Source organism: Niallia sp. CD-39 (assembly GCF_059874745.1).
Map to the genome: position 1 here is coordinate 1 of NZ_JCBCPS010000007.1, position 97,024 is coordinate 97,024.

The window sequence follows — 97,024 nt, forward strand, 5'->3', positions numbered from 1 at the left end:
GGGGAGTGGGCTGAGGTTTTAGCAACATTATTTACTACGACTGCAGCATCGTGGGCATGGTTTAAAAATAATTATGTGACAGCCAAGGGTAAAAAGCAAAAATCGGTTATTGAAATGCACAAGTTAGACTAGATCGTCCACACGGGCGGTCTTTTATTTTGAAAAGGATGTGATTTAGGTGACAATACCAGTTAGGCAAATGCTTGTTAACTCACAGAAATACTCATTAAAATGTCCTAATGCGATGACAGCAGAATATATCACAGTACACAACACTGCTAATGATGCTACTGCACACAATGAGATAAACCACATGAGAAACAACAATAGCTCAACGTCTTTCCATTTTGCTGTAGATGAAAAAGAAGTTGTGCAAGGGCTCCCGTTAAATCGAAATGGCTGGCATTGTGGCGATGGTACTAACGGGACGGGAAACAGACGATCAATCGGTGTTGAGATTTGCTACTCCAAAAGCGGAGGCACACGTTATTACCAAGCTGAGGGATTAGCCATCGAGTTTATTGCCCAATTGCTTTATGAGCGTGGTTGGAATGTAGATCGTGTAAAACAGCATAGAGATTGGTCTATAAAAAATTGTCCTCACCGTATTAGGGATGAGGGTCGATGGACAAGCTTTGTTAATGCAATTAGAGATCAACTAAACGCTTTAAAAAATCCAGTTGAAAAAGCAGAACAGGAGTTGAGTGGCATGGTACCCAAATGGGCAGATTGGCAATGGCGTGAGGCAGAAGAGACATACAAAAAAGCACGTGCAAAAGGCATTATTTCATCGGATCAATGGGAAAAGAAAGCAGCAGCAAAACAATTAACTTTTGATGAGATTGCTTATCTCAATCTTGTTTTAAATGGCCGAGTTCTATAAAGCAAAAAGCCCTTCCCGTTTGGGAGGGGCTATATATACCTTTTCTGCAAGTAATACTCCATTAACTCAGCAACTTTGTTACGTAGCCGTGGATTAAAGTAATTGTGTTGTTCTTCATATCCTTTGTAGACAAATAAATAACTAGTAAATGATTCGTCACGGTTGACTTCTTGTATCTTCATGTTTCCCAATCTCATTTTATTGCGAACATCGGCTAAGTCACTTCTAACTTTCTTCAAGGATTCTTCCACAAGATTTACATAGGGCTGATTTAATTTAAATGGTCCCTTCTCGAATATTTTACGGTCCTTTTCCAGAACAGTTATGACCATAGGTAAGTAAAGGGCTTGTTCAATAATATCACGATCATTTTCGGGTATACGTGTCATTAGACTCTCTCCACATTTATAATGTCATTAATCCTGATCATTTCTAAATCATCATTAAGCTCCAAAACGATGTATTTCATGAGGTAATCTACTTTAACGACTATGCCATCATGATCCGTAAAGAAGCCACCTTCCCATGTCTGTACTTTAATAGGCAGAGTATAGTTTAACGACTCCATTACAATAATTCCGATATCTTCGAGATGTTGCTCATCGAGTGTCGGCTTTTTAACCTTATATTGGTCATTTATCATCCCATCTAACAATTTTCGGTGCTCTGGCATAAAATGCGCTGGTTGCCATTTGATTTTTCCACGGTCACGTAACATAGTCCCATCTCCTTAGATATAATTATACAAACATTCGTTCGTTTTTCAACTTGATTTCGAACAATTGTTCGTTTAAAATTATGGTAAAGGAGCTGATAACATGAATTGTTTGTTTAAATATTCGTTAGAAAATAAATTGCCAATAGATTTAATTTACATGAACAAGGCTGGAAAAATTACTTATAGAAGTGTAATCATTAGGAAGATAACTGTGGATGGCATCATGGCTTTTGATCTAAATAAACAACAGCTAAGATCATTTAAACGAGCAAACATCTTATCTGCTTCTAAACAACGAAAGAAAAGAGGAGTATCTTATGCTTGATCTAACTAGAAGACAAAAAGAAGCTTTGCAAATTATAGAAGAATATATTCAAAAAAATAATTACCCTCCTGTAATTAGAGAAATTAGTAAATTGATGGGTGTTAAATCAGCATCTACTGCAAGTTCATTTTTAGACCAACTAAAGAAGAAGGGGTACGTAGACTGGAAACAAGGTCAACCACGTACATTGCATATAATTAAAACCGCCTCGTAATGAGACGGTTATTTTTTATTTCTTTTCTCCATTAACATGTAACTCCATAGCATGCATAGCTCCTGATACACCTACTACATTTTCAATATCCGATGTGTAGCCATCTCCTGTTAATGTTCCCCATACTTCCACAATGTCGCCTTCATTAATCTCGAGATCATACATTGGAAAGATTGGCATCACATATCCGTGTTCATTTTTAACTAATAAAGCATTATAAAAACTTCCTGCGATTGCTTCTAATTCTTCTGTTTGTAGATATTCGCCTTTGAAATGATAGGACATGCCCATAAATTTAGATTCTGTTTTATCGTATAACATTGCTCCTGGTTCAGCAGGATGTGTTATTGCGTTTTTCTCAGCATCAGACCGACTATACCCATCTTGTTCTTCTTCGTCTGGTTCTACATTAGCATCTACCTCCGCAGGACTTTCTGCGTCTGCTATGTCCTCCACAGGTTCAAAAATAATTAAAGCAATGATCGACATTGCAAAACTAATTGCAAGTAATCCAAAAAACGTTTTTATTTTTAGGTTTTTCTTAATAAGTCCGAAGATCAAATATGCAAGTGAAATAAAAAATAATACCGATCCAAGTGTAAATAAAAGTATATCCATGTTAATCCTCCCGTTTAATTAAATCGTCAACTGGCACACCTAAGATACGTGCAATGATATAAGATTGTTTCAGATTGGGCTGAGATTTATTGTTAACCCAACTTGAAAACGTCTGAACACTTACACCACACTCTTGAGCTAGATATTTATGTTTGACTCCTTTTTTATCGGCCAACTGTCCAATAATATTACTAAACATATGCTCTCACCTACTCAGATATAAGCATTCTATAAAAATATCTTAACTCCTGTTATAAATATTACGAATAAAAGTTAAAAAAATTTTTAACAGACAGGCAATTTTATAGTCTATCGCCCATACAATGTATCAATCACTGACAAAGGGGATGACAAAAATGGACCCGGTATCGTTTGGTTTAGTCTCGATTGGAGTAGCAGGAGGGAGTTTGTTGATAGTCACACTGTTAGATGCACATGGCATTAAAGTAAATGAGACTGCTATCAAGTTAGCTTTAGAGGTTACTAAATATGGAGGGATGCTTTACCTACTGCAACACCTTACAAAACTATTTTTATAGGAGGGGTTACATTGATTAATCATCTCATCAAGGCTGTATTTGATGGATATAAGGACGCAAAGATTAAAGAGGGGTATTATAAGCGGAGAGACTTTAACGATCTTGACAGTCCCTATTTATGCAGCTCAGAGCACCTCAATAAACTCTACGATCAAGCAGAAAACAAAGAAGATTATGAGAGCATACTCGATCACATCTATAGACATGATGCACTAGATGTAGAGTCGTATAGTTTGCTGGAACAAAAGATCGTGGATATGTATAGGAGGGACTAATGATGTTAGAGTGGCTTGCACCACCAGTAATTATTGCAGCTGCCGCAATATGGCCCAAAGGTAAAATGTCAGACGAGAAAAAGATCAAGGAGATATTTATCAATGGCAGAGTCGCAATCAAAAAAGGTGACAACTTGATTTATCCACAATTATACAAAAAGATTGTGGATGACCATAAAACGACTTATATGTACACATTGCCGTTGGGAATCCCAAGCGACATTATCAAAACAATTAAACCAGTTTTTGCAGACGGATTAAATAAAGACATAGAAATTGAGTTTGATGGTTTACTAAAGATCAGTGTATTTAATAACAAGTTGCCTGATAAATGGACCTTTAAGAATGATCTACTCACGCAACAATGGGAAGTCCCTATCGGTAAAAATTATGATGGTGTGCTTTATCACGACTTCGATAAATATCCTCACATGTTGGTTGGTGGAGTCACACGGTTTGGTAAAACCGTATTTATTAAGGAGACATTCTACTCATTAACAATGACCAACCCGGAGGATGTAGAGTTTTATATTTTGGATTTAAAAGGAGGGATGGAGTTTGGAAAGTATGCAGGAGTGCCAAACGTAAAGACAGTCGCAAGTGATTTGTTTGAGAGTGTGGATGCATTAGCTTTTATCCTGGAGGACTTAAAAAAAAGGCAACAATACATGAGATCACAGGGATATACAAACATTGTTGATACACCAATCAAAAAGCGCACATTCGTTATTGTGGATGAGGGGGCGGAGTTATCACCAGATATCATTGCAGATAGAGATCTAAAAAAGTATGCTCGTTTTTGCCAAGGGGCATTGAGTGAGATTGCAAGGATAGGTGGAGCATTAGGTTATCGATTGATATTCTGCACGCAGTATCCAACTCGTGAAGCGGTCCCGATGCAAGTGAAAATGAATATAGTCGCTCGTTTATCATTTATAGCAGCAGCTCAAATATCAAGTCGTGTGATCTTAGATGATGTAGGAGCAGAGGATTTACCATCAATACCAGGTAGGGCAATTTATAAGATCGAAAAAAATCGAACAATACAAGTACCATACATTGACGATCAGTTTATGTTTAAAAATTTTGACGAGGCTCTCTCGCCTGTGGTAAACGAGAAAAGGTGAGGGTATACGTAGTATAGTCCCAATTAAAATGACATCGAAAAACATGGTTTAATCCATGAAAAATCAATAAGAGACAATGACAGTGACTAAGAGACACGATGACATAATCAGTGTCCTCCACAATGACAGATACAATGTAAAGGAGAGAGATAAAATGAATATGGAGAGAGCAGAGAGAATACTAGCTCTCATAGATCAACTAGGAGTGGTTAGTGTTAAACAATTATCGGAAATACTAAATGTGGGGACATACAGACATACTTGCCGAGTGATTAAACAACTGTCCCCATACCTAAACGAGATTCGATCTAAACAAAAGATTGTCTATTTAAATAAAGATGGTCGACAACTTATTGGCAGCACAAATGAGGTTAAGTCTCCTGGTCAATTAGATCATAGACTGATGATGAATGATGCGTATATTTACTTCAAATGTCCTCATGATTGGCAACGTGAAAGAGCAATAGAAATTGATACAAATCCTAAGTTGTCCTCCACAATCATGATAAAAGGTTTAAATCTAATCAACAAAAAGACGATCATACCAGATACGATGTTTACACGTAATGGCTATATACATTTAGTGGAGATCGATAACACACGTAAAATGGTGGATAATAAAAAGAAAATCGATACCTATGCTGATTTGTGGAAGGAAATCAGGAAGCAATCAGTACCGATTCTCTATATCTTTACAACAAATATTGAACGAAAGAAGAAGTTTCAATCATGGCTGAATGATAAAAAGTTACACAGCCAAGTGATGTGTTTTAGTGAAATTAAGTAGTGCGCCTGTCCACTTTATAATCAGTCCCAAATAAGCCCCATTCAGCCCCAAATAAATAGTTGATTATACTTGATTCTACAAAGCAGAAATAATAAAAAAAGCCTAGTCCCTGTTGATATAACAAGGTTTCTAGACTTTTTCCTAAGTTCATTAATAAAGCAACTTTATTAACGAGAGTAGAACTCAACGATTAATGATTCGTTAATTTCTGCTGGAAGCTCAGAACGCTCTGGAAGGCGAGTAAATGTTCCTTCTAACTTGTCAGCATCAAATGCAACGAAATCAGGAGTGAAGTTGTTCACTTCGATTGCTTCTTTCACGATATCAAGGTTACGAGATTTTTCGCGAAGAGTGATTGTTTGACCAGCTGTTAAGCGGTATGATGGAATATCAACGCGCTTGCCATTAACTAAGATGTGACCGTGGTTTACAAGCTGACGAGCTTGGCGACGAGTACGCGCTAAACCAAGGCGGTAAACTACGTTATCAAGACGTGATTCAAGAAGAATCATGAAGTTTTCACCGTGCTTACCTTGCATTTTACCAGCTTTATCAAATAAAGTACGGAATTGGCGCTCATTTACACCATACATATGACGAAGCTTTTGCTTCTCTTGTAATTGTAAACCGTATTCAGATAATTTTTTGCGTTGGTTTGGACCATGTTGTCCAGGAGCGTAAGGACGCTTTTCTAATTCTTTTCCAGTTCCGCTTAAAGAAATCCCTAACCGACGAGATAATTTCCAGCTTGGACCAGTATAACGAGCCATGAGTGACTCCTCCTTTAATGTTTTTATTTTGGTAAAATAAAAACAGATGTGCCATTCATTCATGCTCATTTTGTTTTCATGTACCTTCGCCCTAGCAGCTAAGGGTTACACAATACACCATCATCAACTTATGATTGAGGAACAAAATGAAATCATCAATGCGCTCACATAGGCTGCAATATTTTACACAACTGATATTATATAATTTTTTTATACATAAAGTCAAATAGTAATTGTGAAACCTTTAAGGCAGGTTTATATATTTAAGTGATGAAAGTTTCAAACTATCTACTGTAAAATCTAGTTAAATGATATAATATAGAAAATTTCAATGCTTATATATATTGTGTATATTTCTAATGAAACGTGCTCTTGATTGAATTTTTATATCCTTATAAATAGACGAATTAAAGTATAGGTGATGGGAATGGTTGCTTTAAACGAACAGAATATAGTGAAACAAGTAAGAAGCGATTTTTTTGGATTGCTAGATTTTCCATTTACAAATGATATGAAATCATTAAAGAGCTTATTGCTTGCAATGGCAAATGTAATCGAAGAAGCAATGGGTATGGACCAACTTAAGGTGTTTTATTTAAGTGGAGACGGAAATGAGTTTGTATTAGCAGAAGATGAGAGAAGTCAATCAAGTGATCTCTTCGGGGAAAGTTTTGCTTTTGCAACGATTCAAGCGATTCATAATGGAAAAGATTTAGTGTATAAGAATATCCCTTTGCTTAATTGCACAGAAGAAACAACGACAATTTTATTGGCCGATCAAGGGAAGATTATTGGACTTTTTACTTTTGAAAAAGTGTTAATAGAAGCAAAAGGTCACCAACTACAGCAAATTGCGATAGAGTGTCAATCTTTAATAAAGAACATAATGTCTACGAGAACTCTTGGAAGCGAAGAAAAACGATATAAACAGCTATTTAAGGTGACAGAAAAATTCCATTCTTCAATGAACATGGATATTGTATTAGAAGAAATCATCGATACATTACAGGTTGTTTTTCCAGACTTTGTTTACTCTTTACTCCTCTCCCATGGATATGATACCAATCGTGAACTACCTATTAAGGACTTAGATTTTGAAAACGAAAACATGGCTGCTATGCAAGCTTATTTAACTGGTGAGATCCAGTTAGAGGATTCAATCATTCATAAATGCTCTGTTCTATACGCTCCGTTAAGAGGGAAACAAGGTATTTATGGTGTCCTCCAAGTCATGGCAAAAGAAACTGTACTTTTCTTAAAGGATGAGGTTGAGTTTATCTCACTTTTAGCGACGACTGCAGGAAGTGCTCTTGAAAATGCACAATTGTATTTACAATCAAAGCAGCTCATTGATGATTTACAATTAATCAATGAAACATCACATCAATTGAATTCAAACCTTCGTTTAGCTGAAACAATGAAGTATATGACAGAACAAATTATGCGCTCATTTCAAGCAGAAGAGGTTGGATACATACTTGAAGAAGAAAGTGATTTTAAAGTGCTAGATGGTAGTACAGAATTCTTTCTTTCAGGTGAATCTGTTCCATATATAGAAAAAGTCCTTTCTGATATAAAACAGAAGGGAGAAGCCCAATTTGTAGGCGATTACGACCTACCTAACTACCCAGCCTTATATCGATCACTAATGGCCGTTCCAATGGAGACTAATGGTGGTATTTATGGTGTGGCGATTATTCTGCATCCACTTGCTTATCAATTTTCATTTGATTCATTTAAATTGTTACAATCGCTGATTTATCATTCATCACTAGCTTTAACGAATGTAATGTTGAAAGAGGAGTTAGAAAAAATGGTCATCACAGATCATCTGACAAAACTATTTTCTCGAAAGTACCTTGAAGAGCGTATCATCGTATCAATGAATGAGGATGAAGAAGGGACGTTTCTATTAATCGATATTGATAATTTTAAAGTGGTGAATGATCAGTATGGACATCAAGTAGGGGATGAGGTCATTATTCAGGTCGCAAAAATCATTCGTCGTCATATTAGGTCGAGTGATATCGGTGCACGATGGGGTGGAGAGGAATTAGCAATCTATTTACCGAATGTTTCGATCCAGACAGGTTGTACGATTGCAACAAGATTAGCTCATCTTGTCCTTGAAGAAACGCAACCTAGTGTAAGTATATCCTGCGGACTATCTTACTGGATGCGAGGTCGAGATGATAGCTATCAAGAACTGTTTAAACGAGCAGATCATGGATTATACGAAGCAAAAGATACAGGGAAAAATAAAGTGGTCGTCAATGAAAAGGGATGGGATTTGTAAAAATTTCTTCTCAGGCGTTGACGAACGCTCACATGCTTTACCATGCTGCTCTCTTAGTTCGATAAGCGTTTTCAAGATATTCTGACGTTCTTACCTAAGAGTTAATAATTCCTAATAAATATTTAGACAAAGTCGAAGTAGACTTTGTCTAAATTATGAAAATCGTAGATTATCATTTATTTTATTCATTTTCCCTTTCCAATTTAATGAAAATATTATACGCTAATAACGAATGGTTTTAAAAAAACAATTAAATGAAAACGCTTACAAATCGGAGGAGACGCTTTATGCATTCAAAAAAACAACAATCATTTGAAACAGTAGCTATTCATAGTAGCTATGATTCTCGACAATGTAATGGAAGCCTAACACCTCCTTTGTTTCAAACATCAACCTTTACGTTTGAGACAGCGGAGCAAGGCGAGAAAAGATTCGCTCTTGAAGAACAGGGGTATATTTATTCACGTTTAGGAAACCCGACTGTGAAAATATTAGAAGATAAAATTGCTGCACTTGAACAAGGAGAAGCTGGGTTAGCATTTTCTTCTGGAATGGCAGCGGTTTCGGCTGTTTTAATGGCAATAGCAAAATCTGGAGACCATATTCTATGTTCAGAAGGTGTTTATGGCTGTACGTACGGGTTTTTATCGATAATGCAAGAAAAGTATGGAGTGGATTATTCATTTAGTAGGATGGATCAAAATGAGCAGCTTAAAAAGATGGTTAAGGAAAATACTTGCTGCATTTATGTAGAGACGCCGATTAATCCAACGATGAAAGTGATTGATTTGCAAATGGTATCAGAAGTAGCCAAAGAGTTTGGTATTCCGGTGATTGTGGACAACACTTTTAGTTCGCCCTATTTGCAAAATCCACTTGTTTTAGGCTGTGACGTTGTCATACACAGTGCAACCAAGTATATAGGAGGCCATGGTGATGTGATTGCTGGATTAGTAGTTGGTAAGAAGGCATTTATTGACGAAGTGGCGATGACCACTCGTAAGGATATAGGAGGCGTCTTGGCTCCTTTTGATGCTTGGCTGCTAAATCGCGGTTTGAAAACATTGGCAATTCGCATGGATAAGCATTCAGAGAATGCGACTTATTTAAAGGAGTTTTTAAAATCGCATCCCAAAATTGATACTGTGTATTACCCAGGAGATGATGAGGTTGGAAGGAAACAAATGAAGGCAGGAGGAGGGGGAGTTAGTTTCATAGTCAAAGGATCAAAAACCGATGCGCAAGCTTTTTTAAACGCATTGAGCTTAATAAAGATAGCTGTATCGTTAGGAGATGCTGAAACTTTGATACAACATCCTGCAACGATGACTCATTCAACCATTCCGAAACACATCCGAGAAGAAATGGGGATCACTGATACGTTGATTAGATTATCGGTAGGGCTAGAGGGAAAAGAGGATCTCAAGCAGGACCTTGAACAGGCATTAAACTCATTATCTTCATAAAAATAATAAAAGGGCCATGTGCGTTACGATGCCATAGCCCTTTCATTTTTATAAATGCTTAACGAGTTCTTTGCAAAACTGTTCAAGCATTTTTTCATCAATTTCATCAAAACGGTTTTTAATTGGTGCATCAATGTCTAACACGCCAACTAAAGTGTCGTTTTTAATAAGCGGGACAACAATTTCAGATTGAGATGCAGCATCACAAGCAATATGACCAGGAAACGAGTGTACATCTTCAACACGAACCGTACGTAATTCTTTTGCTGCTGTACCGCAAACGCCTCTACCGAGAGGAATTCGCACACATGCTGGTAACCCTTGGAATGGTCCAAGAACAAGTTCGTTACTATCAATTAAATAAAACCCTACCCAATTAACCTCATCCAAGAAAAGGTTCAATAATGCAGAAGCATTGCTTAGGTTCGCAATGGCATTTTTTTCTCCATCTAAAAGAGCAGCGAGTTGCTTTATAACCAATTGATAATTTTCCTCTTTATTTCCCTTATAAGATTCGACATGAAACATCAACCTTCACCCAGCCTTCTTTGTATATTAAATATTTTCTTGCCAAACCGTAGTGAAATCACTAAGACTTTGTCGAGTGATTTTTAAAGGAATCAATGGCGTTTACAAGAATGTATTTATTATAACAAGATGATCAGAATTTGCTACAAAAAAGATTCTATAGGGAGCGAGGCGAAGTCATGAAGGCAAATGCGAAGGAATCGATTGTTGAGGCAGCAATCTACTTATTTAATCAAAAGGGTTTTAAAGGGACGTCCATTCGCGATATTGCACAGAAGGCAGGGGTAAACCCAGCTAATATTTCCTATTATTTTGGAAGCAAAGATGGTCTCCTTGAACATTGCGTGATCACATATTTTGAGAATTATTTACATGAAATAGAATTAGGCTTTAATTTGTTAGAAGAAAGCGCGCAAAAATCGTTGCAAATGGTTATCCGCAATATTATGTACTTTCAGACTGAGCATGTGCTTTTAACAAGACTTATCCTACGAGAGATATCATTAGATTCACAGTTTGTACGTGAAATAATGTCCACTTATTTAATGAAGGAAAAATACTATTTCAATAAAATCTTTGAATATGGAATAGCGAGCTTTGAGTTCAGAAAGCTATCATCCAATATCGTTTTTGTGCAACTGAAAAGTCTATTAAATATGCCTTATTTAAACGCACAATACTTATCTGAAGTACTGCATTTAAATGTTAAGGAAATCTACTTCACAAAAAAATATATCGAGGAACTTGAAAGGTGGATGGAACAATCAATCTTCCTTGAAAATCGTTCACTTGTTACACTCGTATAACTGAGTGCATTTGTTGAATCCCTTGACCTAGCTCTTTTACCTGATGAGCATCTGATCCATAAATAATCGGTATGTTTAATTCAATAGCCTTCTCCACTATAGGAAGAGGGGGGTATGTTTCTTTGCATAACGGTTTATTAAGACCTGCTCCATTATAATCAAGCTCATATTTTTTATCTCCTAGCTCATATAGAATGGTTAATAACTGCTCATCGAATAGAGGAGGAGGAGGAAATCTTTTTTGGAATTTCTTAGCGAGTGAAATATGACCGATTCTTTTTGGTTTAAAGGGTCCAAGCTGTGAAGCGATCGACTTTAACACCGTATTGGTATAAAGGGTATACACCGCCTCAATCGAGCCTGCTTGTTCTACAATGGTTTGAAACTGCCCTGGACTGTAATCGATGCAATAATGCTGGTCATGCACTCTTAAAAAATGTACGGACAAGACTGCATCGTCCAAACGATTGCCATATTGATTTAAAAAGGAAGTCGTATCAGCTTCATACCCTTCAATATAATCAACTTCTAAACCTGTTAATACGAGGAGATACTTCTCGTATTTTCTTTTTGCTTTTTCGCAAGCTTCTAAATAATGCTCAAGGTTTTCCAAAGCCATGCCACTATCTTTTGCTGGAGTTGGATCTAAGAATGATTTTGGAAGAGGAGCATGCTCAGTAAAAGTCAGTTCTGTATATCCTAGATCAATTGCTTTTTCAATATAAGCTTCGATAGAATCTTTTGTTCCGTGAGGGCAGTATGGCGAATGAACATGACCATCTTTCAATTCTATTCAGCTCCTTTTCGTTCTATTTTTTGTGAAATATCAATGTAATTTGTGGAATGGGTGGATGAAAAACAATATTTTCTTCAAAAATGTGAAATATTTAGTCAAAAAATGTCGTATACATGGTATCATAAAAACATTATATAGAACATATTTTTCAGCTCGCAATTTGAACAGGGGGCTTTCATAGTGATATACATAGTGATAGGGATTTTAGTGTTAATTGCCATCTACCTAACAGGTTTTATCTTAAGAAAAAAGCTATACAATGAAATGGATCGTTTAGAAAATTGGAAGATGGATATTGTCAATCGCCCAGTATTGGATGAAATGGCTAAAGTAAAAAAATTGAATATGACTGGTCAAACAGAGGAGCTTTTTGAGCAATGGAGAAGTGAATGGGATGAGATTGTTACTTCGGAACTTCCTGATGTTGAAGAATATTTGTTTGATACAGAAGAATACATCGATAAATATCGCTTTAAAAAGGCGAAGGAATCTCAAGCTGGAATTCATGAAAAGCTTCAAATGATTGAAGAGCGCATCCACAAGCTATTAGAAGAGTTGAATGAACTAATTGGTAGTGAGGAAAAGAGCCGCCTTGAAATAGATGAACTCAAAGAACAATACCGCCTATGTAAAAAGACGTTATTAGCTCATCGACATACATTTGGAAAAGCAGAATCCATTGTTGAGGATAATATTGAACAGGCTTCTTTATTATTTGTGAAATACGAAGAAAAAACGGATCAAGGAAATTATCTTGAGGCGAGTGAAATCGTCAAAGAGCTGCAATTGAAATTAGAAGAGGTTGAACATAATATGGAGCAGCTTCCAAATCTTATTGTTGAGGCTCATAGTAAAATTCCTTCCCAAGTCTCTGAATTTAAGGAAGGAATGAAGGAGATGTCGACTCAAGGATATGTTTTGGATCATCTCCAGCTAGAGAAAGAAATTGAAGAGCTAGAAACAAAGCACGCACAATTAGTAACTGCGATCTCAGAAGCAAACGTTGACGAGGCATTGATAATCGTAAATGAAGTCAAAGAGAGACTAGACTCTAATTATGATTTGTTAGAACATGAAGTAAATGCTAGAAATGAATTACATAAAAACAAACAGAAAACGAGTGAAGACTTATTCCATTGTCAGAAGCAACATTTAAGCTTAAATGAAGAGCTGAAAATTGTATCTGAAAGCTATGAAGTAGAAAATACAGATGCCCAATGGCAGCAGAAAATGGACAAAATCCTTACTCAACTAATAAAAAAGTTTGAAGTAATTGAACATAAATTAATTGAAAGAAATTCAGCGTATTCAATCCTTTATGCTGAGTTTCAAGAGATAAAGGTAGATATTGAAGATATGAAGGATGGACAAATTCATCTAATGGAAAAATTACAAATGCTAAGAAAAGATGAGATGTCCGCTCGTGAACAAGTCATTGATTTAAGGAAGAAAGTAACAGAAACAATTCGACTTGTTCAAAAGAGCAATGTCCCTGGAGTACCAGAGGAATTTCAGTTATTAATTGAAGAAGCAACAGAAAGTATCCGGAATGTTTCTGAACGACTAGAGGAAAAGCCATTAAGCATTCCAGCCATTCATAAACATATGGAAGTAGCGGTATTAACTGTTGATAAAGCGGTGGAATATACTGAGGATATGATTGAAACGATTCAGCTAGTTGAAAAAGTTATTCAGTATGGGAATCGGTACCGAAGCTCCTATACATCCATACAGGAAGGCTTACTGAAGGCTGAGGAATCTTTTCGACGCTATCAATATAAAGTTGCACTTGAACAGGCAGCAACCTCGATTGAGGAAGTGGAACCAGGTGCCTTAAAGAAAATTGAAGAGCTCCTATAAAGGATTATTCATTAATTGTATTTGTATAGCACTAGCTAACCTTTTCTCACATTATAGAGAAAAGGTTTCTTTTTCTATTAAAGTGGAATTGATAACATTGAAATAGGCTGAAGACATTGTCTTCAGCCTATTTCGTGCCTTTAATTATACGGTTTTAAAAAATCAGAAATTTCTTGGCGGAAAAATGGTTGCTACATCACCATTGATGCAACAATTATTTTAATGGAATTATCAGACTTTTAAAGCCTGATAAAGCAGAGTTATTAACATTTTATCATCAATTTTTATATATTTAATTTGTTTCTGCCACTGTATCTTCTGATGATCCAGTGAAATGTGCAACTAAATATCCAATAATTGCACCAATTATTGCAGGAACTAACCAGCCAACACCTTCTTCAATTAACGGCAAGAATGAAAGAGCATTGAACGCTGTATCAACATTAATGCCTGCAGTTGCTAATCCATCAAGTAAGCCAATCATTCCTGTTGGTATGAGAGCAAAGATATAAACAAGTGAAGATCCTTTAAATTTGCTATCGAAGAAACTTAATACGATTAACACAATAGCTAAAGGATAAATGAACACTAACGCTGGGATTGAGAAATTAATCAATTGAGTTAACCCAATATTAGAAATTAGTGTACTGAAAATAGCAAAGACAACAACAAGTGTTTTATATGAGAACTGTGGCATCAACTTATTGAAATAACCAGCACATGCAGATACTAGTCCGACTGCTGTCGTTAAACATGCAAGAATAATCGCGGCAGCAAGAATCGCACTTCCTAAGTTTCCGTATAAATACATGGCAGCATTTGAAAGAATGGCACCACCGTTTTGTTGGTATCCAATTCCGTCAGGAGCAGTAGATCCGATATAAGATAGGGCTAAATATACAACACCTAATCCTACTGCAGCAACAATTCCTGATGAAATACATGCTTTCATTATACTCTTAGAATCTGTTACACCTAGACCTTTAATCGATCCAATAATAATAATTCCGAAAACTAACGCGGCAATTGTATCCATTGTTAAGTATCCTTCAATGAATCCAGTAAAGAATGCTTTATTTTCGTATGCACCTACAGGAGCTTGTGCTGAGCCAATTGGTGTAATAAATGCCTTAACGACAATTGCACCTAGGATGGCTAAGAAAATAGGTGTTAAGATTTTACCAATAGAATCAATGAGTTTTGATGGATTCATTGCTAACCAAGTGACAACAACAAAAAAGAGTATTGAGAAAATTGCCAATGGTAAGAAACTATTGGAAGCGGTTTCAGATAAGAACGGAATAACCCCAATTTCAAAAGAAACCGTAGCTGTTCTTGGAATTGCAAATAATGGCCCAATAACTAAATACATTACGACTGTAAAAATAATGCCGTATAATGGGTGTACTCTACTAGCCATTGTTTGAACATCTCCTGCTTTTGCAATGGCGATAATTGCGACAAGAGGGAGTCCAACCCCAGTAATTAAGAAACCAATCATAGCGATCCATACACTTGTTCCAGCTTCTTGTCCGAGGAATGGAGGAAAAATCATATTTCCTGCCCCGAAGAATAAAGCAAATAATAGTAAACCAACAGCTAATGTCTGTTTACCAGTTAATGATTGAGTTGACATATATATACCCCCTAGATATGACTCTCTGTTAAAGGCAGTTCGAAATTTCTGAACGACTAACATAGTAACATGGATTGTGAGAAATTTGTCGAATAAATTTAAAGTTCAAATATTGATTATTTTAGAATTAGTATCTCAATTTAGATTTCTTAAATTTGTAAGTAGATATTGCGAGGATTTATTCATTTCATCTTAAATAATTTACCAATATTATTCTTAATTAAACCATTTTCGACATTTCCTTAGGGGTGTAAATATTTCCACACTGTCTTTTTTGGGTAAACCAAATATACACTGTGAACATCATATTGTCTATTTAATAAAAAGAAAATCACTCCATTCAATTTTTAAACAATTTATGATACATTTAGATTTGCATAAGGATGGTGTCGAATAATGATATATTTAGATAATAGTGCGACTACGAAACCGTATGAAGAAGTACTGCAATCATATATAAAGGTAAATAGTGATTTTTTTGGTAATCCATCTTCGCTGCATCAATTAGGTGCCAAAGCGGAAAAGCTTGTATCTCAAGCCAGAGAACAAATTGCTACTTTCCTCCATGTGAAGCGTGATGAAATTTATTTTACTTCAGGTGGAACAGAAGGAAATAACTTAGCCATTAAAGGAATCGCAAGGCAATATAAAAATAGAGGGAACCATCTTATTACAACATCAATTGAGCACCCTTCTGTACGCCTTGCAATGGATCAATTAAAAGAGGAAGGGTTTACGATTACTTATTTACCTGTTGATTCGAATGGACGAGTCTCTGTAAATGACCTCGAGGAGGCTTTAACGGATGATACAACTTTAGTCTCGATCATGCATGTGAATAATGAAGTTGGAGCTATTCAGCCAATTGAAGAGTTAGGTCAAATAATAAAAAACAGTTCAAACGCATTCTTTCATGTTGATTATGTACAGGGCGTAGGCAAGGTTCCCCTAGATCTTAAGAGAGCACAAATTGATTTATGTACCATTTCAGCTCATAAGTTTCATGGGCTTAAAGGAAATGGCGCATTGTATATACGCGCTGGAATACAGATTCATTCTTTATTTTCGGGTGGAAGCCAAGAGCAGAAGATTCGAAGTGGAACAGAGAATACAGGTGGGATTGTAGCAATGGCAAAAGCATTGCGATTAACAATTGATAAAATGGAAAGAGGGGTGCCATTATTAGTCGAGATGAAAGAGCACTTAGTCTCTGAAATAGCAAAGATTGAAGGAATTATTGTTCATACTTCACGACAGAATTCTGCTCCACATATCGTGAACTTTTCTGTAGTGGGAATAAGAGGAGAAACACTTGTTCATGCCCTTGAGGAAAGCAATATTTTTACTTCAACAACAAGTGCTTGTTCATCTAAACAAAAAAAAGCAAGTGGGACTCTTGCTGCGATGAAGGTTCAAGATGAGCTGGCCCAAAGTGCAATCAGAGTAAGTTTTTCATACGAAAACACAATGACCGATGTAAAAGCGTTGATTGCTGCATTGCATCAATCAATTAAAACAGTAGGAAGGGTAATAAAAAAATGATTCAATACGATCGTATATTAATTCGCTATGGAGAAATTTCTACAAAAGGTAGAAACCGAAATAAGTTTGTTGAAAAATTAAAGAAGAATGTAAAAAGAGTTTTGCGTGATTTCGAAAACATAAAAGTAGAGGCGCAGAGAGATCGCATGTATGTACTTTTAAACGGCGAAGATGGAGAATCTGCCGCTGAGATGTTAAAGGCAGTCTTTGGGATTCAGTCATTTAGCTTAGCTGTCCGAACAAATCAAGATTTAGATGAGATGAAGGCAACAGCATTAGCACTTGTTAAGAAGCAAGCAAAAGATGGCAGTACTTTCAAAATCACAGCAAAACGTGCAGATAAGACTTTTGAACTTGATACAAATGAATTAAATCAATTATTCGGTGCACATATTTTAACGAATATAGAAAATATAAAAGTAGATGTGAAAAAACCAGAAATTAATTTGCAAGTAGAAGTACGAAAAGAAGGCGTGTATTTCTCTAGTGAAAACATTAAAGGTGCAGCAGGGTTGCCTTTAGGGTCAAGTGGTCGAGCGATGTTAATGCTCTCAGGCGGGATTGATAGCCCAGTAGCTGGATATTTATCAATGAAACGTGGGATTGAAGTCCAAGCGGTACATTTTTACAGCCCTCCATTCACAAGTGAGCGTTCCAAGCAGAAGGTAGTAGATCTAACTGAAAAGCTTTCGAAAATTTCTGGAGCAATGGTACTCCATATCGTTCCTTTTACAGAAATACAACAACTGATTCAAAAGCAGATTCCAGAAAACTACTCAATGACAACAACAAGAAGGCTAATGCTTACGATTACAGACGCAATTCGAAAAAAACATGAAGGACTTGCTATTATTACTGGGGAAAGTCTAGGTCAAGTGGCGAGCCAAACGTTAGAAAGCATGAATGCGATTAATGATGTTACGTCAACGCCAATTTTAAGGCCATTAATTACGATGGATAAAGAAGAGATTATTGCGATCTCTCATAAAATTGACACAATCGATATCTCGAATCGACCATATGAAGATTGTTGTACGGTCTTTGTTCCTGCCTCTCCAAAGACAAAACCTAAGCTTGAAAAAGTCGAACATTTTGAAAGCTATGTTGATTTTGCTCCGCTTATCACAGCGGCGATAGAAAACTCAGAAACGGTACTAATCAAACCAAACAAACAAAAAGTAGATGAACAGATCGAGGATCTATTTTAAGCAATGAGATGTATCAAGTATGTTTCCGTAGAAGCTGACAAGAAACAATTACCAAAGAATTATTAGAATACGGCCATGTGATATTACACAATCTATACTCACAAGGAGGTGATATCACATGGCAAACAACAGCTCAAATCAACTTGTAGTTCCTGGTGTACAACAAGCTCTTGATCAAATGAAATATGAAATCGCTACTGAATTTGGTGTGAACCTTGGTGCAGAAACAACTTCTCGTGCAAACGGTTCAGTAGGTGGCGAAATCACTAAGCGTTTAGTTCAAATGGCTGAACAACAATTAGGTGGATACCAAAAATAATTATAAATAATATGGCTACAGGAAGTAGGGGTGTCCCTACTTCCTTTTAATTTGTTAATTCCCCTCCCACGAGTAAAATGCTGTCTTTGTAAATATTTTGACTTTTTTGATAATTTTAGATGATAATGAAAAGAGGGAGGGGATATGATGCAAAGGAAAGATTTACTTGCACCAGAAACATACAATCTAGTCTCAGAAGTAGAAAAATATGTTGGTAACGAAGAGAAGATAGCTTTAATTTGGGAGAACGAAAAGGGTGAGCAAAAGCAAATTACATATGCCGAACTTATGAAGAATGCAAACCAAATTGGGAATGTTTTCGTTCAGGCTGGGTTAACAAAGGGTGATGTTGTTCTTGTGATCGTGCCTCGATTAATCGAAGCATATGAAGTTTACTTAGCAGCACTAAAGCTAGGCATTACAGTAATACCTAGTTCTGAGATGCTTCGGACGAAAGATATTCAATATCGGATCAATCATGGTGAAGTAAAAGCTGTCGTTTGTTATTATCCTTATGTGGATCAGTTTGACGGTATTGATGAAATGAATGACATGATAAAGTTTTCAGTTGGAAAGACTGAGAGAGGCTGGATTCATTTAGAGGATGAGAAGGGTCAAGCGAGTGATCAATTAGGCATTGTGGAGACAAATGGAAGGGATATGGCATTTTTATCTTATACATCTGGAACGACAGGTAATCCTAAAGGAGTCGTTCATACTCATGCATGGGCGTATGCGCATTTACGTACAGCAGCTACAAATTGGCTATGTATTGGAGAAGAGGATGTTGTGTGGGCAACGGCTGGTCCTGGGTGGCAAAAGTGGGTATGGAGTCCATTCCTTTCTGTATTGGGGTCTGGGGCAACGGGCTTTGTTTATAATGGGAAATTTGATCCGGAGAAATACTTTGAATTACTAGATAAATATCAAATAAATGTATTATGCTGTACACCTACAGAATATCGATTAATGGCAAAAGTAGATGGAATTCAGCAATATTCATTAAAGCATTTACATAGTGCAGTTTCAGCTGGTGAGCCATTAAATCGTGAAGTGATCGAGACGTTTCAGCATTTCTTCAATGTGACTGTCCGTGATGGATACGGGCAAACAGAAAACACCTTGCTTGTAGGAATTACTAAGGAAATGGATGTACGCCCTGGATCAATGGGGAAACCGACACCTGGAAATAGAGTTGAAATCATAGATGAGAATGGTTTGCCTTGTGATGATGAGGTAGTTGGAGATATTGCTGTTCATATTAAAACTCCAGCACTATTTAAACATTATTATAAAGATCCAGAACGGACTTCGATGCAATTTAGAGGAGACTATTATATTACAGGTGACCGTGCAAGAAGGGATAAGGATGGGTATTTCTGGTTTGAAGGAAGAAGCGATGATATTATTATAAGCTCTGGTTATACAATCGGTCCGTTTGAAATTGAGGACGCTCTGATCAAACATCCAGCGGTAAGGGAGTGCGCAGTAGTCGGAACACCAGATGAAATACGGGGACAGATTGTCAAAGCATTTGTAGTGTTGAAAGATGATGAGCTTAAACAGAATGAAGAACTTATTAAAGAACTTCAGGAACATGTGAAAGCATTAACCGCTCCTTATAAATATCCGAGGAAGATAGAGTTTATCGACGATTTACCAAAAACTACCTCAGGTAAAATAATGAGAAAAGAACTGAGGAAGCTAGAAGAAGTAAAAATATAGGTAATTAAAGCACTCGCTAGAGATCTTAAAACCTCCTAGTGAGTGTTTTTATGTATAAAATTTAAAAATGGTGAATTAATTTTAAAGATCAATCAAAGAACCTGAATATTGAGCAGGATAGACACCTAATCCTTCGCTATGAAGGTAAGGCTGCAATTTCCGATCAGAACAGCAAATCTAAAATTTCTACAGGAAGTGGTGTACTTCCATTAAAGTTGTTAAAGTACATGATTAAAAGAAGAATCGTTAAATAAATCTTAAAAATAACGAAATTTAGTTCACAATTCTTTTGCAGTAACATGTTTACTGTTATAATATTTGCAAAAATGACTGAGAAGGGAATTAGGGAAATGGGAACTTTATGGCATGGAGGGAATATCTATACCTTAAAAAAAGAAGGGGAAATAGTAGAGGCTATTTTCACAGATGAAGGTAGAATTGTCGATACTGGTACATATGAAGAATTGAATTCAAGATATAAATCGTCTATTACTGATATCCAAAATTTGCAAGGGAAAACAATGTTGCCAGGGTTTGTAGATAGTCACATGCATTTAATTGGTCATGGAGAGCGGTTAATAAGATTAGATTTAAGCCACTTTACTTCTAAGCGTGAGGTTCTGCTAGCAGTCAAGGAATACGCCGAGCGATTAGAAAAGGATGAATGGGTAATCGGAGAAGGATGGAATGAAAATCTTTGGGAAGATCCTGTTCCAATAACAGCACAAGATATAGATGCGGTTGTAAAGAATCATCCTGTTCTTTTAAAGCGCGTATGTAGACATGCGCTTGTTGCAAATTCCATCGCACTTGCTTTAGCCAATATAACTAAAGAAACGATTTGTCCACCTGGTGGAGTGATTGAGAAGAATCATGATGGCGAATTGAATGGCATTTTGAAGGATCAGGCACAGGAAATATTAACTACTGTTGTTCCTTCTGTTCAAAAAAGCTTTTTGAGAAGAGCGATGAAAGCAGCAATTCTTGACGCTTATTCATTGGGACTAACAGGTGGTCATACTGAAGATTTAAATTATTATAACGGTTTTCATGAGACGATCGATATATTCAAAGAAACCATTGAAGAGGAGAAACTTCGATTTAGAGCACATTTATTGGTTCACCATGAGGTGATGGATGATTTCTTAAAAACCAATGGAACATTTTTAGCAGGGAGTGAATGGATTGAATACGGAGCAATGAAAATATTTGCTGACGGAGCATTGGGTGGACGAACGGCTTTATTAAGCCATCCTTATGCTGATGATCCAACAACAAACGGTGTCGCCATTTTTACACAAGATCAGTTGGATGAATTAGTAAGGAAGGCTAGGGAATCAGCTTTTCCAGTTGCTGTTCATACGATCGGTGACTTGGCGTTTGAAATGGTGTTAAATGCAGTAGAGAAGTATCCTCTAATTGGAGAAGGAAGAGATCGATTCATTCATGGACAGATCTTGAGAAAGGAATTAATTGAGCGTGTAAAGAAATTGCCTGCAATCATTGATATACAGCCTAGATTTGTCGCTTCTGATTTTCCGTGGGTAATAGATCGTATTGGAGAAGAGCACATGACCTATTGTTATGCGTGGAAAACTTTGTTAGATGAAGGCATTGTATGTTCTGGAGGCTCAGATGCACCAATTGAACCGTTAAATCCAATGCTTGGTATTCACGCAGCCGTAACAAGAAAGACTGAGCCAAAATTTGATGGTACTGTATATCAGTCAAATGAGAAGTTAACTGTGTATGAGGCGGTTTCTCTTTTTACTAAAGGAAGTGCATTTGCAGCGAATCATGAAGAAGACCGTGGTCAAATCGCGCCTGGATACTTGGCAGATTTCACAGTGTTTGAGGATGATATTTTTGAACTGAATGTGGACGATATTGCTGCCCTTAAAGTTGCAAAGACAATCATTGATGAAAAGGTAGTCTTTTCTCGATAGGTATTTTTAAAAAAACACTCATTGTGTAGTTTGTATGAATTGAGGGCTAGAAAATGGAAAATAAAGATGTGAAATTGGGAGCAATATATGCAGGTTTTTCCTATGTATTATGGGGATTGTTGCCGATTTACTGGAAACTGCTTTCTGATGTTGGATCTGATGAAGTATTAGCGAATCGAATTGCTTGGAGTTTGGTCTTTATGTTGGTTATTCTTGTTCTCACCGGAAAATGGGAAATGCTGATTCAGACCATAAAAGGAATTAAATCGAATACAAGACAAACATCAGCATTGGTTCTTGCGGCGCTTCTTATCAGCTGCAATTGGTATTTTTATATATGGGCAGTTAATTCTGGTCGCATGATAGAGACGAGTTTGGGGTATTATATCAACCCTTTAGTTAGTGTTTTACTAGGTGTGATTGTATTTAAGGAGAAGCTTTCAAAGGCACAAATTCTCTCGTTTGGTTTAGCCTTAGTTGGTGTATTAATTTTAACAATTTCGTATGGTCAGTTTCCATGGGTATCTTTCGTCTTAGCCTTTTCCTTTGGTTTTTATGGATTAGTGAAGAAGATGCTTCATGTGGATGCAACTGTTGGGTTGACATTAGAGACATTGGTTGTAACCCCGTTTGCATTTGGGTATATTGTTTTTTTAGTTGCTCAAGGCAAGCACTCTATGTTTACACAATCGATAACAACAGATTTATTGCTAGTCGGTGCAGGAGCAGCTACAGCAATTCCATTGCTATATTTTGCAAAAGGAGCGCAAAAGATTCCATTATCAATGTTAGGATTTCTTCAATATATCGCACCTACACTTACTTTGATTTTAGGAATATTTGTTTATAATGAAACTTTTTCTACAATACATTTATTGTCATTTCTGTTTATATGGACTGCGTTAACAATCTATTCGATTTCAAAAACGAAATTATATAATCAGTGGGAAAAGAAAAGAACAAAGCAAATGGAGTTGTAATAAAAGAAAACAGTATGTAGATAAAAGCTCACAAGCGTCGTTGTTTGTCTAAATTCTCAATGGACTGTCATTTTTGACAGTCCATTTGTAAAGTGATAATAAAGATATTTGATCTCACTACTATAACCAAGAGCCTTATTATATTTTCAATACGTAATAAGGCTCTTTAAAATTTCTTAATAGTACATTGAACGAACTATTTCAGTTATAAAAATGAATAAAAAAATAGGATGGTCCTTAATATAGGAATCCATTTGAAGAGACCATTCTTTATTGTCATTCCTTTGCTGATCCAATGTCTGCAGCATTATCTAGTCCAGGCTTGTTTTCTTATTTCACTCTATAGTGGGTTGTACCCTATTATATAATTAATCCAATTTAGATAATTGGTTACTTATAAACTTTGCCCTCTGTTCAATATATTGGAGGATAAAATCCGGTTCTTTATCAAATATGTGGATTTGTTCCTTTACATAGGGATCTTTTAGCACATAGGGTCTTATGAGATCAAAATTTTCCTGGATTTTAGGCTTCAAATATTCTATGGTAAACTGGTTACTTAAGATATCTTCTAATCGTTTTTTGTATTGGCTTCGAAATGTTTTTACATCAAGAATCCGTGCCGTTAATGTGTTATAGCCCTCAATTCTCACATAAGATTCTTCCATGGCTTCTCCATTTATATCCCTTCCCCACGTAGCGTCATAATCCCAGGGAATGACTTCAAAAAGTCCCGTTTCACCATTCCGATATAACGCATAATTATGAACGAATCCATCGTAATTCTGCGTGAAAATAATCCCTGCGAGCCAGCAAAGATACTTTTCAACGTTTATATATTTTACAATCTCCTTTTCAAAGTCTACTCTTGGGATCGTATTGATTTTTATGATTAAATCATGTAAAGCTTTCTCATCCTGAGCTGTCCCACATTTTCTCTCATATCCAAACTCTAGTGATTTCTTTATATCATGATCAATTTCACTCATTAACGAGAAATTTGCGTCACCATCCACAGCATAAAATATAGCTCCTTTTGGCAGTTTTTGATTCTCTAAAAAATACTCATCAACGGATTCTAATTCTAGATAAAGGCCCTCATTTTTCCCATTTATCATTAGGAAAACAAACCGTGATTGTGGGGATAAACATCCAATTTCCTTGAAAAAGTCTAATGATAATTTATTTCTTATGAATGATGGATCCTTAAACTCTGCGTTTAAATGCCATTCCTTTGCGCTTCGAAAAGTATTTGATTTGTGAAAAGCTATATGATACGACTTTTTGCTAAAATCCCGAATATGAGAGCCACGGTAAGCAAGATTGATGTCATACTTTTTTCTGTTTACGGTTAACTTTGCAGTAATTGGATCATCACACCAAATATCCCTGCGTAGCTCAGTTAAATCCAAAGGATGAATAAAAAACTTATATTCAGGTAGTTTCATAGCATGATCCACAGATATCCTTCCCCTTTCTTTATCCTATACTCATATGCAAAAAAGGGTTGTCTGGTTTTTGTTGGTTCGTGGTAATTGTCTAAACCAATTACGTACAAGCTTCATAATATATACAAGGAAGAGGAACATATTTAATTTATATGTTTCGTTTCAATAACTATGAAATGGAGGGTATGAGTATGTCGAATTTTCACAATCATGAAATAAGAAGAGCTGTAGAAAGTGCTAATTCAATGGGTTTAAATGACTTCATGTTCCAGAGTCCATCAAGTTGCCACTCTAGAAGTCACCGCCGCACAAGCCGCCGTCGCACAAGCCATCGTCGTACAAGCCGTTGCCATCGTCGCACAAGCCATCGTCGTACAAGCCGTTGTCATCGTCGCACAAGCCATCGTCGTACAAGCCGTTGCCATCGTCGTACAAGCCGTTGTCATCGTCGACGTTGTGGATTCTGGGATGATTTAATGTTTGGAAATCGTAAAAGATGTGGCTTTAGAAGATTTTAAACTCTAACACTTGAAGACATGGAATGAATCCCATTTCATGTCTTTATTTAACTAGATCTTTTTATGTTGTCCAAAATGAAGTCGAATTTCATTTAGTATAAATTGTTATGGCAGAAAAAAAGTTATGCAACTAATAATTTTAAAGGAGCATAAATCGCACCTAATTTTGTCACTCGAAAAGATTCTTAACAGGATATAGAAGGCTTTTACTCGTATAGTTAGATAGGGAATTCAGTTTGAAACTAATGGTTTTTAAATTACATCTTAAAAATTCAGAACATTTACGAAAGCACTTCTTCATACATCTAAAATTTATTCTTATCGAATGGCGAATACAAAATGATTCTACATATACCCTTACTTGAAATTCTATATCGCCAATAATAAAAGGTTGATTATAAAAAATAACAGTAGCGACTTTCCATTAGCTGTGTTGTAGTAATTCATTTATAAGAAATACATATCGTCCAATTGTCCCCTATCGTTAATAGGGGTCTTCACTTGACTGCAAGCCTAGTCTGACAGGCGTTTTCAAGACAGTCTGAGTGGTTTAATAATTCCCCTTAAAAAACATGTAGACAAAGTCGGAAATCGACTTTGTCTATAACTCAAAGGACATATGTCCTCTTCAGTATATTTTCATTAATACCCCTAGAATCCTTCTTTTTTCCACTAATCTTCCCTCTTAGCTGCATAAGGAATTATAAATTATATTTTTAAGAACACTCCTTACACCATTGCAGTTTAAAGGAAGGTTCTTCTTACTTTTTCCCAAAAAGAATTGTCTTTTAGCTTAACGGTTTTAATACGTTTGTCGCTAAGTTTAATGTCAACGGTTTTAACGTTTTGTATGCTAAGCGCCTCATTATCCATTGCCATTGTTGGGTGATCATTTCCATCTTGAAGGACATTCAATGTTAATGTTCTGTCTCCGCTTAAGAGAAAAGAAGATCCTAGTGTACGATATCTATTGTTATTTAAAGAAGCAAGCTCAGTTACTTGCAAGCAAGGCAATAAAGGATCAACAACAGCTCCTGAACCAGACTTATTATAGGCTGTACTTCCAGTTGGAGTAGATACGATCATTCCGTCGCCTCTAAACGTTTCAAAATGCAAGTCATCAATTAAGACGTCCATTGCAAAGGTTTTAATAATGGCAGAACGAATGCTAAATTCATTCAAGCAATAGAAGGAAGTTCCATTATCAACTGTTACTTCAGCAACAGGGTAGCGTCGTACCTCAATATTATCTGTGCGTGAGGCTTGTACCATTTTTTCGATATCATTAATATGAAAATCGCAGTAAAAGCTAAGAGAACCAGAAAGAGCAATTCCGGCATAAAGGCAATCTGTTCTAAAACCAGTTTGACGTACAGCTTGAAGAAATGTTCCATCTCCCCCGATCGATACAATGACATTGGCATCTTTAGCACTTTGTACAATGGTGAGATTATTTTTCTCTGCTAATTCGTATAATGGCTGCACCATTTTTAATGTTGCTTCATCTTGTTTATGATAATAGTAAAGATTTCTTCTAACCATCTTTATCCCTCCAATGATCAATAGTATTCACATTAGTTTCTAAAATCTACATATTTTGCTATAATGGGCATTGAGTTCAAACTAGGCAGTTACTTATAGATTAAGCTAGAATCACCTACATTGTACCTGTTTTTTGAATTGTTTTAAAGTTCTCGTCCAATCAGCTTGTGACGAATTTAAGGAGGATTTACATGACAGGAAAGCGTTGGGCAGCTTTAGGTATAGCTGCATTTTTGTTTGCCGCTTCAACAGCGATGAGTTTTCTTTCTATTTTTGCATTTAATGACGTGGAATCTATATTCTCAGACACTTTAGGTACATCTGCACCTTTTACAGAAGAGGTTATTGAAGAAGGAAGTGCTTTTAATAAAGTAGCTGTATTAGAAATAAATGGTGCAATTCAGGATTCTGGACAGGCCGGATTCCTCTCAGGTGGAGGATATAATCATCAATCTTTTATGAAAAATTTAGATTTTGTAAAAGATGATCCAAATGTTAAAGCTGTCATTATCCGAGTGAATACACCGGGCGGTGGAGTCGTAGAAAGTGCCGAGATTCATGATAAAATTGTACAGATTCAAGATGAAGCAGAAAAGCCAGTTTACATATCAATGGGATCAATGGCTGCATCTGGCGGCTATTATATTGCGGCTCCAGCAACAAAGATTTATGCGAACCCTGATACATTGACAGGCTCATTAGGGGTAATTATGCAAGGAATCAATATTAGTGGCTTACTTGAGAAGTATGGTGTAGAATTCGTGACAATCAAAAGTGGAGAATACAAAGATATCATGAGTCAATCACGTGATATGACAGCAGAAGAAAGAGCGATCTTACAAGAAATGATTGATTCCTCTTATGAAGGCTTTGTACAAGTCATTGCTAATGGGAGAGAGATGTCTGAAACAAGAGTGAGAGAGCTTGCAGACGGTCGGATTTATGATGGACGTCAAGCATTAGACTTAGGGTTAATTGACGGGTTAGGTCATTTAGAACAGGTTATTTCTCTTGTAAAAGAGGAACAAGGAATTGAATCCGCTCAAGTAGTAAAATATGCTGAAAGTTACGGATTCCCGTCATTATTAGGCATGAGTGCAAAAAAATACTTCACATCTGATTTAGAGATGGCTGGGCTTGTTCAGTTACTTGGGCAAAATTATTCCCCAAGACTTATGTATTTATATACAGAATAGGGGGAGATTGAATGACAACTAATGATTATGAGCAAGTTGGAATCTCCCATGAGGACGGCCAAATGCAATCGAATGCGCGTCAAGAGCGCTTATTAGTAGAACCTCGATATGCGGGCTTTTGGATGAGATTTTGGGCATTTATCTTAGATTTGATTGTGATCAATAGCATTAGTGGTTTGATTGTCTATCCAATCTTTCGAGCACTAGGTATATCTGTAATCGAAACAAACGTCTTCTCACCTATTGCAATTATTACGGCCATCGTGTTCTATAGTTATTTTGTCTTCATGACAAAGTTATTAGGTCAAACTCTTGGAAAGATGTTATTTGGGTTAAAAGTCATCTCATTTAACGAAGAAAAGTTAACATGGGGCACGGTCATTTTCCGGGAATGGATTGGTCGTTTTATTTCAGGAACAATCATCATTCTCTATATTATTGTAGCTTTTCTCCCAATGAAACAAGGACTTCATGACTTGTTTGCTGATACAACTGTCGTACATGAAAATTAATGTAGTCGAATAAACCTACTAGCATATGCTAGTAGGTTTATTTTTGTATGAAATAGAACATACTTCGAATAAAAACGTGTGAAGGTGCATCAATATGAAGTGGCTTTTCATCGTAATACTGCTCCTCGTATTACTTCTTTTGTTTTTAGTCATCCTTACGATTTCAAAGTTAACGGTTGTTTTTAAATTACATCATTTCAAAGACCATAATGATGCCCATTTAGAGTTTCGCCTATGGAGAGGCATGATTAAATATAAGCTTGATATTCCCTTGATCAAGTTAGATGAAGAATCTCCGAGTATTGTTATGGAGGAAAAGTCTACACTTGATAACGAAGCGAAGACGAATAAGATTACTCCGCAAGATATGTTAAAGAGTATTGAAAGTACAGAAAAGCTTGTTACACATGTTGTTTCTTTATATAAGATTGTGCGTGATTTTTTAAGAAAAGTGAAGGTTACACAATTGCAATGGGATTCGATGATTGGGGTGGGAGATGCGTCATTAACTGGGGCGTTAACGGGTGCTCTTTGGTCAATTAAAGGCTCTTTTATTGGTGTAATGAGTCATTTTTCACAGCTTAAAGTTAAGCCGAATATTACCATTACTCCTCACTTTCAAGCGGTTGTATCACAGACTTCAATTTCATGTATGTTTGAATTTAGAATCGGGCATGCTATGTTGGCAGCGTTAAAACTGATGAAAAATTTTAAAGGAAGTTTTTCTGAATTTAAATCAGAAATCGTTCAAAATTCAGTAGATACTAACTCAAAAAATATATGATTACAGGAGGCTTCTTCATATGTCTGAACACCCAATTCAAGGATTAATGACCACAGCAATGGAAAATTTAAAAGAAATGATTGATGTGAATACAATCATTGGTGACCCTGTAGAAACACCTGATGGTAGCGTAATTTTAACAGTTTCTAAAGTAGGCTTCGGTTTTGCTGCTGGAGGAAGCGATTTTAATATAAGTGGCTCTGATTCTGGTAGTGGTGAGCAAGGTCAACAAAAAATCCACCCTTTCGGTGGAGGTAGCGGTGGGGGTGTTTCAATCACACCGATTGCATTTTTAATTGTGAATTCACAAGGGGTTAAAATGGTTCATTTAGATGAAAGTACTCATCTTTATGAGAGACTCCTTGATTTAGCTCCACAGGCTGTCGAAAAAATTCAACAAATGTTAAATAAAAAGGATTCCTCAGAGAAAAATAATTTGCCGAAAGAAGATTTAGGGATTTAAAAATAAGGCTAACTTTCTAATTAGAGAGTTAGCCTTTATTCTTGCAAATAATATTCTGAAAAGATATGATTTACACTGTATAGATAATAGAAAAGGAGGAAGGTTTACATGGCATCTATTACTTTTAAAGGAAATGCTGTTACTTTATTAGGAGAAGAAGTAAAGGTTGGAGAAAAAGCTCCTAATTTTTCTGTTCTAGCAAACGATTTATCTGAGGTGACTCTAGATCAGTCTAAAGGACAAGTTCGATTAATTAGTGTTGTGCCTTCTATTGATACTGGTGTTTGTGACGCTCAAACGAGACGCTTTAATGAAGAGGCATCAAAGCTAGATAACGTGAAAGTATTAACCGTTAGTGTTGACCTTCCGTTTGCTCAAAAACGTTGGTGTGCTGCTGCAGGTATTGATAATGTACAGACAGTTTCTGATCACCGTGCGTTATCATTTGGAAAAGCATATGGTGTAGCAATTGAAGAATTAAGATTATTAGCTCGTGCAGTCTTTGTTGTGGATGCAAATGATGTTGTTACTTATGCAGAATATGTGAGTGAAGCAACGGATCATCCAAATTACGATGCAGCTGTTGAGGCAGCTAGATCAGCAAATTAATAGTGTACAAAACGTAAAGAATAAGCCCATTCACCTATCAAGGTGATGGGCTTATTCATGTTTATGACATCATATTTGTATACGTTTTGTTTCTTTGAAAGGATTCATCAATAAATTGAATCCATGTTCTCGCTGCGAAGGATTTATAACTTCCTTTACGGTAAATAATGGCTAGGTTCCATTCGATTACTGGATTAGTAATATCTACTGCAATACAGTGCATTGGGTTTACTCTTTCGCATAACGTTTCTGGTACTATACAAATTCCGTTACCTGTTGAAACCATTTCAAGCATAAAGTCCCATTGGCTACTTTCGTGGCAAATTTTCGGCTCAAAACCCACCTGTATACATGCGTCCCGTACTTTATTGTGCAAAGTAAACCCTTCCCTAAACATAATAAATGAGTCATGCTGTAAAGCATTTAAGGATACGCTCTTTTCTTGTGCAAGCGGATGTTTGATAGGTAAAAGCAGCTTCAATTTCTTTTCAATAATAGGGATCGTTTCAAATTGATCTTCGTTCAATGGTAGGATACATACGCCTAAATCAATCTCTCCATCTAGAAGCTTTTGTTGAATGATTTGAGACCCTTCTTCAATAATTGTAATCTGTATGTCTTTGTATTGCTGCTTAAATGAAGCTAGTATCCCTGGGAAAAAGCTAGAACCGATGACAGGTGGTAAACCAAATCGGATTTCACCTGAAGGAGTTGTTTTTAGTTCTGAAGCAATTTTTTTAAAGTCGTCCATTTGTCTAATTAGCTTCTTTGCATATGGAATTAATGTCTTACTTTCCTCAGTCATCTTAAGGTGTCTTGTAGAACGATCAAAAAGCTTATATTCTAATTCTGCTTCGAGTGATTGAATAATTTTGCTGAGTGCTGGCTGTGACATGAATAGATTTTCACTGGCTCTAGAAAAATTTAATACTTCACATACTTCGAGAAAACATTTGATTTGTTTTAAATCCATTTAGCCCTCCGTATAGCTCTTTGTTATAAAATTACCATCTCTTATTCATTATTGGAATAATAGTTATAATTTTTATCTATTTTACTAATATTCTGATTTTTAGTAAAGTGAAAAAAGATAGCGCTTTCATAAAAGTGTGGAAGGGGACTAAGGATGAAAATTTCAAACTCAATGAACGATTTAATCACCAATATTAAGGATGGAGATACACTGATTGTCGGTGGATTTGGTTTATGTGGTATTCCTGAAAAATCGATTTTAGCTCTTGTCGAAAGTGGAGTAAAAGATTTAACGGTAGTAAGCAATAACTGTGGTGTTGATGACTGGGGCTTGGGTCTCCTGTTAGCAAACAAGCAAATTAAAAAGATTGTTGCTTCCTATGTAGGAGAGAATAAGTTATTTGAGAAACAGTATTTAAATGGGGAAATTGAAGTCGAGCTCGTTCCACAGGGTACACTGGCTGAGCGTATTCGTGCAGGCGGAGCTGGAATTCCAGGTTTTTATACACCAACTGGAGTAGGAACAAAGGTAGCTGAAGGAAAAGAGTTAAAAGAGTTTGATGGAAAGATGTATGTATTAGAAAAAGCGATAACAGGAGATGTAGCTCTTGTAAAAGCATGGAAAGCTGACATGTATGGCAATCTTATTTACAAATATACAGCTCGTAACTTTAACCCTCTAGCTGCTGCAGCTGGAAGAGTGACGATTGCAGAAGTTGAAGAGATTGTAGATGTTGGTGAACTAGATCCAAATTTCATTCATACACCAGGTGTGTATGTTCAGCATGTTTTTAAAGGTTCTGACTATGAAAAGAGGATAGAACGTAAAACAAATCGTAAAAAAGCAATGATAGAAGGGGGGCAATAACAATGAGGACATCTAGAGAAATTATTATTGAAAGAGCAGTTAAAGAAGTTGAAGACGGGATGTATGTAAATTTGGGAATTGGTATGCCTACACTTGTAGCAAATGAAATTGAAGAGGGAAAACAAGTGTTTCTACAATCGGAAAATGGGCTACTAGGGATTGGTCCTTATCCATATGAAAGGGAAGAAGATCCTGATTTAATCAATGCTGGAAAAGAAACGGTAACGGCAATAAAGGGTGCGACCTTCTTTGATAATGCGGAGTCATTTGCGATGATTCGAGGTGGACATATCGATCTTGCAATTTTAGGAGGAATGGAAGTATCCGAGGGCGGTGACTTAGCGAACTGGATGATTCCAGGGAAAATGGTAAAAGGAATGGGAGGAGCAATGGATCTCGTTCAAGGGGCAAAGAAAGTTGTAGTGATTATGGAGCATGTTAATAAATACGGTGAAACGAAAGTGAAAAAAGAGTGTAGCTTACCACTAACTGGGGAGAAAGTGGTTCACCGTCTTATTACAGATCGAGCAGTATTCGATTTTACTGACGAAGGGATGAAATTAATTGAAACATTAGAGGGGTATTCAGTAGAAGACATAAAAGAATGTACAGACGCAGCATTTATCGTTTCTAACAATTTATAAGAGGAAGTGGGAGAGCAGCTTTGTCTTGTCACATAGGGGGAACATAGTATGTTTGGTGCAATAACACGTTTTTTTGATCGAATGGTACAGCGTTACTTACCGGATGCATTTTTATTTGCAGTCATTTTGACTCTTATCGTTTTTGTTTTAGGGTTGTTTTCAACAGGTAGCTCACCTAGAGATATGGTTGGTTACTGGGGAGAGGGTTTTTGGAACTTACTAGATTTTACAATGCAAATGTCATTGATTGTTGTGACAGGATATATTTTGGCAAGTTCAAAGCCTGTAACAGCAATACTTAGTAGATTAGCGGTTTTAGCTCATACACCAGGACAAGCGATCGTGCTCGTCACATTCGTCGCTTCAATTGCATGCTTGATTAACTATGGATTCGGTTTGGTAGTCGGCGCATTATTTGCAAGACATGTGGTTAAACAAGTTCCAACTGTCGATTACCGTTTGCTTGTTGCTTCTGCCTATAGTGGGTTTTTAGTTTGGCATGGTGGACTTTCAGGGTCTATTCCTTTAACGATTGCCACACAGAACCATTTTCTTTCAGACAGTATGGGTGTCGTGCCGATTACAGCAACATTATTCTCACCATACAATATCTTTATTGTTATCACATTGATTGCGACATTGCCGATAATCAACTATTTATCTTTAAGAGCAATCAAGGATAAGACGTTGATTGATCCAGCTGTTTTAGAGATGAATGCTCGGAATGAAAAAGCTGCTACAAATGAAATAAAAACTCCAGCAGATCGTTTGGAAAATAGCTCAATTTTATCCTACTTAATTGGTGGACTAGGACTTGTATTTATTTTCCTACATTTTGTTGAAAATGGGTTTGACCTTAATATTAACGTAGTTAATTTTATCTTTCTATTTTTAGGGATATTGTGTCATAAAACACCAAGGAGATTTTTGCAGTCAATTAATGAAGCTGTTAAAAATGCAGGACCGATTATTATTCAATTCCCATTCTATGCAGGAATCATGGGAATGATGGTTGAGTCTGGATTATCAGATCAAATTGCTGAATGGTTTGTCAATATATCAACAGAAACCACATTACCGTTTTTAACATTTATTAGTGCTGGTCTTATTAACTTCTTTGTCCCATCAGGTGGGGGGCAATGGGCTGTACAAGGACAAATTATGATACCAGCTGCACTAGACCTTGGTGTCGATACTGCTAAGGTTGCAATGGCAGTTGCTTGGGGAGATGCATGGACAAATATGATTCAACCGTTTTGGGCATTGCCAATCCTTGCAATTGCTGGCTTAAAAGTAAAAGACATCATGGGATTCTGTCTTATTTTATTGTTTTGGTCGGCCATTCCAATCTCTATCGGACTAATCTTTTTATAATTACGAAGAACTAGCTCTTCACATTGAGCTAGTTTTTTCATTCTAAAGGAAAAAATTCTACGAGATCATTGATTAGAACTTCTCTAGAAAACGTAAAATGAGAGTTATGGAATGATATTTCATTCTTATTTATGTTAAAATGAAGCATTGCAAAAAGGGAGAAGGAAAGTGGAGGAAATCGTTGTGAAGATTACGCCAGTAGAAGAGTTGTTTACAGTATTTAATGAGACCGCAACTTTGATTCAAGAAGAGTTATCTTGTAACTATTTAGAAGCATTAGCTGAAACAGGAGATAATCTCTTTCATGAAAGTGTGTTACAAGAAGAACTAAGTGAAGTAACGGCAAAGCGGTTAAAAAAAGTATATGAAGAAGTTCGGCTAGATGCATTTGGGAAGGAAGAAATTCGTAAAGCCTTTCAATTAGCCATATTAAAAGGAATGCGAGAAAATGTACAGCCAAATCATCAAATGACACCAGATGCCGTTGGGTTACTTCTTGGTTATTTAGTAGAGAAATTTGTGACAGAGAAACAAATAACGATTTTTGATCCAGTTGTTGGAACGGGAAATTTATTAACAACAGTGATGAATCAATTAAAAGGTCGTCATCTTTCTGGGGTTGGCGTAGAAATCGATGATGTACTCATCCGACTTGCGTATATGAATGCGAATTTGCAACAGCATTCGATTGAATTTTTTAATCAAGACGGTTTAGAACCACTATTTATTGAAAAGACAGACACTATTATTGCAGATTTACCAATCGGATATTATCCAAATGACGTTCGGGCAGAGAGTTATTTTCTAAAAGCAGATGAGGGACATGCATATGCTCATCATTTGTTTATTGAGCAAAGTGTAAATCATGTGAAGGATGGAGGGTATTTATTCTTCCTTGTGCCTAATGGATTGTTCGAAAGCCCTCAAGCGAGTAGATTGCATGATTACATTAAGCAGCATGCATTTATTCAGGGATTGTTCCGATTGCCTCTGTCTTTATTTAAAAATGAGCAGTCAGCAAAAAGTATCTTAATTCTACAAAAAAAATCACAAGACGCAACAGCTCCAAAAGAAGCTTTACTTGTGAATCTTCCTAGCTTATCAAATGCGAAGGAAGTTGATAAAATACTTCGAAATGTTAGTGAATGGATAAAAGAAAATAAAACAAATTAAAAAATAAAGGTAAACTCTAACAAAAATGGGTTTGCCTTTATTCATTATATTGTGTCAATTAATTGACAGAATAAATACTCTTTCGAATGAAAGCGGATTCAGTGATAGATACTCTTGAAATGAACAAGTTTCAATGGTTAAATTTAAAATTGGAGATACTACAATTATTAAATTTAATTTTATAAGTAAAATTTGTTCATATACAAACTAGACAAGAGGAGCGGAGAAGAATGGCTAAAGTAATTGCAATAAATGCAGGTAGCTCATCATTGAAGTTTCAGTTATTTGAAATGCCAAGTGAGGATGTCATTACAAAAGGAATGATTGAACGGATCGGATTAAATGACTCTGTTTTTTCGATCACTGTAAATGAGGAAAAAATAAAGGAAGTCACAGACATTCCGAACCATGACGTAGCTGTAAACATGCTATTGAGTAAGTTAACAAATTTAGGGATTATTCAACATTTAGAAGAAATCGAAGGTATTGGACACCGAGTAGTACATGGTGGTGAGGATTTTGCTGATTCTGTATTAATTAATGAAGATGTATTGAATAAGATTGAAGTACTATCTGAATTGGCACCACTGCATAACCCGGCGAATGTTACCGGAATTAAAGCGTTTCAACAAGCATTGCCGAATGTTCCAGCTGTTGCTGTATTTGACACTGCGTTTCATCAAACGATGCCTGAGAGTTCATTCTTATATAGCTTACCTTACGAATATTATAAGGAATTCGGGATTCGTAAATATGGATTTCATGGGACGAGCCATAAGTATGTTTCGAATAAAGCAGCAGAAATGCTTGGTCGACCTGTTGAACAGTTAAGATTAATTTCTTGTCACTTAGGAAACGGAGCAAGTATTGCGGCTATTCAAGGTGGAAAGTCAATTGATACATCAATGGGCTTCACTCCACTAGCGGGTGTTACAATGGGTACTCGTTCAGGCAATATCGATCCTGCATTAATCCCATTCATTATGGAAAAGACAAATAAATCGGCTGATGAAGTTTTAGATGTACTAAATAAAAAGAGTGGAATGCTTGGAGTATCTGGATTCTCAAGTGATTTACGTGATATAGAAGAGCAAGCAGCAGAAGGAAATAAACGGGCAGAGCTAGCACTTCAAGTGTTTGCCGACCGCATTCATAAATACATCGGTTCTTATGCATCTAGAATGTATGGAGTCGATGCCATTATCTTTACAGCTGGTATTGGTGAAAATAGCGATGTAATTCGAGAAAGAGTATTAAAAGGACTGGAGTTCATGGGTGTATACTGGGATCCAGCATTGAATAAAGTAAGAGGGAAGGAAGCTTTCATTAATTACCCTCATTCACCAGTAAAGGTTATGGTCATCCCGACTAATGAAGAAGTCATGATTGCGAGAGATGTAATTAAGTTTGCTTTTTAAATAGGTGAAAAAAGGTATCCTGTTGTTAGGATACCTGAGATTGTAGACGAAGTCGATTTCGACTTTGTCTACATTTTTTTCGTAGTACTTTTTGATAATAAGAGAAACCCTCAGAATGTCTTGAAAACGCTTGTCAGACTAGGCGTGCGGTCGAATGAAGACCCGAATAGAACACACGGTTCATGAGGGGACGAGTGAGACAAACAACGACGTATGCGAGCGATTGTCAACAGTCTGAGGTATCCTGTTGTTAGGATACCTTTTCAATTTTAAAGAATAAGAATGATGAATTGAGGATGAGTTATTTTTCCTCTCCTGCTGTTTGTGTCGCAACAAATTCCCATGTAAGGTTTAGAGAATCTCCCTGAAATTGATTTTGATCCTCTCCATTATCGATAAAGTTGAATTTAACAACTAGATCATGAACAGACCCAACTGGCAGGCCAGTTTCTCCAAAGTCAGGATAAAAGATATTTTGATATACAACATCAGGATTCATTGTTCGAAGTTCCGCTAATGTTGTTTCAAAAATGACTTCGTCAAAATTATTGGCATTGTATAAAAATTCTACAAGAATATGCTGGCCAAAGTCTTCATTATTGTCATTTAGAGCATCATGGACAATGTAATCAGTGTTAATATATACCTTTTCGATATCTAATGTGCCCGCATTTCCTAATTCGAATATCCGAACGAAGGAATCACCTGGCTTAATATTATCTACATTGACAATTTCTGTTGGGTTCAATGATAAATCTAATGTTCCAGCTGCAAAAGTATTATTGGATGTTTCTGTATCACTAAAGTAAGCAAAAGTACCGCCACCAACTAAGCTTAATCCAAGCATAGTTGACATAATCCCCATTCCAATCCTTTTTTTGAATCCCATCCTTACTCCTCCTTATTGGTCTCCTCTATGGAATAACCTTTGAAAAATCCCATAGAGAAGCTGATACGATGAATTACGCCGCTTCGTCTATTTCGTTAGTATAAGGCTTGTGTGCATTTGCATTCTTAAGTAAGTCAAGTAGAGCTTGTCCAATTAAATCTCCAACATATTGAATTCTTTCTGGGCTGATTCGTTCAATCGTATCTAATTCACTGTGGTACCATGGCTCGATACCTGCCCCACCAGGTGCTGTTCCAGGCTCCATCCAAATAAACAATGCTGCATCAATACCGGCATCATGGAATGGAACATGATCAGATCTTCCTAGACGATGAAGCTTGTACGTGCTTTCATCAAGGTTGAATGTAAGAGCTGCATTTTGTACGGTTTCCCAAGCTAAATTAGCTTGACCATCGACTGTGCTCACATGAAGCTGTGAAGCTGGCTCCCAATTTGTGCCGACCATATCTAAATTGTAATTAACAAGCGATCTAGAAATCTCCCCGTCACTCAATTGTTCTACATAGTGCCTTGCACCAAGTAACCCTGATTCTTCTGCACCGAATGCAATAAATCGAATTTCTTTATCTGTATTGATTTGCTTTAGCATTCTTGCCATTTCTAAGATTGAGCCTGTTCCTGAAGCATTATCGTTTGCTCCAGGAGAATTCCGTACACTATCATAATGGGCTGTGATATACACGATTTCAGGGTTCTCGATGTTTGCTGGTTTTTTTACTGCAATCACATTTTGGGATTGACCACTTGTCCGTAAATTGAATTCCTGTATCGATACATCGTAGCCAAGATTTTCAAACTCAGTCTTTATATATTCTGATGCTTCTTTTTCTTCTACTGAGCCAGGAACTCTTGGACCGATACCAATGCTAAGTGTTTCAATTGTTTGCATAACGAGGTCCGATTCAAATGGGACAGTAATAGTGCCAATTAAATAATCTGAATACGCTTTAATGGAATTAGAAGCTGTTTCAGATATTTGTCCTCTTGTTTCTTGTAATGAAACAAGTTGTTTAAATCCGTCAAACTGAGTAAATAACTTCTCGAATTGTCCTTGTTTTTCAAGGAGTTTAATCGCAGTTAAATGGGTTTTTAATAGGCGTGAGACAGCGGTGCTGATCTCACCTTCATTCGTATATCGATCGATTAATGCTTCCAAATCTGTGACGCCAGGTGGTTCACCATCTGCTCCACCAATCGTTATCGTTACAGAATTATAGCCTTTTCCGTTTTCTGGATCATAGTTATTCTCTACATTGCCAGCTGGATCAACTGAGAAATACTTAATCGTAGTAGTCGCATCAATATTTAATTTCTCTGCGCCTTCACGGGTACCACTTAATTGAATGGTTGGAGAATCAAAATTTGGAATGCTGCCATCTAATGTATAATGAACCGTTGCAGGTTCATCTGTTTCAATCTCAATCTCTACTTCAGATGTATATCGGCCACTTCCTGGAGTAGCGGTAGAAACAGGGTTTTTTGTATCTTTTGATTGCTCAAGAGTCACTTCTAGCAAGCCAATTAATCCATTGGAAAATTCCATCGCTTCTTCATGACCCTCTTCGTATACAGGCTGGAACCCAACAGATACCCAACGGCTTCCATTCCATAATGGAGCACCGACTTCAAAGTTCCATGCATAAATCCCTTTTTCATACCATAAATAATCAGCAGAATTACCACCTGCAGAATAGAGTACATCAGGGATTGGGCCTGTTCGTGCTGGCTGAATGACTGTACCGCGGTGATCTTGGATATTTTTCAAAATATGTTCTGAAGCCTGCCAGTAAAATGCCTCTTCTCCAGCAGTAGGTCGTGGTAACGGAGTACGGTTCGTATCATACGCACCTGGAGACCACATGAAGTATCCACCATGGCTATGGATGTTCATTGCGAATCCGATGTTCTCAAATGTGTCTGCTAACCAGACAATGTTCTTGGATTCTGGTTCTGATTGTTTCTCTGGGCCAGCATACGTATCACTCGTACAGCTAGTAGATCCACCAATAAATCCATCATATACTGAACCAACCGAATGGTTTCGATTTAAGTCGACGCCCCAGCTATTTCGAGCTGCAAAATCTGAAGCTTGATGAGGTTGACAGTAGTTGGTCATATTACGACGTTGCATATTGTAATCATAAAAGCTGTAATGTGCGCCGTCAGGATTCACACTCGGCACTAAGAAAATATCAAGCTCATCTACTAGCTCTTTTGTTGCTTCATCATGTCCATAGTTTCTTAATAAACGTTCAGCTGTTTCTAGTGTGACAAGTGGTGTCACCCATTCTCTTGCATGTTCCTGAGAGTAGCCAAGCACACCAGGTTTTGAGCCATCTCTAACTTTTCCTATTCGGAATGCTTTTACGGTAAATGGATCGCGCGAAACTTCTTCAGGGGCGTTTAATCCATCGTTCAAAGTAACAGATCCAGCTGCTACAACACCGCTTCCACCATTGCCTCTATAAGTAGTAGCAGTTACAACATCACTTTCATGTGAATTAATGGCTTGTACAACTTGATGTGCTGTGCTAGTAATCTCTCCTGAGCTATTCGTAGCTAATTGTACAGTTACAACATTTTCAGTAACGTCTACTACGAGCTGGGAATTGCTTTCGTCAGAGCGAATAAAATGAACTTCAATGTCATTTCCACCTTCATGCCCCCAGGCTGAAGAGGTTAGGGCAACGGCAGTGTTCGTAAACCCTCCTAAAGTCGCTTTAGCAAGTCTACGATATCCGTTTGTTTCATGAGGCATTTCAATAATCTCTACTAACTCAGGAAACTCATTAGCTAATTGCTCCATTCGCTCATAGATTTCAGTTGGGTTCATATAATGATCGACAAATTCGCTTACATAGTGTTCACCTGGTTCAGGTCTTTCTCCACCTAGCCATTCTGTCACTTCACTTGAAACGGTTGCACCTTGGTTGCTTGTAATGGTCACATTTGACGGAATGTCGTTTACTGGAAGTTCGACAAAGTGATAAAGGTATTCACCATAATCGACTTTACGAGAAAGAGTGGCTGTTTTTTCCTCGCCATTTTCAACCCATGTTGCTGTTAAAGCGGTTGATGCTGCAGCTCCTGCATTTGATTTTGCTTCAACATATAAAAATGTCGCTGCTTGATTTGTATAGTGATTTGCGCGTAAAACTTGCAACTTTTCATTTTGAGAAAGGATGGTAAGATTGCGCTGAGTGGTTTTTTCTTTTTCCTCTACTCTTGTTTCCCAAATTTGTTCAGTCATCATAGTTTCTTTAACTGTAATTCCAAACTCTTGTAGTGCATTGATCTCTGAAGGGGTCACAACTACTTCTGCTTCCCAAACTCCGTCATGTTCGTGCAAACCATGATCAATCTCAATCTCTAGATCTGCAATTATCTCAGCAGCTTCTTCATTCGGAATTTCGATAGTTACAATTTTTACAGCTTCTTCAGGTGGAAGTGGTTCTCCCTTCCCAGTTTCGGCAGCGGTAAGGACTCCAAGACTCGGGAGTAGCATTGATACGATAAGAAGTAGACTAGTTACTAACATAAAAAACTTCTTGCTCCAACTGCTTTTCATTAATGAACTGCACCTCCTAATAGATTCATAGTTTTATGTGATAAAAGAGTACCTCTTCTACCTCCAAGGAAATTAATGTGATTTTTTAACATCTGCATGATTTGGTGTTTGGTGTCGTGGAGTTAGGTCATTTATACCTTTGTAAAGTGAATAAGCGCCGTATAGGATGAGGAGAATACCAGGAATAACTAAAAGGAGAGCAGCCCCTTCCTTCGATTGAGAGAAATGAAAGAGATAACCGATATAAGGGATCGTAAAGCCTGTGTAGTGGCCAACAACGTTTTCAGATAGTACAGGCTCTAGGTCAACTCCATTGTTGTTGTCGCCCATTGTTGAATACAAAACATGTTCTCCGGTTTTTTTGACTTCAGTTATTCTATGTGTGATTAGGAGGTTTTCTTTTGTTTGAAATGTGATGATCTCTCCTGCTTGCAGTTTTTTTTGTTCTTCTTCTGCTAGCGGTTTAATGGCAATGATGGACCCAGTGAGAAAGGTTGGCTCCATTGATCCGGAAAGGACAGATTTTAGTTGATAGCCCAATATAGTAGGATCTCCGCCAGAAGCTTTTGTTGAAATGACAAGCATAGTTAAAGAAATTAGGCAGATAAAAAGTAAAGCAGTTAATAGATTATTCATGTACTTCATCGTTTTCTTCAATGTTATCACCCACAATCTGATTATTTTCTATTGCTTCAAATGAAGTATCAATATCAATATTCGTTTGATTTTCATTATTTTCGGGATTCTCTAGGAGAGGGGAAGGTTTATTGAGATTATCAAAATCATCATCTTCGATCTCATTAGGTTCGTCGAAATCTGCGATGTCTTCAATATTTATTAGAGGTGTTTCCCAAATTGTTGCCTCAATGGAAAACAATAAACTGTGTTGATCGTAAAAAAAAGCGTTGGTTTTACCAATTACTATCGATGAACCGCCGATAAAGATGTACCAGACGAACAGTAGCTTCGCAATGATAGAGAGAATGGATTTTTTATACATGATAGGTACTTCCACTCCTTAGCTGTTGGTATATCTGGTAAAATTATGTCTTTTTTTACAGTATAGAAAGGAAAATATAGAATTTCATGAATATTACGACTTATTTATTCTGTTTTTTCTAAAAAATCAAAAAATAGTAGTTTCGTCTGTTTTTTTTGGTAGATTTTCTTACAAACTCTTAGCAGAGAGATTACTATTTACAGAAAATAAATGGTGGCTATGTGATTAAGAATATTTCATTCAAAATATTATAGAAAAAATACAAATTGAAACATTATGAAAAGAAGGATTGCAATTACATTGAAAAAATAATTTTGAGGTCTTTTCTAATGAAATGATTATTCTACTATTTCCAGTTTTAATAGAGTCGGATTAGAAAGAAATAGGGGAAAGGGTCGACAAGCAATGTGCCATAAGTCATATAGATAAATTCGGCTACTAAGTATTTTGATGAGGTGTTTAATTAGTAAGAGCAATGAAGGCCGAATGACTTATGTGCTATACTAAAATCAAACTCAATTGTTTGGAGGGTTTTAGGATGGGATTGAAAGAAAGGGAACAGCAAGTATTTGCTGAAATTCAAGATTGGATTGCATCATTAAGACATTATGAAGCCAATGATTTAGAACGTACATATGATCAATTTATTGAATATTCATTTTCGCTTTTACCACCTGAGACAAAACAGCGTTTTTTTTCACGTGCAGATAACTGGTTGTTTCATTTACATGCGTTAATTCATAACTCTCAGTTGCAAGCAGATGTTAAAAAGAGAATTTTAACTTCTGGGAGGATCTTTCGCCCGGATTTAGTCGATCTTTACGATTTAGAAAAGCTATCGATTGATCAACTCCAATTTATTGCTAATCAACAAATCACTCGTCATCGCTTTTATGCATTAGCTCAAGGTGCAGCCTCTGGAAGTGGTAGTTCCTTGTTATTAGGAGCGGATATTCCGGCATTGACTGTGATTAACTTAAGATCTGTTCAGTTGACCGCATTGTCATATGGAGTGGAAGTGAATACACCGTTTGAAATGATGACTGCTTTGAAAGTTTTTCATGCAGCTACATTGCCTGTGAGGTTACAGGCTGAGGCTTGGGATGAACTGATCAATGATTTGCATCATGCAGAGCATTATTTTTATGCAGGCAATGATGAAATCATTACAGCTGCTTCAGTGGAGCAGCCTTTAAAGCAATTATTAAAAGCAATAGTCATCTATGTATTTAGAAATAAAGTGATTCAGGGAATTCCGTTTATTAGTATGGCTATCGGTTCTTACTCGAACTATCAATTAACAAGTAAGGTAACAAGCTTTGCAGAAAAATACTATCAATATCGCTTTTTGGAGAGGAAAAAACGACAATGAGTTCAGTCCAGCATAAAAAAGAAGCGCCAAAAACAGTTGCCTGCAAGGTGATAACTGTAAGTGATACAAGAAATGAAGAAACAGACCGCAGTGGTCAACTTATGATTAAGCTTTTAAAAGAGAACGGTCATAAAATTGTGGATTATGTTATTGTGAAGGATGAAAGTGCAGGAATTAAAGAGGCTGTTCAAGCTGGCTGTTTAGACACGTCAATCGATGTTGTGTTGACAAACGGTGGAACTGGTATCGCAAAAAGAGATGTAACGATCGAAACGGTCGAAAGCTTATTTGAAAAAGAAATCAAAGGGTTTGGGGAGTTATTTCGTTACATCAGCTACACTGAAGATATTGGTTCAAGCGCGATTCTATCGAGAGCATCAGCTGGTGTATGCAACAATACCGCGATTTTCTCTACCCCTGGTTCGACTGGAGCTGTAAAGCTTGCGATGAATAAACTAATTCTTCCAGAAATAGCACATTTCGTTCGTGAAATACGTAAAGACTTATAAAAATAAAAGGCATTTAATCGTCGAATGACCGCCGTTTAAATGCCTTTTTCATTGGATAGATATGCATATTTCCAAAATTTGTTCGACAAACGCTCGCATACGGCGTTCTATCTCACTCATCCCCACAACAAAAGATTCATTTACACAAAGTCTTTTACCGGTTTTGTCTACACATTCGCCTATTACTATTGATATCTTTGATTAAGAATGAACTTTTTCGTCTGTTAATCTTTGATTTGTTCGATACCATAACCAGAGCTCATTGATTGTTGATGCCAGCTCAGCAATTTCTGTATTTAATATGCATGATAATTCGAAATTTTCTTCATTATTTAATCGGTCTTGCTTCTTGTTGATTTCTTGCTCAATTTCAGCAATTCGATCTGGAATCATTCCTCTAATTTTTTCCCATTGAAATAAAATCAATTGTCTTGTTTCTTCATTAATTTTATCCCAATTTTGTTCAATGATTGGAATGCAGATTCCTAGCCTTTCGTCCTTAGAAAAAAATGTGTTCATTTTCATCCCCCGTCTACAATGGCTATTTAATTCCCAGTCTACTATAAAGAGCGCTTTGAATCCATTCTCTGCAACTAGTAAACTCAATTGGCGTTTTTAATAATACCTCTTGCTTTTTATGTAAAATGTTGATAAAGTAAAAACATATTAAATGAATAAAAATATAAACATATGAATATTTATGCGTATATCCAAGGAGGAAAACTCAAATGTCAAAACCTAAAATTGTACTTGCCTATTCAGGCGGATTAGATACTTCAGTAGCTATTAAGTGGTTAGGAGATGAAGGATACGATGTCGTTGCATGTTGTTTAGATGTTGGCGAAGGGAAGGATTTAAACTTCATTAAAGAAAAAGCGTTAACTGTGGGAGCTATTGCTTCTCATGTTATTGATGCAAAAGAAGAATTTGCAAAGGACTTTGCATTAGTTGCCATGCAATCACATGCTTTATATGAAGGGAAATATCCTTTAATTTCAGCATTATCACGTCCATTGATCGCGAAAAAGCTTGTTGAAGTTGCAGAGCAAGAAAACGCAGTAGCAGTTGCTCATGGTTGTACTGGAAAAGGAAATGACCAAGTGCGTTTTGAAGTAGCAATTCAAGCTTTAAATCCAAACTTACAAGTTTTAGCACCTGTCCGTGAGTGGAAATGGTCTCGTGAAGAGGAAATCGAATATGCAAAAGAGAAAAATATTCCGATTCCAATTAATTTAGATTCTCCATATTCGATTGACCAAAACCTTTGGGGAAGAAGCAATGAGTGCGGAATTTTAGAAGATCCTTGGGCAGCACCACCTGAAGATGCTTATGAATTAACAGCTAGTCTTGAAAACACACCGGATACTCCAGATGTTGTTGAAATTGAATTCGAAAAAGGGATTCCGGTTAGCTTAAACGGAAAAAGCTATTCACTAGATCAATTAATCCTTGAGTTGAATTTCATTGCTGGTAAACATGGTATAGGAAGAATTGATCATGTTGAGAATCGTTTAGTTGGGATTAAATCTCGTGAAGTTTACGAATGTCCTGGCGCAATGACATTAATTAAAGCACATAAAGAGTTAGAGGATTTAACTTTAGTGAAGGAAGTTGCCCATTTCAAACCAGTGATTGAAAAGAAAATGGCTGAACTTATTTATGAAGGACTATGGTTCTCACAACTAAGAAATGCTCTTCAAGCATTTTTAGAAGAAACACAAACGTATGTAACTGGAACGGTTCGCGTAAAACTATTTAAAGGGCATGCCATTGTAGAGGGAAGAAAATCTCCATACTCTTTATATGACGAAAAATTAGCAACATATACTTCTGATGATGAATTTGATCATCATGCAGCTGTAGGGTTTATTAAGCTTTGGGGCTTGCCAACAAAAGTACAAAGCATTGTTCAACAAGAGAAGAAGGTGACAGTGTGAAGAAACTATGGGGCGGTCGTTTTACGAAATCCGCTGAGGAATGGGTAGATGAGTTCGGTGCATCTATTGGCTTTGACCAAGAGCTTGTCATGGAGGATATTGAAGGCAGCATTGCACATGTTACAATGCTGGCTTCAAATGAAATTCTTACAAAAGATGAAGCTGAAAAAATAAAAGCAGGATTGCTTGTTTTAAAAGAAAAAGCCACAAATGGTGAGCTTGAGTATTCTGTTAAACTTGAAGACATTCACCTGAATTTGGAGAGTCATCTAACAGAAGAAATCGGTCCTGTTGGTGGAAAATTACACACCGGTAGAAGTCGTAATGATCAAGTAGCGACAGATATGCATTTATATTTGCGCAATCAAGTGGAGTATATCATTGAATTGATTGAAGAAATGCAGCATGCCCTTGTTTTAAAGGCAGAAGAAAATGTAGAAACGGTAATGCCGGGCTATACACATTTACAAAGAGCTCAACCGATTTCATTTGCTCACCATTTAATGGCTTATTTTTGGATGCTTGAACGTGATAAGGAGCGTCTATCTGAAAGCATAAGCCGTATTAATGTATCGCCTTTAGGTGCGGGAGCTTTGGCTGGAACGACTTTTCCTATTAACCGTTATGAGTCAGCAGAATTACTTGGCTTTGATAGTATTTATGAGAATAGTTTAGATGCTGTAAGTGATCGTGATTTTATTTTAGAATTCCTTTCTACGAGTTCCATTTTAATGATGCACTTATCTCGCTTAAGTGAAGAGTTTATCTTATGGTCTAGTCAAGAATTTCAATTCATTGAGCTAGATGACAGTTTTGCAACGGGCAGTAGCATTATGCCGCAAAAGAAAAATCCAGATATGGCTGAGTTAATTCGTGGAAAAACTGGACGAGTTTATGGGAATCTTATGGGATTGCTAACGGTTCTAAAAGGATTGCCACTTGCTTATAACAAGGATATGCAAGAAGACAAGGAAGGAATGTTTGATACGGTTAAAACCGTTACAGGCTCCTTAAAGATTTTTGCTGGCATGGTACAAACGATGAAAGTTAAGTCAGAGAGCATGGAAAAAGCAACGAAAACGGACTTTTCCAACGCAACAGAGTTGGCTGATTACTTATCCAGCAAGGGGCTTCCATTTAGAGAAGCGCATGAAATTGTTGGGAAGCTTGTGCTTACATGTGTTGAAAAGGGATGCTATTTAGGGGAACTTCCGATGGAGGACTATAAAGCAGCACATGAGTTGTTTGAGGATGACATCTATGTTGTTTTAGACCCTTATACGGCAGTGAAACGTAGAAATAGCGCAGGTGGTACGGGCTTTGCTCAAGTTAAGCTAGCGATTGAAAAAGCAAAAAATTTATTGCATTAAGAATAAGTTTATAAATCTTTAAGAAATTTACACATCACCAGTTTATGACGAAATTCTCTTATCTTTTAAAAAAGGTTATCTGAGGGATGGAAACACCTCAAATAACCTTTTTTACTAGATCTCTTCTGGTTTATCTGTACGAATTACTAATACGTCACAGTGGGCATAACGGGTAATATGCTCTGAAACACTGCCAATTAAGAAGCGTTCGACAGCATTCATTCCAGTTGCCCCACAAATAATTAAATCAACATTGTACTTTTTTGAAAGGTCTTTAGGAATCTTCACTTTAGGAGAACCAAAATCAATTTCATAAGTGAAGTTGCTAACACCTGAAGCCTGCGCCTCACTCTCATATTTCTTCATTAAATCTTCAGCAAAAGTAGTTGCTCGCTCTGAAATGTTACGGTCATATGCCTCGACTGTTGCGAATGACCTTGTATCAATAATATGTGCAGCGATTACACGGGCGTCGTTCCTTTTGGCAATTTCAAGCGCCTTTTTAACCGCCCAATTTGCTTCTGTCGATCCATCAACAGCCACTAAAATGTTTGAATATTTCATACTCATTGAAACCGCCTCCTTTACCTATATTATACAATACCCAAAAATGAATAGATGTAACAGAAAATCGAACAATAATCGAGAAAGAACAAAAAGGAGTCGATGATATTGAAAGAAAAACATGAAAATGAATTAGATTATAATGAAGAAGCTGCAAATGAAATTAGCGCCCAAATAATGGACGCATACAATAGTGGTACTGTTGAAGATGAAGAAGCGATTCGCAAAAGACATAGTACAAAACCTAAAAATAAATAAGTAATCCGTGTATTTAAATGTGTAGACAAAGTCAATTCTTGGCTTTGTCTTCATTTATTTAGGAATGTCTCTTTGAAAAAAAGAAAAAATGAAGCATGTGAGAAGATATTTTTTCAATTAATATGGTCATCTTTTTCAAGTATTCAATGTTAAAATAGGTATAATGTGATTCTTTAGATAACTAGAAGGAAGGTGACAAACTATGGAGCAGCACCAAGAGGGGCGACTAGATCCGCGATTTAAAGTATCGAACCGTGAAGCGCTAATTGCCATAATCCTAGTCGTTATCCATTTTATATGGTGGTATGGTACAGCATATGGTCTAGGGGGAAAGCCTATTGAAGAGTATCAATACATACTTGGGTTACCAGCATGGTTTTTCTATAGTTGTATAGTAGGTTTTATCGGAATGGTAATCATTGTCTATTTTGTTGTGCGTTTTTATTTTATCGACGTTCCATTTGATTTAGAGGATCAGGAGGAGCAAAAGTGAATATAGAAGTTACTGTACCGTTGCTATTATTTTTACTCATGCTATTTTTCTTTGGTTTTTATGCTTCAAAGTATGTGAAGTCAGGGCCAGAGTTTCTCCAAGAATATTTTCTTGGCGGAAGAAACTTAGGCGGACTTTTATTAGCGATGACAATCGTAGCTACTTATGGAAGTGCTTCAAGCTTTATCGGTGGGCCAGGTGTTGCTTATAATATGGGGCTCGGATGGGTATTGTTATCAATGGCCCAAGTAGTGACAGGCTACTTTACACTTGCTGTTCTAGGAAAGAAATTTGCGATTGTTTCAAGAAAAGTACAAGCTGTTACGATTAATGATTTTTTACGAGAAAGATATGAAAGCAAGTGGATAGTCATTCTTTCTTCATGTTGCATCGTCTTCTTTTTGTTTGCTTCAATGACAGCACAATGGATCGGTGGAGGAAGATTGTTAGAAAGCTTCATGGGTGTATCTTATCAAACGGCCTTATTCATTTTTACGATTTCTGTTTTAGTATTTGTTGTCATTGGTGGTTTCCGTGCAATTGCGTTAACAGATACAGTACTTGGTTTTATTATGGTGCTAGGTACATGTATTATATTAGTTGGTACAATCATTGCTGGCGGTGGCGTATCCACAATTATATCGGATTTAGCAGCTGAAAATCCGAACTTAATTACCCCATTTGGAGCGGATGGCTCATTATCCCCATTATACGTTTCTTCCTTCTGGATTTTAGTTGGTGTTGGTGTGATTGGATTGCCACAAGTTGCAGTAAGAGGGATGTCTTATCGAAACTCAAAGGCAATGCATACAGCCATGATCGTAGGGACTGTAGTGGTTGGTTTTATCATGTTAGGGATGCATTTAACAGGAGTATTTGCGCGCGCTGTATTGCCTGGGATTGAGGTTGGAGATACAGTCATGCCACAATTGACCTTGCATATATTGCCCTCGTGGTTAGCAGGTGTTGTTCTTGCTGCCCCAATTGCTGCAGTCATTTCTACTGTAAACTCATTACTTTTGCTTATTAGCTCTGCATTAGTGAAAGATATTTACTTGAATTACATTCATACAGATGCGTCAGACCGAACGGTTCGTAACGTGAGTTTGTCCGTTACTGCTCTAATCGGTGTACTTGTCTATTTGGCTTCAATCCATCCACCTGACTTATTAATTTGGTTAAACTTATTTGCATTTGGTGGTTTGGAGGCAGCCTTTATATGGCCAATTGTATTAGGGCTCTATTGGAAAAAAGCAAATGGTTACGGGGCTTTAGCGTCTATGGCTTCTGGTGTTGGGAGTTATATACTAATTGACCGCTTTGTACCTGAGGTTGGTGGAGTACATACGGTGGTGTTTCCAATTCTTATCTCATTAGTTGTTTTTATCGTTGTTAGTTTAACTACTCAGCAGAAGAATCGCCTTGCTCAAGACCATATTATTAAAAAGTTTTGGTATGTATAATATACAGTAAAACGCCCTCTCATCTTTTGAAAGGGCGCTTATATTGTTGCCAAAAAACTTGGATACTTTACCGAATTGTTTGTAGCTCTTTCGGGAATTTAGTTAATGCTTCGACCCCATCTTTAGTAATGAGGAGGTCATCTTCAATTCGAACACCAGCGACATTTGGAACATAAATACCTGGTTCAATTGTGAAGACCATTCCTTCTTCAAGCTGTAATGTGTTTGTTTCTGTTAGTGAAGGATACTCGTGAACACTTATTCCCAAACCATGTCCTAAGCGATGTGGAAAGAATTCTCCAAATCCAGCATTTGCGATGATGTTTCTAGCGGTTAAATCAACCTCTGCTGCTGTGACACCAGGTTTACAAGCAGCTACTGAAGCAAGCTGTGCCTGTAGTACTGTGTCATATATTTCCCTTTGCTTTTCATTGATTTCTCCATAGGCAACGGTTCTAGTAATGTCAGAACAATACCCTTTCCAAACTACCCCAAGATCGAATAAAACAAGATCACCTTTTTGGATTTTTGACATTCCTGGAGTTCCATGAGGAGATGCACCATTTTTACCAGATAACACCATTGTAGAAAAGGACATTTCATTAATGCCTTTTTTCTTTAACTCGAATTCAATAGCGGCAAGAACTTCTAGCTCAGTTTTTCCTTCACTAATCTCTGCACAACCTGTTTCAATCGCAAAATCAGCAAGTGCACATGCTTCTCTAATAAAGGATAGCTCTTCTTTGTTCTTGATCATGCGAAGTTTGCGAAGCTTTTCTTCTGCAGATACAAACGTAGCATTGAAGATTGACTGCATTTGTTCATAGCGTTCAACATTCATATGTTCTTTTTCAACTGCAACATGTCCTACTTTGTCTACGCGTTTAGTAATTGCCTTCTGAATCATTTCCCATGGATTCTGAATATCGCTATATCCGATGATTTCATATGCCCAGCCAGCGCTTCGAGCATCATTAATTTCCATTGCAGGACAGACAAGGAATGGCTCTTCGTTTTGAAAAATAGCAAGTGCAAGTAAGCGTTCATGTGGATTGCTATGGAATCCACTTAAGTAAAATACATTGTCAGAAGAGGTTAAAAATGATACTTGAATGTCTTTCTGTTTCATCCAACTGGATAATTCTTGGAGTTTCTGGTTCATTATATGTATTTCCCCCTTTAGTCACTATTAATATGAGGTTAGCAAGGAAATGCTAAAAAGTCTACTTGAAATGTTTAAGAGAGACAGATATTTAGATGTTTACATTGCAATGTAGTGGGAACAAAAAAATAAGTGAAAATGTAGAGGGATTTTAAATGATTTGTTGAAGAAATAATGGAAGATGAAAGGGGAGAGTACGATGAAAGTATCTTTTCACGGACATGCAGTAGTGAAGGTTGAAGCGAATGGAAAAACAATTCTCTTTGACCCATTTTTAACAGGGAATGAACTAACAGATTTAAAAGCAGATGACGTTAAGCCTGATGTTATCATTGTGACGCATGGTCATGCCGATCATCTCGGGGATACGATCCCATTAGCAAAAAAATATGGCTCCCTTGTGATCGGGAACTTTGAGCTTGCGGAGTACTTAAGCTTACAAGAGTTAAACGTTCATGGAATGAGTATTGGTGGAGCATACGAATTTGACTTTGGTAAAGTAAAGCTAACTCAGGCCTTTCACGGCACAGGCTTATTAAATGAGAAAAATGAGATGGTCTATCTAGGCATGCCTGCCGGTGTGCTATTAACGATTGATGGAAAGACAATATATCATGCAGGAGATACAGGGTTATTCTCCGATATGAAATTAATTGGAGAAAGACACCCCATTGATCTTGCCTTTTTACCTATAGGTGACAACTACACAATGGGGCCAGAAGATGCTGCCTATGCTGCCGAATTATTAAATGCCAAAAAAGTTGTACCAATTCATTACAATACATTCCCACCTATTAAGCAAGACCCTAAACAATTCATTGAACGTTTGCAACCAAACACCGGTCTGTTATTAAATGTCGGTGATACGATAGAATTGTAATGATTGAAGAGGACTCGACGAATGTGTTGAGTCTTCTCTTATAGAGAAAATACTCACTTTGGGCTTTTCTTAATTACAACGTCATGAATTGAGCTTGTCTGCATACATTTTAGTAAGGACTAGAATGGGGAGTGTGGACAATTTGAAAAGAAAAAGGCTGTTTTTTTGCTTTATCGCAAGTATGTTTTTACTATATTTCGCTGTACCAAAGTTTCATATATTAGCTGGTGGACTTCAAGGATGGTTTTCAATCATTTGGATTGTGTTTGCTTTATTCGTCATCTCTGGTAATTTATCTGCTATTCTTTTTCTTCCTAAAGAAGGCGCACAATTGGCTACTAAAAGAGTTTTATCTAAGAAGAAAAGAATGCGATTATATCAATAAGCGTTTTAGGATGAATTGAATGTACAGAACTTTCACCTTATAATAGAAAGTAGGACGAAAGTGATAAGAGGGTGAAGGATTGGCTACAAAGCATGAACAAATCTTACAATATATAGATGGTCTTCCAGTTGGGGAGAAGATTTCGGTTAGACAGATTGCCAAAGCGTTGTCAGTGAGTGAAGGTACAGCCTATCGTGCAATTAAAGAAGCTGAAAACAAAGGCTATGTTTCCACGATTGAAAGAGTAGGGACAATTAGAATTGAGCGGAAGAAAAAAGAAAATTTTGAGAAGCTTACATTTGCTGAAGTTGTTAATATCGTAGATGGCCAAGTGTTAGGTGGTAGAGCAGGTCTTCACAAAACGTTAAATAAGTTTGTCATTGGCGCGATGAAGCTAGAAGCAATGATGCGCTATACAGGTGCTGGAAACTTATTGATTGTCGGAAACCGTACAAATGCGCATGAGTTAGCATTAAAAGCTGGAGCTGCTGTTTTAATTACAGGTGGATTTGACACGGATGATGATGTGAAGAAAATTGCGGATGAATTAGAATTGCCGATTATTTCAAGTAGTTATGATACATTCACTGTAGCAACGATGATTAACCGTGCGATATATGATCAGTTAATTAAAAAAGAAATTATTCTAGTAGAGGATATCCTCACACCTTTTGATGAAACGATTTACCTAAAAACAACCGATACAATAGACGATTGGCTTTACTATAATAAAGAAACCTTGCATAGTCGTTTTCCGGTCGTTGATGAAAACATGAAGGTTCATGGAATGGTGACTTCCAAGGACATTATGGGTCATGCGAAGGAAACCCAAATTGAAAAGGTTATGACGAAAAATCCAATGGTTGTTGGTGGGAAAACTAGTGTGGCATCTTCCTCACATATGATGGTTTGGGAAGGAATTGAGCTATTGCCAGTTGTGGATGATCATAATAAGTTGCTAGGGATCATCAGCCGCCAAGATGTTTTAAAAGCTTTACAAATGATACAGCGTCAACCGCAAGTAGGTGAAACGATTGATGATATCGTGACGAGTCAACTTGTGATGACTCGTGGAAAAGTTAAGAGTGATGATATATATCGTTGTGAAGTAACCCCACAAATGACAAATCATTTAGGCACTATTTCTTACGGAGTCTTTACTACGATCGTATCTGAAGCTGCAAATCGAGTATTAAGAGGATATAAAAAAGGAGATTTAGTCGTTGAGAATATGACGATCTACTTTATTAAGCCCGTACAAATCGACAGCATGCTTGATATCTTTCCTAAGGTATTAGAGGTTGGTCGTAAATTTGGTAAAGTGGATGTTGAAGTATTTAATGAAGGTGTATTAGTAGGTAAAGCAATGATGATGTGTCAGCTAATTGACAGACATTAAGCGCGTTGAATAAAGAAACCGTCACGCTGAAAAATTGGTGACGGTTTCCTTTCATTATACTATGTTCTAATTGTTTTTTAATGCCTCAGCTTCTTCAATAGCATATGGGTGATGATACTTATAAGATTTAACGCCGATATAGATGCTGAATACACCAATTAAGATGAAGATAGCAGCAATAATATATACGAGAAGTGAAGGATCTAAAAACAACTGATTCACTCCGAATAGTCCGACAAATAATCCGAGGGCAATTCTTGCTTTTGCTGATACCCAATACTTTTCTGCGATTCCCTTTGCCATAAATGAACGAATTTTATAGAATACATACATTGAAAGGGATACAATAATAAGGACAACTAATACTGGCATGTTACAACCTCCATATTTAACGATCTCCATTCTTTATTTTACATATATCCCTCATAAATTGCTACCGAATCTAGTAATCGACTGAGAACAATCAAAAGGGAAGTGACTAAAATGAAAACAGAAATTATTAAAGCTATACAAGAATATGAAACGATTATTATCCATCGACATGTACGACCAGATCCAGATGCATATGGTTCTCAAGGTGGATTAGCAGAGATGATCAAGGCTACATACCCTAATAAAATGGTATATACAGTTGGACTTGAGGAGCCGTCCCTACGATACTTAAGAGAGTTAGATGTGATTGAAGATCAAGTTTTTGATGGTGCATTGGTCATTGTCACAGATACAGCAAACACGGAACGTATTTGTGATCAGCGTTACAAGCTTGGAGAAAAGGTCATAAAAATTGACCATCACCCAAATGTCGATCCTTATGGAGAGGTGATGTGGGTTGATACGGACGCAAGTTCAACGAGCGAGATGATCTATGAATTGTATTTAGCTGGGAAGGATGAAGGCTTCGTCTTAAATGATGAAGGGGCAAGGCTATTATTTGCTGGGATTGTCGGTGATACAGGTCGGTTTTTATACCCTAGCTCAACTGAAAAAACGTTTTCCTATGCGGGCGAACTTATCCATTATCATTTTTCACGGAAAGAATTATTTGATAGAATGTACGAACTGCCAATGAATATTGTTAAATTGAATGGGTATGTTCTTCAAAATTTCTCATTTTTACCTAGTGGGGTAGGCGTTGTGAAGCTAGAAAAGGAATTGCTGGCTACATATGAAGCTAAGCCGTCCGAAGCATCCTTACTTGTAAGTGAATTAGGAAATGTAGCTGGAATTAAAGCATGGGTGTTCTTTATTGAAGAAGACGATCAAATTCGTGTAAGACTACGTTCGAAAGGACCAGTAATCAATACAGTGGCTGCTAAATACAATGGTGGTGGTCATCCATTAGCTGCAGGTGCATCCATTTATTCTTGGGACGAAATGGACTCTGTCATTGCAGATTTAGAAAAAGCATGTAAGTAAATGAAGGAAAGGAAAATCATCACGATTTTCCTTTCTTCTAAAAAAAGTAATCTCCGCTTGCTTTTCTACTCTAAATGAATATTCACATCAATTGATAAAGTAGTGTAGATAATCATTTTTATAATTTCTGCTTGATATTCTTTTCCATTTATATCTAATATCCGATTTTCGATTGTTCGCTCGATAAGATCAGAGCTTTTATATACTGTTTCAATATCTTTAGCGACCATCATTTTAATATCTTCCTGCAAGGATTCTTCTGCTTCAAAAACACTATAGGAGTCAAGTTTGTATTTATCCCCATTTCGAATTCGAATCTTAATTTCTTTTAAAGTTAAACGCTCTTGATTCTCTTTATTTAATTGTTCAAACTCATCTTGCCAAATCTTCTTATCCTTTTGCAGATCAATCAATTCTTCACGCTGTTTTTCAATTTGGATGCTATAGCGCTCCTGCCATTCTCCGAAAATATAAAGAAAGATCACCCAGCTAAGGCAACCACCGATGGCCATTCCAGCTAAAAAACGTTGCCAAGCCGGTCTTCGATACAGTGGAGGGATTCTCATGATGAGATATGCTCCTGTGTAAGCCAAGAAATGAGCAATGCGCCAGTTTGAGCTCCTCCAAAGGCAGATACGATGATTAAACACTGCTTAAATAAATCTTTCGTTTGGCCATCAAAAACACCTCGTTCGAGACTATAAACCGTATCGAATGTACCTCCAATGGCTGCAATAATTGCCCATATTCGTATAGCATTTGATATTTTATATAGCTCTGTTAAAGGTGGTTTTCCTGTTAGAAATGCAGCCAGTGCCCCAATAAATGCCCCACCTAGGAGCACACCAAGTGCAATAAAATAACTTTCTATTAATGTTGTAAAAAAAGGTTGGTTTTCCAATTAAGTCACCATCATTTCATTCATAATCAGTTCGTTTGTACATTTTATGGACAACTAGCTCCATTTATAACGAGAGAAATCGATTTTTTAAAAGATAAGTAAGAATAGAATATTGTAAAGGCTTTTAGATTCGGACAAGCTATTTTCCTTTTTGCAAAATCAAGCCTATAATATGGATTAGAGAAGGGATAAAGGTGTGAAGAAAATGTCTTTTGTACACTTACAAGTTTATAGTTCTTATAGCTTATTACAAAGCACGATTAAAATAGAAGAGCTTGTGTCCTTTGCAAAGAAGAATCAATTTCGAGCGATGGCCTTAACCGATTATAATGTTATGTACGGTTCTTTAGCTTTTTATAAACAATGCATAAAACAAGGAATTAAACCTTTATTAGGGCTTACAGTGCATGTAAAAGAAGAAGATGATTTAAATACAATCGTATTATTGGCTAAGAATGAAACTGGCTATAAGAATCTGTTGAAAATTTCAAGCGCAGTGAAAACAAATGATGTGGACTCTATTCCATTTAGGTGGTTAAAGGCATATGCGGATGGTTTGATTGCGATTTCATCTGGGTTAACAGGAAAAATAGAGCAGTTGTTACTAAATGAATGTTATAAAGAGGCCTGTGAAGCTGCTCTTCAATATAAAGGAGTATTTGGTCATAACTTCTATCTTGCAGTTCAACCTAAGTATATAAAGGAAGAACCGCATTTTTTGAAAAGAATGATTCAGTTAGCGCAGGAACTTGATGTGCCTTATGTGGCAACGAATCCAATTCATTATTTACATAAAGAGGATGCATTTGCTCATCGGTGTCTACAAGCGATTGATAAGGGAGAAAAGATTACTTCTGATGAAATAGAGGAAGGGAAGCAGGAAGCTGAATTTAAGACAACTAATGAGATGATAGAGGTTTTTAGTGATTATCCAGAAGCATTGGAAAATACAATGCTTATTGAGGCTGAATGCGAGGTGACGATTCCTCTTGGACAGCAAAAACTACCTCGGTTTCCAATGCAATATGGAGAGAATGCTAATCATTTATTAGCAGATCTATGCGAGAAAGGCTTAAGAAAACGGATTGAAAAAGTAGGGAAAAACTATCAGGAACGTTTGTATTTTGAACTCGATATTATTCAAAAAATGGGCTTTGCTGATTACTTTTTAATCGTAGCAGATTTTATAAAATATGCAAAAGATCAAGGGATGCTTATTGGACCTGGGCGTGGTTCTGCAGCAGGTTCCCTTGTTGCGTATGTGTTAGAAATAACGGATGTTGACCCTATTGAACATGAACTACTATTTGAACGCTTTTTAAATCCAGAACGAGTTTCCATGCCTGATATCGATATTGATTTTCCTGATTACAAGCGAGATGAAGTGATTCAGTACGTAGCAAAAAAATATGGTCATTTGCATGTAGCTCAAATCATTACCTTTGGTACATTTGCAGCAAAAGCGGCCATTCGAGATGTCGGCAGAGTGTTTGAATTGAGCAGTAAACAACTGGATGAGTTTTCAAGGTCCATCCCTAGTCGATTGGGGGTAACGCTAAAGGATGCCTATTCAACATCAGAACCTTTGCGTAAAATCGTCAATCAATCACCAATTAATGAAAGAATCTTTCAGACAGCACTTCGCATTGAAGGGTTGCCTAGGCATACCTCGACACATGCTGCAGGTATCATTATTAGTGAAGAACCATTAATCCAAACTGTTCCTATTCAAACAGGTCACGATGACGTTTATTTAACTCAGTTTTCAATGGAGTATCTAGAAGATGTTGGATTGTTAAAAATGGATTTTCTTGGATTAAGGAACTTAACGCTTATGGATCGTATCATTCAGTCTATTGAGAAGAAGACTGGTGTTCGAATAAATATGAAGACAATCGGATTGGATGATGAATTAGTCTTTGAACTATTAGGAAAGGGGCAGACGACTGGGGTATTTCAATTAGAGTCAAGTGGAATGCGCAGTGTACTGCAAAGGTTAAAACCAACTCATTTTGAAGATATTGTTGCTGTAAATGCTCTTTATCGCCCAGGTCCAATGGAGAATATCCCTACATTTACAGCAAGGAAACATGGAATAGAAAAAGTTGCCTACCCACATCCAGATTTAGAACCTATTCTGCAAAAAACGTATGGTGTAATTGTTTATCAAGAACAGATTATGCAAATTGCGTCTGTCATGGCTGGATTTTCATTGGGAGAAGCAGATTTATTAAGACGTGCGGTAAGTAAGAAGCAAAAGCATGTGCTGGACGAAGAAAGACGCCATTTTGTTCATGGAGCAATAAAGAATGGTTATAGTGAGGAAACGGCCAATATGACGTATGATTTAATTGTGAAATTTGCTAATTATGGATTCAATCGAAGTCATGCGGTTGCATATAGTATGATTGCCTATCAACTTGCGTATTTAAAAGTGCATTATCCACTTTACTTCATGAGTGCATTGTTAACATCTGCAATTGGTAATGAAGAGAAAATAGCACAATACATTCGTGAGCTTAAGCATATGAATATAAAGATTCTTCCTCCATCCATTAATAAAAGTAGTTATGTTTTTGCGGTTGAGAATGAATCAATTCGCTATAGTTTAGCTGCTATTAAAGGAATTGGCATGAATCATATTAAGGAAATGAGCCATGCACGTAAACAAAATAAGTTCCAAGACCTGTTTGATTTCTGTATAAGGTTAACTCCTAAAGGAATCAATCGAAAAGTATTGGAAGCGTTGATCTACTCAGGAAGCTTTGACGAATTTGGTAAAGATCGTGCTGTTTTGCTCGCAAGCATTGACCCAGCATTGGAGCATGTTCAATTAGTTAATCCTCTAGATGATCAAGGGGATATGTTTGCAGATGGAGAGTTTTTTCCAAAACCGAAATACGTTGAAGTCGACGCAATGGATGTTGATTATAAGTTAACAAATGAAAAACAAGTACTTGGGTTGTACTTAACGGATCATCCACTTTCAAAATATGAAACTGAGAGAAAGATTGTAAATGCCGAAACAATTGATCGGCTTCCTAATAAGGTGAAAGGTGTAGCGGTTCTTGCATGTATAAATGATATGAGGTCCATTCGTACGAAGAAGGGAGATCCAATGGCGTTTCTCACCTTGGCGGATGAGACAGGTGAAATAGAAGCTGTTGCCTTTCCAGAAACCTTTAATCGGTTTGCAAAAAAACTAAAGCACGGGAATATTAGCTTTTTTACAGGAAGTATAGAAATAAGAAATGGAAAGTCACAAATGATTCTTCAATCAATTATTGAGGTGAAAGACTATGTAGAAGCAGCCATGAGGAAAGAGAAAACACTCTATTTAAGAATTGAAGAAGCGTTTGATAAGCCAGAGCATTTAAGGAATTTAAAAGCTACTCTTCAAACGTATACTGGCCATGTGAAGGTTGTATTGTACTTCGAAAAGACGAGAAAGACAATGAAACTGGGAGAAGAAGACTTCGTTGAAATAAGCGATGCATTCTTGATAGAGATGAAGCGGTTATTAGGAGATGGTAATGTCGTTTTAAAGTAGCAGTACTTTACATGATTTGAAAATATGTTATATTTGATTATATAAAATTGGTCAGACCACTTAATCTAGCAGGAGATCATAAGGTATTTGGCTCCTTAGACAGACTTAAGTAAATCCAATAGAAGAGCAAGAATTAAGGGGTGGAAGATTTGTCATTGAGAGAAGAAGCTTTAAACATGCATAGGGTGCATAAAGGAAAGTTAGAATCAAAATCTAAAGTGCAGGTGAAAGATGCGAAGGATTTAAGTCTAGCGTATTCGCCTGGGGTTGCAGAGCCTTGTAAGGAAATCTATGACAAGCCTGAAACAGTTTATGAATATACGATGAAAGGCAATATGGTTGCAGTGGTATCCGATGGAACTGCAGTATTAGGTTTGGGGAATATTGGACCGGAGGCAGCATTGCCAGTTATGGAAGGTAAGGCAGTTCTGTTTAAGAGTTTTGCAGGTGTTGACGCTTTTCCTATTTGCTTGAATACTACAGATATCGATAAAATTGTTGAAACTGTAAAGTTATTAGAACCTACATTCGGTGGAGTTAATTTAGAAGATATTGCAGCACCAAACTGTTTCTATATTGAAGAGCGTCTGAAAAAGGAAACGAATATTCCAATTTTCCATGATGATCAACATGGGACAGCGATCGTTACAGTAGCTGGTTTAGTGAATGCATTGAAATTATCAAATAAAAAAATGAACGAAATTAAAGTGGTTGCTAACGGAGCAGGTGCTGCGGGAATTGCCATTATAAAATTATTATATAGCTATGGTGTTCGTGATATCGTAATGTGTGATACAAAAGGGGCGATTTACGAAGGTCGTGAAGCAGGGATGAATGCGATTAAGAATGAAGTCGCTAAGTTTACGAACCGTAATAAACAAGAAGGACAACTAGCAGACGTGATTAAAGATGCAGATGTATTTATCGGTGTATCTGCTGCTGGGTCTTTAACTAAGGAAATGGTTCAAACGATGAATGAAAAGCCGGTTATCTTTGCAATGGCTAACCCAGTTCCAGAAATTATGCCAGATGAAGCAAAAGAAGCCGGTGCACACGTTATTGGTACAGGACGCTCTGATTTTCCAAACCAAGTAAATAACGTCTTGGCTTTCCCTGGTATTTTCCGCGGGGCACTAGATGTACGTGCAACACATATTAACGAAAAAATGAAAGTTGCTGCTGTAAATGCAATTGCAGATTTAATTAGCGACGAAGAATTAAATGTAGATTATGTAATCCCAGGTCCATTCGACCCGCGTGTAGCTCCTGCTGTCGCAGCTGCTGTCGCAAAATCAGCGATGGAAACAGGTGTGGCGCGTATAAAAGTAGACCCTGAAGAAGTGCGTAAGCGTACAGAATCTTTGGCGATTATTGGCAAAAGTGAGTGATTATGAAGCGTGAATTCATTTCAATCAAGCTCAAAAATATATATCGAGGTTGTTAAACAATTACGTAGTATGATTGATCAAGATGGATTACGACCAGGCGATAAATTACCTTCAGAGCGTGAACTTTCTGAGCGTCTAAATGTTGGACGCTCTTCTGTTCGCGAGGCCTTTCGCGCGTTGGAACTATTAGGCTTAATTGAAACGCGAAGAGGAGAAGGAACTTTTATTCGAGATTTTAAAGGTCATCAGCTCGTTCAACTATTAAGTACATTTATCCTTCAGGATGAAAAGGCAAAAAGCGATATCCAAGAAACCAAATATTTAATTGAGTTGGATTGTTTGCGCCTTGTTAGTGAAAAAGGAAACGAGATGCAATTAAAGTATTTACGAGAATGGGTGTCAAATGAACCATTTACAGATGAGGAATTTTTTTATAAAATCGCTAAATTAGCAGATAATCATCTATTTTATAGAATGTGGAAAATATTAATGGATTATTACAATTCATTAACGATACTAAAGCCATCTATATCGAAAGTAGCTTACTTGCAGCTCATAGATTCGCTTCATTGCAAGAATGTTTCACAAATCGAGAAGGTATATGGACATTTAAGGGAAAATGTCGAAAGGTAATTGACAAAGTTCAGCAATCTTTTTTTTGAGAATCTTATATGATATTAAAATAGTACTGAATAAGCCTTAACACTTAGGCCTTTCCTTATATCTCAGTGGTCAGACCACCTCTTTATATTTGGGATTTATACCGAATAATGTATTTTGATATCGTAAATGATGCGTATAATGGAAGTTTTTTTCTGTAGATAACGATCATCAAAAAATGTTTAATCTCAACTGCCAATTGTCTAGACTATATAAATAACCTAAATACAACATATTCTAGAAAATTAATCATGCAATAGTTAGACAGTAAAATTGAGTAGAATACCTTGGCAACAAGGAAAGAGTTAGAGCATATAAAGGTAAAGATTAGCTAATTCTAGCAAAAGATATGAGGAGGTTCCAGCTTGCTAAAAGATATCTTTACGAAATCTAAGAAGAAAAAATATGCGACGATTCCATCGGAAATGGCCAAGCACGATGTGCCAGAAGGAATCATGTCGAAATGTCCAAACTGCAAAACAATCATGTATACAAAGGAGTTAATAAAAAATAAAAAAGTTTGCTTTCATTGTTCTCACCACCACCCAATGAATGCAAATGAACGAATTTATAGCTTCTTAGATGAAGGTTCATTCGAAGAGATGAATGCAAACATGATAACTGAAAATCCGTTAGGCTTTCCTGGATACTTAGAAAAGCTTGAGAAAGATCGTCAAAAAACGAAAATGAATGAGGCTGTAGTGACGGGTGTTGGTTGTATTGATGGACAAGAAGTTGCGATCGCCATTATGGATTCTACATTCCGTATGGGAAGTATGGGTTCTGTCGTAGGTGAAAAGATTACAAGGATTGTAGAGGTTGCTGATGAAAAATCAATCCCTTTTATTATCTTTACAGCTTCCGGGGGAGCACGTATGCAGGAGGGTGTTTTAAGCTTAATGCAAATGGCGAAAACAAGTGTAGCACTGAAGCGTCTAAGCGATAATGGTGGATTATTTATCTCAATTATGACACATCCAACAACTGGTGGAGTATCTGCTAGTTTTGCTTCTTTAGGTGATTATAATTTCGCTGAGCCTGGTGCATTAATTGGGTTTGCAGGGAGAAGAATAATTGAACAAACCATTAGAGAAGAACTTCCAGAGGACTTTCAAACAGCTGAGTTTTTATTAAAGCATGGCCAATTGGATGCAGTGATTCCTCGCCTAGAATTGAAGGATAAAATTTCAAACATTTTATCACTCCATCAAGTTGGAGGTGACAGCGCATGATCGGTGAACTAGAATTCGAAAAACCAATTATTGAATTAAGAGCAAAAATTGCTGAATTAGCACAAATCACAAAAACTGCAGATGTTGATCTTACTTCTGAGATAGAGAAGCTTGAAAGCAGATTAGCAAAGCTTGAAGAAGATGTATATAAGAACATCGGTGCTTGGGATCGTGTGCAAATTGCAAGGCATCCGCAAAGACCTACAACATTAGACTACATTCAGGAAGTATTTGACGATTTCTTTGAATGTCATGGAGACCGTCTATATGGAGATGATGAAGCTATTGTAGGTGGGATTGCAAGATTTCATGGAACACCTGTAACTGTTATTGGCCATCAGCGTGGAAAAGATACAAAAGAAAATATCCGAAGGAATTTTGGAATGCCACACCCTGAAGGGTATAGAAAGGCATTGCGTTTAATGAAACAAGCTGAGAAGTTTCATCGTCCAATCATTTGCTTTATCGATACAAAAGGAGCTTATCCAGGTAAAGCTGCTGAGGAAAGAGGACAAAGTGAAGCAATAGCACGCAATTTATTTGAAATGGCGAGCTTAACAGTTCCGGTTGTCTGTATTGTCATTGGAGAAGGGGGTAGTGGTGGAGCACTAGCACTAGGAATTGGAAACCATATTCATATGCTTGAGAATTCCACATACTCCGTCATTTCTCCAGAAGGTGCTGCTTCGATCCTATGGAAAGATGCTGCATTAGCAAAAAAAGCGGCTGAGTCAATGAAAATTACTGCACCAGACTTAAAAGAGTTAGGTATTGTAGATGAAATTATCAAAGAGGTGAAAGGTGGAGCGCATCATAATGTTTATGAGCAATCAATGCATATCAACGACGCGATTCATCAGTCCTTAAGAGAATTAACGAAACTTACAGATCACCAACTTATCGAGCAACGCTATGAAAAGTTCAAAACGATCGGAAAGTTCTCAGTTGCCAAAGATTTCATTGGTGTCCAATAATCAGACAAGCGTGCTATTTAGCACGCTTATTTTCACGTATTTTGCACGATTGGTATAACACAAACATGAATATAATAGACATAAAACGCTTGCATTTAACCGACTATTCTGTCTTTGTTTTAGAGGCTGAAATAAAGTTGAGATAGCCCTATCTTCATGTTATTTTAAACTTATTAAAACATTTATGAAATCATCTTGCTTTCGCATCATTGCGTTCATTATTATCGTAAAATTTCGAATGAAATAAACGCTTTTTCGGGAAAATAAAAAATCTAGAGGTGGTTTTATTGAAAAAAATAGGCGTACTTACAAGTGGTGGAGATTCTCCAGGTATGAATGCTGCGATTAGGGCAGTCGTACGTAAAGCAATCTTTCATGAACTAGACGTTTTTGGTATTTATAGTGGCTATACAGGATTAATTAATGGAAACATTAAAAAGCTAGAACTTGGCTCCGTTGGAGATATTATTCATCGCGGTGGTACGATGTTACATACAGCAAGATCTGAAGAGTTTAGGACGGCAGAAGGCCAAAAAAAAGCAATTGAGCATTTAAAGAAACTTGAAATTGATGGACTTGTTGTCATTGGTGGGGACGGCTCTTATAGAGGCGCTCAAGCATTATCAAATCATGGGTTTCCTTGTATTGGTGTACCTGGAACGATTGATAATGATATCTCTGGTACGCAATATACGATAGGGTTTGACACAGCATTAAACACAGTTATTGATGCAATTGATAAAATTCGTGATACGGCCTCTTCACATGAGAGAACATTTATCATTGAAGTGATGGGAAGAGATGCAGGGGATATCGCCTTATGCACCGGTCTAGCAGCTGGAGCGGAAACGATCTTAATCCCTGAGGTTCAATACGATATGAACGATATTGCATTACGATTGAAGAAAGGTCATGAACGTGGAAAGAAACACAGTATTATCATTGTAGCTGAAGGTGTTAAGAGCGGTGTCGAGTTTGCAAAAGAACTGGAGGCAGCGACAAGCTTCGAAACAAGAGTTTCTGTTCTTGGTCATATTCAAAGAGGTGGAACTCCGACAGCATTTGATCGTGTCTTAGCAAGTCGTTTAGGAGCAAGAGCAGTTGAACTGCTGCTTGAAGGCAAAAGTGGACGAGCAGTAGGGGTGCAAAATAATAAATTAGTAGATACTGTATTTGAAGATGTTTTTCGAAATACCCATTCGGTCGATACGGATCTATATCGACTTTCACAAGAACTGTCAATTTAATTAATTAAATTAGTCATTCATCAATGATTTGGAGGAACTAGTGATGCGCAAAACGAAAATAGTATGTACAATTGGACCAGCAAGTGAAAGTGTAGAAAAGTTAGTACAATTAATTGAAGCTGGCATGAATGTGGCAAGATTAAACTTTTCTCATGGTAATTTTGAGGAACATGGTGAGAGAATTAAAAATATTCGTGAGGCGTCGCAAAAAACTGGAAAGACTGTTGCGATCTTGCTAGATACAAAAGGTCCTGAAATCCGTACACATAATATGAAGGACGGGGCTATTGAATTAGCAGTAGGAAATGAGATTATCGTTTCAATGAATGAAGTTGAAGGAACAAGTGAGAAGTTTTCAGTATCGTATGAAGGACTTGTTCAGGATGTTACAATCGGTTCGAAAATCCTGCTTGATGATGGTTTGATCGGCCTTGAGGTTTTAAGTATTGATGAAGATGCTAAAGAAATACACACAAAGATTTTAAACAGTGGCGTATTAAAAAATAAAAAAGGTGTTAACGTACCAGGGGTATCAGTTAAACTTCCAGGTATTACTGAAAAAGATGCGAATGATATTCTTTTTGGTATTGAGCAACAAGTCGATTTCATTGCTGCTTCTTTTGTTAGAAGGGCTTCTGACGTATTAGAAATTCGTCAACTATTAGAAGAAAACAATGCTTCCTATATACACATCATTCCTAAAATCGAAAACGAAGAAGGCGTCGATAATATAGATGAAATCTTAGAAGTGTCTGACGGCTTAATGGTTGCACGTGGAGATTTAGGTGTTGAGATTCCAGCAGAAGAAGTGCCGCTCGTTCAAAAGCAATTAATTAAGAAGTGCAATGTTTTTGGTAAGCCTGTTATTACAGCAACACAAATGTTAGATTCGATGCAACGCAACCCACGCCCAACGCGAGCAGAAGCGAGTGATGTTGCAAATGCAATCTTTGATGGTACAGATGCAATAATGCTTTCAGGTGAAACAGCAGCAGGTTCATACCCAGTTGAAGCGGTACAAACAATGCATAATATCGCATCTCGTGCTGAAACAGCCTTATCTTATAAAGAAATTCTTTCTAATCGAAGCAAAAACAGTGATTCAAATATTACAAATGCAATTGGTCAATCGGTTGCACATACAGCGCTAAACTTGAATGTGAGTGCCATTATTACACCGACAGAGAGTGGGCATACTGCTCATATGATCTCAAAATATCGTCCGAAAGCTCCAATTGTAGCAGTAACTTCAAATGATTATGTCTCAAGACGACTAGCGTTAGCTTGGGGAGTTTACCCACAAGTAGGACAAAAAGCGAAAACAACAGATGATATGTTGGATATTGCAGTTGAAGAAAGTTTAAGATCGGGGATTGTCTCATCGGGTGATTTAGTTGTAATTACTGCTGGTGTTCCAGTAGGAGAGGCAGGTACAACAAACTTAATGAAAATTCACGTCATTGGAGATGTTTTAGCAAGAGCACAAGGAATTGGCAGAAAATCGGCATATGGGAAAGTAGTCGTCGCTAAAAATGCCGATGAAGCATTGGTGAAGGTTAACGAAGGTGATATCTTAGTTACGATAGGCTCAGATCGAGAAATGATGCCAGCAATTGAAAAATGTGGTGCGTTGATCACTGAAGAGGGTGGACTAACAAGCCATGCTGCTGTCGTCGGGTTAAGTGTAGGAATCCCGGTCATTGTTGGAGTTGAGCATGCAACAACTCTGCTAAAAGATGGTCAAGAAGTAACAGTAGACTCTCAACGTGGTATTATTTATAACGGACATGCAAGTGTACTCTAATTAACGTCATAAACGGGAATTGTTAGATCTAGTCATCTACATTCCCGTTTCTCTTTTGTTAAAATTGTTCAGTTGATGAATAGTTTGATAAAATATATTGTATAGATGTTAAAAAAGTAGAGGTGGCATGATGCGTTTTATATTATTAGGAATTCTACTTATCCCCATTCTAGAAATTGCTGTAATGCTATTAGTTGGCAATGTATTAGGTGTTGGAATGACACTTACGCTCATCATTTTAACGAGTATTTTAGGTGCATACTATGCGAAAAGCCAAGGGCTTGCTAATGTGCGTAAAACCCAAGATCGGGTTTCTCATGGAGAACTGCCTGGTGATACAATAATCGATGGATTAAGTATATTGGTTGGTGGCCTATTATTATTAATTCCTGGATTCATTACAGATCTAGTAGGGTTGTTGATACTATTCCCAAAAACAAGAAACCTATTTAAAGCATATTTATATAAAATGTTAAAAAGAAAAGTAGACCGTGGAAACATCATTATTATCAATCAGAAGCGCTAATTTAATGAAAAACTGTACCAGTCTACACAGGTGCAGTTTTTCATTTTATTATATATGACCAAATGTCATTGAAAACATTCGCTTTATGCAGAGTTGTTAGAAGCACTAGAAAAACTGGTCCGACAAGCAAGCCAATAAACCCTAGCAGCTTGAACCCTACGAATAATGAGATTAAAGTCGCCAAAGGGTCAAGACCGATATTTGAGGATAGAACTTTTGGTTCTACCATTTGTCGCTGCACGAGGACGATGATGTAAAGAACACCTAAACCAATGGCGCGGCTCATTTCACCTGCTATAACCTCATATATAATCCAGGGAACAAAGACTAACCCGGTTCCTAAGTAAGGGATAATGTCTACTAGTCCTGTTACTAATGCGATTGTTATCGCATAGTCCACTCTAAGAATGAGTAAGCCAACTAGGATGATCATCGTTGTAAATGAAACGAGTGTTGCTTGTGCTTTAACGAACCCAAATAAAGCTTTTTTTAAGTCGGTAAGAATCGTAAGGCTGCTAGATTTGGCTTTAGTAGGCAACTTTGTACTTACAACAGCAACGATTTTATGCCAATCTTTACTAATAAAGAATGTTGCCAGAAGGGAAAAGATAATCACTGTAGCAGCATTCGGAAACCAAGACAGTAAGTTCGGTATCTTTTCAAAAAAACCTTGTATAAATGAACCAAGAGTTGCACCAATATTTTTCCCTATGTTTTCAATATTGGCCATGATCGTATCTTGTTGCCCGCTCTCAAGGTTGTCAAACATACTGGTAAGCTGGTTATAGATAGGGATAATTTGGCCAGCGAAAAATTGTTCTAAATGACTGATCAGTGTATTAAGCTGATCAGGTACAACTTTTGCTAAATAATCAGCACCTGAGATGATCTCAGCAATTAAGAGAATGATAAGTCCTGCTAATACGGCGAATATTAAAGTAATAGAGAGAAGTACAGAGATAGTCCGTGGGAATTTCGCTTTTTTTTCGAAGAAGTCTACCATTGGATTAATGAGAAAAGCGATGGCTAATGCAATAAGAAATGGATAGGTTACTTTGGATATATAATACAAAGCGATTAAACCACCTATCATACATAAGAGAATAATTAGTGCACGGATTAACCGATTTAAGTAGATTGTATTCAATTGCACACCTCCAAAAGTAGTAAAAGGAGAGACTCGTTTTATGACTAGTCTTTAAAAGATACGACACTAATAAATAGAATCCTTCTTCGTTCATCATAAAAGGGTGCTTTTTTGTAGAATACAATGTACATTATGTTAAAATAACAAACGAGAAAGGGGTATATAATGGCTTGGCAACCATATCTTTTTCTATCAATCCTACTCATCATTAGTTTGATTGCTAAGAACAATTCATTAATTGTGGCAGTAATCGTTTTATTATGTTTGAAAATGATTGGACTGGATCAAAAAGCGTTTGCACTTATTCAAGATAAGGGAATCAATTGGGGCGTAACGATTATTACAATTGCAGTATTAGCACCTATTGCAACAGGGGCAATTGGATTTTCAGATTTAACGAATGCACTTAAATCACCGTATGCATGGATTGCACTTGTGTCAGGTATTGCTGTTGCTCTTCTTGCCAAGGGAGGACTTGTTCTCCTTTCTAGTGATCCTCATATTACAACAGCTTTAGTGATTGGAACGATCATTGCCGTTGCACTTTTTAAAGGAGTAGCAGTGGGTCCTCTTATCGGGGCAGGAATTGCTTACTTATTAATGAAAGTTTTGGATTTGTTTGTAAAATAGAGTCGAATAATCGTCAATATATAATAACAAGAATGAGCAGAATGCTTTTCTTAAAAAATAATTATTTTTCACAAAATCGACGCTTTTCGTTCACAAAAGTCAGATAATTGTTTATAATAGGACTTATAAGTGTACTTGGTATAGTAAATACTATTTCCTCTATTAAAATAGTATTTATTATTCTAGTTTTAATAAAATGTAAGCATTTTCTTATTAACTGTTAGAATGGGTTCGTACTGTTCTTTCTACATTTCATGATTCCAATTTTCGTACACTTGGTTCTATACTGAACAGACGCTCACTGTAATTTAATCCTTCCTAAGGATGTAGATTTGGTCTGTAGATCGACTGTTTAGTCGACTTCATTTAGGTATTTAATTACCTATAAATAATCAGAAGATTCTTTCTGAAAGCGGTTGGACAATTCATGGTCCCGAAAATGTTTGCAGACAAAGGGTTTGGGGAAATTTTAATTTGTAAAGGAGATGTTCATTATGACAGCGACTCGTGGTTTAGAAGGGGTAGTTGCAACGACATCATCAATTAGCTCAATCATTGACGATACATTAACATATGTTGGCTATGATATTGATGATTTAGCAGAAAATGCAAGCTTTGAGGAAGTGATTTACTTACTATGGCACCGCCAACTTCCTACAGTGGAACAGCTCAATGAATTAAAAGCACAATTAGCAGATAATATGGAGTTACCTAAAGAAGTTTTAGAACATTTCAAAATGTATCCTATTAAAGAAGTGCATCCAATGGCAGCACTTCGTTCAGCTGTTTCATTATTAGGACTTTATGATGCTGATGCAGATAAAATGGATGAAGAATCAAATTATCAAAAAGCTATTCGTTTGCAAGCTAAAATGCCGGCAATTGTTACTGCTTTTGCTCGTGTTCGTAAAGGTTTGGAGCCAATCTCTCCAAAGAAAGAACTAGGGTTTGCTGCGAATTTCCTTTATATGCTTACTGGTGAAGAGCCACAGGAAATAGCTATTGAAGCTTTTGACAAAGCATTAGTTCTTCATGCGGACCATGAATTGAATGCATCTACATTTACTGCACGTGTATGCGTTGCTACGTTGTCAGACGTATATTCTGGAGTAACGGCTGCAATTGGAGCGCTAAAAGGGCCATTACATGGTGGAGCTAATGAAGCAGTTATGAAAATGCTGACAGAGATCGGAACTTTAGAAAATGTAGATTCATACATCCGTACAAAGCTTGATAATAAAGAGAAAATTATGGGCTTCGGACATCGCGTGTATCGCCAAGGAGATCCCCGTGCGAAGCATTTACGTGAAATGTCTAAGAAGCTTACAAGTATTACAGGTGAAACACATTGGTATGAAATGTCTACACAAATTGAAGGTATTGTAACAGGTGAAAAGAAACTTCCACCAAATGTAGACTTCTACTCAGCATCTGTTTACCATAGCTTAGGTATTGATCATGATTTATTTACACCAATTTTTGCAGTAAGCCGTGTTTCAGGTTGGTTAGCTCATATTTTGGAACAGTATGCGAATAACCGCTTAATTCGACCACGTGCTGAATACACAGGTCCAGGTATGCAAACGTATACGACAATTGAAAAAAGAGTATAAAAAATAGAGAGAATTAGCAATTTACTTTTTAATTGAATTCAGTTGTAATAAAATAGAGTGGGTGAAAGGTTAGATGCATGTAGCAATCTAACCTTTGATTCTGATTTCTTAGGATAAGCTCTTTCAGTGAGATATATAGATACAATGAGAGAGATTATAAAAAGTAAGAGAATGAAGGGAGAATTTGTCATGCAAGGTGAAAAAATTACGGTTAGCAATGGGGTATTAAACGTTCCAAATCATCCAATTGTTCCATTTATTGAAGGGGACGGTACAGGTCCTGATATTTGGGCAGCTTCATCAAAAGTACTTGATGCGGCAGTTGAAAAGGCTTATAAAGGCGAAAGAAAATTAATCTGGAAAGAAGTTTTAGCTGGGGAAAAGGCATTCAATCAAACAGGTGAGTGGCTTCCACAAGAAACTTTAGATATGATCAATGAATATTTAATTGCAATTAAAGGACCATTAACAACTCCAATCGGAGGAGGAATCCGTTCTTTAAACGTTGCATTACGTCAAGAGCTTGATTTATTTGTGTGCTTGCGTCCTGTTCGTTGGTATGAAGGTGTACCTTCTCCTGTAAAACGCCCACAAGATACAGACATGGTTATTTTCCGTGAAAATACTGAAGATATCTATGCAGGTATTGAATATGCAAGTGGTTCTGATGAAGTGAAGAAATTAGTTTCGTTCCTTCAAGAAGAAATGGGAGTGAAAAAAATCCGTTTCCCTGAAACATCTGGTATTGGAATTAAGCCAGTTTCAGAAGAAGGTACTTCTCGTTTAGTTCGTTCTGCGATCGAATATGCGATCAAAGAAGGTCGCAAATCTGTAACATTGGTTCATAAAGGAAACATTATGAAGTTTACAGAAGGCGCGTTCAAGAACTGGGGTTATGAATTAGCTGAGAGAGAATACGGAGAAAAAGTATTCACTTGGGCTGAGTATGATCGTATTAAAGAAGAGAACGGTACAGATGCAGCAAACAAAGCTCAATCCGATGCTGAAGCTGCAGGTAAAATCATCATTAAAGATGCAATTGCTGATATCTTCTTACAACAAATCTTAACTCGTCCAAATGAGTTTGATGTTGTGGCAACAATGAACCTAAACGGAGATTATATTTCTGATGCTCTTGCTGCACAAGTAGGAGGAATTGGAATTGCACCTGGTGCAAATATTAACTATGAAACAGGACATGCTATTTTTGAAGCAACGCATGGAACGGCTCCAAAATACGCTGGTCTAGATAAAGTAAACCCTTCATCAGTTATTTTATCTGGTAAATTGCTTCTTGAACATTTAGGCTGGACTGAAGCAGCTGACTTAATTGAGAAATCAATGGAAAAGTCAATTGCATCAAAAGTTGTAACATACGATTTTGCTCGTTTAATGGATGGAGCAACTGAAGTAAAATGTTCAGAATTTGGCGATGAATTAATCAAAAATATGGGCTAATATAAGAGAGAGGACAATTAATTTTCGTTGTCCTCTTTGTTATATACATAGAATTAGGAGGGATTAACTCATGTCTATTCAAAGAAAAAAAGTCTCAGTAATCGGTGGTGGCTTCACAGGAGCAACTACAGCGTTTTTATTGGCACAAAAAGAACTCGGTGACGTCGTATTAGTTGATATTCCACAAATGGAAAACCCAACAAAGGGAAAAGCATTAGATATGCTAGAAGCGAGTCCAGTACAAGGGTTTGATTCTACCATTATTGGAACGTCAAATTATGAAGATACTAAGGACTCCGATATCGTCGTTATTACAGCTGGTATTGCACGTAAGCCAGGAATGAGCAGAGACGATCTTGTGCAAACAAATCAAAAGGTAATGAAAAGTGTAACGAAGGAAATCGTTAAGTATTCTCCGAATGCATTTATCGTTGTGTTGACAAACCCAGTTGATGCAATGACTTATACTGTCTTTAAAGAATCCGGTTTTCCTAAGCATCGAGTTATCGGGCAATCTGGTGTGCTTGATTCAGCAAGATTTAGAACATTTGTTGCTCAGGAATTGAATTTATCAGTAAAGGATATTACTGGTTTTGTACTTGGTGGGCACGGCGATGACATGGTCCCGCTTGTACGTTACTCGTATGCAGGAGGTATACCATTAGAAACGTTGATTCCAAGGGATCGTTTAGAAGCAATTGTTGAACGTACACGTAAAGGTGGCGGAGAAATCGTTAACCTTCTTGGTAATGGCAGCGCTTATTACGCGCCTGCAGCAGCACTTGTTGAAATGTGTGAAGCTATTCTAAAAGACCAAAAACGAGTATTACCTTCTATTGCATACTTAGAAGGCGAATATGGTTATGAAGGTATCTATTTAGGTGTGCCAACAATTCTAGGCGGAAACGGTATTGAAAAAGTCATTGAATTGGACTTAACAACTGATGAAAAAACGGCTTTAGATCAATCAGCAGAATCCGTTAAAAATGTAATGGCTATCCTTATATAATGAGGAAGTTGATTTAGGATGCATATTCTAAATAATGCTGACTGTAGACAAACAATTAAATTGTTTGTCTACAGTCTTTTTTTTGATTAGCGATGAAAAATAGGTGAAAGTTAAGGATATTTTGTTATTAAAAATCCCTAAAAAGTTTGTTAAACAACGTTGAAATTACCTTTGTCGACATTCCAGGAAACGAGTATTATCTTTATATAATAGAAAATACTTTATTGGGAAGGGTAATAATGTTATTATAGGATAAATAGACTGAATAATATAAATTATTATAACAGTCTATTTATTTAAACTTAATTGAAAACGTTTACATCACTCGGAGGTGCACAGATGCTATTAGGGAAAAAGAGAAAGCTAGGCAGAAGAATTGAAGAAATGACAACAGGTGAAAAACTAACATTAACAGAAAAAATTGAGGATAAGGATTTATTACTTTATTTAGGATTAACAAACGATGCAAATCCGTTATATATCCAACATGACTATGCATCGCAAACGCCATTTAAAAAGCCAATTGTTCCAACAATTATGTTAAATGGAATTATAAATTCAGCTATTTCAAAGTATTTGCCAGGGCCAGGAAGTCACGTTTTAAAGCAAGAAATTGATTACATTAAACCAGTGTTTCATTATGCGACCATTCAATTTTTGTTTGAAGTGACAGAATTGAATATGGAAGAGCATACGATTACGATTCATGTCTTAGCAACGAATGAGGATGAAGAGACAGTGATTAAAGGAAGTTTGAAAGTTTGTCCACCACATCAACTTCCCAAGTGGAATGGTGAAGCATTAAATAACTTTTAACAATGTAAATTATGAATTGTTGTAAACTAAATAAACGAAAATAAATAGATTAATCGAGCGAGTGAAGATTTATATACACTTGCTCGATTTTTTTTGAGGGTAGATATGTAAGGAAAATCTCAATAATAATTTCGATCTATCTCTTTTAGTAGAACAAACAGATTAATCCTTAGCTTGAAGTGTAGAATAGTGATGAATCCGACTTAGTCTGGAAAGGGTTACTGAGCTTTGCCGGAGCGACGGGGTTTTTGCTGTTTCATCACATAGCCACTCAAGATCATCGGCCAAAGTTCGCCAACATACAGGATTTCTTACGACCTTAATTGTAGTGCTCTTTTTAAAATGCTTAGTTTAATTACGTGCATATTTCTATCTTTCTCCGCCTGGAATTTGTTCGCCTAAGGGATAATCTATGGTTATCTTTATCAGACTATTGGTAAATGCTAGAAAACATAGTTGCAATAGAAAGAAGTTCTCATGAACGAAATGTTCAATTTGGGATCTACTCTAAGGCTGCACGCTTAGTATGTAAGTGCTTTCAAGGAATGCTTAATTAATATGCTGTAAGCTATAATACCAGCTGATCTGCTCTTATTTCCATTCTTTTTCTTTAAAAAGGTTGCAATCCCTTTTGATGTCTATATTATAATAGGTTTAAGGTACTTGGGATTGGAGTCATTGTGCGAATAAGATTTTGTGCTGTGATTCTATTAATGGTCATATTCTGACTGTTTTGGGGAATTTCACATTGGAGGCTAATATGAACAAGAAGATTCTTGTAGTAGATGATGAGCAATCGATTTTAACCTTGCTAAAGTATAACTTAGAGCAAGGAGGGTACGATGTCATTACAGCACAAGATGGGGAAGAAGGGAAGGAAAAGGCTCTTCACGAAAAGCCAGATTTAATGGTGCTTGACTTAATGTTGCCTAGGTTAGATGGCATTGAAGTGTGTAAACAGTTAAGACAAGAAAAAGTAGACATTCCCATATTAATGCTAACAGCTAAAGACGATGAGTTTGATAAAGTATTAGGCCTAGAGCTTGGTGCGGATGATTATATGACAAAACCATTTAGCCCTCGTGAAGTAGTTGCTCGTGTAAAAGCAATACTGAGGAGATCTCCGGGAAAAAGGGTGGTGGAAGAGGTAAACCATGATGCTTCCATTACTGTTGCAGATCTTATTGTTTTTCCTGAGCAATATGAAGCTTCGTTTAGAAATGAGCAAATGGAATTAACTCCTAAGGAGTTTGAATTATTGCTATACTTGGTTGAAAATAAGGGGCGCGTATTAACGAGAGATCACTTGTTGAGTGCGGTGTGGAACTATGATTTTGCTGGGGACACACGAATTGTAGATGTTCATATTAGTCATTTAAGAGAGAAAATAGAAGAGAATACAAAAAAACCGATTTATATAAAAACTGTGAGAGGATTAGGATATAAATTAGAGGAGCCGAAATAGATGACTCGTTTTCGATCAAAATTGCTGCTTGCTTTAATTATCTTAATTATTTCTGTACTAATTTCATTAGGTGTGCTTCTTGGTCAATTGTATAAAACAAATTATTTGAACACCTTTGATGAACGAATTTTAAAGGAAACCGAACTGGTAGCGAAAATGGTGGAGGACTTAGGTGGACTAAGCTCTATTAATGAAGAAAAGGTTATTGAAATTGGTAGTCTTCTAAATTTGAATTTATTAATTATACTTGAAGATGGGTCCATTCCATATACTAGTCGCAACCAAAATGACAGCACGAATGAAAGCAATATTTTATCAGAAATTATCAATAGTAGCGAAGGCCAAAACGGAAAAAAAGAAATACAAGGTGGCTTTGATCTTCACTATTATTGGACACCACTCTATGAAGATGATGTGCGTGTCGGGTATATTGTTACAAGTATAAAATTAACAGAATTCAACGAAGCTTATGAGCAAATTTGGTGGATTCTTGGCATTAGCTTAACTGCTGCTTTAGCTATTATCATTTTACTAGGAACGAGAATTACTTCCGCCTATACAAAACCAATTGAATCAGCAACAAATGTTGCGATAGAACTTGCAAAAGGAAACTATCGTGCGAGAACTTATGAAAACCCATTAGATGAAACGACTATGTTGTCTAAATCAATCAATATTCTGGCTAGAAATTTGCAAGAAATGGTAAAGTCTCAGGAAAATCAACGTGAACGACTAAGTGCCTTGATTGAAAATATGGGAAGTGCACTTATCTCAATTGATAGTAAAGGCTATATTAATTTGCTAAACCGATCTTATAAAGAGGTTTTCCAGGTAGATCATATGGCATATATGAATCAGCTTTACTACGAAGTCATTGAGGATGATCAATTGGTAAGGTTTATCGAAGAAATTTTTATGACAGAAGTAAAGGCAAAAAAACAACTCTTAATACCGATTGGGATTGAAAGACGTCATTTTGAAGTATATGGTGTGCCAATTATCGGTCAAAATGATGTTTGGAAAGGCGTATTAATCGTATTACACGATATCACAGAATTGAAAAAATTAGAGCAAGTCCGAAAAGATTTTGTTGCAAATGTATCTCATGAGTTGAAAACACCTATTACTTCAATTAAAGGTTTTTCAGAAACCCTACTAGACGGGGCAATGAATGATGAAAAGGTGTTAATTGAGTTTTTAGAAATCATCTTAAAAGAAAGTGATCGTCTGCAATTGCTTATTCAAGATTTGCTAGATCTATCTAAAATTGAACAACATGGGTTTCACTTAAATATGGAACGCTTCGAGGTCGTATCATTAACAGAAGAAGTGTTTACAATTATTCGAGGAAAAGCAATAGAAAAAGATATTGATGTTACATTTAATGCAAATGTACCTCATCTCGAAATGAATGGCGACCCATTGCGGGTAAAACAAATCATGATTAACTTGATTTCAAATGCAATTGCCTATACTCCGAATGGCGGTAAAGTTACCGTGGATGTTAGAGATGAGGTTAAACATATTGTTCTCCGAGTTATTGATACTGGGATTGGAATAGAGAAACATGAAATTCCAAGGATTTTTGAGCGCTTTTACCGAGTAGATCGAGCGAGAAGTCGCAACTCTGGGGGGACAGGTTTAGGCTTAGCTATTGTAAAACATCTTGTAGAGGCTCATAAAGGCAAGATAACGGTTGAAAGTGAAGTTGGAAAAGCAACAACATTTATGATTGAATTACCAAAATAACTGATTTACATAATCTTTACATAACGTCCAAATGACCTTAATAATTGTACCTTATGCTAAAGTTGTAAATCCCAAATATGCAGTACCTAAAAAAAGAGCTACCCCGCTCTTTTTTTTTCGTATATTTATAAATTTTGATGTTACGTAAAAAAAGTGTTACATAATTGAAACCTTTCTAATATATAGACGTAATAATACTTGTGATGATTAGGAATAGGAAGGGGAGAATTATGGTTAGCATAAAGAGAATTTTAACATTTGCTGGTCTTGGCGTTCTGTTGATTGTACTTGGTATTACTGCATTAACCTCATGGTACACAGTAGACGAATCTGATCAAGCTGTTATATTAACATTTGGTAAGGCAGAAGAGACGATCACTGAGCCAGGTTTACATTTTAAAATGCCATGGCCAATCCAAAGCGTTGAGAAGTTATCGAAGGAAACCTTTAGCTTGCAATTTGGATACGATCAAAAAGATGGAGAAGTAAAGAGTTTTCCAAGTGAAACAAAAATGATAACAGGTGATGAATTCATAGTTCTTGCAGACTTAGTTGTGCAGTGGAGAATTATTGAACCTGAAAAGTACTTATTTAATTCATCAGATCCGCAAGAAATCTTACACGATGCGACTTCAGCTAGTTTAAGAAGTATTATTGGTGGTGCCAAAATAGATGATGCCCTAACATCAGGAAAAGCTGAAATTGAAGGTGATGTATGGGAAATGTTGAAATACCTTATTGAAAAATATGATATTGGGATTTCTATTTCAGCAGTACAGCTACAAGATGTCGAATTACCAAACGAAGAAGTGCGAAAAGCGTTTACAGATGTTACGGATGCACGTGAAACGATGAACACAAAGATTAATGAAGCTAAAAAGTACAACAATCAGCGCATAAATGAAGTAATTGGTGAAGAAGCTGCAATTAAATTGAAAGCAGCAGGTGAAAAATCAGCACGGATTGAGAGGGCAAGAGGGGATGTAGCAGTCTTTAATAGCCTTTACGACGAATACCGTTTAAATCCACAAATTACCCGTGAGCGTTTGATGATTGAAACATTAGAGCAAGTGCTACCTAAAGCTGAAATTTATATTATGAATGATGATGGAAATACAATGAAGTATTTCCCATTGAGGGCGCTAGAGAGAGAACCAACTAAGCCTGCGACAGAAGGAGGCGATAACAATGAATGATGATAATGTAATTAACATGGAGGAAAAAGGGAAAAAGCCATTTGAATATAAAGGCTATTTCAAGTTAGGACTCTTCTTAATTCTTCTATTAGTAGTGGCTGGTGTGTTCTTCGCAAATGTATATATTGTTAAAGAAGGAGAATACAAAGTTATTCGTCAATTTGGTGAGGTAGTAGCCTACAAAGATGAGCCAGGACTAAATGTCAAAATTCCATTTATTCAAAGTGTCGAGACATTACCTAAATACCAAATGACTTATAATGTGTCTGAAGCTGAGATTAACACTAAGGACAAAAAGCGGATGATTATTGATAATTATGCTGTATGGAAAATTGATAACCCTCGTTTAATGATTTCCAATGCTCGTACAGTACTTGGAGCAGAAAATAAGATGGAAGAGTTTATTTATTCTGTTACACGAACAGAATTAGGTCAACTTGATTACGATCAGATCATCAATGATGAAAAGTCAACGAGAGGTTCAATCAATGACCAAATTACAGCAAAAGTAAACGAATTGCTTGAAAGAGACAACTATGGAATATCTGTAACGGATGTACGTATTAAAAGAACAGACTTACCTCAGGAAAATGAAGAGTCTGTATATACAAGAATGGTGTCAGAAAGACAAACTACTGCACAAGGTTATTTATCTCGTGGAGATGCAGAGAAAAATGAAATCATTGCAGGAACAGATAAAGAAGTTACAGAGCGTCTAGCAATTGCAGAAGCAGAAGGTCAACAATTGCGAGCAGAAGGTGAAGCTGAAGCTGCAAAAATATATAATGAAGCATTTTCAAAGGACCCAGAGTTCTACTCATTGTTCCGTACGCTAGAATCGTATAAAAAGACTGTGAACGGCGATACAGTAATTATTTTACCATCTGATTCACCGTACGCTAGATTACTAATGGGCTACCTAGAATAAATGAATAAACCGATATTTTTCTTTATTAATCGAACCATGATAAAATAAGGAAGATATCGGTTTTTATTGTGAGAAAATAAATAAAATAGAGATCAACCAATGATTGGAGGATGATTGTAGTGACGAAGAAATTGGTTTTAATTGATGGAAACAGCATTGCTTATCGTGCATTCTTTGCGTTGCCATTATTAAATAACGATAAGGGAATACATACTAATGCCATTTATGGTTTTACAATGATGTTAATGCGAATTTTAGAAGATGAAAAACCAACCCACTTGTTGGTGGCATTTGACGCAGGAAAAACGACCTTCCGCCACAAAACATTTAGTGAGTACAAAGGTGGAAGACAAAAAACTCCACCAGAGTTATCAGAACAATTTCCGTTCATTCGTGATCTATTAGACGCTTATCAAATTCCGCGTTACGAATTAGAAAATTATGAAGCGGATGACATTATTGGTACACTTTCCTTACAGGCTGAGCAGGATGGCTACCAAGTAAAAGTCATTTCAGGTGACAAGGATTTAACACAATTAAGTACAGATCACACAACTGTAGCAATTACAAAAAAGGGAATCACAGATATAGAAGAGTATACGCCAGCACATATTGAAGAGAAGTATGGAATTACTGCTGATCGTATCATTGATATGAAAGGTCTGATGGGTGATTCTTCTGATAACATTCCTGGTGTACCTGGAGTTGGTGAGAAAACAGCACTGAAACTTCTTAAAGAATTCGGTACTTTGGAGAAGATTCTCGATTCCATTGATCAAGTGAGTGGGAAGAAGTTAAAGGAAAAGCTTGAAGAGTTTAAAGATCAAGCATTGATGAGTAAAGAGCTTGCGACGATTTTAAGAGAAGCGCCACTAGAAGTTACATTGGACGGATTAGTTTACGATGGATATGAACCTGAAAAAGTTCTCGCTCTTTTTAAAGAGTTGGGATTCAATTCTCTGTTAGAAAAAATCGACGGACCATCTGAAGAACAATCGGCTGAATTAACAGAAATAAATTTTGAAATACTTGATCAAACGGATGAGCGTGCGTTTGCAGATGAATCTGCTTTTTATGTGGAAATGATCGAAGACAATTATCATTATGCTGATGTTATCGGTTTTTCCATTTCGAATGAAAACGGGCATTTCTATCTATCGAAGAGTGTTGCAGAACAATCAGCTGCATTTAAGGAATGGGCTGAAGATGCGACAAAGAACAAGATCGTATATGATGTGAAACGATCCATCGTTGCATTGAAGCATTTTGATATCAAATTACAAGGCGTTGAGTTTGATGCATTACTTGCTTCCTACATTATTAATGCTTCACAAACAATTGAAGATGTCTCTTCAATTGCAAATAAATATGGCGAACAAGTGCTGCAATCGGATGAAGCTTTTTATGGGAAAGGTGCAAAAAGAAAAGCTCCTGATGTAGAGACGCTTGGAGAGCATCTTGCTCGAAAATCAAAGGTCTTATTCTCATTGAAAGAAAGAATCGATGACGAGCTTCAAAAAAATGAACAAAGTGACTTGTTCTATAAGCTTGAATTGCCGCTAGCTCTCATTTTAGCTGAAATGGAGTTCCAAGGTGTACAAGTAGATACAGAGCGGCTCCGAAAAATGGGAGAAGATCTTCAAGAGAAGCTTGCAAAAATTGAAAAGGCAATACATGAACTTGCAGGCGAAGCCTTTAATATCAATTCACCTAAGCAATTAGGGGTCATTTTATTCGATAAATTGGGATTACCTGTAATTAAGAAAACGAAAACAGGCTACTCTACTTCTGCTGATGTGCTAGAGAAGTTACAAGATGATCATGAAATCATTCAAGAGATCTTACATTACCGTCAATTAGGAAAATTGCAGTCAACTTATATTGAAGGATTGTTAAAGGTAATTAATCAGGATACGAATAAAGTACACACGAGATTTAATCAAGCATTAACTCAAACTGGTCGATTAAGCTCAACAGATCCGAACTTGCAAAACATCCCGATTCGTTTAGAAGAAGGAAGAAAAATTAGACAAGCCTTTATTCCATCTGAAAAAGATTGGGTTATTTTTGCGGCAGACTACTCGCAAATTGAATTGCGCGTCCTTGCTCATATAGCAAAAGATGAAAAGCTAATTTCCGCATTTAAAGAAGACTCGGACATTCATACAAAAACGGCAATGGAAGTTTTCCATGTGGAAAAAGAAGATGTGACATCAAATATGCGTAGGCATGCAAAGGCGGTCAACTTCGGCATTGTCTATGGGATTAGCGACTACGGTCTATCCCAAAGCCTTAATATTACACGGAAAGAGGCAGGTCAGTTCATTGAGCGTTATTTAGAAAGCTATCCTGGTGTAAAAGATTATATGGATGATATTGTATATCAAGCAAAGCAGGATGGGTATGTCACAACTTTGCTACACCGCCGCAGGTACTTGCCAGAGATCACAAGCCGAAACTTTAATTTAAGAAGCTTTGCAGAAAGAACAGCGATGAATACACCAATACAAGGAAGCGCTGCTGACATTATAAAAAAAGCGATGATTGATATGGCAGATCGTTTGAAAAAAGAAAAGCTTCAATCACGTCTGTTGTTGCAAGTACATGATGAATTAATTTTTGAAGCGCCTAAATCTGAAATTGAAAAACTGATTGAAATTGTTCCAGATGTAATGGAACATGCGGTTGAGCTATCCGTTCCTTTAAAGGTTGATTATTCATACGGTCCAACATGGTTTGATGCAAAATAATGAATGGATTAATGAGGTGAGAATATGCCTGAACTACCAGAGGTTGAAACGGTAAGAGCTACTTTAGAGCAGTTAATCGTAGGTAAGCAAGTGGAAAAGGTGGATGTATATTGGCCTAAGATGGTTAAACATCCAGATGATGTCCAGCAATTTAAGGAAGCATTAATAGGAGAAACCTTTCAGTCCGTTGGAAGACGTGGGAAGTTTCTTATCCTCTATACAGAGCATTATGCGTTGATTTCCCATTTGCGAATGGAAGGAAGGTATGGCCTTTTTCAGCAAGACGAACAAGAGGATTTGCATACTCATGTGATCTTTCATTTTAATGATGATACAGATTTAAGATACAAGGATGTACGTAAGTTTGGAACGATGCATTTGTTTGAAAAGGGAGATGAATTCAACCATCTACCATTATCACAGCTGGGACCTGAACCGTTTTCTTCAGAGTTTACAACATTTTACTTGAAGAAATTGTTGATGAAAACGACAAGAAAAGTTAAAACTGCACTGCTTGATCAAAAGAATATAGTAGGTCTTGGTAATATATATGTTGATGAAGCGTTGTTCCGAGCAGCTATTCATCCTGAACGATTGGCAAAAACTTTATCTGATGTAGAAATTGAGCGATTGCATAAAGAAATCATTTTAACTTTAGATGAAGCAGTTGCCAAAGGAGGAAGCACAATTCGTTCTTATGTGAATTCACAAGGACAAATCGGCTTGTTTCAGCTTGAGTTATTTGTTTATGGAAGAAAAGGAGAGAGCTGCAAGCGCTGTGGAGAGACGTTAGAACGAATCATAACTGGAGGTAGAGGAACAGTCTTTTGCCCAACATGCCAACTAATTTAGCTATAAATAATTGAATAACACAAAGGATGGGCTCCTTCCATATACTATCTTAGTGATTTTTTTGGAAGGGGCTATCAACATATGGCATATTCAGTTACTTTACTTCTGTTGGCTCTCGCTGTCAGCATTGACAGCTTTAGTGTTGGATTAACTTATGGTCTACGAAAAATGAGAATCCCGTTTAAATCATTACTCATTATTGCGACTTGCTCTGCAGTCGTTTTAAGTTTGGCGATGGCGATTGGGCATTTACTTATTCGTTTTGTTTCTCCATCTGCTGCTGAAACAGTAGGAGGAGCGATTCTCATAGCGATCGGTGTTTGGGTGTTGTATCAGTTTTTTAAACCAGAGCCGCAAAAAGAGGTATTACTTCACGAAAAAATGATCGTAAACTTTGAAATTAAATCGCTAGGAGTCGTTATTCATATCTTAAAAAAACCAATGGTAGCCGATATAGATAAATCGGGGACAATTACAGGGATTGAAGCATTTATTCTGGGATTTGCTTTATCATTAGATGCGTTTGGTGCTGGAATCGGTGCGGCATTCTTAGGATACTCCCCTGTTGTATTGGCATTATCGGTGGCGGTAATGAGTTCATTGTTTGTATTCACAGGGATTCGTATCGGTGCGATTCTTTCAGGGCATAAGTTTGTGCAAAAATTCTCATTTCTTCCAGGCGTTCTCCTCATTTTAATCGGTGTATGGAAAATTTAGAGAATTAGGGTGGGATTCGAGCGTGGCTTTAGTTATTGGTTTAACAGGTGGAATTGCAAGTGGAAAAAGTACAGTTGCTAACTTTTTTAAACAAGAGGGAATTACAGTTATTGATGCGGATATAGAAGCGCGTAATGTCGTAGAACAAGGTCAAAAAGCCTATTTGCAAATTGTAGATACTTTTGGCAAAGAAGTTCTTCATACTGATGGAACACTAAATCGTGAAAAGCTAGGGTCGATTATTTTTAATAATGAAGGAAAGCGACAAACACTAAATGCGATTGTTCATCCGGCTATTAGAGAAAGGATGAATCATAAACGTGAAACAGCATTGAGCAAAAACGAACAAATTGTCGTTATGGATATTCCTTTGTTATTTGAAAGTAAGCAAACAAACGTTGTTGATCAAACGTTGCTTGTATATGTTAGTGAAAAAACGCAACTAGAGCGTTTGATGCATCGTAACGGGTATAACGAAAAAGAAGCATTGGCAAGAATTAAGTCTCAAATGCCCTTAGTTGATAAACGGGTATTGGCGGATCACATTATTGATAACAATAGTACTATGGACGAGACGTATGAACAATTTCAAACATTGTTGAGAAAATGGAGAGTAGTATAGCTTGAAAGCTTTGGGAACAATCGACCCGAGGCTTTTTTTGTTGAATTAGCTATTTTATTTTCTATGTTTGTGTATAACTATTTTTTGATTATTACTTCATTTACAAGATATGTTCAGAATAATAAAACATTTAAAAACCATTATATAAGCCATCACATAATAAACAATATATGTTATACTAATAACAAAGAAATGCTTGATAAAGTATAACATTAATTTGGAAGGGGCCATCTTATGAAGGCGAAGATCGCGATTAATGGATTTGGAAGAATTGGACGTATGGTTTTTAGAAAGGCCATCGTTGATGATAATTTAGACGTAGTAGCAGTAAATGCGAGCTATCCAGCAGAAACTTTAGCGCATCTAATTAAGTATGACACAAATCACGGTACATTTGCAGGTACAATTGAAACAGAAGACAACGCTCTGATTGTGAATGGGAAGCATGTTCAATTATTAAGCAATCGTAATCCAGCTGATTTACCTTGGAAAGACCTTGGTATTGATATTGTCATTGAAGCAACTGGAAAATTTAATTCGCGTGATAAAGCGAGCCTACATTTAGATGCAGGTGCGAAGAAAGTCATTTTAACTGCTCCAGGTAAAAATGAAGATGTTACGATTGTTATGGGTGTCAATCATGGTCAATTAGATATTGAAAAGCATGATGTGATTTCGAATGCTTCTTGTACAACAAACTGCCTAGCACCTGTTGCAAAAGTGTTAGATGATCAGTTTGGTATTGAGAATGGATTAATGACAACAGTTCATGCTTACACTAATGATCAGAAGAATATTGATAATCCACATAAGGATTTACGTCGAGCAAGAGCATGTGCACAATCCATCATTCCTACTTCAACAGGTGCTGCTAAAGCATTGTCATTAGTACTGCCACATTTGAAAGGAAAGTTACATGGAATGGCATTACGTGTACCAACACCAAATGTTTCATTAGTTGATTTAGTTGTTGATTTAAAGAGCGATGTAACGATCGATCAAGTGAATGAAGCATTTGCTAATGCCGCAAACGGAGAATTAAAAGGTGTACTAAGTGTGACTGATGAGCCTTTAGTATCAATTGATTTTAACACGAATGATCATTCTGCAATTATTGACAACTTATCAACAATGGTGATTGGCAATAACAAAGTAAAAGTACTCGCATGGTATGATAATGAGTGGGGTTACTCTTGCCGAGTTGTTGACTTAACAAAGCATGTTGCAAATGAATTATCGAAAAACGCGGTTAAATTAGGATAAGTGAGGGGTTTGACTGTTTCTTGAGAGGAACTTTCAATATTCATCTTTATTGTTTTGTTTTACTAACATTTTATCATCAATTTTCCCTACCTATTAAGGTAGGGCTTTTTTATTTCTAAGGAAAATATAGATTCTGTCAAGATATAATGAAGAGTTATTCTTATTGTCTTGTCTGTAGGATATATTTGACGCCCTGTCAGGAGCAAGGACGGACGTTGCAGACTTATGAATAAAAATATAATAGAGCAAGATACAAGACTTTTTTTCTTCTTTTGTAGTTTTGAGGTTCATATGTTGTGAGTACTGTTAACATTGACGTTTGAATGCAATGTTGCTTTTTTGGCAAATAGGGGAAATTTTGATCAAATAAATTTTTACTTAATAAGGTCCTCTAAGTGCAGTATTCACGCCATTTTCATCATTACTATATGAATATTATTGTTTATTTTTCCTAAGATGTATTGCAAAACGAAACTAAACAAAGTATACTAATCCTCGTGAACTTCTAAAGCAATGACGGATGATCACTACTTAAAGGGTTAGGACCTCTTTGGACTAACTTTCCCCCGTGGTAGAAGGACGTCAGCGTGCGTTTAGAGTTTCATTTCATTCTGTAAAGGGGGAAATTGAATATGGAAACAATGGGTAGACATGTAATTTCTGAGTTATGGGGTTGCGATTTCGACAAGTTAAATGATATGGAATTTATTGAGCAGACTTTTGTACATGCAGCATTGAAGTCAGGTGCTGAAGTTAGAGAGGTTGCTTTTCATAAGTTTGCACCACAGGGTGTTAGCGGCGTCGTCATTATTTCTGAATCCCACTTAACAATTCACAGTTTTCCAGAGCACGGTTATGCAAGTATTGATGTTTATACATGCGGAGATCTTGATCCGAATGTAGCAGCTAATTATATTGCAGAAGCATTAAATGCTGAAACACGTGAAAACATTGAGTTGCCTCGCGGTATGGGTCCAGTTCAAGTGAAAAAGACAAATGTAATGTAAGAAAATGAATTTATAGGAGTGCGAATCGCGCACTCCTTTTAATTTTCTTCAAAAAAATATACAATAGAAGTAATCACATCTTGAAATGTCGTTAAATTAGAGTCATTTTGAATGCATAGAAGCGGAGTTGATTGTATGAAGTGTCCTTCCTGTCAACATAACAATACTCGAGTACTAGACTCTAGGCCTGTGGATGAAGGAAAGTCGATTCGCCGTCGCAGAGAATGTGAGCGTTGTAGTTATCGTTTTACAACATTTGAAAAGGTGGAAGAAATGCCATTAATTGTTGTGAAAAAAGGTGGCACACGCGAAGAGTTTAGTCGGGAAAAAATTTTAAGAGGCTTGATTAAAGCCTGTGAAAAAAGAGCAGTATCGCTAAAGGAACTTGAAGCGATCACTTTTGAAGTTGAGAAAAACTTACGAAGCACTGGGTTGTCAGAAGTAAGTAGTGATGAAGTCGGAGAAATGGTTATGGATTCACTTGCAAAAGTAGATGATGTAGCATATGTACGCTTTGCTTCTGTTTACCGACAATTTAAGGATATTAATGTCTTTATTGACGAACTAAAGGAACTCATTAAGAAAGAACAGAAGTAATGAGGAAGTTGGAGCTGAAAAAGTCTTTTTGGCTCCTTTTGCTCATGTAAGAGATGTTTAGAAAGGTTGTATGACGATGGACCAGCATTGGAAAGAGATTCTTCCGATTGACAAGTATATTGTGACATCAGCAGGTCTCATTCATGATTTTGATCGTAAGGTAATTACTCTGCTATACCAACCTTTAATGGGGCCAATCTGTTTTAGTTTATACATGTCTTTATGGGCAGAACTAGAAAATGATCGTACGAAGGGTGAGAAAACTACGCACCATCAGTTAATGGTGACGATGGACCTTAACTTAAGAGATATTTATCAAGCTCGACTAAAGCTTGAAGGTATAGGTTTATTAAAGGTGTATGGCAAAGAAGGCGAGGAAGATCGTTCGTTCATCTATGAATTATTGCCTCCACTGACACCTGAGGAATTTTTTGCAGACGGTTTTTTAAGTGTTTTTTTATATGGAAAAATTGGCAAGACAAATTACGTGAAGGCGAAGCGCCATTTTTTACATGAAGCAATCGCAGAAAGAGACGGGCATAAAGAAGTAACTCGCTCCTTTGATGAAGTGTATCAATCTGCCTTTCATGCATCAAACCATCAAAAACATATACATATGGAGCAAGAAGATATGTCGGTGGGCCGATATGACACGAAGCCGATTAAAATAAAAAAAGCTCGTTTTGATTTTGACCTTTTAATGGCTGGGTTATCAGAATCGCTCTTTCCTAAGAAACATTTGACGGAAGCTGTTAAACAAGCGATATCCAATTTAGCATTTTTATATGGAATCGACCCAATCAATATGAAGAACATTATCTTAAGTGCATTGGATGATCAATCGATGGTTCAGATTGAAGAGCTTAGGAAATCAGCAAGAGATTGGTATCAATTTCAGAATAATGACCAGCTTCCTATATTGATAGATCAAATACAGCCAGCGACAAAGCGTAGTCAAGGATATGATGAAAGTTCAGAAGAGGGAAAAGTGATCCTTTATTTTGAAACGACTTCTCCAAGGCAACTCTTAATTGATATATCTGGTGGGGCGAAACCTTCAAAGTCTGATTTGAAAATCATAGAGGATGCGATGTTTCATCAAAAGTTAGACGCTGGGGTTATGAATGTTTTGCTTCACTTTGTCCTTTTGCGCACAGATATGAAGATTACAAAAGGATATGTTGAAAAAATAGCGAGCCATTGGACGCGTAAACAGATTAAAACAGTTGAAGAAGCAATGAGAATTGCAAAGGAAGAGCATAAGAAGTATTTGGAATGGGCAAACGGAAATAAATCAACGAAAAAGACTTCAAGTAAAAAAGTAACAAGAACAGAAATGCTTCCTGACTGGTTTGAAAATGATAAGTTAGTTCAAGCTGAGCAAACATCAGAAAATGAAAGCAAGAAAAAGAGCATGGAAGATGTATTAAAAAAGCTGCGTTCGGCAGGTGATTCTTAAAATGGAAAAAATTAATCAAACATTAAAAAGATTGTCTGGTAGCCAAGACTTTAAAAAGCGGTATGAAGAACAGAAAAGAGAAACGCTCAACCACCCAGAGGTTCGCAGGTTTATTCAGAAACATCACGGTGAGTTGACAGACTCAATTATTGATAGAAGCTTGATCAAGCTGTTTGAATTCTCAAAGCTGAGCAAGGATTGTCATCGATGTCCTAGTCTTGAGGGATGTATCAACTTTATGAAAGGCTATCATCCAGAACTCATTTTGGAGAGAGGCATGATCGATATTAAATATGATAAATGCCCCCGAAAAGAAATCGACGATGAAAAAAGAAAAAGTGAAAAGCTCATTCAAAGCTTGTATGTTCCAAAAGATATTTTGCATGCTTCCTTTAATGAGCTGCATACAGATGATGATCGGATTGAGGCTGTTGAACAAGCAATTCTTTTTATCAATGAATTTCAGTCAGGTACACGTAAAAAAGGACTGTACTTTTACGGCCAATTTGGTGTTGGAAAATCGTATTTGCTTGGTGCCATTGCAAATGAGTTGGCTAAAGAAAAAGTTTCATCTATGATTGTCTATGTTCCTGAATTCTTTAGAGAAATGAAGAGCTCGATTGGTGATCAAACATTAAATAGCAAAATTGAAGCAATAAAAAAAGCACAGGTTTTAATGTTCGATGATATTGGAGCTGAAACAATGTCAAGTTGGACAAGAGATGAAGTGCTAGGTCCTATTCTACAATTCCGAATGCTTGAGAATTTACCGACCTTCTTTACGTCTAATTTTAATTTTCAAGAGCTTGAACACCATCTTTCCTATAGCCAGCGTGGAGAAGAAGAAAAGATGAAGGCAAGAAGAGTGATGGAAAGAATTAAGTACTTAACAAAGCCAGTATTAGTTTCTGGAGCAAATCGCCGTAAATAATCAAGAAAACACAATCTCATTTATGAGGTTGTGTTTTCTTTTCTACTATTATTTATGGATGCTTTTCGATTCTGAAAGGCTTCAATTCCAGTGGAAAGCGTGCGGCTGAAGGGGTGATTAAGGTGTCACTTTTGTTCCTAAAGCGCATTGCGGATTTCTTAATTCTAGCTTCTATTTTTGGACAGTTCCCCATATATATAAGTGTAGACTCATTCGATAGCATTTATGTAGCAATAGGGGGGATTTGGTTGATTGAAATCAACTTCCAAAATAAGGGAGATGCAAAAGCGTTTTTTTTCTTTATGCAGAGAAAACTGAAGAAGATTGGGATTGTCGAATCGATTTCTTTTTTGAATGACGAATTAAATAATGTAGTCATTAAAGATTCACTCGTTCATATAAATACAGTTAAAGATGGGTTTTATCAATTTCTAATTGGACATAAAATGGATCAATGGTTTCGAGAAATAATAGCAAGTCGTTTTTTTTATGAGGATGTAGAGGAGCAGGATCAAATCTTAGAAATTATCCATGGCCTCGTCAATGATGAAAATCATGAATTGCTTCCTTTTCTAAATGAAGTTGACATTAAATCATTTATTTTTACCGCGATTGATCAAATGTTAGACGAATCGAACTCGTTTTCGTTTGATTCCTTTGTTCAGTTTCGTATTAGACCATTAATGATGTATTTGAATAAATACGTGGAAATATCAATTGATGAATACAAGATGGAGCTTGAATATCAATCATTTATTTATACATTGCGTGATTTTATTAAGCATAGACCACCATTAAAAGAGGAACTGCATCTTTTATTTGATGAGGAAATTGTCTTTTTTGATCATTTGTATAAAGAAATTCGCAGAAGTGAGCTAACAGCACTAGTGGATCGCAGGTTATTATTCAATCATCCGATTTATGTTGATTCTGTTGCAATCGCACCACTCCTTTCGATCGCACCGACATCGATCACAATTTATACAAATGATGTCGAACAACCCATTGTTCGAACGATTAAAAGCATCTTTGAGGAAAAAGTATTGATTACCGAGCTTGCGTGCTTTTTTGAAAACCTACAAAAACAAGAGAAAGTAGACTAAGACTTTAGGAATGCTCTTGATTTTCTTTTCATTTGACACTATAATTACGTACATATTGAAAAAACATATTGCTATGGTCATGATAAGGACATGGGTATTCTTGTACGGTTTAAAGAGAGGGAAGCCATTTGGCTGCAAGCTTCCTAACACGATTTGAATGCTTACCACCTTTGAACTTCAGTCTTTAAAGTTGAGAATTCAATTAGTAGAGTCTGACGGTTACAACTCGTTATGTTGCTACAAGTCATTTTTAAGATATTAAAAATGAGAAGTAGGGTGGAACCACGTGTATATAACTCGTCCCTTTTTAAGGACGGGTTTTTTATTTTGATTTTTAGGAGGAAAAAGCAGATGGCAGACATCATAAAAATGATATTTCCTGATGGAGCAGAAAAGGAATTTCCTTTTGGTACAACAACAGAAGAAATTGCAGCGTCCATTAGTCCAGGCTTAAAGAAGAAGGCTCTAGCTGGTAAAGTGAATGGAGAATTAATCGATCTTCGTACAGCAATCGAATCTGATGGAAAGTTTGAAATTGTAACACCAGATCATGAAGATGCGTTAGAAGTGCTTCGCCACAGCTCTGCACATCTAATGGCTCAAGCGATTAAACGTTTATATAAAAATGTAAAGCTTGGAGTCGGTCCAGTCATTGAGGGTGGATTCTATTATGATATTGATATGGAAGAGTCAATTACTCCAGAAGATCTCCCTGTAATTGAAAAAGAGATGAAGAAGATCATCAATGAAAACATTGAGGTTGTTCGTAAGGTTGTTAGTCGTAATGAAGCTCTAGAAACGTTTAAAGAGGATGAGTATAAAGTTGAACTAATTGGTGCGATACCAGAAGATGAGACAGTAACTCTATATGAGCAAGGAGATTTTATTGACCTTTGCCGTGGTGTCCATGTTCCTTCAACTGGTAAATTAAAAGAGTTCAAGCTGCTAAATATCGCAGGTGCTTACTGGCGCGGTAATAGCGACAATAAGATGCTACAACGTATTTATGGAACAGCATTCTTCAAAAAAGAAGATTTAACGGAGCATCTTCGTTTGCTAGAAGAAGCGAAGGAAAGAGATCATCGTAAAATTGGTAAAGAATTAAACTTGTTTACTAACTCTCAATTAGTCGGACAAGGATTGCCTTTATGGCTTCCAAAAGGAGCGACAATTCGTCGCATTATTGAGCGTTATATCGTTGATAAAGAAGTAAGCTTAGGCTATGAGCATGTTTATACACCAGTGATGGGAAGCGTTGACTTATATAAAACATCTGGTCACTGGGCTCATTATCAAGAAGACATGTTCCCTGTAATGGATATGGACAACGAGCAGCTCGTTTTACGTCCAATGAACTGTCCTCACCATATGATGGTTTATAAAAACAGCATTCACAGCTATCGCGAACTACCGATTCGAATCGCCGAACTTGGAACGATGCATCGTTATGAAATGTCAGGGGCGCTATCAGGGCTTCAGCGTGTACGTGGAATGACATTGAATGATGCACATATCTTCGTTCGTCCTGATCAAATTAAAGAAGAATTTAAGCGCGTTGTAAACCTTGTTTTAGCTGTTTATGAAGACTTCAACTTAAACGATTACTCGTTCAGATTATCTTATCGTGATCCAGCTGATACAGAGAAATACTTTGATGATGATCAAATGTGGGAAAAAGCTCAAAGCATGCTGAAGGAAGCAATGGATGAGCTGGGATTAGACTATTTTGAAGCTGAAGGTGAAGCTGCATTTTACGGGCCAAAACTCGACGTTCAGGTCAAAACAGCACTTGGGAAAGAAGAAACGCTTTCCACTGTTCAATTGGACTTCCTATTACCAGAGCGCTTTGACTTAACGTATGTCGGAGAAGATGGAAAGGGTCACCGTCCAGTCGTTATTCACCGTGGAGTCGTTTCTACAATGGAACGTTTCGTTGCGTTCTTAATAGAAGAGTATAAAGGTGCCTTCCCTACTTGGTTAGCGCCAGTTCAAGTTCAAATAATCCCAGTTTCTAGCGATGTTCATTTTGACTATGCGAAAAAAGTCCAAGAAGATCTTCAATTAGCAGGATTCCGTGTGGAGATTGATGGCCGTAATGAAAAGATGGGCTATAAAATTCGTGAGGCACAAATGCAAAAAACACCTTATATGCTAGTAGTTGGAGATCAAGAGGTAGAGCAGCAAGCCGTAAACGTACGTAAATACGGTGAGCAAAAGTCCGAAACTGTTCCGTTTTCTGCGTTTTTACAAACAGTTAAAGACGAAGTGCAAAAATAAAACATAAAAGGTTCTTGCCAAAACGGAAATTATTTGATATGATTTTCTTCGTTGGCTTAATTATACATCATATTTGACATGCACGATTAATCTATGCTATAGTATCTAAGGTAATTGAATACAGTTTGTGGAAAAGAAGAAGCACCCGCTTCTCACCTGATTTGACGCGAGTTTTGCTGTTGACAGGTATGACAAGTACGTTTAACTAATTAGTACGTTCTTTCAAGGTGTGGGTGATATTCATCCGCACCTTTTCTTATGTAAAAGGTCGTACGTTTGAAGTGTTGGAATGATGATTCTGGACCCAAACCTTGTGTTCTGAATAAACCTTGGAGGTGGCTAATTATTAGCAAAGATATGTTGTTAAACGAGGGTATTCGCGCCCGTGAAGTTCGTCTTATCGATCAGAATGGCGAGCAATTAGGAATTAAATCAAAAAACGATGCGTTAGAAATAGCGGCTCGTGTCAACCTTGATCTTGTTCTTGTTGCACCGAATGCAAAGCCTCCTGTAGCCCGCATTATGGACTATGGAAAGTTCAAATTTGAGCAACAGAAGAAAGAAAAAGAAGCTCGTAAAAACCAAAAGATTATTAGTGTGAAAGAAGTTCGTTTAAGTCCAACAATTGAAGAGCATGACTTTAACACAAAACTTCGTAACGCTATTAAATTCCTAGAAAAAGGCGATAAAGTGAAAGCTTCAATTCGCTTTAAAGGACGTGCGATTACGCATAAAGAAATTGGTCAGCGTGTACTTGTTCGATTTGCAGAGGCTTGCTCTGAAATCAGTACTGTTGAATCACATCCAAAAATGGATGGACGCAGCATGTTTATGGTACTTGCACCGAAAATTGAAAAGTAAGAGGAGGAATTCCAAATGCCAAAAATGAAAACTCACCGTGGCGCTGCTAAGCGTTTCAAAAGAACAGGATCTGGAAAATTAAAACGTTCTCACGCTTATAGAAGCCATATGTTCGCGAATAAATCACAAAAACAAAAGCGTAAGCTTCGCAAAGGAACTCTTGTTTCTGCTGGCGATTACAAACGCATCCGTAACTTATTAGTAAATCTTAAGTAATATCGAAACTAGGAGGGAAAACAAATGCCACGTGTAAAAGGCGGTACAGTTACTCGCAAACGTCGTAAAAAAGTCATTAAATTAGCAAAAGGTTATTTCGGTTCAAAACATACATTATATAAAGTTGCTAACCAACAGGTTATGAAATCTTATAACTATGCTTACCGTGATCGTCGTCAGAAAAAGCGCGACTTCCGTAAGCTATGGGTTACGCGTATCAACGCAGCTGCTCGTATGAACGGCCTTTCTTATAGCCGATTAATGCATGGATTAAAGGTTGCTGGTATTGAAGTAAACCGTAAAATGCTTGCAGAATTAGCTATTGCTGATGAAAAAGCGTTCGCAGAATTAGCGAATGTTGCAAAGAATAGCTTAAATAAGTAAGACACCATAGAAAGCCATTCTCTACTATAGAGGGTGGCTTTTATGCTAGGAGTGATAAGCATGTTTTGGGTTTATGTATACATAGTGATGAACATCATTGGACTTGTTGTTATGGGAATAGATAAGAAAAAGGCGATCAATCGTCAATATCGAATTAGTGAAAAGACATTATGGACGATTGCGTTCTTATTTGGGGCCTTAGGAATGACTTTATCAATGGAAATATTTCGCCATAAAACACAGCACACACGTTTTCGTGTTGGCCTGCCTGTGTTGATGGTTATACATCTGTTTCTCTTAATCGTCCTGATTAACTTATGGACATAATCGAGTGGAACAGTCCATATGATTTGTAAAAAGGGGTAATTAATGAGTTAAAAAGAGGGTGAATCAAGTGGAAGAGCATTGGGGAATGCTGCTTGTAGTTGTATCAACATCAGGAATACTAGCTCCATTATTCTTTATATTGCTTCACCTTATTCGTCAATTTTTTTTCATCCCTGTAATACTTATATGTGTAACAGGTGGGCTTTTATTTGGGAGTTTTTTTGGCGCATTATACTCTTTAATCGGCCTATTCATTAATAGCTTATTGTTTTATTTGCTTATTCACCGCTTTCCGAAAACTCTAGAAAAGTTGAGTGGATTAAAGAAAAAATTATTCGGAGAACATCGAGATTTTACAGTTTCGCAAATTTCAATCCTTCGTCTTATCCCATTCATTCACTATCATTTATTAAGCTTTTGTTTAATGGAAAGATCAAAAGGGCTTACGGATTATATGAAAGGGTCTCTTCTGTCAAACCTTCCATTAGCAATTTTTTACACTGTGTTTGGGCAATTTATTAGTCAATTCACACCGACGTTGATTGTTATTGTTCTATGTGCACTAGCATTACTAGTCTTCCTTTTAAGGCAAAAGGTGACTGTTATAAAGTGGTATGATTTCTTTCCAGTGCGTGAAGTGAAAAAAGAATAAAAAAGATGTACGAGAAAAATTTCTCGTACATCTTTTTTATGGAGTGAAGGGGCCATCCTCTTTATTCGATTTTTGCATAAAGTCTTTAACTGGACTTTTCCAATCAATTTTAGCATTTGGATAGTGCAGATGAATTTTTTGCTCCAAAAATAAGAAGTCCTCTCGTACAAACCCTCTTAAGCTATCTATATGCTTTGACCAGATAAAGACAGAGACAACATCAAAGGAATTTGGTGTTGTGCCCAGGTATTTTTCTCCTTCAAAAAGAGCACCTTTATAGGTAATAAAGAAATTTTTCCGAACATTCTCTTGGTCGTCCAACAAGAAGAACTTTTTTTGTTCATGTGCACTTTCAAGCTTGCGTTTAGGACTGACAATATATTTAAATGCACGATAAAGAATAAAAACGATCAGTGCGAGGATGAGAAAACGAAAAATGACAACCATGAAAAGGCCTCCTGCGTATAAGTTTCTTTGCATACGATTGAGATTTAAAAAGGTTTCATTTTTTTGTGTTTTTTTTATCTTTTCATTACAATGAAAAAGAGAGGTAAATACGGATGGGGAGAATCGATACATGAATTATCAAGAACTATTTCCAATGCAACAAGCGTTGGATGAACATATTGAGCGAAAACATCAAGTAGAGAAAGAGGATTTGTTTGATCAAAAGATTTTAGCAATGCTTGTGGAACTTGGGGAGTTAGCAAATGAAACGAGATGCTTTAAATTTTGGAGCCTTAAACCTGCCTCAGAAAAAGAGATCATTCTAGAAGAGTATGTTGATGGAGTTCACTTCTTATTATCACTTGGTCTGCTAAAGGGGTATGATAAAAAAGCTGCATTTATCAATGAGAAATCAGCTGAGCCACTTACAGAGCAGTTTCTAGCTATGTATGATGTGATGAATGAGTTTAGAAAGAATCCAACAATTAAGAAATATGAAGAAGCGTTTAAATGCTATATAAAATTAGGGATAAGCTTAGGGTTCACACCGGAGGATGTCATTCTAGCTTATAAAAAGAAAAATGAAGTCAACTATAAAAGGCAAGAGCAGGGCTACTAGAATCTTTGTACAATTCATGGGGAATCTAGTATAATAATGAACAAGAATATTAAGGGGGTCGAAATAATTGACCAAG

At 36.7% G+C, this 97,024-nt stretch carries 96 protein-coding genes, 2 pseudogenes and 2 other annotated features; of the genes and pseudogenes, 74 read left to right on the forward strand and 24 right to left on the reverse strand.

The features are described 5' to 3' along the window. Both AC6F34_RS14240 and AC6F34_RS14245 read left to right on the forward strand, forming a co-directional pair. A partial coding sequence (locus tag AC6F34_RS14240) for a phage holin (RefSeq protein WP_500773550.1) occupies positions 1-132 on the forward strand: 132 nt, incomplete at its 5' end. 46 nt (positions 133-178) lie between these two features. Beyond that, a pseudogene (locus AC6F34_RS14245) lies at positions 179-670 on the forward strand (peptidoglycan recognition protein family protein); the annotation flags it as partial. Between the two features lie 242 nt (positions 671-912). On the opposite strand, the gene AC6F34_RS14250 reads toward AC6F34_RS14245, so the two are convergent. Next, positions 913-1,272, reverse strand: a complete 360-nt coding sequence (locus AC6F34_RS14250) for a YhjD family protein (protein WP_500773270.1) — start codon at positions 1,270-1,272, stop codon at positions 913-915. Further along, complete coding sequence (locus AC6F34_RS14255) at positions 1,272-1,601, reverse strand: YolD-like family protein (RefSeq protein WP_500773272.1); 330 nt, start codon at positions 1,599-1,601, stop codon at positions 1,272-1,274. Before AC6F34_RS14255 ends, AC6F34_RS14250 begins: the two co-directional genes overlap by 1 nt. 100 nt (positions 1,602-1,701) lie before the next feature. Here AC6F34_RS14255 and AC6F34_RS14260 point away from each other — a divergent pair, with 100 nt between their 5' ends. After that, positions 1,702-1,926, forward strand: a complete 225-nt coding sequence (locus tag AC6F34_RS14260) for a hypothetical protein (protein WP_500773274.1) — start codon at positions 1,702-1,704, stop codon at positions 1,924-1,926. Continuing rightward, positions 1,919-2,140 carry a LexA family protein gene (locus tag AC6F34_RS14265; RefSeq protein ID WP_500773276.1) on the forward strand — a complete coding sequence of 74 codons (222 nt, stop codon included), beginning with the start codon at positions 1,919-1,921 and terminating at the stop codon, positions 2,138-2,140. The genes AC6F34_RS14260 and AC6F34_RS14265 overlap by 8 nt, the downstream gene beginning before the upstream one ends. A 15-nt stretch (positions 2,141-2,155) precedes the next feature. Here the strand turns inward: AC6F34_RS14265 and AC6F34_RS14270 are convergent, their stop codons facing one another. Together AC6F34_RS14270 and AC6F34_RS14275 are read right to left on the reverse strand one after the other, a co-directional pair. Then, positions 2,156-2,758 carry a hypothetical protein gene (locus AC6F34_RS14270; RefSeq protein ID WP_500773278.1) on the reverse strand — a complete coding sequence of 201 codons (603 nt, stop codon included), beginning with the start codon at positions 2,756-2,758 and terminating at the stop codon, positions 2,156-2,158. A gap of 1 nt (position 2,759) precedes the next feature. Further along, positions 2,760-2,957 (reverse strand): helix-turn-helix transcriptional regulator, encoded by a 198-nt coding sequence (locus AC6F34_RS14275; protein ID WP_500773280.1) that lies wholly within the window; start codon positions 2,955-2,957, stop codon positions 2,760-2,762. A 157-nt stretch (positions 2,958-3,114) separates the two neighbouring features. Here AC6F34_RS14275 and AC6F34_RS14280 point away from each other — a divergent pair, with 157 nt between their 5' ends. From AC6F34_RS14280 to AC6F34_RS14295, 4 genes are all read left to right on the forward strand, one after another. Then, positions 3,115-3,297, forward strand: coding sequence for a hypothetical protein (locus tag AC6F34_RS14280; protein WP_500773282.1), 183 nt, complete (start codon positions 3,115-3,117; stop codon positions 3,295-3,297). A gap of 11 nt (positions 3,298-3,308) precedes the next feature. Beyond that, the gene (locus tag AC6F34_RS14285; protein ID WP_500773284.1) at positions 3,309-3,572 is read left to right on the forward strand and encodes a hypothetical protein; all 264 of its coding nucleotides are present in this window, start codon (positions 3,309-3,311) and stop codon (positions 3,570-3,572) included. Between the two features lie 2 nt (positions 3,573-3,574). Next, positions 3,575-4,699 (forward strand): FtsK/SpoIIIE domain-containing protein, encoded by a 1,125-nt coding sequence (locus AC6F34_RS14290; RefSeq protein ID WP_500773286.1) that lies wholly within the window; start codon positions 3,575-3,577, stop codon positions 4,697-4,699. Positions 4,700-4,853: 154 nt separating this feature from the next. Beyond that, complete coding sequence (locus AC6F34_RS14295; RefSeq protein WP_500773288.1) at positions 4,854-5,486, forward strand: replication-relaxation family protein; 633 nt, start codon at positions 4,854-4,856, stop codon at positions 5,484-5,486. Positions 5,487-5,653: 167 nt separating this feature from the next. Here AC6F34_RS14295 and rpsD read toward each other — a convergent pair whose 3' ends face one another. Continuing rightward, complete coding sequence (gene rpsD, locus AC6F34_RS14300; RefSeq protein WP_500773289.1) at positions 5,654-6,256, reverse strand: 30S ribosomal protein S4; 603 nt, start codon at positions 6,254-6,256, stop codon at positions 5,654-5,656. Positions 6,257-6,683: 427 nt separating this feature from the next. Here rpsD and AC6F34_RS14305 point away from each other — a divergent pair, with 427 nt between their 5' ends. Both AC6F34_RS14305 and megL read left to right on the forward strand, forming a co-directional pair. Then, complete coding sequence (locus AC6F34_RS14305) at positions 6,684-8,552, forward strand: sensor domain-containing diguanylate cyclase (RefSeq protein ID WP_500773291.1); 1,869 nt, start codon at positions 6,684-6,686, stop codon at positions 8,550-8,552. A 287-nt stretch (positions 8,553-8,839) separates the two neighbouring features. Beyond that, positions 8,840-10,018 (forward strand): methionine gamma-lyase, encoded by a 1,179-nt coding sequence (gene megL, locus AC6F34_RS14310; protein WP_500773293.1) that lies wholly within the window; start codon positions 8,840-8,842, stop codon positions 10,016-10,018. 48 nt (positions 10,019-10,066) lie between these two features. On the opposite strand, the gene AC6F34_RS14315 is transcribed toward megL, so the two are convergent. Continuing rightward, the gene (locus tag AC6F34_RS14315) at positions 10,067-10,546 is read right to left on the reverse strand and encodes a GAF domain-containing protein (RefSeq protein WP_500773295.1); all 480 of its coding nucleotides are present in this window, start codon (positions 10,544-10,546) and stop codon (positions 10,067-10,069) included. Between the two features lie 179 nt (positions 10,547-10,725). On the opposite strand from AC6F34_RS14315, the gene refZ reads away from it, so the two are divergent. After that, entirely contained in the window at positions 10,726-11,352 is a 627-nt protein-coding gene (gene refZ, locus AC6F34_RS14320) for a forespore capture DNA-binding protein RefZ (RefSeq protein ID WP_500773297.1), read from the forward strand. Here refZ and hisJ read toward each other — a convergent pair. Further along, the gene (gene hisJ / locus AC6F34_RS14325) at positions 11,339-12,139 is read right to left on the reverse strand and encodes a histidinol-phosphatase HisJ (RefSeq protein WP_500773299.1); all 801 of its coding nucleotides are present in this window, start codon (positions 12,137-12,139) and stop codon (positions 11,339-11,341) included. The genes refZ and hisJ overlap by 14 nt on opposite strands. 189 nt (positions 12,140-12,328) lie before the next feature. Between hisJ and ezrA the strand changes: the two genes are divergently transcribed. Beyond that, positions 12,329-14,008 carry a septation ring formation regulator EzrA gene (gene ezrA / locus AC6F34_RS14330; RefSeq protein WP_500773301.1) on the forward strand — a complete coding sequence of 560 codons (1,680 nt, stop codon included), beginning with the start codon at positions 12,329-12,331 and terminating at the stop codon, positions 14,006-14,008. A gap of 292 nt (positions 14,009-14,300) precedes the next feature. Here the strand turns inward: ezrA and brnQ are convergent, their stop codons facing one another. After that, positions 14,301-15,644, reverse strand: coding sequence for a branched-chain amino acid transport system II carrier protein (brnQ, locus tag AC6F34_RS14335; protein ID WP_500773303.1), 1,344 nt, complete (start codon positions 15,642-15,644; stop codon positions 14,301-14,303). 396 nt (positions 15,645-16,040) lie between these two features. Here brnQ and AC6F34_RS14340 point away from each other — a divergent pair, with 396 nt between their 5' ends. The 6 genes from AC6F34_RS14340 to rarD all read left to right on the forward strand — a co-directional run bounded on the left by AC6F34_RS14340 (position 16,041) and on the right by rarD (position 23,364). Then, on the forward strand, positions 16,041-17,186 hold the full coding sequence (locus tag AC6F34_RS14340; protein WP_500773305.1) for a cysteine desulfurase family protein: 1,146 nt from the start codon (positions 16,041-16,043) through the stop codon (positions 17,184-17,186). Beyond that, positions 17,186-18,394, forward strand: a complete 1,209-nt coding sequence (gene thiI, locus AC6F34_RS14345; RefSeq protein WP_500773552.1) for a tRNA uracil 4-sulfurtransferase ThiI — start codon at positions 17,186-17,188, stop codon at positions 18,392-18,394. The genes AC6F34_RS14340 and thiI overlap by 1 nt, the downstream gene beginning before the upstream one ends. Before the next feature lie 118 nt (positions 18,395-18,512). Further along, on the forward strand, positions 18,513-18,713 hold the full coding sequence (locus tag AC6F34_RS14350) for an alpha/beta-type small acid-soluble spore protein (RefSeq protein WP_500773307.1): 201 nt from the start codon (positions 18,513-18,515) through the stop codon (positions 18,711-18,713). A 147-nt stretch (positions 18,714-18,860) separates the two neighbouring features. Continuing rightward, positions 18,861-20,438, forward strand: a complete 1,578-nt coding sequence (mbcS, locus tag AC6F34_RS14355) for an acyl-CoA synthetase MbcS (protein WP_500773308.1) — start codon at positions 18,861-18,863, stop codon at positions 20,436-20,438. A 350-nt stretch (positions 20,439-20,788) separates the two neighbouring features. Then, a complete protein-coding gene (locus AC6F34_RS14360) occupies positions 20,789-22,384 on the forward strand; it encodes an amidohydrolase (RefSeq protein ID WP_500773310.1) in 1,596 nt (531 codons plus the stop codon). 53 nt (positions 22,385-22,437) lie between these two features. Next, positions 22,438-23,364 carry an EamA family transporter RarD gene (gene rarD, locus AC6F34_RS14365; RefSeq protein WP_500773312.1) on the forward strand — a complete coding sequence of 309 codons (927 nt, stop codon included), beginning with the start codon at positions 22,438-22,440 and terminating at the stop codon, positions 23,362-23,364. A gap of 368 nt (positions 23,365-23,732) precedes the next feature. Here the strand turns inward: rarD and AC6F34_RS14370 are convergent, their stop codons facing one another. Beyond that, a complete protein-coding gene (locus tag AC6F34_RS14370; RefSeq protein ID WP_500773314.1) occupies positions 23,733-24,824 on the reverse strand; it encodes a CotH kinase family protein in 1,092 nt (363 codons plus the stop codon). 179 nt (positions 24,825-25,003) lie between these two features. On the opposite strand from AC6F34_RS14370, the pseudogene AC6F34_RS14375 reads away from it, so the two are divergent. Continuing rightward, positions 25,004-25,075: pseudogene (locus AC6F34_RS14375) on the forward strand (hypothetical protein); the annotation flags it as partial. A 15-nt stretch (positions 25,076-25,090) separates the two neighbouring features. Here the strand turns inward: AC6F34_RS14375 and AC6F34_RS14380 are convergent. Together AC6F34_RS14380 and AC6F34_RS14385 are read right to left on the reverse strand one after the other, a co-directional pair. Next, positions 25,091-25,237, reverse strand: coding sequence for a hypothetical protein (locus tag AC6F34_RS14380; protein WP_500773566.1), 147 nt, complete (start codon positions 25,235-25,237; stop codon positions 25,091-25,093). Positions 25,238-26,074: 837 nt separating this feature from the next. Continuing rightward, the gene (locus AC6F34_RS14385; protein ID WP_500773316.1) at positions 26,075-26,872 is read right to left on the reverse strand and encodes an NAD kinase; all 798 of its coding nucleotides are present in this window, start codon (positions 26,870-26,872) and stop codon (positions 26,075-26,077) included. Between the two features lie 191 nt (positions 26,873-27,063). Between AC6F34_RS14385 and sppA the strand changes: the two genes are divergently transcribed. The 5 genes from sppA to tpx all read left to right on the forward strand — a co-directional run bounded on the left by sppA (position 27,064) and on the right by tpx (position 30,436). After that, complete coding sequence (gene sppA, locus AC6F34_RS14390) at positions 27,064-28,068, forward strand: signal peptide peptidase SppA (RefSeq protein WP_500773318.1); 1,005 nt, start codon at positions 27,064-27,066, stop codon at positions 28,066-28,068. 62 nt (positions 28,069-28,130) lie between these two features. Then, positions 28,131-28,580 (forward strand): RDD family protein, encoded by a 450-nt coding sequence (locus AC6F34_RS14395; protein WP_500773554.1) that lies wholly within the window; start codon positions 28,131-28,133, stop codon positions 28,578-28,580. Positions 28,581-28,674: 94 nt separating this feature from the next. Further along, a complete protein-coding gene (locus AC6F34_RS14400) occupies positions 28,675-29,364 on the forward strand; it encodes a DUF2953 domain-containing protein (RefSeq protein ID WP_500773320.1) in 690 nt (229 codons plus the stop codon). A 19-nt stretch (positions 29,365-29,383) separates the two neighbouring features. Continuing rightward, on the forward strand, positions 29,384-29,827 hold the full coding sequence (ytfJ, locus tag AC6F34_RS14405; RefSeq protein WP_500773322.1) for a GerW family sporulation protein: 444 nt from the start codon (positions 29,384-29,386) through the stop codon (positions 29,825-29,827). Positions 29,828-29,935: 108 nt separating this feature from the next. Further along, on the forward strand, positions 29,936-30,436 hold the full coding sequence (gene tpx / locus AC6F34_RS14410; protein WP_500773324.1) for a thiol peroxidase: 501 nt from the start codon (positions 29,936-29,938) through the stop codon (positions 30,434-30,436). A 61-nt stretch (positions 30,437-30,497) separates the two neighbouring features. On the opposite strand, the gene AC6F34_RS14415 is transcribed toward tpx, so the two are convergent. Continuing rightward, positions 30,498-31,409: a LysR family transcriptional regulator gene (locus AC6F34_RS14415; protein WP_500773325.1), complete on the reverse strand. Its 912-nt coding sequence runs from the start codon at positions 31,407-31,409 to the stop codon at positions 30,498-30,500. A gap of 153 nt (positions 31,410-31,562) precedes the next feature. Between AC6F34_RS14415 and AC6F34_RS14420 the strand changes: the two genes are divergently transcribed. From AC6F34_RS14420 to AC6F34_RS14440, 5 genes are all read left to right on the forward strand, one after another. After that, a complete protein-coding gene (locus AC6F34_RS14420; RefSeq protein ID WP_500773327.1) occupies positions 31,563-32,276 on the forward strand; it encodes a CoA transferase subunit A in 714 nt (237 codons plus the stop codon). A gap of 2 nt (positions 32,277-32,278) precedes the next feature. Beyond that, complete coding sequence (locus AC6F34_RS14425) at positions 32,279-32,920, forward strand: CoA transferase subunit B (RefSeq protein WP_500773329.1); 642 nt, start codon at positions 32,279-32,281, stop codon at positions 32,918-32,920. 48 nt (positions 32,921-32,968) lie between these two features. Further along, on the forward strand, positions 32,969-34,294 hold the full coding sequence (locus AC6F34_RS14430) for a short-chain fatty acid transporter (protein ID WP_500773331.1): 1,326 nt from the start codon (positions 32,969-32,971) through the stop codon (positions 34,292-34,294). A gap of 183 nt (positions 34,295-34,477) precedes the next feature. Next, positions 34,478-35,467: a class I SAM-dependent methyltransferase gene (locus AC6F34_RS14435; protein ID WP_500773556.1), complete on the forward strand. Its 990-nt coding sequence runs from the start codon at positions 34,478-34,480 to the stop codon at positions 35,465-35,467. Between the two features lie 230 nt (positions 35,468-35,697). Then, on the forward strand, positions 35,698-36,885 hold the full coding sequence (locus tag AC6F34_RS14440; RefSeq protein WP_500773333.1) for an acetate kinase: 1,188 nt from the start codon (positions 35,698-35,700) through the stop codon (positions 36,883-36,885). Between the two features lie 301 nt (positions 36,886-37,186). On the opposite strand, the gene AC6F34_RS14445 is transcribed toward AC6F34_RS14440, so the two are convergent. The 4 genes from AC6F34_RS14445 to AC6F34_RS14460 all read right to left on the reverse strand — a co-directional run bounded on the left by AC6F34_RS14445 (position 37,187) and on the right by AC6F34_RS14460 (position 42,363). Beyond that, positions 37,187-37,774 carry a TasA family protein gene (locus AC6F34_RS14445; protein ID WP_500773335.1) on the reverse strand — a complete coding sequence of 196 codons (588 nt, stop codon included), beginning with the start codon at positions 37,772-37,774 and terminating at the stop codon, positions 37,187-37,189. 73 nt (positions 37,775-37,847) lie between these two features. After that, a complete protein-coding gene (locus AC6F34_RS14450) occupies positions 37,848-41,363 on the reverse strand; it encodes a M28 family peptidase (RefSeq protein ID WP_500773337.1) in 3,516 nt (1,171 codons plus the stop codon). 72 nt (positions 41,364-41,435) lie between these two features. Beyond that, positions 41,436-42,020, reverse strand: a complete 585-nt coding sequence (sipW, locus tag AC6F34_RS14455) for a signal peptidase I SipW (protein WP_500773339.1) — start codon at positions 42,018-42,020, stop codon at positions 41,436-41,438. Further along, positions 41,992-42,363 (reverse strand): hypothetical protein, encoded by a 372-nt coding sequence (locus tag AC6F34_RS14460; RefSeq protein ID WP_500773341.1) that lies wholly within the window; start codon positions 42,361-42,363, stop codon positions 41,992-41,994. Before AC6F34_RS14460 ends, sipW begins: the two co-directional genes overlap by 29 nt. A gap of 538 nt (positions 42,364-42,901) precedes the next feature. Here AC6F34_RS14460 and AC6F34_RS14465 point away from each other — a divergent pair. Both AC6F34_RS14465 and AC6F34_RS14470 read left to right on the forward strand, forming a co-directional pair. After that, positions 42,902-43,735: an EcsC family protein gene (locus AC6F34_RS14465; protein WP_500773343.1), complete on the forward strand. Its 834-nt coding sequence runs from the start codon at positions 42,902-42,904 to the stop codon at positions 43,733-43,735. Next, a complete protein-coding gene (locus tag AC6F34_RS14470; RefSeq protein WP_500773345.1) occupies positions 43,732-44,244 on the forward strand; it encodes a MogA/MoaB family molybdenum cofactor biosynthesis protein in 513 nt (170 codons plus the stop codon). The genes AC6F34_RS14465 and AC6F34_RS14470 overlap by 4 nt, the downstream gene beginning before the upstream one ends. Before the next feature lie 201 nt (positions 44,245-44,445). On the opposite strand, the gene AC6F34_RS14475 is transcribed toward AC6F34_RS14470, so the two are convergent. Then, positions 44,446-44,763 (reverse strand): hypothetical protein, encoded by a 318-nt coding sequence (locus AC6F34_RS14475; RefSeq protein ID WP_500773347.1) that lies wholly within the window; start codon positions 44,761-44,763, stop codon positions 44,446-44,448. A 209-nt stretch (positions 44,764-44,972) separates the two neighbouring features. Here AC6F34_RS14475 and AC6F34_RS14480 point away from each other — a divergent pair, with 209 nt between their 5' ends. Then, entirely contained in the window at positions 44,973-46,181 is a 1,209-nt protein-coding gene (locus tag AC6F34_RS14480; RefSeq protein ID WP_500773349.1) for an argininosuccinate synthase, read from the forward strand. After that, positions 46,178-47,551, forward strand: a complete 1,374-nt coding sequence (argH, locus tag AC6F34_RS14485; RefSeq protein ID WP_500773351.1) for an argininosuccinate lyase — start codon at positions 46,178-46,180, stop codon at positions 47,549-47,551. The genes AC6F34_RS14480 and argH overlap by 4 nt, the downstream gene beginning before the upstream one ends. 114 nt (positions 47,552-47,665) lie before the next feature. Here argH and AC6F34_RS14490 read toward each other — a convergent pair whose 3' ends face one another. After that, a complete protein-coding gene (locus AC6F34_RS14490) occupies positions 47,666-48,121 on the reverse strand; it encodes a universal stress protein (protein WP_500773353.1) in 456 nt (151 codons plus the stop codon). A 102-nt stretch (positions 48,122-48,223) separates the two neighbouring features. On the opposite strand from AC6F34_RS14490, the gene AC6F34_RS14495 reads away from it, so the two are divergent. The 3 genes from AC6F34_RS14495 (at position 48,224) to panF (ending at position 50,329) form a co-directional block, all read left to right on the forward strand. After that, positions 48,224-48,373, forward strand: coding sequence for a hypothetical protein (locus tag AC6F34_RS14495; protein WP_500773355.1), 150 nt, complete (start codon positions 48,224-48,226; stop codon positions 48,371-48,373). A gap of 202 nt (positions 48,374-48,575) precedes the next feature. Beyond that, on the forward strand, positions 48,576-48,866 hold the full coding sequence (locus AC6F34_RS14500; RefSeq protein WP_500773357.1) for a YhdT family protein: 291 nt from the start codon (positions 48,576-48,578) through the stop codon (positions 48,864-48,866). Beyond that, positions 48,863-50,329: a sodium/pantothenate symporter gene (gene panF, locus AC6F34_RS14505; protein WP_500773359.1), complete on the forward strand. Its 1,467-nt coding sequence runs from the start codon at positions 48,863-48,865 to the stop codon at positions 50,327-50,329. The genes AC6F34_RS14500 and panF overlap by 4 nt, the downstream gene beginning before the upstream one ends. Before the next feature lie 67 nt (positions 50,330-50,396). Here the strand turns inward: panF and AC6F34_RS14510 are convergent, their stop codons facing one another. Beyond that, entirely contained in the window at positions 50,397-51,491 is a 1,095-nt protein-coding gene (locus AC6F34_RS14510) for a M24 family metallopeptidase (protein WP_500773361.1), read from the reverse strand. A gap of 199 nt (positions 51,492-51,690) precedes the next feature. Here AC6F34_RS14510 and AC6F34_RS14515 point away from each other — a divergent pair, with 199 nt between their 5' ends. The 3 genes from AC6F34_RS14515 (at position 51,691) to AC6F34_RS14525 (ending at position 54,155) form a co-directional block, all read left to right on the forward strand. After that, positions 51,691-52,371, forward strand: coding sequence for a metal-dependent hydrolase (locus tag AC6F34_RS14515; RefSeq protein WP_500773363.1), 681 nt, complete (start codon positions 51,691-51,693; stop codon positions 52,369-52,371). A gap of 142 nt (positions 52,372-52,513) precedes the next feature. Beyond that, positions 52,514-52,756: a hypothetical protein gene (locus AC6F34_RS14520; protein WP_500773365.1), complete on the forward strand. Its 243-nt coding sequence runs from the start codon at positions 52,514-52,516 to the stop codon at positions 52,754-52,756. Positions 52,757-52,835: 79 nt separating this feature from the next. Continuing rightward, positions 52,836-54,155 (forward strand): DRTGG domain-containing protein, encoded by a 1,320-nt coding sequence (locus tag AC6F34_RS14525; protein ID WP_500773367.1) that lies wholly within the window; start codon positions 52,836-52,838, stop codon positions 54,153-54,155. A gap of 66 nt (positions 54,156-54,221) precedes the next feature. Here the strand turns inward: AC6F34_RS14525 and AC6F34_RS14530 are convergent, their stop codons facing one another. Continuing rightward, entirely contained in the window at positions 54,222-54,527 is a 306-nt protein-coding gene (locus AC6F34_RS14530) for a YtpI family protein (RefSeq protein WP_500773369.1), read from the reverse strand. A 111-nt stretch (positions 54,528-54,638) separates the two neighbouring features. On the opposite strand from AC6F34_RS14530, the gene AC6F34_RS14535 reads away from it, so the two are divergent. Then, a complete protein-coding gene (locus AC6F34_RS14535) occupies positions 54,639-55,571 on the forward strand; it encodes a DHH family phosphoesterase (RefSeq protein ID WP_500773371.1) in 933 nt (310 codons plus the stop codon). A 65-nt stretch (positions 55,572-55,636) separates the two neighbouring features. Here the strand turns inward: AC6F34_RS14535 and ytrI are convergent, their stop codons facing one another. Together ytrI and ytrH are read right to left on the reverse strand one after the other, a co-directional pair. Continuing rightward, entirely contained in the window at positions 55,637-56,137 is a 501-nt protein-coding gene (gene ytrI, locus AC6F34_RS14540) for a sporulation membrane protein YtrI (protein WP_500773373.1), read from the reverse strand. Further along, entirely contained in the window at positions 56,134-56,472 is a 339-nt protein-coding gene (gene ytrH / locus AC6F34_RS14545) for a sporulation membrane protein YtrH (protein ID WP_500773375.1), read from the reverse strand. The genes ytrI and ytrH overlap by 4 nt, the downstream gene beginning before the upstream one ends. Positions 56,473-56,677: 205 nt before the next feature. Between ytrH and dnaE the strand changes: the two genes are divergently transcribed. The 8 genes from dnaE (at position 56,678) to AC6F34_RS14585 (ending at position 67,853) form a co-directional block, all read left to right on the forward strand. Beyond that, positions 56,678-60,022 carry a DNA polymerase III subunit alpha gene (dnaE, locus tag AC6F34_RS14550; protein ID WP_500773377.1) on the forward strand — a complete coding sequence of 1,115 codons (3,345 nt, stop codon included), beginning with the start codon at positions 56,678-56,680 and terminating at the stop codon, positions 60,020-60,022. Positions 60,023-60,171: 149 nt separating this feature from the next. Then, positions 60,172-61,410, forward strand: a complete 1,239-nt coding sequence (ystJ, locus tag AC6F34_RS14555; RefSeq protein WP_500773379.1) for an NADP-dependent malic enzyme — start codon at positions 60,172-60,174, stop codon at positions 61,408-61,410. A 9-nt stretch (positions 61,411-61,419) separates the two neighbouring features. Beyond that, positions 61,420-62,043, forward strand: a complete 624-nt coding sequence (locus AC6F34_RS14560) for a FadR/GntR family transcriptional regulator (protein ID WP_500773381.1) — start codon at positions 61,420-61,422, stop codon at positions 62,041-62,043. Positions 62,044-62,435: 392 nt separating this feature from the next. Then, positions 62,436-63,302: an acetyl-CoA carboxylase, carboxyltransferase subunit beta gene (gene accD / locus AC6F34_RS14565; RefSeq protein ID WP_500773383.1), complete on the forward strand. Its 867-nt coding sequence runs from the start codon at positions 62,436-62,438 to the stop codon at positions 63,300-63,302. Continuing rightward, positions 63,299-64,276, forward strand: a complete 978-nt coding sequence (gene accA, locus AC6F34_RS14570) for an acetyl-CoA carboxylase carboxyl transferase subunit alpha (protein ID WP_500773385.1) — start codon at positions 63,299-63,301, stop codon at positions 64,274-64,276. Before accD ends, accA begins: the two co-directional genes overlap by 4 nt. A gap of 287 nt (positions 64,277-64,563) precedes the next feature. Further along, positions 64,564-65,523: a 6-phosphofructokinase gene (pfkA, locus tag AC6F34_RS14575; protein ID WP_500773387.1), complete on the forward strand. Its 960-nt coding sequence runs from the start codon at positions 64,564-64,566 to the stop codon at positions 65,521-65,523. Positions 65,524-65,566: 43 nt separating this feature from the next. Then, positions 65,567-67,327, forward strand: coding sequence for a pyruvate kinase (pyk, locus tag AC6F34_RS14580; RefSeq protein WP_500773389.1), 1,761 nt, complete (start codon positions 65,567-65,569; stop codon positions 67,325-67,327). 130 nt (positions 67,328-67,457) lie between these two features. Beyond that, a complete protein-coding gene (locus tag AC6F34_RS14585) occupies positions 67,458-67,853 on the forward strand; it encodes an FxsA family protein (protein ID WP_500773391.1) in 396 nt (131 codons plus the stop codon). Between the two features lie 40 nt (positions 67,854-67,893). On the opposite strand, the gene ytvI is transcribed toward AC6F34_RS14585, so the two are convergent. Next, on the reverse strand, positions 67,894-69,000 hold the full coding sequence (ytvI, locus tag AC6F34_RS14590; RefSeq protein ID WP_500773393.1) for a sporulation integral membrane protein YtvI: 1,107 nt from the start codon (positions 68,998-69,000) through the stop codon (positions 67,894-67,896). A gap of 165 nt (positions 69,001-69,165) precedes the next feature. Here ytvI and AC6F34_RS14595 point away from each other — a divergent pair, with 165 nt between their 5' ends. The 25 genes from AC6F34_RS14595 to AC6F34_RS14715 all read left to right on the forward strand — a co-directional run bounded on the left by AC6F34_RS14595 (position 69,166) and on the right by AC6F34_RS14715 (position 95,882). Beyond that, positions 69,166-69,630 carry a DUF441 domain-containing protein gene (locus tag AC6F34_RS14595; RefSeq protein ID WP_500773395.1) on the forward strand — a complete coding sequence of 155 codons (465 nt, stop codon included), beginning with the start codon at positions 69,166-69,168 and terminating at the stop codon, positions 69,628-69,630. Between the two features lie 494 nt (positions 69,631-70,124). Beyond that, complete coding sequence (gene citZ, locus AC6F34_RS14600; RefSeq protein WP_500773396.1) at positions 70,125-71,243, forward strand: citrate synthase; 1,119 nt, start codon at positions 70,125-70,127, stop codon at positions 71,241-71,243. Between the two features lie 189 nt (positions 71,244-71,432). Beyond that, positions 71,433-72,701 (forward strand): NADP-dependent isocitrate dehydrogenase, encoded by a 1,269-nt coding sequence (gene icd, locus AC6F34_RS14605; protein ID WP_500773398.1) that lies wholly within the window; start codon positions 71,433-71,435, stop codon positions 72,699-72,701. 70 nt (positions 72,702-72,771) lie between these two features. Beyond that, a complete protein-coding gene (mdh, locus tag AC6F34_RS14610) occupies positions 72,772-73,710 on the forward strand; it encodes a malate dehydrogenase (RefSeq protein WP_500773400.1) in 939 nt (312 codons plus the stop codon). 339 nt (positions 73,711-74,049) lie between these two features. Next, positions 74,050-74,526 (forward strand): MaoC/PaaZ C-terminal domain-containing protein, encoded by a 477-nt coding sequence (locus tag AC6F34_RS14615; protein ID WP_500773402.1) that lies wholly within the window; start codon positions 74,050-74,052, stop codon positions 74,524-74,526. Positions 74,527-75,286: 760 nt separating this feature from the next. Further along, positions 75,287-75,991: a winged helix-turn-helix domain-containing protein gene (locus AC6F34_RS14620; protein ID WP_500773405.1), complete on the forward strand. Its 705-nt coding sequence runs from the start codon at positions 75,287-75,289 to the stop codon at positions 75,989-75,991. Continuing rightward, entirely contained in the window at positions 75,992-77,740 is a 1,749-nt protein-coding gene (gene pnpS / locus AC6F34_RS14625) for a two-component system histidine kinase PnpS (RefSeq protein ID WP_500773406.1), read from the forward strand. 230 nt (positions 77,741-77,970) lie between these two features. Next, entirely contained in the window at positions 77,971-78,936 is a 966-nt protein-coding gene (gene hflK, locus AC6F34_RS14630) for an FtsH protease activity modulator HflK (RefSeq protein WP_500773408.1), read from the forward strand. Next, positions 78,929-79,864 (forward strand): protease modulator HflC, encoded by a 936-nt coding sequence (gene hflC / locus AC6F34_RS14635; RefSeq protein ID WP_500773410.1) that lies wholly within the window; start codon positions 78,929-78,931, stop codon positions 79,862-79,864. Before hflK ends, hflC begins: the two co-directional genes overlap by 8 nt. Before the next feature lie 119 nt (positions 79,865-79,983). Beyond that, positions 79,984-82,614, forward strand: coding sequence for a DNA polymerase I (gene polA, locus AC6F34_RS14640; RefSeq protein ID WP_500773411.1), 2,631 nt, complete (start codon positions 79,984-79,986; stop codon positions 82,612-82,614). Between the two features lie 24 nt (positions 82,615-82,638). Beyond that, the gene (mutM, locus tag AC6F34_RS14645; RefSeq protein WP_500773413.1) at positions 82,639-83,466 is read left to right on the forward strand and encodes a DNA-formamidopyrimidine glycosylase; all 828 of its coding nucleotides are present in this window, start codon (positions 82,639-82,641) and stop codon (positions 83,464-83,466) included. 81 nt (positions 83,467-83,547) lie between these two features. Further along, positions 83,548-84,183, forward strand: coding sequence for a sporulation membrane protein YtaF (gene ytaF / locus AC6F34_RS14650; RefSeq protein ID WP_500773415.1), 636 nt, complete (start codon positions 83,548-83,550; stop codon positions 84,181-84,183). Positions 84,184-84,205: 22 nt separating this feature from the next. Further along, on the forward strand, positions 84,206-84,805 hold the full coding sequence (gene coaE / locus AC6F34_RS14655; protein WP_500773417.1) for a dephospho-CoA kinase: 600 nt from the start codon (positions 84,206-84,208) through the stop codon (positions 84,803-84,805). A gap of 234 nt (positions 84,806-85,039) precedes the next feature. After that, a complete protein-coding gene (locus AC6F34_RS14660; RefSeq protein ID WP_500773419.1) occupies positions 85,040-86,068 on the forward strand; it encodes a glyceraldehyde-3-phosphate dehydrogenase in 1,029 nt (342 codons plus the stop codon). Positions 86,069-86,700: 632 nt separating this feature from the next. Next, the gene (gene speD / locus AC6F34_RS14665; RefSeq protein ID WP_500773421.1) at positions 86,701-87,075 is read left to right on the forward strand and encodes an adenosylmethionine decarboxylase; all 375 of its coding nucleotides are present in this window, start codon (positions 86,701-86,703) and stop codon (positions 87,073-87,075) included. Between the two features lie 135 nt (positions 87,076-87,210). Next, a complete protein-coding gene (gene nrdR / locus AC6F34_RS14670) occupies positions 87,211-87,672 on the forward strand; it encodes a transcriptional regulator NrdR (protein ID WP_500773423.1) in 462 nt (153 codons plus the stop codon). A gap of 76 nt (positions 87,673-87,748) precedes the next feature. After that, entirely contained in the window at positions 87,749-89,131 is a 1,383-nt protein-coding gene (locus AC6F34_RS14675; protein WP_500773425.1) for a replication initiation and membrane attachment family protein, read from the forward strand. A gap of 1 nt (position 89,132) precedes the next feature. Continuing rightward, complete coding sequence (gene dnaI / locus AC6F34_RS14680) at positions 89,133-90,062, forward strand: primosomal protein DnaI (RefSeq protein ID WP_500773427.1); 930 nt, start codon at positions 89,133-89,135, stop codon at positions 90,060-90,062. Between the two features lie 248 nt (positions 90,063-90,310). Next, a complete protein-coding gene (locus AC6F34_RS14685; RefSeq protein WP_500773429.1) occupies positions 90,311-91,165 on the forward strand; it encodes a putative sporulation protein YtxC in 855 nt (284 codons plus the stop codon). A 70-nt stretch (positions 91,166-91,235) separates the two neighbouring features. Next, positions 91,236-91,473 (forward strand) — a binding site (T-box leader). 43 nt (positions 91,474-91,516) lie between these two features. Further along, positions 91,517-93,442 (forward strand): threonine--tRNA ligase, encoded by a 1,926-nt coding sequence (gene thrS, locus AC6F34_RS14690; RefSeq protein ID WP_500773431.1) that lies wholly within the window; start codon positions 91,517-91,519, stop codon positions 93,440-93,442. 127 nt (positions 93,443-93,569) lie between these two features. Continuing rightward, positions 93,570-93,704: a sequence feature (ribosomal protein L20 leader region), on the forward strand. Positions 93,705-93,799: 95 nt separating this feature from the next. After that, positions 93,800-94,303 (forward strand): translation initiation factor IF-3, encoded by a 504-nt coding sequence (gene infC, locus AC6F34_RS14695; RefSeq protein ID WP_500773558.1) that lies wholly within the window; start codon positions 93,800-93,802, stop codon positions 94,301-94,303. A 15-nt stretch (positions 94,304-94,318) separates the two neighbouring features. After that, on the forward strand, positions 94,319-94,519 hold the full coding sequence (gene rpmI, locus AC6F34_RS14700; protein WP_500773433.1) for a 50S ribosomal protein L35: 201 nt from the start codon (positions 94,319-94,321) through the stop codon (positions 94,517-94,519). A gap of 24 nt (positions 94,520-94,543) precedes the next feature. Then, positions 94,544-94,903, forward strand: coding sequence for a 50S ribosomal protein L20 (gene rplT / locus AC6F34_RS14705; RefSeq protein ID WP_500773435.1), 360 nt, complete (start codon positions 94,544-94,546; stop codon positions 94,901-94,903). Between the two features lie 60 nt (positions 94,904-94,963). Further along, complete coding sequence (locus AC6F34_RS14710; RefSeq protein WP_500773437.1) at positions 94,964-95,230, forward strand: DUF1294 domain-containing protein; 267 nt, start codon at positions 94,964-94,966, stop codon at positions 95,228-95,230. Positions 95,231-95,297: 67 nt separating this feature from the next. Continuing rightward, positions 95,298-95,882 (forward strand): TVP38/TMEM64 family protein, encoded by a 585-nt coding sequence (locus AC6F34_RS14715; RefSeq protein ID WP_500773439.1) that lies wholly within the window; start codon positions 95,298-95,300, stop codon positions 95,880-95,882. Between the two features lie 36 nt (positions 95,883-95,918). Here AC6F34_RS14715 and AC6F34_RS14720 read toward each other — a convergent pair whose 3' ends face one another. Then, positions 95,919-96,329, reverse strand: coding sequence for a sigma-w pathway protein ysdB (locus AC6F34_RS14720; RefSeq protein WP_500773441.1), 411 nt, complete (start codon positions 96,327-96,329; stop codon positions 95,919-95,921). A gap of 130 nt (positions 96,330-96,459) precedes the next feature. On the opposite strand from AC6F34_RS14720, the gene AC6F34_RS14725 reads away from it, so the two are divergent. Then, positions 96,460-96,948, forward strand: a complete 489-nt coding sequence (locus tag AC6F34_RS14725) for a dUTP diphosphatase (protein ID WP_500773443.1) — start codon at positions 96,460-96,462, stop codon at positions 96,946-96,948. Positions 96,949-97,024 lie beyond the last annotated feature (76 nt).

Coding starts and splice junctions, on each gene's coding strand:
- AC6F34_RS14595 (WP_500773395.1), top strand. CDS start 69,166: ATGGCTTGGCAACCATATCTTTTTCTATCAATCCTACTCATCATTAGT.
- AC6F34_RS14415 (WP_500773325.1), bottom strand. CDS start 31,409: ATGGATTTAAAACAAATCAAATGTTTTCTCGAAGTATGTGAAGTATTA.
- ytfJ (WP_500773322.1), top strand. CDS start 29,384: ATGTCTGAACACCCAATTCAAGGATTAATGACCACAGCAATGGAAAAT.
- AC6F34_RS14725 (WP_500773443.1), top strand. CDS start 96,460: ATGAATTATCAAGAACTATTTCCAATGCAACAAGCGTTGGATGAACAT.
- AC6F34_RS14385 (WP_500773316.1), bottom strand. CDS start 26,872: ATGGTTAGAAGAAATCTTTACTATTATCATAAACAAGATGAAGCAACA.
- nrdR (WP_500773423.1), top strand. CDS start 87,211: ATGAAGTGTCCTTCCTGTCAACATAACAATACTCGAGTACTAGACTCT.
- AC6F34_RS14340 (WP_500773305.1), top strand. CDS start 16,041: ATGATATATTTAGATAATAGTGCGACTACGAAACCGTATGAAGAAGTA.
- AC6F34_RS14255 (WP_500773272.1), bottom strand. CDS start 1,601: ATGTTACGTGACCGTGGAAAAATCAAATGGCAACCAGCGCATTTTATG.
- ytaF (WP_500773415.1), top strand. CDS start 83,548: ATGGCATATTCAGTTACTTTACTTCTGTTGGCTCTCGCTGTCAGCATT.
- AC6F34_RS14475 (WP_500773347.1), bottom strand. CDS start 44,763: ATGAACACATTTTTTTCTAAGGACGAAAGGCTAGGAATCTGCATTCCA.
- AC6F34_RS14615 (WP_500773402.1), top strand. CDS start 74,050: ATGCTATTAGGGAAAAAGAGAAAGCTAGGCAGAAGAATTGAAGAAATG.
- AC6F34_RS14465 (WP_500773343.1), top strand. CDS start 42,902: ATGGGATTGAAAGAAAGGGAACAGCAAGTATTTGCTGAAATTCAAGAT.
- AC6F34_RS14710 (WP_500773437.1), top strand. CDS start 94,964: ATGTTTTGGGTTTATGTATACATAGTGATGAACATCATTGGACTTGTT.
- AC6F34_RS14500 (WP_500773357.1), top strand. CDS start 48,576: ATGGAGCAGCACCAAGAGGGGCGACTAGATCCGCGATTTAAAGTATCG.
- citZ (WP_500773396.1), top strand. CDS start 70,125: ATGACAGCGACTCGTGGTTTAGAAGGGGTAGTTGCAACGACATCATCA.
- AC6F34_RS14530 (WP_500773369.1), bottom strand. CDS start 54,527: ATGCCAGTATTAGTTGTCCTTATTATTGTATCCCTTTCAATGTATGTA.
- AC6F34_RS14305 (WP_500773291.1), top strand. CDS start 6,684: ATGGTTGCTTTAAACGAACAGAATATAGTGAAACAAGTAAGAAGCGAT.
- speD (WP_500773421.1), top strand. CDS start 86,701: ATGGAAACAATGGGTAGACATGTAATTTCTGAGTTATGGGGTTGCGAT.
- AC6F34_RS14270 (WP_500773278.1), bottom strand. CDS start 2,758: ATGGATATACTTTTATTTACACTTGGATCGGTATTATTTTTTATTTCA.
- sppA (WP_500773318.1), top strand. CDS start 27,064: ATGACAGGAAAGCGTTGGGCAGCTTTAGGTATAGCTGCATTTTTGTTT.
- AC6F34_RS14430 (WP_500773331.1), top strand. CDS start 32,969: ATGTTTGGTGCAATAACACGTTTTTTTGATCGAATGGTACAGCGTTAC.
- AC6F34_RS14420 (WP_500773327.1), top strand. CDS start 31,563: ATGAAAATTTCAAACTCAATGAACGATTTAATCACCAATATTAAGGAT.
- pyk (WP_500773389.1), top strand. CDS start 65,567: ATGCGCAAAACGAAAATAGTATGTACAATTGGACCAGCAAGTGAAAGT.
- AC6F34_RS14315 (WP_500773295.1), bottom strand. CDS start 10,546: ATGTTTCATGTCGAATCTTATAAGGGAAATAAAGAGGAAAATTATCAA.
- dnaI (WP_500773427.1), top strand. CDS start 89,133: ATGGAAAAAATTAATCAAACATTAAAAAGATTGTCTGGTAGCCAAGAC.
- mdh (WP_500773400.1), top strand. CDS start 72,772: ATGTCTATTCAAAGAAAAAAAGTCTCAGTAATCGGTGGTGGCTTCACA.
- AC6F34_RS14470 (WP_500773345.1), top strand. CDS start 43,732: ATGAGTTCAGTCCAGCATAAAAAAGAAGCGCCAAAAACAGTTGCCTGC.
- rpmI (WP_500773433.1), top strand. CDS start 94,319: ATGCCAAAAATGAAAACTCACCGTGGCGCTGCTAAGCGTTTCAAAAGA.
- AC6F34_RS14425 (WP_500773329.1), top strand. CDS start 32,279: ATGAGGACATCTAGAGAAATTATTATTGAAAGAGCAGTTAAAGAAGTT.
- AC6F34_RS14720 (WP_500773441.1), bottom strand. CDS start 96,329: ATGGTTGTCATTTTTCGTTTTCTCATCCTCGCACTGATCGTTTTTATT.
- AC6F34_RS14400 (WP_500773320.1), top strand. CDS start 28,675: ATGAAGTGGCTTTTCATCGTAATACTGCTCCTCGTATTACTTCTTTTG.
- AC6F34_RS14280 (WP_500773282.1), top strand. CDS start 3,115: ATGGACCCGGTATCGTTTGGTTTAGTCTCGATTGGAGTAGCAGGAGGG.
- AC6F34_RS14620 (WP_500773405.1), top strand. CDS start 75,287: ATGAACAAGAAGATTCTTGTAGTAGATGATGAGCAATCGATTTTAACC.
- tpx (WP_500773324.1), top strand. CDS start 29,936: ATGGCATCTATTACTTTTAAAGGAAATGCTGTTACTTTATTAGGAGAA.
- rplT (WP_500773435.1), top strand. CDS start 94,544: ATGCCACGTGTAAAAGGCGGTACAGTTACTCGCAAACGTCGTAAAAAA.
- AC6F34_RS14260 (WP_500773274.1), top strand. CDS start 1,702: ATGAATTGTTTGTTTAAATATTCGTTAGAAAATAAATTGCCAATAGAT.
- AC6F34_RS14660 (WP_500773419.1), top strand. CDS start 85,040: ATGAAGGCGAAGATCGCGATTAATGGATTTGGAAGAATTGGACGTATG.
- hflC (WP_500773410.1), top strand. CDS start 78,929: ATGAATGATGATAATGTAATTAACATGGAGGAAAAAGGGAAAAAGCCA.
- AC6F34_RS14480 (WP_500773349.1), top strand. CDS start 44,973: ATGTCAAAACCTAAAATTGTACTTGCCTATTCAGGCGGATTAGATACT.
- AC6F34_RS14250 (WP_500773270.1), bottom strand. CDS start 1,272: ATGACACGTATACCCGAAAATGATCGTGATATTATTGAACAAGCCCTT.
- AC6F34_RS14440 (WP_500773333.1), top strand. CDS start 35,698: ATGGCTAAAGTAATTGCAATAAATGCAGGTAGCTCATCATTGAAGTTT.
- AC6F34_RS14515 (WP_500773363.1), top strand. CDS start 51,691: ATGAAAGTATCTTTTCACGGACATGCAGTAGTGAAGGTTGAAGCGAAT.
- AC6F34_RS14295 (WP_500773288.1), top strand. CDS start 4,854: ATGAATATGGAGAGAGCAGAGAGAATACTAGCTCTCATAGATCAACTA.
- rpsD (WP_500773289.1), bottom strand. CDS start 6,256: ATGGCTCGTTATACTGGTCCAAGCTGGAAATTATCTCGTCGGTTAGGG.
- AC6F34_RS14450 (WP_500773337.1), bottom strand. CDS start 41,363: ATGAAAAGCAGTTGGAGCAAGAAGTTTTTTATGTTAGTAACTAGTCTA.
- AC6F34_RS14290 (WP_500773286.1), top strand. CDS start 3,575: ATGTTAGAGTGGCTTGCACCACCAGTAATTATTGCAGCTGCCGCAATA.
- AC6F34_RS14490 (WP_500773353.1), bottom strand. CDS start 48,121: ATGAGTATGAAATATTCAAACATTTTAGTGGCTGTTGATGGATCGACA.
- AC6F34_RS14380 (WP_500773566.1), bottom strand. CDS start 25,237: ATGGCAACGGCTTGTACGACGATGGCTTGTGCGACGATGACAACGGCT.
- AC6F34_RS14445 (WP_500773335.1), bottom strand. CDS start 37,774: ATGGGATTCAAAAAAAGGATTGGAATGGGGATTATGTCAACTATGCTT.
- hflK (WP_500773408.1), top strand. CDS start 77,971: ATGGTTAGCATAAAGAGAATTTTAACATTTGCTGGTCTTGGCGTTCTG.
- AC6F34_RS14360 (WP_500773310.1), top strand. CDS start 20,789: ATGGGAACTTTATGGCATGGAGGGAATATCTATACCTTAAAAAAAGAA.
- ytrI (WP_500773373.1), bottom strand. CDS start 56,137: ATGAGAATCCCTCCACTGTATCGAAGACCGGCTTGGCAACGTTTTTTA.
- AC6F34_RS14395 (WP_500773554.1), top strand. CDS start 28,131: ATGCAATCGAATGCGCGTCAAGAGCGCTTATTAGTAGAACCTCGATAT.
- dnaE (WP_500773377.1), top strand. CDS start 56,678: ATGTCTTTTGTACACTTACAAGTTTATAGTTCTTATAGCTTATTACAA.
- AC6F34_RS14585 (WP_500773391.1), top strand. CDS start 67,458: ATGCGTTTTATATTATTAGGAATTCTACTTATCCCCATTCTAGAAATT.
- AC6F34_RS14460 (WP_500773341.1), bottom strand. CDS start 42,363: ATGTATAAAAAATCCATTCTCTCTATCATTGCGAAGCTACTGTTCGTC.
- AC6F34_RS14675 (WP_500773425.1), top strand. CDS start 87,749: ATGGACCAGCATTGGAAAGAGATTCTTCCGATTGACAAGTATATTGTG.
- infC (WP_500773558.1), top strand. CDS start 93,800: ATGTTGTTAAACGAGGGTATTCGCGCCCGTGAAGTTCGTCTTATCGAT.
- AC6F34_RS14265 (WP_500773276.1), top strand. CDS start 1,919: ATGCTTGATCTAACTAGAAGACAAAAAGAAGCTTTGCAAATTATAGAA.
- mutM (WP_500773413.1), top strand. CDS start 82,639: ATGCCTGAACTACCAGAGGTTGAAACGGTAAGAGCTACTTTAGAGCAG.
- rarD (WP_500773312.1), top strand. CDS start 22,438: ATGGAAAATAAAGATGTGAAATTGGGAGCAATATATGCAGGTTTTTCC.
- refZ (WP_500773297.1), top strand. CDS start 10,726: ATGAAGGCAAATGCGAAGGAATCGATTGTTGAGGCAGCAATCTACTTA.
- icd (WP_500773398.1), top strand. CDS start 71,433: ATGCAAGGTGAAAAAATTACGGTTAGCAATGGGGTATTAAACGTTCCA.
- pnpS (WP_500773406.1), top strand. CDS start 75,992: ATGACTCGTTTTCGATCAAAATTGCTGCTTGCTTTAATTATCTTAATT.
- brnQ (WP_500773303.1), bottom strand. CDS start 15,644: ATGTCAACTCAATCATTAACTGGTAAACAGACATTAGCTGTTGGTTTA.
- AC6F34_RS14350 (WP_500773307.1), top strand. CDS start 18,513: ATGGCAAACAACAGCTCAAATCAACTTGTAGTTCCTGGTGTACAACAA.
- AC6F34_RS14275 (WP_500773280.1), bottom strand. CDS start 2,957: ATGTTTAGTAATATTATTGGACAGTTGGCCGATAAAAAAGGAGTCAAA.
- megL (WP_500773293.1), top strand. CDS start 8,840: ATGCATTCAAAAAAACAACAATCATTTGAAACAGTAGCTATTCATAGT.
- mbcS (WP_500773308.1), top strand. CDS start 18,861: ATGCAAAGGAAAGATTTACTTGCACCAGAAACATACAATCTAGTCTCA.
- AC6F34_RS14535 (WP_500773371.1), top strand. CDS start 54,639: ATGAAAACAGAAATTATTAAAGCTATACAAGAATATGAAACGATTATT.
- thrS (WP_500773431.1), top strand. CDS start 91,517: ATGGCAGACATCATAAAAATGATATTTCCTGATGGAGCAGAAAAGGAA.
- AC6F34_RS14510 (WP_500773361.1), bottom strand. CDS start 51,491: ATGAACCAGAAACTCCAAGAATTATCCAGTTGGATGAAACAGAAAGAC.
- accA (WP_500773385.1), top strand. CDS start 63,299: ATGATCGGTGAACTAGAATTCGAAAAACCAATTATTGAATTAAGAGCA.